Raw genomic sequence first — 112,489 nt, 5'->3', positions numbered from 1 at the left:
CTCCAGAACCCGCGCCACATCGAGATCCAAGTGATGGCCGATACCCATCGCAACGCGGTGTACTTGGGTGAGCGCGACTGTTCGATGCAGCGGCGTCACCAGAAGGTGATTGAAGAAGCGCCAGCGCCAGGCATCCCGCGCCGCGCGATCGAGAAGATTGGCGACCGTTGTGCGGCCGCCTGCAAAAAGATCGGCTACCGCGGCGCGGGCACCTTCGAGTTCCTGTTTGAAAACGGCGAGTTCTATTTCATCGAGATGAACACGCGGGTACAGGTCGAACACCCGGTGACGGAGTGGATCACCGGCGTGGACATCGTTCGAACCCAGATCGCAGTGGCGGCGGGCGAGAAGCTGCCGTTCACCCAGCGCCAGGTGCAGCTGCGCGGTCACGCCATCGAGTGCCGCATCAACGCCGAAGACGCGTATAAGTTCACCCCGTCGCCAGGCCGCATCACCGCCTGGCATACGCCGGGTGGTCCAGGCGTTCGCGTGGACTCGCATGCTTATGCCAACTACGTGGTGCCGCCCAATTACGACTCCATGATCGGCAAGATCATCGTGCATGGCGACACCCGCGAGCAGGCGCTGGCGCGCATGCGCACGGCGCTGGCCGAGACGGTGATCGAAGGCATCAAGACCAACATCCCGCTGCACCGCGAGCTCATGGTGGACGCCAGCTTCGTGGCCGGTGGCACCAACATCCATTACCTGGAAGAGTGGTTGTCGCAGCGGGAACGCTGACGCCCCCTCGCGCCGAACCTGCGGTGCGTCATGCCCCCAGGGGACAAGACCTGCGGCCTGGCATAGCCAGTTTCGCGGTGTTCTGGAACAACCTTGCTTCGTTTCTTCATGTCTTCTCTGTTTGAACTGATTCTGAAAGTGCCCGAGGCCGCCGTCGAGGCGGTCTGCGATGCGCTTGATGCGCTGGATGCGCAAAGCGTCACGGTAGAAGATGCGGATGCCATGACGCCTGCCGAGCAGGCCTTGTTTGGCGAGCCGGACATGCCGCCGCCCAAGGCAGGCTGGAACCAGTCGCGCGTGGTCGCGCTGTTTGCGCAGGAGGTTGGTGCACGGGAGGCGGCCGTGCTGTTGCAGGCGCAGGACTTTTTTGAGGGCTGTGTGGTGCTGGGTGTGCAACCGGTGCCCGAGCAGGACTGGGTGCGGCTGACCCAGTCGCAATTTGCCCCGGTGGAGATCACGTCCACGTTCTGGATCGTGCCCACCTGGCACGAACCGCCCGCGGTGGCTCGCGAGGTGATCCGGCTCGACCCCGGGTTGGCCTTTGGCACCGGCACCCACCCCACCACCCGCATGTGCCTGCGCTGGACCGCCCGCCGCGACTGGGCCGGGCAGCGGGTGCTCGACTACGGTTGCGGATCGGGCATCCTGGCCATGGGCGCGGCGCGTTTTGGCGCGACGGACATTGTGGCGGTGGACATCGACCCCGCAGCTGTGGAGTCGACCCGGCTCAATGCGCAGGCCAATCGGGTCACGTTGATGGCAGGGCTGCCCGATCTGGCCCAAGGCGAGTTTGAGTTGGTGCTGGCCAACATCCTCGCCACACCGCTCAAGGTGCTGGCGCCGTTGCTGTGCGCCCATGTGGCGCCCGGTGGCCATCTGGTGCTGGCGGGCATTCTGTCGCGGCAAGCCGGTGAGCTGACCGAGGCATTTGCACCCTGGCTTGTGCTGACGGTCGCTGACGAAGAGGATGGGTGGGTGCTGATGACTGCGCAGCGCGGTTGAGGGATCCAGACAAGGCCCGGAGGCCCGGGAGACCAGTCCACCGCCTGCAATAATCGCTGCATGAGTCTCACCACCCGCTGTCCGGCCTGCGCGACGACCTTCCGAGTCGTTCCCGATCAGCTGAAACTCTCTGACGGCTGGGTGCGCTGCGGCCACTGCGCCGACGTGTTCGACGCCACACGCTACCTGGAGACCTGGACGCCGCCGGAGCCACAGACCGCAGCAGCGGGCGCTGGTCAGTCGGAGGATCTGCCGGAGCCGTCCAACGATTCGTCCGTCGGTTCAAGCCCGGATGCCGGGGTTGAGCATGCGCCGTTTCCCGCGGTGATCGAGGCTACCGATCCGGTTGCACCCCCTTTCTGGCAGCCGCCTGCGCATGAGTTTGGTGTCGGGCTGGGCGACATGCCCGTTGTCAACCGACCCGAGGACAAGCCCGAGCCCATGTCACAGGCTCCACGGTCCTCAGCGCCTCGTGCTGACCCGGCGACGGATGCGTCAGCGGCTAAGTGGGAGCCAATCGCCGAGGCCGATCTGCCTGTGGATGACCTGGCAGGTGCGCCGCCTTCTGCAGATCCGCAAGGCTTTGAGCCGACCGACATTGCACCGCTGGACGATGGGCCGCAAGCAGGCGCGGCCTCGTTTCCCGAGCCCGACAAAAGAGACGAGCTGGATCGTTTGCTGGATCGGGTTCTGAGCGAAGAGACACCTCTGGAGTCGGAGCATGTTGCGCCTGATGCGCCGTGGTCTGAGGCTTCGCCGACCAAGGTGGCACCGCCTGACCGCGATCCTGCTTCGGCCAGCGCCAGCGAGCCGACAACGTCATTAGGGGGCGAAGGTGAAGACAGCGCCGACTTCCATGCCGACCTGCAGCGCTATGCGGCCAGCCTCAAGCAGACTGACCCGGCCGTGTTGCGACCGGTCAAGGCGAAACCGGTAGAGTCGCCGCCGGCACGTGCGCCCGAGCCGGTTCGATTTGCTGACGATGACGACGACTTGGACGACGGCGGGGGCCAGCCTGCAACCGATGAACCGGAGTTTGTCCGGCAGGCCCGCCGGCGTGCGTTCTGGCAGTCGCCGGCCATGCGCGCGGTGCTGCTGCTGGTGGCGCTGTTGCTCGCGGCCGTGCTCGCCGGGCAATGGGCACTGCACGAGCGCGATCGCCTTGCGGCGGTGCAGCCCGATCTCAAGCCCTGGCTGGTCCGTTTGTGCGAACCACTGGGTTGCCAGGTGCAGTCGTTGCGCGACATCGATGCCATCGTGATCGACAGCTCGACGCTGGTGCGTCGGCTGGGCAATTTCTATTCGTTCGACCTGGTGCTCAAGAACACTTCGTCTTTCGCCTTGGCCGTGCCTGCGCTGGAACTCAGCCTCACCGATACCGGTGACGCCGTGATTTCGCGCCGCGTGTTCCTGCCCGAGGAGCTGCCTGGCGTGCCGACGCTCCTGCCGCCTCAAGGCAGCGTGCCGGTGAGCCTGCGTCTCTCGCTCGCGGTGGGCGACCAGCTGCCCATGTCGGGCTACCGGGCCCTGGTTTTTTATCCCTGACTTTCAACCTGGAAATTTCATGTCCATTCTGGTTTGCGGCTCGCTCGCTTTTGACACCATCATGACCTTTGAGGGGCGCTTCTCCGAGCAAATCCTGCCCAGCCAACTGCACATCCTCAATGTGTCGTTTCTGGTGCCTGCGCTTCGGCGCGAATACGGTGGATGTGCCGGAAACATCGCCTACGGGTTGCGCCAGCTCGGCAGCGAAGCGGTGCCGCTGGCCACGTTGGGCAATGACGGTCAGGACTACCTGGAGCGCCTGCAGGCGCTGGGAGTGGACACCCGCCATGTGGCCACCACTGGCGAGAGCTATACCGCGCAGGCCATGATCATGACCGACCGCGACAACAACCAGATCACGGCGTTCCACCCGGGGGCCATGTCCTTCGCGCATGACAACGCCGTACCAGCGCGCAGTGACATCCGCCTGGCCATCATCTCGCCCGACGGCCGCGACGCCATGCTGAGCCACGCCGAGCAGTTGCATGCGGCCGGTATTCCCTTTGTGTTCGATCCTGGTCAGGGCCTGCCCATGTTCAGTGGCCCCGAGCTGGCGCACTTCGTTTCGCTGGCGACCTGGGTCACGGTCAATGATTACGAGGGGCGCATGTTGTGCGACCGCACCGGACTCTCGCTTGAAGCGCTGTCTGGTCAGGTGCGGGGGCTGGTGGTGACCCTGGGCGAACAAGGATGCGAGGTGTGGGAGTCGGGTCAGCGCTCGCTGGTGCCGGGCATTCCTGCCGCCGAGGTACTCGACCCCACCGGCTGTGGTGACGCCTTTCGTGCCGCTTTGCTGCATGGCCTGGCGCAGGACTGGGATCTGGTGCGCTGCGTGTCTCTGGGCAACCGAATTGGCGCGGTCAAGATCGCGAGTCGGGGTGGGCAGAACTACCGCTTTGATCCGTCGGCCTGAAGCGCTGGCCACCTGGTCGCCCGGCGTCCATAAAAAAACCCGGTGTTTTCACACCGGGCTCTTCAAGTCATCGCAGGGACGACTTCAGGGCTTGCTGGACGTCGGAAACGGCCAGGCAGCCTGAGGGTTCAGCTTGGTTTGAGCTGCAGGTGCCGCAGGGGCTGCCGGCTTCTTGGCCGGCTCAGCTTTTTTTGCGGGGGCTGCCTTTTTCGGAGCAGCCTTTTTCACAGCCGCTTTTTTGGCAGGGGCTGCTTTCTTGGGCGCAGCCTTTTTCGGTGCGGCCTTCTTGGCGGCCACTTTCTTCGGCGCAGCCTTCTTTGGTGCAGCTTTCTTAACGACCTTCTTCACGGTCTTTTTGGCGGCGACGGCTTTCTTGACGACAGCCTTCTTCACCGCCGCAGCCTTCTTCACCACGGCCTTTTTCGCCGGTGCTGCCTTCTTCACAGCCTTCTTGACCGCCGCTACTTTCTTAACGACAGCCTTCTTCACCGCAGCGGCTTTCTTAGCGGCCGGTTTCTTCGCAGCCGCTGCCTTCTTCACAGCGGGTTTCTTTGTGGCCGCAGGGGCCTTTTTTGCCGGGGCTTTTTTGGCCGGGGCTTTTTTCGCAGTTGCCATTGTTTTCTCCTTGATCAAGTTGCAAAGAGCACTTCAGCCGATCTTGACGCCGGTGAAGTGATTCAGCCACCTGGGGTCGTGGGAATGCATCCCCGAAGGACCCCAGAGGGTTGAATCCTGTGACAGAGCCCCGAGCGCAACGCCAAGGCGTTGTGAGCGGGGTTCTGATTGTCTGAAAAACATGTGAGAAATGGATGCAGCCCCGGTGCGTTGATTTCAGTCCCAGGACAGGGCGCCGCCTGTCTGGTACTCGATCACGCGGGTCTCGAAGAAATTGCGTTCCTTCTTGAGGTCGATCATTTCGCTCATCCAGGGGAACGGATTTTCTTCATTCGGGAACATCGGCTCCAGACCGATCTGCGTGGCGCGCCGGTTGGCGATGTAGCGCAGGTAGCCCTTGAACATGGAGGCGTTCATGCCGAGCACGCCGCGCGGCATGGTGTCTTCGGCATACCGGTACTCCAGCTCGACCGCCTTCATGAACAGTTCTTTGACTTCAGCCTTGAACTCGGCTGTCCACAACATCGGGTTCTCCATCTTGATCGCGTTGATCAGGTCGATGCCGAAATTGCAGTGCATGGACTCGTCGCGCAGGATGTACTGGTACTGCTCTGCGGCGCCGGTCATCTTGTTCTGGCGACCCAGCGCCAGGATCTGGGTGAACCCGACGTAGAAGAACAGGCCTTCCATCAGACACGCAAAGACGATCAGGCTCTTGAGCAGGGTCTGGTCGGTTTCGTGGGTGCCGGTGTGGAAATTCGGATCGCTGATGGCCTCGATGAACGGGATCAGAAACGTGTCCTTGTCTCGGATGGACTGGACTTCGTTGTAGGCGTTGAAGATCTCGGACTCGTCCAGCCCGAGCGACTCCACGATGTACTGGTAGGCGTGGGTGTGAATCGCTTCTTCGAAGGCCTGGCGGAGCAGGAACTGGCGGCATTCGGGCGCAGTGATGTGGCGGTAGGTGCCCAGCACGATGTTGTTGGCGGCCAGCGAATCGGCGGTGACGAAAAAGCCGAGGTTGCGCTTGACGATGCGGCGCTCGTCTTCGGTCAGACCGTTGGGATCCTTCCAGAGCGCGATGTCGCGGCTCATGTTCACTTCCTGCGGCATCCAGTGATTGGCGCAGGTGGCGAGGTATTTTTCCCAAGCCCACTTGTACTTGAACGGCACCAGCTGGTTGACGTCGGTCTGGCCGTTGATGATGCGCTTATCTGCTGCATTGACGCGCTTGGCTGCGGGAGCTTCGCTGATGCGTGCCGCGGAGGGCGTTGGCGTCGGGGACACTGAGGCTTGCGAACCCGGCATCGCGGGTGGCAGTGGCATGGTTGCAGGCTTCGGAGAGTGAGTGACTTGCTCGTCCCAGGTCAACATAGAGGTGTCCAATTCAAACGATTATCGAAGCGTCCGCACGAATTGCAAAGAACTCATGCAGATGACGCGTGTTTTTTGTTGCGATGTCGCATCGAATGCGCAGCGTTTGCGCACAGCGACACACACATCACGTGTTGGTTGTTCACTGGCAGGCTTCGCAGCCTGGATCGTCGATGGCACAAAACTTCACGTCGGTGGCTGGCTCGGCACTCATCGTTGCAGCGCTGGCTGCAGACGTGTCGCTGTGGATCGCCACGGCATTGAGCTGACCGGTGCGGCCCGTGGATTTTTCCGCCTGCGTAGCCGATGAGGTGCGCAGGTAGTAGGTGGTCTTCAAACCGCGCAACCAGGCCAGCTTGTAGGTGTCATCGAGCTTCTTGCCTGACGCGCCTGCCATGTAGATGTTCAGGCTTTGCGCCTGATCGATCCATTTCTGGCGGCGTGCGGCGGCTTCCACCAGCCACAGCGGCTCGATCTCGAATGCGGTGGCGTACAAGGCCTTGATGTTTTGCGGCACGCGATCGATTGGGCGCAAGGAGCCGTCGAAGTGCTTGAGGTCCATGACCATCACGTCGTCCCACAGACCCAGCCGCTTCAGGTCTTTCACCAAGTAGCTGTTGATCACCGTGAATTCACCCGACAGGTTGGACTTCACCGACAGGTTGCCGAAGCAAGGCTCGATGGAGGCGTCCACGCCGATGATGTTGGAGATGGTGGCGGTCGGAGCGATGGCTACGCAGTTGGAGTTGCGCATGCCGTCGGCAGCGATCTTCTTGCGCAGCGTTTCCCAGTCCAGGCTGCTGGAGCGGTCCACATCCACATAGCCACCGCGCTCACGCGCCAGCAGATCCAGCGTGTCGCAGGGCAGGATGCCCTGGTCCCACAGGGAGCCCTTGTAGCTGGCGTAGCGGCCGCGCTCGCGGGCGAGTTCGGTGGATGCCCAGTAGGCGTAGTAGCAGACGGCTTCCATCGATCGGTCGGCGAACTCCACGGCCTCGTTGGAGGCGTAGGCGATGCGCTGCGCGTACAGCGCATCCTGGAAACCCATGATCCCCAGGCCGACCGGACGGTGACGCATGTTGGAGTCGCGCGCTTTCTTCACCGCGTAGTAGTTGATGTCGATCACGTTGTCGAGCATGCGCATCGCGGTCTTGATCGTGACCTGCAGCTTCTCGTGGTCGAGCACCTGGGTGCCGTCGGCGTCAGCCTTCAGGTGCTGCAGCAGGTTGATGGAGCCGAGGTTGCAGACCGCCGTCTCGGTGTCGCTGGTGTTGAGCGTGATCTCGGTGCAGAGGTTGGAGCTGTGAACCACTCCGGCGTGTTGCTGCGGGCTGCGGACGTTGCAGGCATCCTTGAAGGTGATCCAGGGATGGCCGGTCTCGAACAGCATCGAGAGCATCTTGCGCCACATGTCGGTGGCGGGTACCTTGCGGTAGGGCTTGATCTCGCCTCGTGCAGCCTTCTCTTCGTAGGCCACATAGGCCTTCTCGAAGTCGGCGCCGAAGCGGTCATGCAGGTCGGGCACGCTGTTGGGTGAGAACAGGCTCCACTCGCCCTTTTCCATCACGCGCTTCATGAACAGGTCGGGAATCCAGTTCGCGGTGTTCATGTCGTGGGTGCGGCGGCGGTCATCGCCGGTGTTCTTGCGCAGCTCCAGGAATTCTTCGATGTCCAGGTGCCAGCTTTCCAGGTAGGTGCAGACAGCACCCTTGCGCTTGCCACCCTGGTTGACGGCGACAGCGGTGTCGTTGACCACCTTGAGGAAAGGCACCACACCTTGCGATTCGCCGTTGGTGCCCTTGATGTGGGCGCCCAGAGCGCGCACGCGCGTCCAGTCGTTGCCCAGGCCGCCCGCGAACTTGGACAGCAGCGCATTTTCCTTGATCGACTCATAGATGCCGTCCAGGTCGTCGGGCACGGTGGTCAGGTAGCAGCTGGAGAGCTGCGAGCGCAGCGTACCGGCGTTGAACAGCGTGGGTGTGGACGACATGAAGTCGAACGAGGACAGCACCTCATAGAACTCGATGGCGCGCGCTTCGCGATCCACTTCATTGAGCGAGAGGCCCATGGCCACGCGCATGAAAAATGCCTGGGGCAGTTCGATGCGGCTCTTGCGCACATGCAAAAAGTAGCGGTCATACAGGGTTTGCAGGCCAAGGTAGTCGAACTGCAGATCGCGCTCGGGCTTGAGCGCAGCGCCCAGGCGGGCCAGATCGAATTGCTGCAATTTTTCGTCGAGCAGCTCGTGCTGCACACCCTTCTTGATGAACTGAGGGAAGTAGTCGGCGTAGCGAGCACCCATCTCGGTCGCGGGCACTTCTTCGCCCAGCACCTCTTTCACGATGGTGTGCAGCAACAGGCGGGCGGTGGCGTAGGTGTAGTCGGGGTCCTTTTCGATCAGGGTGCGCGCGGCAAGGATGGAGGCCTTGTAGACCTCTTCCATCGGCACGCCGTCGTACAGGTTGCGCTTGGTCTCGGCCACGATGGGGTCGGCCTTGACGTCGGCACCCAGGCCCACGCAGGCGGCTTCGATCAGACCCTGGAGGCGGGCAAGGTCCAGTGGCACCCGTTCGCCACCGTCGAGCACGTGCAGCGTCGCTTCAGCCGGCTGAACCGCCTTGACCTGATGAGCGCGTTCCTGGCTGCGCCGCTCCCGATACAGCACGTAGGCTCGCGCCACTTCGTGGTGTTCGCCGCGCATCAGGCCCAGTTCCACGTGGTCTTGCACGTCTTCGATGTGGAAGGTGCCGCCGCCGGGACGCGAGCGCATCAGGGCCCGCACCACGGCTTGCGTGAGTTCGTCCACCGTTTCGCGCACGCTGGCCGACGCCGCGCCCTGGGTGCCGTGCACCGCGAGGAATGCCTTCATCAACGCCACTGCGATCTTGCTGGGCTCGAACGACACCACAGCGCCATTGCGTCGGATGATCTGGTACTGCGCGAATACCGCGCTGGAAGCTGCCAGGGAGGAGGACGCGGGCGCACCCTGGGACTGAGCCTTGGGGGCAGTGGCGGCGTGGGGCGTTGCAGCGATTTGCATGTTTCCTCTTTCGTTTGTTGTGGTGTGGCGGTGGTCGTTGCGTGGCGCTGTGTCAGCTGCTGGCGATGGCTGCCGCGGGGTTCAGGCAGGAGGTCCGGGAAGGTGACCGCTGTTCAGGGCAGCTCTTGATGCACGTTTGGCGCAAAACGCAGCAGACACTATATCTGGTGTGCGGAGTCGGTTCAAGCCACTACCGGTAGTGTTTGTGGAAAAACATCCTTCCGTTGCCAGATGGATGTTTTGCCACGCCGGGCGCGATCTGCGCTCATCGCCTGGTGGACGTTGCGCGCATCGGCGTGCAGTGAGCAGCAATGTTGATTCACGGAAAACAGCGCCACTGCAGACGCGAGGTTCGAGCGGATTTGCCAGCGTGGCCCGCAAAAACACTGGGCTGCGGGCGGGCGCTGGTGGCGCGATGCCGCGAGCGCTTAGGCCAGCTGGGTGGGCGCGCCTTCGTCGGGCTGGGGAAAACACGGATCAGGCCAGCCGAGCCGTTGTTGTAGAGCAGCCCAGTCGAATCCCGCGCCTGGGTCTTGTTTGCGCCCGGGCGCGATGTGTTCGTGGCCCGCAATCGCGTTGATCGGATAGCGAGCGGCCAAGTGCTGACAAAGCGTGGAAAGCGTGATGTATTGCACGGCTTCGAAGCGCTCGCCTTCGAGCCCTTCGAGTTCAATACCCACCGAATGGTCGTTGCAGTTGGATCGCCCGCGCCAGCACGACGCGCCGGCATGCCAGGCGCGCGCGTCGGCGTCGACAAACTGAATCAGCTCGCCGTCGCGGCGGATGAAAAAGTGCGAGGAGACTTCCATGCCGCGGATCTGCTCGAAGTAAGGGTGAGCTTCCCAGTCCAGCTGGTTGGTGAAGAGCTGCTCCACCTCCGGCCCGCCGTAAACGCCCGGCGGCAGGCTGATGGAGTGCACCACGATCAGATCGATCGCCTCGCCGGGTGGGCGCGACCCGAAGTTGGGTGAGGGGCTGTGCCGGGCCGAGGTCAGCCAACCGCCGGTCCAGCCGGGGACGTTCGTGGCGTCAACCAGCATCGCCATCGTCGAGCGCGGGATCGGACGGCATGGTGATGCCGAGTCGCTGGATGCGGTAGCGCATCTGCCGCAGGTTCAGCCCCAGGCGGGCAGCCGCCGCAGTGCGGTTGAAGTCCGCCTCTTTCAAGGCTTTGAGCAGCACCAGGCGCTCCTGGTTGTCTAGGAACGCCTGCAGGTCACCCGGGATGCTGTGGCCGGCTTCAATGGGCCCGGCATCGGGCGCCGGCTGCGCCGGTAGCGCCAGCTGGGGCGCAGCGTCGCCGTCGTCCAGCGCTCCAAAATCGTCGGGTTCCAGCGAAGGACCCTGGCTCATGGCCAAAGCACGTTGCAAGAGATTTTCAAGTTCGCGCACATTGCCTGCCAGTTCGTGCGCCTGCAGCCACATCAACGCGGCAGGAGAGACCGAGGGCACGGGCGCGCCGGACTCGTCGCAAAGCCGGCGCAGCAGTGCCTCGATCAGGGCGGGCAGGTCTTCACGTCGTTCGCGCAGTGCCGGCGTGCGCAACTCGATCACGTTGAGCCGGTAAAACAGATCCTGGCGGAAATCCCCGCTGGCCACCAGCGCCGCGAGATCGCGGTGGGTGGCGCTCACCAGCCGGACATCGACCGCGTCTTCCTGCACGCCACCCAGCGCCCGCACCCGGCGTTCCTGGATCACCCGCAGCAGCTTAGCCTGCATGGCCAAGGGTAGGTCGCCGATCTCGTCGAGAAAGAGGGTGCCGCCCTGAGCTGCCTGGAAATAACCTTCGCGGTCTTGACTGGCGCCGGTGAATGCGCCCTTACGGGCACCGAAAAACTCCGACTCAATCAGGTTTTCTGGAATAGCGCCGCAGTTGACCGCCACAAACGGACCGTTGGCTCGGTGGCTGCACTCGTGCACCGCCCGTGCCACCAGTTCCTTGCCGGTCCCGGACTCGCCGAGGATCAGTACCGGAGCCATGCTGGTGGCCACCTTTTCGATGCGCTCCTTGATCTGCAGCACGCTGGGTGCGTTGCCGACGATGCGCGCCAGAGACCGCACGCCGCCGGCTGGCGGAGGCGCGGTGCGTGCGATGCTGGTCTGCGGGTTGCGCGTCGCGTCGGGCAGCTGGCGCTGGCTGGCCTGTGCGGCGCTCACCGCGGCGCGCAGCTGTTTGAGATCAACCGGCTTGGTGAGGTAGTCGAAGGCGCCAGACTTGAGCGACTCCACCGCGTTTTCGGCCGAGCCGTAGGCGGTGATGACGATGCACTTTTCAGTTCGCTGGTTGGTATTGAGCTCGCGCAGCAGCTCCAGTCCCAGGCCGTCGGGCAGGCGCATGTCGGTGATCAGCACATCAAAACGCTGTTGGGCCAGGCATTCGCGAGCCTGCGCCAGGTCGCCGGCGGCGGCTACCTGGTGACCTTCGCGCAGCAGGGTGAGTTCGTACAGGGTGCGCAGGTCGGGTTCGTCGTCGACGACCAGCACCGAGGTGGGGACATTCACAGACATTCGGGGCAGCTTAGCGGATCGTGAGCGGCGGATCGCCGGGGCGGCTGTGGGGAGGCAGCGGGCGCGCCGGCACCGAGTCCGGGTAGCCCAGGTTCTGCTGCACTGGCAATCGCTGGCCTTCGGCCGCCGGCATCACGATGTAGAACTCATTGCCTTCACGCTGGTCGAGCAAGGCGCGCTGGTAGGCGATCTCGGCGCCATAGCGTTCACAGAGTTCGCGGCAGATATAGAGGCCGAGTCCGCTGGACCTGCTCTCGGAGGAGAAGAAGGGTTCAAACAGGTGCCGTCGCACGCTGGCTTCCAGCGGTGCGCCGTCGCTCCACACCGACAGGCGCACCCGGTCCGACGCGCTGGACTGGGTGATGACACGGATCGATGCCCGTTGTTTGCTGGCATGGCGCAAGGCGTTGTCCAGCAGGTTCACCAGCAGGCGACGCAGGTGTTCAGGGTCAAACCCGACCATCACCGATGGCGCGTGAGCATGCACGCTGAGCCATTCCTGGGCCTGGTTCTGGCGACTCCATTCGTGCGTGATCTGGCGCATGGTCTGGTCCAGCGGCAGGCTGGGCTGACTGGCCAGCGCCTGGTCCGGTCGCACGCGCGCCACGTTCAGAATGTCGTCCACGATGCGCGCGAGGCGTTGCGCGTTCTGGTCGATCATCTGGGTCAACCGTTTCTGGGCGGGCGATTGCACCTCTTCATCGAGCAACGCGTTGGCCTGGGTGATGGCGGACAGCGGATTGCGAATCTCGTGCGCTACAGCAGCCGACATTCGACCCATGGAGGCCAGTTTCTCCGTGCGCACTTGGGCTTCGATCTCGCGCTGGTCTTCCAGAAACAGCACACAAAGCCCGCCGTTCCGTCCCGAGGCTGCAGTCAGCCGGCTGCGGGCAAACAACCGGTGGGTGGTCAGCTCGTCAAGCTCGATGCTGAGCTCGGTTTCCAACGGATGGCCCAAAGTGAAGGTCTCGTTGACCAGGTTGGCCAGGCCTGCCCAGCTGTCGCGCGCCGAAAGCAGCAGCTTGGCGGCGTGGGGGTAACGATCGCCCATGAGCATGCCTTGTGCGGCCGGATTGGCGCTGCGCACCACGCCGTCCCGATCCACCACCAACACGCCTTCACTGAGGCTTTCGATGACGAGCTCGTTCACCTGCGCCTGGGTGCGGGCGGCGGCCTGGCTGCTTTGGGCCACCGCTTCCTCGCGCGCCAGCCGCAGGGCAAGCTGGTTGGCCAGAAAGGCCACGATGAAAAAGCCGGTGCCCGTCAGGGCGGTCTGCAGGAATCGCGACGTGGAAATGTCGCTCAGCAGCGGCGCACTGAGCCAGGCCTCGCCCAGCAGGTACAGGGTGACCAGGGCGGCCGTGCCGAGGGCGAGCACCAGGGGCCCGAGGATCGATGCCAGCAGCACCGGCAGCGCAAACAGTGGCGTGTAGTTGATGCCGCCTTGCTGGAAAGTTTGCAGCACGGCGAACACCAGCACGTCCACCCCAATGGTGAAAAGCCATTGCAATCGAACCGGTTTGCCGGGCTGGATGGGGCGCGACCAGAGCAACACAGCCAGCGCGGCACTGAGGTGAGCTGCGCACAAGGCCACCAACCAGGGCGGACCACCCGTGCCGGTAAGCACGACAAAGGCCTGCAACAGCAGCAGCACGCCAGCGATGAACACGCGGGCGCGCATGAAGGCGCGCCAGAGCCGCACAAAGGAGCGCACCCGTTGCTCGCGGCCATGGGAACTGGTGCTCTCCAGTGCCGAGAACCAGGACGGCGCGAATTGAGAGCTCTGTTCGTATTGCGCCATGTCAGCTTTCGGCGAGGGGCTGCTCAGGCCCGGCCTGGCGCGTCATCTGCCGCTGCCCTCGCGCTGCGCTTTGTGTTCGGCGCAGCAATACGGCCCCAGGCGGCCGCTGATCGATTCGTTTTCCGGCAGGTGGGTGCCGCATTGCTCGCAAGCCACCATGATGCCGGGCTTGGGCAGCGGCTTGCGGGGGGGCGGCGCAGACGCATCACGCTCGGCCTGGCGGCCGCTGCGCCAGACATAAAAGGCGACCAGCACCACCGCGATGACAAGCAGGTATTTCATGTCAGCTGCGTCCGAGCACCACTTCGAGCACGAAGCGCGAGCCCACGTAGCCCAGCAAGAGGAAGCCTGCGCTCAGGTACAGCGTGCGGATGGCGGTGCGACCGCGCCAGCCCATGCGCCAGCGGCCCCACAGCAGCGCGCCCATGGTGATCCACGACAACACGGTGAAGATGGTCTTGTGGTTCCAGTCGAATCGGTTGTTGAACACTTCCGAAAACCACCAGCCGGCGGCCAGGGTGGCGCTGAGCAACACAAAACCCGCACCCACGAAGCGGAAGGTCAGGCGCTCCAGGGTCAGCAGCGGCATGCTTGTCTCCGACGCCGTACCCAGCCGCATCGCCTTTTCGGCTCGCTGCATCATCCAGGCATGCACCACCGCCACACCGATCAGGCCGTAGGACGCGATGCCCAGCGCCCAGTGCATGGGCAGCCAGCCCGATGGCAGGGTCGGGTGCGTGGCGCCGGGAAACAGCAGCGCCAGCAAGATGGCCAACGTGCCCAACACCGCCAGCGGCCACCGGGCGCGCAGCTGGGGAAACAGTCGGCTCTCGATCAGGTACACCGTGAACACCAGCCACGCGGTGACGGATAAGGCAGGTCCAAAACCAAAGCGCACCGGGTGGTCGGTGAGCCCGACGGTGAGCACCAGCAGGTGCAGCAGCCAGGCGATGGCGAGCAGGGTGCGCGTCTGCGCAGCGCTCAACCGCGGGTAGGCCCAGGCCAGCACTGCGTAGGCCAATGCCGCCACTGCAGACAGCAGGGCCGCGGGCGGATTCGTGGTCAGGGCGGGCAGCAGGTTCATCGGTGCTTGATGGGCGCGATGCGGGCGCAAGGGGAGGGCGCAGGGGCGCCGCTAAAATTGAGATCACAGTTTAACGGGCTTGTCCGCTTGAAGACCGGGCGGCCCGCCGGGTTGGTGTGCCGGTTTTCCCGCCCCACCGCCCAGCACCCACCCGAGCGCACCATGGCATCAGCCCTTTCCGACCGACTCTCCCGCATCGTCAAAGAGATGCGGGGGCAGGCCCGCATCACCGAAAGCAATGTCACCGACATGCTGCGCGAGGTGCGCATGGCGCTGCTGGAGGCCGACGTGGCCCTGCCGGTGGTGCGCGATTTCATCGCGCGGGTGAAAGAAAAGGCGCTCGGCCAGGAGGTGGTGGGATCGCTCACGCCCGGTCAGGCGCTGGTGGCCATCGTCAACCGTGAGCTGGCCGCCACCATGGGCGAGGGCGTGGCCGACATCAACCTCGCCGCTCAGCCGCCAGCCGTGATCCTCATGGCCGGCCTGCAAGGTGCCGGCAAGACCACCACCACCGCCAAGCTGGCCAAACACCTGATCGACAAGCGCAAGAAAAAGGTGCTGACCGTCTCGGGTGACGTTTACCGGCCCGCCGCGATTGAGCAGCTGAAGACCGTGACCGCGCAGGCAGGCGCTGAGTGGTTCCCCAGCACGCCTGATCAGAAGCCGGCCGACATCGCGCGCGCCGCCATCGACTACGCCAAGAAACATTTTTTCGACGTGCTGCTGGTCGATACCGCCGGTCGTCTCGCGATCGACGAGGCGTTGATGCGGGAAATCCAGGAGCTGCACGCGATCCTCAAGCCGGTGGAGACCCTGTTTGTGGTGGACGCCATGCAAGGCCAGGACGCCGTCAACACCGCCAAGGCGTTCAGCGACGCGTTGCCACTCACGGGCATTGTGCTGACCAAAACCGATGGCGACTCGCGCGGCGGTGCGGCGCTGTCGGTGCGCGCGGTCACCGGTGCGCCGATCAAGTTTGCAGGTGTCTCCGAGAAGATCGACGGCCTCGAAGTGTTTGACGCCGAGCGCCACGCCGGCCGCATCCTGGGCATGGGCGACATCCTGGCCCTGGTCGAACAGGTCACGGCGGGCGTGGACATGGCCTCCGCGCAGAAGCTGGCGGCCAAGGTCAAGAGCGGCGGGGGCTTCGATCTCAACGATTTTCTGGAGCAGATCCGCCAGATGAAGCAGATGGGTGGCCTCTCCAGCCTGATGGACAAGCTGCCCAGCGCGCTCTCGGCCAAGGCGGGTCAGATGGACATGGGCAAGGCCGAGAAAGACATCGCGCGCAAGGAAGGCATCATCTGCAGCATGACGCTCAAGGAGCGGCGCAAACCCGAAATCATCAAGGCCACCCGCAAGCGCCGCATCGCCAACGGCGCGGGCGTGCACGTGCAGGAAGTCAATCGCCTGCTCAAGGAGTTTGAGCAGATGCAGGGCATGATGAAGCAGATGAAGGGCGGCGGCCTGATGAAGATGATGAAGAAGATGGGCGGCATGAAAGGCATGCCCAAGCTGCCTGGCATGGGTTGACCGAAGTCAAGCCCCCGGTCCCCTGGGCCGCCCATACTGGGGCGCCATGCTCTTCGCCATCGAACTTGTCCTCTCGCTGATCGCACTGGTCGTGGCGCTGTGGCTGCGGCCCTGGCGCATGCTGCGCGGCGCGCTTCTCACGCCAACGCTGGCGGCCCTGGTCGTGCTGCCTGGCCTGTGGTTGCTGCCGCAGACCTTGCCGCAAGGTCTTCAGATCCAGCTCTCGGGCGCCTGCCTGCTGGTGCTCATGCTGGGCTGGCCGCTGGCGGTCCTTGTGCTCGCCGGGGTCGCCTTGTCGGTTGGGCTGCTGGGGCAAGCCGATTTGGCCGCGGTGGTGTCGCAATGGCTCTGGGTGGGACTGATGCCAGCCACGGTGGCCATGGTCATTGGCGCTGTGTTGCGCCGCTGGTTACCGGCCAACCTCTTTATCTACACCCTGGGCCGTGCCTTCATGGGTACCGCCGTCGCCGTGTTTTTCTCGGGCTTCATGATGGAGTTGCTGCACCGACTGGCTGGCGCGCCAGCCATGGAGCAGGCGCTGGTGGGCCGCTGGTTGATGGCCTGGGGCGATGCGTTTCTGACCGGCATGTTCGCGACCATCTTCGTTGCGTTTGTCCCGCAGTGGCTCGCCACTTGGTCGGACGCGCGTTACCTCGATAGCCGCTGAAGAGCATGGCCAAAACCCCGCGCTGAGCACAGGAACCTGTGCTCAGCTGTGTGGTGAGTCGGGGTTCGGCGCAGGATGCAGGGGCCAGCATGTTCTGGCAGCATTCTTTGACGAAGGATTCCCATGAAAAACCTGATGATTGGCCTGACCGTGCTGTTTTCCGGTGCTGCCATGGCGCACGGCTGCCCCGGTGAAATGAAGGCCATTGATGCCAAGCTGGCGACCCAACCTGCGATGAGCGCAGACGCCAAGGCTCAGGTCACGACCTTGCGGGCCGATGGCGAACGGCTTCACAAAGCTGGTGACCACACCGGCTCCATGAAGGCGCTGGCCGACGCCAAGAAACTGCTCGGCCTCTGAGCGATCGGTGAATGGCGGGCCGGCTCATGCCGGCTCGCTCACCACCACTTCGCCGCGCAACGAGTGCGCCTGGGTGCTGGTGATGCGCACCTTGATCATCTGGCCCACCAGGCGCGCAGCGTTGGGTCCGGCCGGAAAATTCACCACGCGGTTGCACTCGGTGCGGCCCATGAGCTCGGGCACTTCGGCACTGGACTTGCGCGATGGACCTTCGACCAGGATGCGCTGCACCGTGTCCTGTCGGCTGGCGCTGATGCGCTTCACGTTGGCTTCGATCGTGGCCTGCAGGTGCTGCAGGCGCTTGAGCTTGACGGCGTGGGGCGTGTCGTCGGGCAAGTTGGCGGCCGGCGTGCCGGGGCGCGGGCTGAAGATGAACGAAAAGCTGATGTCGAAGCCCACGTCGTCGATCAGCTTCATCATCTTGCCGAAATCGTCTTCGGTCTCGCCCGGAAAGCCGACGATGAAGTCGCTGCTCATGGACAGATCGGGGCGGATGGCGCGCAGCTTGCGCACTGTGCTCTTGTATTCCATAGCGGTGTAGCCGCGCTTCATGGCCATTAGGATGCGGTCGCTGCCGTGCTGCACCGGCAGGTGCAGGTGGTTCACCAGCTTGGGAATGCGCGCGTAGGCCTCGATCAGGCGCGGCGTGAATTCGTTGGGGTGGCTGGTGGTGTAGCGAATGCGCTCGATGCCGGGGATGTCGGCCACGTATTCGAGCAGCAGAGCAAAGTCGGCGATTTCGCCGCTGTTGCCCATGGGGCCGCGGTAGGCGTTGACGTTCTGCCCCAGCAGGTTGACCTCGCGCACGCCCTGGTCAGCCAGGCCGGCGATCTCCACCAGCACATCGTCAAACGGGCGGCTCACCTCTTCGCCGCGGGTGTAGGGCACGACGCAGTAGCTGCAGTACTTGCTGCAGCCTTCCATGATGGAGACGAAGGCGCTGGCGCCATCGACCCGCGCTGGCGGCAGGTGGTCGAACTTTTCAATTTCGGGAAAGCTGATGTCGACTTGCGGCTTCGATTGCTTCGCGCGTGCGTTCAGCAGCTCAGGCAGGCGGTGCAGCGTTTGCGGGCCGAACACCACGTCCACATAAGGCGCGCGCTTGATGATCTCGGCGCCTTCCTGGCTGGCCACGCAGCCGCCCACGCCGATCAATACGCCCTTTTTCTTCAGGTGCTGCACCCGGCCCAGGTCGGAAAAAACTTTTTCCTGCGCCTTTTCGCGCACCGAGCAGGTGTTGAACAGGATGAGGTCGGCCTCGTCCACGTTCTGCGTGGGTTCGTACCCCTGGGCGGCGTGCATGACGTCGGCCATCTTGTCCGAGTCGTACTCGTTCATCTGGCAGCCAAAGGTTTTGATGAAGACTTTTTTGCTCATGAGGCGAGTGCAGACGGCGTCTGGCAGGGGGTGCAAAAGGCACGATGACCGCAGGACACGGGCGGGGGCAACGGTGGGGGCGCGGTGGGCGCCCGCGCTCAGAAATCGCGGTCGCTTGCGCGGGGGCGCTTGAGCGCCGCCTCGGCTGGGGTCAGGATCCACACGTCGTGCACCAGGCCGCTGGTCTCCAGCGTGTAGTTCACGGTGAGTTCCTGGTTCACCAGCGTGGCCGACAAGGCCATCATGTTGTTGGCGCCACGGATGCGGGAGCCGGGCGACAGGCGGGCGGGTCGGCCGTCCATGGTGATCTCGGGGGGTTGCAGCACCACCAGGGTGCCGCGCAAAGCGCTGGCCGGAAAATCGCGTGGGGTGACGTTCTGAGCCAGGGCCGTGCCACCAGCTGCACACAGCAGGGCAACGGCGATCAGGCGGCGGCGAAACGAGAGGGTGGCGCAGCGGTTCATGGTGTGTGTCCAGAGGCTGAAGGTGAGGCGGCACGGCGTGCCACAGGGTGCGCCGATTGTCGCATGATGACCCGCCAGGCCGCCGTGCCACGGCGGCGCCGCGGCTCAGGGTGCCGGGCGGTCGGCGTCGTTCAGCGGGTAAGGGTCGGCCACGTAGGCCGGCCCCTTCATGACCAGCACGATGAAGGCCCCAATGGCCACCGTGAGCACCGCCGTCCAGTGCAGGATGACCAGGCTGATGAGGTAGATGTCCACCGTGGTGATGCGTGTGGATACCTCGACCTCGCTGCCACTCCAGGGCAGCCACCGCATCACCCCCGCCAGCAGGGCAGCCAGCGCCGTGCCGACCCACAAAACGCGGGGCAGGCGACGCAGGATCTGGCGCTCTAGGCCGGCGTGCGACTTTTGAAAACCGGGCAGGGTGTTGAACCAGGACATGTTGGGCATCGGGCCGAAAGGGTGTGGCGGCAAAGAATCATGATAAAACCAAGCTCGTGGTTTGTCCAAGACAAACGGCCTTCGCCGTTCCGGCGACTTCGTTTTAGGAACCTGCACATGCACACACCCTCGCTCGTCCGCTGGCGCCGCGCGCTGGCTCTCTTGCTGCTGGCAGCAGGCGCATTGCTGGCTGGCTGTTCCACCGCGCCACCCGCTGGCGTCAGCGTGGTCAAGCCGTTTGACGTTAACCGCTACCTGGGCACCTGGCTGGAGGTGGCACGGCTGGATCACCGTTTCGAACGCGGCCTGAGCCGGGTGAGCGCCACCTACAGTCTCAACGTCGACGGCAGCGTCAAGGTGCTCAATCGCGGCTACAACGTCGAGAAGGGCGCCTGGAGCGAGGCCGAGGGCCGAGCGGTGTTCACGGGTGATGCCAACACCGCCTCGCTCAAGGTCTCGTTCTTCGGCCCGTTCTACGGTGGCTACCATGTGATGGCGCTCGATCCAGGTTACCGCTGGGCGATGGTGATCGGCCCTGATCCAAGCTACCTCTGGATTCTGTCGCGCGAGGCGCAGCTGCCAGCAGGCGTGCGCGAGCGCCTGCTGGCGCAGGCCGCGCAAGCCGGCGTCAACACGGCTGAGCTGATCTGGGTCGATCACACGCCACTGCAGCGCTGATCTGGAGTGGGCCATGGCGCTCAAGGTGGTCTGGTTCAAACGCGACTTGCGGATGCACGACCACGCAGCCCTGTCCGCTGCAGCGAAGCAGGGTCCGGTGTTGTGCCTTTACGTGGTCGAGCCGGTTGTCTGGCGGCAGTCTGACGCCGCCACCCAGCACTTGCGCTTCGTTCGTGAAAGCCTGCGCGATCTGGATCGGTCGCTGAGTGAGCGGGGAGCACGGCTGACGGTGGTCACCGGTGAAGTGACCGATGTGCTGGAGCGGCTGATGCTGGCCCAGCCGTTTGACCAGCTTCATTCGCATGAAGAGACCGGCAACGGCGTGACCTACTCCCGCGATCAGGCGGTGCGGCGCTGGTGTCGCGAGCGGGGCGTGGTCTGGACTGAGTGGTCGCAGTTCGGTGTGGTGCGGCGCCTGCCCAGCCGAGACGGCTGGGCGCAGCATTGGGAAGCTCATGTGCAGGCGCCTCAGCTCTTCGCGCCCGAGCGACTGCGCTCGGAGAATTTGCCCTGGGTCGAACCGGAGGCACCACACCCAGCGGCGCTGGGCCTGAGCGAGGGCGATCACCCGCAGCGACAACGCGGAGGTCGAACGCACGCGACGCGGGTGCTGCACGAGTTCCTGAACGAGCGCAGCCTGAGCTATCGGGGCGGCATTTCTTCACCCCTTTCGGCGCCCACCGCCTGTTCGCGGCTCTCGCCCTACTTGGCCTACGGGTGCCTGAGCCTGCGCGAGGTGGTGCAGGCCACGCGCGCGCGCCTGGCAACGTTGCCGCCTGAGGCGCGCCACCACCGGCTCGGCCTGGAAGCCTTTGTGAGCCGGCTCGCCTGGCATTGCCACTTCATCCAGAAGCTCGAAGACGAGCCCGAACTGGAGTGGCGCAACCTGCACTGCGGCTACGACGGCTTGCGGGAAGATCACTTCAACCCGGCACACTTCTCCGCGCTCACCGAAGGCCGCACCGGATGGCCGCTGGTTGACGCGTGCGTGGCGATGTTGCGCGAGACCGGTTGGCTCAACTTCCGCATGCGCGCCATGCTGGTCTCGGTGGCGTCGTACCCGCTGTGGCTGCACTGGCGGCCGGTGGGCGAGTGGCTGGCGCGGCAGTTTCTGGACTACGAGCCCGGCATTCACTGGAGCCAGCTGCAGATGCAGAGCGGCACCACCGGCATCAACACCACCCGCGTCTACAACCCCATCAAACAGGCGCGCGACCACGATCCGCAAGGCGACTTCGTGCGTCGCTGGCTGCCCGTGCTGCAGCGCGTGCCCGATGCGTGGCTGTTCGAGCCCTGGCGCATGCCCGAGTCTGTGCAAGCGCGCTGCGGCGTGTGCGTGGGGGTGGACTGGCCGCTGCCGGTGGTGGATCTGGAGCGGGCCACGCGCGAGGCCAAGACCCGGTTGCACCAACGCCGTGCCCTGCCCGAGGTGAAAGCCGGCGAGGCCGACATCGTGCGCCGTCACGGCTCGCGCTCGCGGGCGGCCGAGCAGACCGGACGCACGCGCTCGGCCGCCGAGGCGGCACAACAAAGCCTGTTCTGATGCCGGCGGTCCTGCACTGGTTTCGCCACGACCTGCGCCTGCACGACAACGCGGCGCTGAAGGCCTCGCTGGCGCTCGCCGAGCGCAAAGGCCTGGCGTGGTTGCCCGTGTGGTGGGCGGGTGAACGCTGGTCGGGTGTTTCGCCCTGGGGCATGCCGCGCGCGGGCGCCCATCGCCAAGCCTTCCTGAATCAGGCACTGGCCGATCTGGACCGGTCGCTGCGAGCATGGGGCAGCGGCTTGATGGTGCTGCGCGATCCGTCGCCGCAGCCTTTGCTGGATCTGGCGCAATCGGCAGGCGCTGTGGCGGTGGTGGCCGAGGACATCGCTGCGCCGGATGAGCAGGCCGAGGTCGCCGTGCTCGAAGCGAAGGGGCTGGCGGTGCAGACGGTCTGGCAGTCCAGTTTGCTCGATCCTGCAGATCTCCCGTGGGAGGCCCATGCGGTGCCCGATGTGTTCACCGTGTTTCGCCAGGGTGTGGAGCGCGCAGGCGTGCGGGTGCCCGAGCCGCGGCCGGCACCCACGCGCTGCCCGCCTTGGCCCGAAGCCCTTGCGCGGCCACTTCACTTGTCGGCACCCGGGGCCTTGCCACCGGGTGCCATCGATGCCCGATCGTCTTTCCCCTACGGCCAAGCCAGCTGGAATGGCGGTGAAACCGCGGCCCTTGGCCATCTGGCGCAGTACCTGGCGCGCAATCTGCCCCACACCTACAAGACCACGCGCAACCAGCTCAGCGGCGCCGACTTCTCCAGCAAATGGTCGCCCTGGCTGGCCAGTGGTGCGATGTCGCCGCGCGCTGCCCTGGCGGCCTTGCTAAGCTTCGAAGCCGAACGCGGGGCCAGCGACGGCAGCTACTGGCTGTGGTTCGAGTTGCTCTGGCGCGACCACTTTCGACTCATGCACCGCAAGCACGGACGTCGCCTGTACCGCGCGCAAGGCCTTTCTGAGCGACCCGAACACCGTGCGCCCAGGCTCAACGCCAGCAAGTTCGCGCAGTGGTGCGCTGGCCAGACCGGACAGTTGCTGGTCGACGCCGGGATGCGCGAGCTGAGCCGCACCGGATTTTTGTCCAACCGCATGCGCCAGATCGTGGCCAGCTACTGGATGCATGGAATGGGTGGCGACTGGCGCGCAGGCGCGGCCTGGTTCGAATCGCAGCTGCTGGATTTTGATGTGCACAGCAACACCGGCAACTGGCTGTACATCGCTGGTCGCGGGACCGATCCGCGCGGCGGGCGGGCGTTTGACCTTGCCGTGCAGGCGAAGCGGCACGATCCAGACGGTGTCTACCAGGCCATGTGGCGCTGAGCGGGGTCACAATCGCGGCCAAGGAGAAAACATGGCCCGATTGACCCCGCTATCACCAGAGACCACGCCCGAGCTGCAGCCTCACTTCGACTTTTTCCTGGGCACACTGGGCTTCACGCCCAACAGCGTGCTCACCATGCAACGCAAACCCAAGCTGGCGCAGGCGCTGGCGGTGATGAATGCGGCGGTGATGGACCCCGCCGGCGAGGTGGATCTGGGCTTTCGGCGGCTGGTCGGACATGTGGTCAGCCAGGCTGCAGGGTGTGTGTATTGCCAGGCCCATACGCTGCTGGGCGCGAAAAACTTTGGCGTGAGCGATGCCAAGCTGGCCGATACCTGGACCTACGCGAACAGCGCGCACTACAGCGAACGCGAGCGCCTTGCACTGGACTTTGCGCTGGCCGCCGCCTCGCAGCCCAATGCGGTGACCGACAGCCAGTTTGCCGAGCTGCAGCGGCACTGGAGCGACGGCGAAATCGTGGAGTTGCTGGGCGTGGTGGCGATGTTTGCGTTTCTCAACCGATGGAACGACACCCTGGCCACGCCGCTGGAGGCCGTGCCGAGTGCACTGGCGTCCGAGGTGCTGGGGGCGCGAGGTTGGCAAGCCGGCAAGCACGGCGGCTAAGGAAGGACTTGTGCGGACGGTTCCGACCGGCGCGGCCGAGCCTACTTCCAGCGCAGCGGCACGATGTGCACGCTGCCCAGCGTGCTGGAGAGCGTGATCTCGCCCTCCTGAACCGTTGCCTGCAGCTGCATGCTGCGCTCGGCCAGGGCAGCCAGCGCGGGGGCGGCTTCGGTGGGCAGGCGCCAGGCCTGCAACTTCTCCAGGCGCGAAACCTTGTTCTCCATCCCGCGCCACCACACGTCGGCTGCTGATCCGAACGCGTAGACAAAAACCGCGTCAGCCTTGCTGCAGGCCTTGGCCAGCGGCTTGTCTTCGGGCTGGCCCACCTCGATCCAGATCCGTTTGCGGCCGGTGTAGTCGGTCAGCGACACGTCGGGATCATCGGGATCGGACAGGCCAGCGCCAAAGGCCAGCGTGCCATCGCCGCCGCAGGTGTCGACCAGCTCGTGGGCATGGATCGCCAGCGCCACCAGCCGGACCATCATGCGCTCGTCTGTCTCGCTGGGGTGACGGGCCAGGGTGAGCGCGTGGTCGGCGTAGTAACTGTGATCGATGTCGGCGATCTGCAGGTTCGCTTTGAAGATGGTGGATTTGAGGGCCATGAGGTGTGCAGAGCATACCTGCTGGGTCCGCGCACCTGGCCTGCGCACAGGTTGCCGGATGCGTCGGCTGGAAATCTGACGCCGATTCGGGTAAATCCTGAGTGCATGCGTCAATGGATGCTGTAACGTATACATTAATGAATCCGTGCAACATCCCTGTCCCTGAAACCACTGCCGTGACCGACCTGGCCAAGCTGGGCACCGTGGGTGGTGGGTTGGTGCGACCGGAGTGTGTGCTCGCCACCCGGGCGGGCGATCTTTACACGGCCGACTGGCGCGGCGGTGTGGCCCACACCCGACCCGACGGCCGCCAGACGCTCTATACCCCGCCCATGGTCGACGGCCTCACGCTGCGGCCCAACGGCATCGCCCTGATGGCCGACGGCAGTTTTCTGGTGACCCAGCTCGGTGAGAACGATGGCGGCGTGTATCACCTGAGCCGCGATGGCCGCATCCGCCCCTGGCTGATGCAGGTCGACGGGGTAAATCTGCCCCCCACCAACTTTGTGGTGCAGGACGGCGCCGGGCGCACCTGGGTCACGGTCAGCACCCGCATGACGCCGAGAGCGCAGGGCTACCGCAGCGACGTGGCCAATGGATTCATTGTCTGTGTCGATGCGGGAGGCGGCGCGGCCATCGTGGCCGACGGCCTGGGCTACACCAACGAAGTGGCGCTCGACGCCACAGGTCGGTGGCTGTACGTGAACGAAACTTTTGGGCGCCGGGTGTCGCGCTTTCGGGTGGCGCCTGACGGTTCGCTCGGACCCCGCGAAACCTTCACCACCTTCGGCGCCGGCACCTACCCCGATGGGCTGGCCTTTGATGAGCAAGGTGACCTCTGGGTGGTCAGCATCGTGAGCAACCGCCTGATCCGCGTCGCGCCCGATGGCAGCCAGCGTATCTGGCTGCAGGACGTGGACCCCGTACACCTGGCCTGGACCGAAGCCGCATTTCAGAATGGCGAGCTGGGCCGCCCGCACCTCGACGGCGTGAAGAGCCAGCGCCTGTGCAACATTTCCAGCATCGCCTTTGCCGGCCCCGAGCGCCGCCTCGGCGTGTTCGGCTGCCTGCTCGGCGACCAGTTGCACACCCTCAACATGCCCGCGCCGGGACTGGCGCCGCACCACTGGAGCTTTGCATGACCCTAGCCTTGACCTCGGTATCGCTGGTCGACACCGCCTACGAACAGATCCGGCGCCGGATTCTCGACAACGTCTGGCCACCCGGCCACCGCGCGCTGGAGCAAGAGGTGGCGCTCGCCCTCGGCATGAGCCGCACGCCGGTGCGCGAAGCCCTGGTTCGGCTGGAAAACGATGGCTTGGTGGAGGTGGTGCCGCGCCATGGCATGCGGGTGCTGCCGGTGTCACCGACCGACATGCGGGAGATTTACGAAATTCTCACCGCACTGGAGTGCATGGCCGCCGAGATTGTGGCGAGCCGCCAGCCCAGCGAGGCCGAGCTGGCGCCGCTCACCCTGGCCACCGACGCCATGGAAGCAGCCCTCGCGGCCGACGACCTTGACGCTTGGGCGGCAGCCGATGAGCGCTTCCACGCAGGTCTGATCGAACTCAGCGGCAACCGCCAGCTGGCGGCCACGGTCTGGAACTACTGGGACCGCGCCCACCGGGCCCGCATGTTCAGCCTGAAGCTGCGACCCAAGCCGGTGAACTCTACCCAGGACCACCGCGAACTCGTGGAACGCCTGCGCGCTGGCGATGCGCGCGGCGCCGCCGAGGTCAACCGCACCCACCGCGCCCGCGCCAGCCGCGAGCTGCTGGCCATCTTCGAGCGCTTCAAGCTCGCGCAGATGTGATGCCCAGGTCCAGCTATTCGATCGCGGTGTTGCCGGGCGACGGTATCGGCCACGAAGTCATGGCGGCTGCGCTGGAGGTGCTGTGTGCGCTGGAGTCGCGCATTGGCCGGCGCTTCGTGACCAGTCCCCACGCCGCCGGCGCACAACACTACGCCGACACCGGCGTGGCCCTGCCCGAGCCGGTGCTCGAAGCGTGCCGGCGCGCCGACGCCATCCTGTTCGGCGCCATGGGCCTGCCCCATGTGCGCGACGCCCAGGGCACCGAGGTGATCCCGCAGCTCGACATCCGCTTTGCGCTGGATCTTTACGCGGGTGTGCGCCCCATCAAGACCTGGCCGGGTCTGCCCACGCCGCTGTCCGACCCCCGAGCCGCACAGATCGACATGGTGCTGGTGCGGGAAAACACCGAAGGTCTGTTTTACGCGCGCGGCCGCGGCGTGATCGAAGGCGAGGGCGAAAACGCGGCTGCCTTCGACACCATGCGCATCTCCCGCAAGGGCACGGCACGCGTGGTGGACTTTGCGCTGCGGCTGACCGAGCAGCGGCGCGCACGCGGACGCCCCGGTCGGCTCACCAATGTGGACAAGGCCAACGTGTTTCGGTCCATGGCCTTCTGGCGGGAGGTGTTCGTGGAGCGCGCCACGCACTTCCCCCAGATCACCACCGAACACGCGTACGTGGATGCGATGGCGCTCAACCTGGTGCTCAAGCCCTGGACCTACGACGTGCTCGTGACCGAGAACATGTTTGGCGACATCCTGTCCGACCTGATTGCATCGCTGGTCGGCAGCATGGGCATGGCGCCCTCGGGTGACATCGGCGATCACCACGGCCTGTTCCAGCCCGCACACGGCACCGCCCCTGACATTGCAGGCCGAGGCATCGCCAACCCCACAGCCATGATCCTGTCGGTGGCCATGATGCTGGAGTGGCTGGGGGAACGCCACGCCGACGCGGCGTTGCTCGACGGCGCCTCGATCATCGAGTCGGCGGTCCACCGCGCGTTTCTGGAGCAATCGGTCAGGCCCTACGACTTCGGTGGCCAGAGTGGCACCCAGGCCATCGCTGAAGCGGTCGTGGCCCGGCTATGAGCCACCGTGTCGTCATCGCCGGCGCAGGCTATTTTGCTGCGCACCAGCTGCAGGCCTGGCAAGACCTCGGCGTGGCGCGAGCCGGTCTGTGTGACCTCGACACCCAAAAGGCCGAGGCGCTGGGCGCGCGATTTGGAATTGATCGGGTCAGCGCCGACTGGGAAAGTTTGCTGGATGCCACCGCCCCCACGGTGGTGGACATCTGCACGCCGCCCGGCGCCCACGCGCCACTGGTTCGCGCCGCCCTGAGGCGCCGCTTGCCGATCATTTGCCAGAAGCCCTTCGGCAATCACCTGGACGAGGCGCGCGCGCTGGTGCATGAGGCCGAACAAGCCGGAGTGCCGCTGGTGGTGCACGAAAACTTCCGCTTCATGCCCTGGTTCCGGGAGTGCCGCCGATTGCTCGATGCGGGCTTTCTAGGCCGATTGCACGGCATCACGTTTCGGCTGCGTCCGGGCGATGGCCAGGGGCCACGGGCCTACCTGGACCGCCAGCCCTACTTCCAGACCCAGGCGCAGTTGCTGGTCAAAGAGACCGGGGTGCACTACGTCGACACCTTCCGCTACCTGATGGGAGAAGTGGTCGCCGTCACCGCGCGGCTGCGCCGCCTCAACCCGGTGATCGCGGGCGAAGACGCCGCACTGGTGATCTTTGAATTCGCCAACGCGGCGACCGGCCTGTTCGACGGCAACCGGCTCAACGACCACGTGGCGCACGATCCACGCCGCACCATGGGCGAGATGTGGCTCGAAGGAGCGGCCGGTGTGTTGCGCCTGGACGGCGATGCCCGCCTGTGGTTCAAGCCACATCAGGGCGAAGAGCGGCCACATGCTTACGACGCTGGCGATCAGACCGCGTTTGGCGGCGCCTGCCGCGCGCTGCAGGCCCATGTTCTGCGCCACCTCGACAACGGGGATCCGCTGGAGAACGCGGGCCGCGATTACCTGCGCAACCGAGAAATCGAAGCGGCCATCTACCAGTCACACGACAGCGGCCAGCGTATCGCTCTGTCATCCCCGTTTGCCAGTTCCCCCACCCCCTGAAGAAGGAGACAACCATGACCCGAGTTTCATTGATCGCCAGTGCATCCCTCACCGCCTTGCTCACCTGGAGCCTGCCGGCGGCGGCGCAGACCGTGCTCAAGTTCAGCCACACCGACCAGCAATCCGGCGCGCGTCAGGCCGCGGCCCAAGTCTTTGCCAAGAAGGTCGAAGAGCTGACCCAGGGACGCTACAAGGTCAACGTTTTCTGCTGCAGCCAGCTCGGCAATGACCCGAAAAACATCGAGCAGCTGGCACTCGGCGGCATCGACTTCACCGTGTCGGCCACCGGTTCGTACGCGTCGCAGCTGCCCAGTCTGAATCTGACCATGATGCCCTTCATGGTCGACAGCTACGCTCAAGGCTGGAAGCTCTACGACGAGAGCAAATGGATCCAGGACCAGTTCGCCAAGGCACCGGAAAAAGGTTTTCGTTTCCTGGCCACCTGGGAGGCCGGCTTTCGCAGCATGACCACCAAAGAGCCGCTGATGTCGCCCGATGATGCCAAGGGCAAAAAGCTGCGCACCTTCCCCAACGAAATGATGCGCTGGACGTTGGAGGCCATGGGTTTCAACATCCAGATCATGCCGCTGCCCGAGGTGTACCTGGCCATCCAGCAGGGCGCGGTCGCGGGTCAAGAAAACCCGGTCGACACCATCTACTCCAACAAGTTCTACGAAGTCGCGCCCAACGTCACGCTGACCAACCACGTCTACAGCCCGATCCCGCTGGCGATCAGCGAGAAGACCTGGCAAAAGCTTTCGCCAGTCGACCAGAAAGCGGTGAGCGAGGCCGCCAGGGTCGCCGCCACCTTCAGCCGCGAGCTGATCTCAGGCAACGACGCCAAGCTGCTGAAAGAGATGGAAGCCAAGGGCGCCAAGGTCAACGCCAAGCCGAATGTGGCCGCGTTCCGCACGGCGGTTCAGCCGGTCTACGGCAAGGCGCGCGAGAAGTTCGGCGCCGATGTGGATGCCCTGCTCAAAGACGCCGAGATGGTGCGAGCATCGGTGAAGTAAGGAAGAACCCGTGAGCCTGCTGCCTCCTGGACCCGTCGTGCCGGCGCCCCTGCGCTGGCTTGGCACCGCGGTCGACACGGTGATTGTGGTGCTGGGGGGAGCCCTTGTGCTGGTGGTGTTCAGCAACGTGGTGTTGCACGCCTTCGACCAGGACATTGCCTGGACCACCGAGTTCGGCGAGCTCGTGATGGTCTGGACCACCTTCCTGGGGGTAGCCGCAGCGGTACACCGCAACGCGCACATGGCGGTCTCCGAGCTCATCGACCTGCTGCCTGAACCCCGGCCCAGGCTGGTAGCAGATGCTCTGATTCAGCTGATGGTGGCGGCCATTCTGGTGCTGCTGGTGTGGAAGGGCGGCGTGGCCGCTGACGCTGGCTGGGGCAGCGTGCTCACGGTGATGCAATGGCCGATGGCGGTGCAATACCTGTCGCTGCCTGTGTGCTCAGCCATCGCCTTGGTCTTCGTTGCCTGGGATCTGTTGCAGATCGCTCGAGGCGTGCCCCGACAACAACGCTACGCGCCCACCAGCGTCAGCACTGCCTGAAGAAACCTCCCATGTTGCTCGTTTTTCTTCTGGTGGTGTTCTTTGGTCTGGCGTTGGCCGGTCTGCCGGTGGTGTGGTCGGTTCTGGCCACCACGGTGCTGATGATCTGGTCCTTCGATCTCGGACACCCGCTTGAAACCATTTTTCTCACCTTCATCGGCGGGGTGGAGCCCTTCATCCTGATCGCGGTGCCGCTGTTCATCGTGGCCGGCGAAACGTTTTCCCGTGGCGGTGTGGGTGAGCGCATCATTCGATTTGCGCGCTCGGTGCTGGGTTTTCTGCCCGGCGGCCTCGGTATCGTCACGGTGGCTTCGTGTCTGCTGTTTGGTGGTGTGTCCGGATCGGCCATCGCGGGCGCGGCTGCTATTGGCACGGTGATGATTCCGGCGCTGGCCAAGCAAGGTTACTCGCGGGCGTTCGCCTCTGCGCTGATCGCTGCGGCCGGCACCCTGGCCATCATCATGCCGCCCTCGATTCCGCTGCTGGTGTTCGGCTATATCGCGGGCGTGTCGGTGCGCGACCTTTTTCTTGCCGGCATCGTGCCTGCGGTGCTGTTCGGCATCGGCCTGATGCTGGTGTGTGTCTGGTACGGCATTCGCACCGGCTGCGACCGTGGTGGCCAGCGTGCATCGGGCGCCGAGATCTGGGCTTCCTTCAAAGATGCGTTTCCGGCGCTGCTGATGCCGGCCATCATCCTTGGCGGCATCTGGACCGGCTTCTTCACGCCCACCGAATCGGCGGTGGTTGCGGTGATCTATGGCCTGTTGGTCTCGATGCTCTGGTACCGCTCGATTGGCTGGCGCGATCTGCCTGGCTTGCTCTACAGCGCCTTCCTCACCAGTGCGGTGGTGATGGTGGTGGTGGGCGCCACCGCCGCCCTGGCCTGGGTGATCACCGTGGAGCAGGTACCGGCCATCATGATGGAATGGACGCAGGCCCTGGCCGACAACCGCTGGACTTTCTTTCTGCTGATCAACGTCTTCCTACTTCTGCTGGGCATTTTTCTGGAGCCGCTGCCGGCTCTGGTGCTCACCGCACCGCTGTTCGTGCCGCTGGCGCCGTTGTACGGCATCGATCCGGTGCACCTGGGCCTGGTGATGACCTGCAACCTTGCCATTGGCTTGTACACGCCCCCGGTGGGCGGCACGCTGTTTGTCGCGGCCAAGATCGGCCAGGTTGGCATGGGCGACATCTCCCGTGCGCTGATTCCGCTGTTCCTGGTGTCGCTGCTGGTACTAGGACTGATCACCTACGTACAGGCTTTGCCGATGTTTCCGGTCTGGCTGTTGCGATGACCTTCAACGATGAAAGCCACGCCCTGATGTTCACCGTCGTCGTCGAATTCCACATCCAGCCCGCTCATGTGCAGGCGTTCCGCGAGGCGATGGTGAACAACGCCCGCCAGTCGGTGGCCAATGAGGCCGGCTGCCATGTGTTTGATGTCTGCTGCGACCCGGCCGACCCGACGCTGTTTTTCCTGTACGAGCTGTACGACAGCGCTGAGGCGTTTGCGATTCACCTGAAGGCACCGCATTTCCTGGACTTTGATCTGGCAACCCGGCACATGGTCCAGAGCAAGCGGGTGCGCCAGCTCCAGCGCCTGCCCTGAGCGGCCATCACACAAGAAAAAGGGGTTCCGGTGACGGAACCCCTTTTTTGCGATCTGGTGGCGATAGGTGGACTTGAACCACCGACATCAGCATTATGAATGCTGCGCTCTAACCAACTGAGCTATATCGCCGAAAGACCGGCATTATAGACCAAGGCTGGAGCGGTTTTTTGCCGCCAGCTGCGCGCTCAGCCGGGCTTTTTGGCGTAGGAAGCACACCAGCCCTGAGCACTGACCTGCTTGCCTGAAAACAGCGGGCAGGGCCCACTTTCGCTGCCCGCTGCGCCCTGGTACAGCACGCAGTTGGCGCAAACCGAGCCTTCGACAAAGTTGGGGTGCTTGACCTTGTCCACACGCGCGGCGTCGGCCACATAACCCAGGGCCATGGCGGTGGGCTCGGTCTCCTCGACCATGGGACCACCGGCTGCGGCCGGGGCAGTCGGTGCGGGCGCTGCGGCGGGCTCCGGCGCGGCCATGGGGGCGGGCGCGGGCGCCACCGGAGCTGGCGCAGCGGGTGCGGCTTCGGGCGGGGGTGCTTTCTCTGAACAGGCGGCAGCCAGGGCGGCGCCCGTGAGGGGCACCATCATGATGAATCGACGGCGGTTGGTCATGGCAGGTTCTCCGTGAGGTTGGGCTCGAGGTCTGGGCTTCAGCAAAAGGAAGCTGGTTTGAAGCCGTTATCTTTTGGGTTATAGCCCCTGCGGTGTATGGCGGCTGTGAGCACTTGTTAATTCAGTGTGCCCATGGTGACAGGCCGCGCGGGTTCAGGTGTGCCGGAACGTGGGCTTGCGCTTGTTCACAAAGGCGTCCATGCCCTCTTTCTGGTCGGCGGTGGCGAACATGGCGTGGAACAGGCGTCGCTCAAACATCACGCCATCGGACAGGCCGCCTTCAAACGCACGGTTGATCGATTCCTTGGCCGCCATCACGCTGATGAGCGAGTACTCGCAAATCATGAGGGCAGCAGCCAGGGTTTCGTCCATCAGCTTGTCCAGCGGCACCACGCGGCTCACCAGGCCGGCGCGCTCGGCCTCGGTGGCATCCATCATGCGGCCAGTCAGCACCAGGTCCATGGCCTTGGCCTTGCCCACCGCCAGCGGCAGGCGTTGCGTGCCGCCGGCACCCGGGATGATGCCGAGCTTGATCTCGGGTTGCCCAAACTTCGCGTTGTCGGCGGCGATGATGAAATCGCACATCATGGCCAGCTCGCAGCCGCCACCCAGCGCAAAGCCGCTGACCGCGGCGATCACCGGCTTGCGGATGCTGCGGATGGTTTCCCAGTTGCGGGTGATGTAGTCGTTCTTGTAGACGTCGGTGAAGCCGTAGGTCGCCATGGCGCCGATGTCGGCACCGGCGGCAAACGCCTTTTCACTGCCCGTCACGATCATGCAGCCAATGCCGTCGTCGGCGTCAAACGCCTTCAAGGCTGCGCCCAGCTCAGTCATGAGCTGGTCGTTGAGCGCGTTGAGCTGCTTGGGGCGGTTGAGTGTGACGATGCCCACGCGGCCTTCGGTGCGCACGGTGATGAGTTCTGGGGTGGGGGTGTTGGTCATGGCGGTCCTCGGGTGGTTGCGATCAAACTGTCGACCACTATAGCGGCGGCCCATCCGGGAAAACATTAACCGACCGCTTGGTTGGTTAATGGTAAATTGAGCAAAAGTGGCCAGCGACCTGCGCCACCCGCCTACCCGAGGAGACCCGATTTCATGACCACCGCCACCGCGGACGCCACCGTGCTCTATGAGACGCGTGGGGCCGTTGCCCTGATCACGCTCAACCGCCCTGGCTCGCTCAACAGTTTCACGCGCGCCATGCACGCCGAGTTGTGGCGCGCCTTCGACTACGCCGAGGCCGACAGCGGCATCCGCGCCATCGTGCTCACGGGCGCTGGCCGCGGCTTCTGTGCGGGTCTCGATTTGTCCGAGCTGGATTTCACGCCCGGGCCGAATCAGCTGGAGCGCGCCGATCCCGGCCCGGTGATCGAGGAGGCGTTCAACCCCACGACGCGGCGCATACAGGCTCTGAGCGTACCCATCGTGGTCGCGGTGAACGGTGTGGCGGCGGGTGCTGGCGCGTCTCTGGTCATGGCTTGCGACATCGCGATTGCGGCGCCCGGCGCCAGCTTCGTGCAGGCCTTCAGCAAGATCGGCCTGATCCCCGATGCCGGGGGCAGCTGGTTGCTGGTGGAGCGCCTGGGGCTGGCGCGTGCCATGGCACTGGCCATGACCGGCGACAAATTGCCGGCCGCGCAAGCCAAGGAATGGGGCCTGATCTGGGATGTGACCGACGACCCGTTGACCGCTGCCCTGGCGCTGGCAAACAAGCTGGCCGCCATGCCGACCAAGGCCCTGGTGGCCACGCGCGCCCTGTTGCGCGACGCCAGCACACGCAGTCTGAACGAGCACCTCGATGTCGAGCGCGACACCCAGTCAACCCTGGGCGCGACCCACGATTACATCGAGGGTGTGACGGCGTTTCTGGAAAAACGACCACCCCAATTCAAGGGCACATGAACATGACGCCTGATCAAATCGCTTTGCGTGTGGGGGAGGTGATGTTTGCCAACGATGTGGCGAGCAAGGACACCATGGGCATGGAGCTGGTGTCGGTGGCGCCGGGCCGCGCGGTGATGCGCATGGTGGTGCGCCCACTGCACCTCAATGGCCACCAGATCTGCCACGGCGGCTTCATCTTCACACTGGCCGATTCCACCTTCGCTTTCGCCTGCAACAGCCACAACCGCAACACCGTGGCCGCCGGCTGCAGCATCGAGTTTCTGAAACCCGCGCACGCGGGGGATGTGCTCACCTGCGAAGGCGTGGAGCAGATGCAACAGGGTCGCCACGGCGTGTACGACATGAAGGTGGTCAACCAGCGCGGTGAGGTGGTGGCGATGTTCCGCGGCAAGAGCGCGCAGATTCCCGGGACCGTGTTTCCCGAAGAGGAGCCCGAATGAATCACTTCCCCCTGGAGCCGATCGAAAAGGCCAGCATCGACGAATTGCGTGGCCTTCAGCTCAAGCGCCTGCAAGCCACGCTGCGCCATGCCTATCTGAACTCGCCGGTCTACCGCACCAAATTCGACCAGGCGGGTGTGCACCCGGACGATTGCCGAACGCTCGCCGATCTGGCGCAGTTTCCGTTCACCACCAAGAAGGACCTGCGCGACAGCTATCCCTTTGGCATGTTCGCTGTGCCGCGTGAAAAGTGCGCGCGCATTCATGCGTCAAGCGGCACCACCGGCAAGCCGACCGTGGTGGGCTACACCCTGAAAGACATCGACACCTGGGCCACAGTGGTGGCGCGCAGCATCCGGGCCAGCGGCGCGCGGCCCGGCGATCTGGTACACGTGAGCTATGGCTACGGCCTGTTCACCGGTGGCTTGGGAGCGCACTACGGCGCCGAAAAGCTGGGCCTCACCGTGGTGCCGTTTGGCGGTGGGCAGACCGAGCGCCAGGTGCAGCTCATGCAGGACTTCCGTCCCGACATCATCATGGTCACGCCCAGCTACATGCTGGCGATCGCCGACGAGTTCGAGCGACTCGGGATCGATCCGCGCCAGAGCAGCATGCGCATCGGCATCTTCGGCGCCGAGCCCTGGACCAACGACATGCGCACGGCGATCGAAGCGCGCATGGGCATTGATGCGGTGGACATCTACGGCCTGTCAGAAGTGATGGGCCCGGGCGTGGCCAACGAGTGTGTGGAGACCAAGGACGGCCCGACCATCTGGGAAGACCACTTCTATCCCGAGATCATCGATCCCGATACCGGGGAACCAGTGGCTGACGGCGAGATGGGTGAGCTGGTGTTCACCAGCCTGACCAAGGAGGCGCTGCCTATCATCCGTTACCGCACGCGCGACCTGACGCGCCTGCTGCCGGGCACGGCGCGCACCATGCGCCGCATGGAAAAAATCACCGGCCGCAGCGACGACATGATGATCGTGCGCGGCGTCAACGTGTTCCCCACCCAGATCGAGGAGCTGATCCTGAAGCGCCCCGAGCTCAGCGCGCACTACCAGTGCGTGCTCACGCGTGAAGGTCCGATGGACAACCTGAGCGTGGTGGTGGAGACGCGCCCAGGGCTTTCGCCTGAAAGCATTGAAGCGCGCGCCGCCGCCAAGCAGCTGCAGCACGAGATCAAGGTGTTTGTAGGCAGCAGCGTGCGCATTGAGCTCAAGCCCGAAGGCGGCGTGGAGCGCAGCATGGGCAAGGCCAAGCGCGTGGTGGACTTGCGTCAGCGCTAGCGTTTGCTCGCACTTGGAAAAATGGTGTGAACAGGCTCTAGTCCCGCAGCGGCAGCCACATGTGCAGTTTGGTGACCTTGCCTGACGGCGTGGTCACCGCTTGCGGCTCTACGCCATACGTGACAAAACCGTGGCGCTCATACAGTGCAACAGCGGCCCGGTTGCCCTGGGTTACCGTGAGTTGAGCGAGCGAAACACCGCGCCGTTGGCGTGCAGCCTTCAGCACCGTGCCCAGCAACCCGTCTCCCAGCTGATGTCCACGGTGGGAAGGGCGCACGTACATGCCAAACACAGTGCACTTGTGGCAAAGCTTCTCCCGGGTCTGAAAGGACAGACCCGCCACGCCCACCAGTTGGCTCGCAACGAATGCGCCAAACACGCATTCGTTGGCATGGGTGTCCGTTGAGAGGCGATCCTCCCACCACGCCAGGGGCAAAATTTGCCGCTCTGATGGGCTGGATGTGAAGGCGTCGGGGTGCGCTGTGTAGGCCTCCAGCATCAGGTCCCGATAGGCTGGGGCGTCCTCGGGGCGCAGACGCTGTGTCAACACGTCAGGCCTTGCCCAGCCAGCGGCCCAGCAAGCCCGCGTCGCCCACGGCCAGCTTGACCGCCTGCGTGGTCTCGGGCCAGGTCAGCGAGCATCGCAGCAGGCGCTTGTCTCGTGAGATCAGCGCGGTGAGCTGGTTGCGCTGGCCGCGCAAGGTGTTCACCTCGTCGAGCTTGCTGATGCGCCAGGCCTCAGCAAGCTGGCCGCGCTTCAGCGGTTTGAACTCCACGCCCAGCCACTCGTCGCCAGCGGCCATGCCGGCGGCTTCGGCCGCGCCACCGCGCAACACGTTCTTGAGCAACAGCCCGGCGGTCTCGGAAACGCGCAGACCGAGTTGCTGTGCCAGCGGCGCCTTGTCGTGCTTCACCTGGGTACCAGCCTGCTCCAGCAGCTTCAACACCGGCAGGTCGGCCAGGCCGTGCACCCAGTGCTGCAGTTCTGCGTCGAACGAACGGCCGCCGACGCGTTTGAGCGCGCGCGCCACGTCCAGCTCGCGCACCGGCCCTCCCGCGCAGCGCTGCCAGACCTCGCGCATCACGTCGTCCAGCGTGCCACGGCCCTCGGCACGCAGCGTGAGGTCCAGGCACAGCGCCACCAGCGCACCCTTGGTGTAGTAGCTCACCGTGGCGTTGGGCGTGTTTTCCTGGATGCGGTAGTACTTGAGCCAGGCGTCAAAACTGGCCTGGGCCACGCTTTGCACGCGCTGCCCTGGCGTCTGCGCAACCTGATTGACCGTTTTGGTCACGAGGTTCAGGTAGGTGGCGTCGTCGATCAGGTTGGCACGGCGCAGGAACAGGTCGTCGTAGTAGCTGGTGAACCCTTCGAAGAACCACAGCAGCTCGGTGTGGTTTTCGCGGTCGTAGTCGTAGCGCTTGAATTCGGCCGGACGCAGGCGCTTGACGTTCCAGGTGTGGAAATACTCGTGGCTGATCAGGCCGAGCAGCGTGGTGTAGCCGTCGGTGGCTTTGAGTGCGGCGGGTTTTTCGCCAGCGGGCAATGTCCTCGGAAGGTCGGCTCGGGTGCTGATCAGTGCCGTGGAGTTGCGGTGCTCCAGCCCGCCATAACTGTCCCCGCTGGCGTGCAGCATGAAGAGGTAGTTTTCGAAAGGTGCCTTGCCCTGGGTGCCATGCCAGAAGTCGATCTGCGCTTCACAGATGCGCTGCGTGTCGGCCAACAGGCGTGCGCCATCGAACCAGCCACCGGCGCCGCTGACCACGAAGCGGTGAGGCACGCCGCGCGCCGTAAACTCGCCGCGCCAGAAAGTGCCGAGTTCGACCGGGCAGTCGGCGAGTTCGTCGTAGTCGCCAGCGAGGTAGGTGCCGAAGCCGGCAGCGTCCACCTGTTGCGGTGCGAGGCCGGTGGCCACTTGCCAGCCGGTCGGCAGGTTGTCTGCCTTCACCTCCAGCACGTGCGGCGCGCCGTCCTGCCCGATCACGCGCAGGCACAGGCTGGTGGCGTTGAAGAAGCCGCGCGTGCAGTCGAGAAACGCGGTGCGCACCGAGGCGTCAAAGGCGTAGATCTCGCAGGTGAAGGTGAGTGGCGCACGGGGGGTGCCCTGTGCCTCCCAGGTGTGTTTGTCGAGCTGTTTGAGCGGCACGGGTTCGCCGCCTTGCAGCGCGCGCAGGTGCTGCAGGTGTTGGGCAAACTCACGCACCAGGTAGCTGCCTGGAATCCAGACCGGCAGGCGCACGCGCTGGCGCGCAGCCGGCTGGGCGATGGTCAGCGTGACCTCGAACAGGTGGCTGTGAGGGTCCTTCGCCCGCACCTGGTAGTGGACCGCTGGTGTGGCGGACATGGATTTGCGGTCGGCACGGGACTGGGCAGTGGGCATGGGGTCCGATCTACAAGGCGCCGGCGCCGATGAAGCAGCTCAGGGCGGCCACGAAGGACAGGCGAAAGCGCAAGCTGAGCCAGCGCTGCAGGCCGGCGCGTGCATACAGCGTGCGGTCGGCCAGGTAACTCAGGATCAGCACAAAGCCCAGCCAGGCCAGGCCAGCAAAAGGGGGCATCAGCACGCCGGGCCAGGCGAGCAGCGAGAGCGTGATGCCCCAGAGGAAGTGGTTGCGCTGGCCGTGCGGTGCGCCGCTCGGCGGGCGCTGTGCGCCGAGCCAGCCCAGGCCCCAGTGCACACCGCCGAGGAAGGACACGATGAGCGCGCCGTAGGCAGCCAGGGCCATCACCACCCAGTCCTGCAGGTGCTCGTCAATCGCCCACAGCAGCAGCGCCAGGCCAGTGAAGGGAATCAGCCCAGCGTAGCCCAGGATCTCGATCAGCCTCTGGTCCTGGACGGGGTCCAGCGGGTCGGGTGACGGCGCGGAGCTCGACACGTTGGTCAGGGCTTGGCTTCGGTCAGGAATTTTTCAATGCGGTCGGCCGGGATCGCTCCCGGCACGCGCGAGCCGTCGGCGAAGATGATGGTCGGTGTACCGGTGATGCGGGCCTTGCGGCCGAACTCCACATTGCGCTGCAGCGGCGCCGTGTCGCATTTGGCCTCGGCCGGCGTGATGTCTTCCAGCATCCAGTCGTTCCAGGCCTTGCCCTTGTCTTTGGCGCACCAGATGTTGCGCGACTTCTCCGCCGAGTCGGCGCCCAGGATGGGGTAGAGGAACAGGTGCACGGTGACGTTGTCGATCTTGACCAGGTCGCGCTCGAAGCGCTTGCAATACCCGCAGTTGGGGTCTTCGAACACCGCCATCTTGCGCTTGCCGTTACCGCGCACGATCGTGAACGCGTCCTTGATAGGCAGGTCGGCAAAGGCGATCGCGGTGAGTTTGTTGACCCGCTGCTCGGTGAGGTCCACGCGCGAGCGGGTGTCGATCAGCGAACCCTGGAGCAGAAAATTGCCCTGAGCGTCGGTGTAGAACAGATCGGTACCGTTGAAGCGCACTTCAAACAGCCCGGGCATCGGTGTCTTGCTGATTTCGTCGATCTTGGGCAGGTTGGGCAGGCGCTCGGCCAGGTTCTTGCGGATCGTGGCTTCCTGCGCCCATGCGCCCAGGCTCAGGGCGGTCAGTACGGCGAAGAGGGTGGTCTTGAACAATGTCATGGAAGTGCCCTGAGGCCTGAAGGTGAAAAAAGAAGGGTGACAGCGAATCGGGGTCAGCCAACCTGCCCCATGGCCTGTCGGGCCAGCCAGTGTTTGAGCGGGCCCAGCCGGTCTACGCTGCGCAGGCCCCAGTTGCGCAGGGCCTGCACCCGCGTGTCGGGCAATGCAAACAGCCCAAACAGGCTGTCGGTGAGCCAGCCCATGGTGTGTGCATCGGCCTGCCGGGCGCGCTCGTAGCGCCGAAGCAGTTTCAAATCGCCGAGTTCGCGCCAGTATTCCCGCTCGTGGATCACGCGCGCCAGCTCGGCCACATCGCCCAGACCGACGTTCAGACCTTGGCCCGCCAGCGGGTGCATGGCGTGGGCTGCGTCACCGGCCAGCGCCACGCCGCCGCTGGGCGTGCGGGTCACCCACCGATGGGCGTTCGAACGTTCCAGAGGCCAGGCCTGCGGGGGATTGGTCAATTGCATGTCGCCCAGTGCGTTGCCGCAACGGGCCTGCACCGCCTGAGCCAGCGCCTGAGGGGCACCGGTCAGCCAGTCATCGGCCTGTTGCGCAGGGACTGACCACACCAGGGCCACGGAGTTCCCCTGTTCGCCTTCCAGCGGCAGCAGGGCCATCACCTCGCCCTGCGCAAACCACTGTCTGGCTACGCCGCCGTGCGGCAAGGTGCAGCGCAGTCGGGCGGCCACCGCTTTGTGGGGATAAGGGCGCACTTCATAGGTAAGTCCCAGCTCGACTCGGGTGGCGCTGCGTTTGCCTTCGCAGATCACCGTGAGGGCGGCCGGGGGCGCTTCGCTCAGGCATTCGATGCTGCTCTGGAAGTGCACCGCATGCGCCAGGCGCTGCTCGAGGGCGGGCACGTCGACGATCCAGCTCAGCGCGGGCGTTCCTTGTTCGGCCGCCGAGAATTGCAGTCGGCCACCGTCGTCGCCGCGCACATCCATCGCGGTGACCGGGGTGACCGCCGGTGTGGCGGACTCGGGCAGCGAGTGGGCCGGGTCTGCGGGATGGCCTTCGGGCCAGGCGCGTACTGAGCGCAGCAACTCGCGCGACGCCGCGTTGATCGCATAGGCGCGCACATCGCCGTGGCCGGACGCAGCGCGTGGCGAGGTGACCAGTGCCACGCGCAGACGGTCGCGCGCCAGCAGCAGAGCCAGGGTCTGGCCCACCACGCCATCGCCGCGCACGGCCACGTCAAAACGCCGGCGGCCGGTCGGGGGGGTGGAAACGCTTGCCATGAGAGGGATTCTAGGAGCAGGTCACAATTCCGCACGAAGCGCCCGAGGGCAACCCTCTGACCGGCACCGACGGCCCGCCTGTCGTCAACCCATGCACCGCAAAGCCGCCATGAATTCACCGACCACCGCTGCCAACGTGCAAGCCACCATCGAACAGCTCTGGGTTTACCCCATCAAGTCCTGCGGCGGCGTGGCGCTGACCGAGGCCGAGCTCACCGACACCGGCCTGGCCTATGACCGCGCCTGGATGGTGGTGGATGCCGAAGGCGAGTTCGTCACCCAGCGCGAATTGCCGCGCATGGCGCTGATCCAGCCGGCCTTCAAGCATGGTCAGCTGGTGTTGCGTGCGCCCGGCATGTTGGCCTTGCACCTGTCGCTGGAGGCCGCCGAATGGCCGCAAAAGGTCCGGGTGTGGAGCGACACCGTGTTGGCGTACGACATGGGCGACGTGGCTGCCCAGTGGTTCAGCGACTTCCTCGGGCCGGATGCGCCGGCCGATCTGAAGCGCCTGCGGCTGGTGCGCTTCGACCCCGAGGTGAAGCGCGCTTGCGACGCCCGATGGACTGGCGGCCGTGAAGCCAACACCCAGTTTGCCGACGGCTTTGGCCTGCTCGTGACCAGCACAGCCTCGCTGGCCGAGCTCAATGAACGCCTGGCGAAAGCCGGCGAGGCGCCGGTGACCATGCAGCGCTTCCGGCCCAACATCGTGCTCGGCGGCATCGAGGCCCACGACGAAGACCGCCTGGGCGCCATGACCATCATCACGGGAGCGGATGCCGCGGCGGTGATCGAACCCGTGAAGCCGTGCGCACGCTGCCCGATCCCCAACATCGATCCCGCCACCGCGGTGTCTACGCCCGCCGTGAGCGATGTGCTGCAAAGCTACCGCCAAGACCCGCGTGTGAATGGCGCCATCACCTTTGGCATGAACGCCATGGTGTTGCAAGGCGATGGTCAGTTGCTGAGGCTGGCGCAGCGCGTGGTGGCGGACTGGCGTTTCGAGGGTTGAACGAGGGGCGCTTGCCCGAGGCCCCGCGGCACTGCGCACCAGCTGCGTTCGCCCATTTCTGGATTGGGCCTGGGCGACCGCTCTGACCATCTGGACAGCCGGCCTGCCAAGCCGTGCGAGATGACCGATGGCCTGGCGAGATGAGGGTGCCATCGCCTGTACGTGGGCAGCCTGCCTTTTCGGGATGCAGGTATCGGGCGCCTCGCCATGGTGGTGCCAGGCGATTCGGCGGCAGCGCGTCAATCGCTCCGGCGACGCGTCGCGAACGAGACATTTCCTAGACCATAAAGCTAGCATGGGTTTTTTCCGAGCCTGCTTTGCGTCACAGAATGAATCGCCCGGAAAAGAGTTTCCGGGTGAATTACATCCACAAGAGGAGACACACATGAAGAGCACAAAACTGGTGCTGGCCTTGATGGCCTGCGGCTTGGCCACGGCGGCGATGGCGCAAGCGGGGAAAGACAACCTCGCCACACTCAAGCAGATGAAGGTGTCAGGGGTTGATCTCAACATCCCGGTCGTGCCGCAGGAGGGGAAGAATGCGGCCGCCATCCGGGCCAACCTCAAGGCGGTGAAGCTGCCGCCGGGTTTCAAGATCGAGTTGTATGCCGTGGTACCCGATGCGCGCCACATGGCGGTGGCACCGTCCACCAACATGCTGTTCGTGGGCACCCGCAAGACATCGGTCTGGGCGGTGACCGACCGCAACGGCGATGGCACGGCCGACGAGGTCAAGCAATTTGCCCCGAGCCTGAAGTTTTCCAACCCGAATGGCGTGTGCTGGACCAAGGACGGCTTCCTGATCGTGGCCGAGCACAACCGCGTGCTCAATTTCCCCGCTGCCGAGTTCTTCTATGAAGGCCCGGATGTGGCGGTGATCGAGGTGGTGCCGCAAGGCGGGCTGATTCCGGTGGAAGAGGAGTCGTTCAACCACGGCGCGCGCACCTGCCGCGTGGCCGACGATGGCAAGCTCTACATCACGTTGGGCCAGCCCTACAACGTGCAGCCCGCCGGAAAGGTGGCCTTGTACGAAAAGCTCGGCATTGGCGGCATGATTCGCATGAATGCCTTCGATGGCTCGGGCCGTGAGGTGGTGGCCAAAGGTGTGCGCAACTCGGTCGGCATGGACATCAACCCCAAGGACAAGGTGGTCTGGTTCACCGACAACCAGACCGACGGCATGGGCGATGAAACGCCGCCGGGCGAACTCAACCGCATCACCAAAGCCGGGGGCGAGCATTTTGGTTACCCCTTCATCCACGGCAACAACGTTCAGATCGCTGGTACCGCGGCCGCACCGGATCTGAAGGACATGAAGGCGCCAGCGGCCTGGACCAAGCCGCAAGTGGAGTTCCCTGCGCATCAGGCCCAACTGGGCATGACGTTCTACAGTGGCAAGCAGTTCCCGGCCAAGTACCAGAATGGCATGTTTGTGGCGGCCCACGGTTCCTGGAACCGCTCTAAGCCCACGGGCGCACTGATCAACTTCGTGCCGCTGAACCCGGATGGCACGGCCGGCAAGTCTGAGGTCTTTGCCGACGGCTGGCTGGACGAAAACGGTGTCTACAAAGGCCGCCCGGTGGATGTGGCGCCGATGAAGGATGGTTCGCTGCTGATCTCCGACGATTACGTGGGTGCGATCTACCGCGTGACCTACTCCGCCAACTGATCGGGCCCTGCGCACGCAGCCACGCACGGGCGATCCGCTTGGGTCGCCCGTGCTGTCACGACTTACAACTTGGTTTCTGCCATGCGAACTTCCCTTTTTCTGGTCGCGTTGACGCTGGCCCTGGGCGCTGCTCAGGCCCAGGATGCGGCTGCGGGCCGTGTCAAGGCCGCGGCCTGTGCCGTCTGCCACGGCCGCAACGGCATCTCCATGGCCCCCAACGCGCCCCACCTGGCTGGCCAGCCCGCCATTTACCTGGTCGAGCAACTCAAGCACTACCGCAGCGGTCAGCGCAGCCATGAGGTCATGGGCGTGATCGCCAAACCCTTGACCGACACTGAAATCGACAACCTCGCCGCGTGGTACGCCTCACTGCAAATCAGCGTGCAGGTGCCCTGATGCATCACGCATCCTCGAACGCCTCGCTGCGCTGGCTGGCGCTTTCACCGTTGCTGGCTTTGCCGGCACTCCTTCATGCTCAGACCAGCGCCCCGGCGCTCGAGTCCGATGGCGGCTCCCTGGCCCCGGTGGTCATCATCGGCAGCGGTTCGGCCGAGCAGCGCTGGCGCAGCAGCGCTACCGCCGACGTGGTCTACGGCAGCGAGCTGCGCGATGGCCAGTTGCAGATCAACCTGTCCGAAAGCTTAGGTCGTGTGCCCGGCCTCGTCATTCGCAACCGCGAGAACTACGCGCAGGATTTGCAGGTCTCCATCCGAGGTTTTGGCGCGCGCTCCACCTTTGGCATCCGCGGCCTGCGCTTGTTTGTCGACGGCATCCCGGCCAGCGCGCCCGACGGTTCGGGGCAGGCGGCCAACTTTCCGCTGGGCAGCGCCGAGCGCATTGAAGTGGTTCGTGGCCCATTCGCTTCGCTCTACGGCGCTTCCAGCGGTGGCGCGATCCTGCTCTACACCGAAGACGGCGGCCAGCCCGGCGAGTGGCGCACCGGCCTGGCCCTGGGCTCGAATGGCCTGTGGCGCTTGTCGACGCAGGTCAAGGGTCAGACCGGCACGCCCCAGGCGCCCGGCTGGTCGTACACGCTCGATGCCGGCAAGTTCGCCACCGATGGCGCAAGGCCGCAATCTGAAGCCGATCGCAGCACGCTCAACGCCAAGCTCTCGCGCCCGCACGAGGGCGGCCGCACCACGCTGGTGTTCAACCGACAGATCGCTTTTGCGCTGGACCCCCAGGGTTTGACGCAAGCGCAGTACGACGCCGATGCCGAGCAGACCGCGCCGCAGCCGGTGCTCTTCAACACGCGCAAATCGGTCTCGCAGACGCAAGTGGGGCTGGCCTGGGAGCAGGCACTGGGAGGCGGCCACAAGCTAGAGCTCATGGGCTATGGCGGACAGCGCCGTGTCATTCAGTTCCAGTCGATTCCGCCCGGTGCACAGGCTGCGCCCAGCAGTTCCGGTGGCGTGATCGATCTGGACCGCGACTACGGTGGCTTCAACGCGCGTTGGCGCCTGCAGACCGACTGGCAGGGCGGTCGGCTCGATGTGAGCGCCGGGCTGGCGGGAGACCGGCAGTCGGACCTGCGCCGCGGGTACGAAAACTTTGTGGGCACCACGGTGGGCGTGCTGGGCGCGCTCCGGCGAGACGAAACCAACCGCGCCACCACGCTCGATCCCTACCTGCGCGCCTCTTGGCAAAAGGCAGACTGGACACTGGAAGGCGGCCTGCGCCGCGTCAACGCGCGCTACAGCTCGGACGACGTGTTCCTGTCCAACGGCGACCAGAGTGGCTCGACCCAGTTCAGCGGTTACCTGCCCGTGGTGGGCGTGCGTTGGCAGCTCACGCCCCAGCTGCAAAGTTATGCAGCGATTGGCCGCGGCCTGGAGACGCCCACGTTGAACGAGGCCGCCTACCGTCCCGACGGCACCGCCGGCTTCAACACCGACCTCAACGCCTCGCGCAGCACCAGCGCCGAAGTGGGCTTGCGCGGGCGCAATGCGGCGGGTCTGTGGAATGCCACGTTGTTCGACATTCGCACGAAAGACGAAATCGTTTCAGCCGGTACCAGCAACGGGCGCGCCACCTTCACCAACGGCGGCACCACACGCCGCCAGGGCCTGGAGTTGTCGGCGGAGTACGGCCTGGGCAATGTCACGCTCTCCAGCGCTTACACCTACCTGCGCGCGCGCTACGGCAGCGGCACCGCCAGCATCCCGGCTGGCAACCGCCTGCCCGGCTTGCCGGAGCAACAGCTGTTCGCCCAAGTCGGCTGGGCGCCGGGCTTTGCCGCTGACATCGGCGGCCAGTTCGCGCTGGAGGCCCGCCACAGCAGCAAAGTGTTCGCCAACGATGCCAACACCGCACAGGCCGCGGCCTACACCTTGCTGGGCTTGTCCGCCCGCTTCGAGCAAACCGCCGGCGCCTGGACCTGGCGCCAGTTCGTTCGCATCGACAACCTCATGGACCGGAAGTACGTTGGCTCGGTCATCGTGAACGACGGCAACAGCCGCTTCTTTGAGCCCGGGCTCGGTCGGGCGGTGTCGGTGGGGGTGGAGCTGTCGCGGCGCTTTTGAACGGGCTGGGCAATGGGCAGGCGGTTTTCGGACGCATCACAGGGTGAAGTCATCTGCGGTTCGTCGCATGTCGGCATCGATGACGCAGGGGCAGCCCCGTAAAATGCCGGGTTACCCACAGAACCCGAAAGTCCCGACATGAGCCTTCAATGCGGCATCGTGGGCCTGCCCAACGTTGGCAAGTCCACCCTCTTCAACGCGCTGACCAAAGCCGGCATCGCGGCCGAGAATTACCCCTTCTGCACCATTGAGCCCAACACCGGGGTGGTGGAAGTGCCCGATCCTCGGCTCGCCCAGCTGGCGGAAATCGTCAAGCCCGAGCGCGTGGTGCCGGCCATTGTGGAGTTCGTGGACATCGCCGGCCTGGTGGCCGGGGCGAGCACGGGCGAAGGGCTGGGCAACAAGTTTCTGGCGCACATCCGCGAGACCGATGCCATCGTCAACGTGGTGCGTTGTTTTGAAGACCCGAACGTGATTCACGTGGCCAACAAGGTCGACCCGATTGCCGACATCGAGGTGATCCAGACCGAGCTGTGTCTTGCCGATCTGGCCGCGGTGGAAAAAGCTTTGCACCGCGTGCAAAAAACGGCGCGCTCGGGCGACAAGGAATCGATCAAGCAGGTGGCGATTCTGGAGCGTTGTCAGGTGGCGCTCAACGACACCCAGCCGGTGCGCACGATCGCCTTCAGCAAGGAAGAACAGGCCCAGCTCAAGCAGTTTTTCCTGATCACCGCCAAGCCGGCGATGTTCGTGGCCAACGTGGCCGAGGACGGTTTTGAGAACAACCCGTTCCTGGATCGTCTGCAGGCCTTCGCGGCCAAACAGAATGCGCCGGTGGTGGCGATCTGCGCCAAGATCGAGGCCGAGCTGTCCGAGATGGACGACGCCGACCGCCTTGAATTCCTGAAGGAGCTGGGGCAGGACGAGCCAGGGCTGAACCGACTGATCCGCGCGGCCTACCAACTGCTCGGGCTGCAAACCTACTTCACCGCCGGGGTGAAAGAGGTGCGTGCGTGGACCATCCACAAGGGCGACACCGGCCCGCAGGCCGCCGGCGTGATCCACACCGATTTTGAGAAGGGCTACATCCGCGCCCAGACCATCGCCTTCGACGACTTCATCAGCTACCAGGGTGAGCAGGGTGCCAAAGACGCTGGCAAGATGCGCGCCGAGGGCAAGGAGTACGTCGTGAAAGATGGCGACGTCATGAACTTCCTGTTCTCTTCTTGAGCGTGACTCACATGGCAGGCGCCGAACCCCAGCGCCTGGCCAAGCGGTTGTCGGCGCAGTTGCCCTGTTCGCGCAGCGATGCCGAGCGCTACATCGCTGGCGGCTGGGTGCGGGTGGACGGCGTGGTGGTGGAATCGCCCATGGCCCGCGTGACCGCCGGGCAGACCGTCACCCTCGACTCCAAGGCGCAGCTCGAAGATCTGGCCTCGGTCACGCTGGTGTGGCACAAGCCTGCTGGGGTGGTGCTGCCCGAGATCACCCTGCCCGGCGATGCGCCCCTTCCCGACGCACTGGCAGCACAGTGGTTTGTGCCCAGCCAACGTTTCAAGGGCGACCGTTCCGGAGTGCGACCCCTCAAGATTCACCTGCACAAGCTGCTGGTCGCTGCCCCGCTGGCGCCGCTGGCCAGCGGCCTGATGGTGTGGACGCAGAACCCGGGTGTGGCGCGCAAGATTTCCGATGCGGGCGCGGCCATCGAGCACGAATGGCTGGTCACCGTCGCCGATGACCCGGGCCTGGACGACGCCGCGCGGCGCGATGCGGTGTTGAAATCGTTCCAGCAGGCGCTGTTTTTTGAAGGCTGGGCGGTGCCGAGTGCGCGGGCCAGCTGGCAAAGTGAGCGCCGCCTGCGGCTGGCGATCAAAAACACGCGACCCGGCCAGGTGGCGCACCTTTGTGAGCGTGCCGGCGTGGTCCCGACGGCGGTGCACCGCCTGCGCCTGGGCCGCATCGGATTGGGCGGGCTGGCGGTTGGCCAGTGGCGTTACCTGATGCCTTACGAGCGTTTCTGAAAGGGTGAAATCAGGCGCGCATCGTCCGCCGCGCCGCCCACACGCTCAGGGCCATGGCCAGCCCCATCATCACCAGCCCCACTTCGTGCAGGCGCAGCATCTGACCTTGCGCGATCAGCACACCGCCCAGGGCCGCGCCCAGTCCCTGACCGCCGTACATGGCCGAGGTGTTGAGTGCGATCGTGGCCGAGGCCAGATCGGGTGACAGGTTCACCAGGCGTGCCTGTTGCGCAGAGTTGGCCGCAAAGCAGCCGATGGCCCAGGGCACCAGCACCAGCGCCTGCTGCCAGAAGCCGAGCCGGCCCAGCGGCCACAGCAGCAGCGAGATCGCCATCGCGCTCATCATCCATAGCGCGGCGCGAGGTGCTCCGATCTGGTCGATCCAGCGCGACAGGCCGACGTTGCCCAGGAATCCGAAGGCGCCGAACCAGAGAAACATCAGCGACAGCGCGCCGCCGCTCATACCCAGTGTCTGCACAAAATAGGGAGCGAAATACGAGAACAGCGTGAACTGCGCAAATGACATCAGCAGCGTCACACCTACGGTCAACATCAGCGCCGATGAGCCCAGAGTCTTGCCCCAGGCCTTTCGCGACAAGGCTGCGGGCCGGATGCCGTTGGGCATCTCGTGCCAGACCCAGGCCGCGCTCATGAGTGACATCAGCGCCACCAGCGCAAACGCCCAGCGCCAGCCCAGGTCGTTGCCGATCCAGGCGGACAAAGGCATTCCCATGACCGAGGCCACCGACCAGCCGAGAAACACAAAAGTCACCGCGCGCCCGCGCTGCGCCGGTGGCACCAGCAGTCCCACGCTGGCTGCAGCCTGAGGCGTAAAGATCGCAGGAGCAATCACCGCCAGCACGCGCAGCGGCAGCAGCGCGGTGTAGCTCGGCGCGACGGCGCAGATGGCGGTGAGAACACCGTACCAGATCAAGGAGAGGGTGAGCAGGCGGCGCCGGTCCCAGCCCGCGACCACCGACGCGAACATCGGTGCACCCAGCCCCATCAGGATCGCCGCGGCTGTGATCAGCTGACCGGCCTGCGGGATCGATATGCCGAGCGAAATGCTGATGTCGTTGAGCGTGCCAGGCACCACCATCACCCCGGTGCCAATCACGAAGTTGCCCGCCATCAGCGCCCAGAGGGCGCGCGGCAGCGGTGTGCTGGCAGCGCTGGGCAGGGTGGGGGTGTGCATCAGAGGTCGGTCAGGCAGCGGGTGTCAGACCGGCAGTATCGCTCCGCCGATCAGAGCGGCAGTCCCCCGGGGAAAACCCACAGCAGTGCGGCCGTCATCGTGACGTAGCGCGCGAACTTTCCGATGGCCATGTAGAGCACGCAAGGCCAGAACGGAAACTTCAGCCAGCCTGCCACCGCACACAGCGGGTCGCCCACCCCCGGCAACCAGCTCAGCAGGCAGGCCTTGGGACCGAATCGCTCCAGCCAGCGCAAGGCGCGCAGTTCGGTCGGCTGGCCATGGCGCACCTTGTCGACCGCGGTGTGGGCGCCATACCCCATGAGCCAGGACACCGCCCCCCCGAGGGTGTTGCCCGCGGTGGCCACGGCCATGGTCGGCCAGAACAGATCGGGGTTGAGCTTGAGCAGACCGAACACCACCGCCTCCGAGCCCAGAGGCAGCAAGGTGGCCGACAGGAAGGAAACCACAAACACCGTGCTCAGGCCCAATTCGGGCATGGCCAGCGCCTGCATCAGAGAGTGGATCCAGTCGGGCATGGTGGGTGGTGTCTGGCAGATGGTGGTGAAGCGGTGGCGAGCATATCGCCTGCTAAAAAAAGAGGCAGATACAATGCCCCTCCCACGCCCAGGTTCTCTCGGCGCCGCACGACCAACTGCCCTCGCCTGATTCTCCCACCCCATGCAACTGGGTCCGTTCACATTGCCCAATGCCTTGTTCGTCGCGCCCATGGCCGGCGTCACGGATCGGCCGTTTCGCAAGCTGTGCAAGCGGCTGGGGGCCGGTTATGCGGTGAGCGAAATGGTGACCTCGCGCCCTGATCTGCAGGACAGCCTGAAGACCTCGCGCCGCGCCAACCACGAGGGTGAAGCGGCGCCAATTGCGGTGCAGATCGCCGGCACCGATGCGCAGATGATGGCCGATGCCGCGCGCTACAACATCGACCGCGGCGCGCAGATCATCGACATCAACATGGGCTGTCCGGCCAAGAAGGTCTGCAACAAGTGGGCCGGTTCGGCGCTCATGCAGGACGAAGCGCTGGCCATTGGCATCGTCGAGGCGGTGGTCGCTGCCTGCCTGCCGCATGGCGTGCCCGTCACACTCAAGATGCGCACCGGCTGGTGCGCCCAGGTGCGCAATGCACCAGGCCTCGCGCTGGCGGCCGAGCGCTCTGGCGTGCAGATGCTCACGGTGCATGGCCGCACGCGCGAGCAAGGCTACAAAGGCTTCGCCGAACACGATACGGTGGCGCACATCAAGAGTCGCGTGGGCATTCCGGTGGTGGCCAATGGCGACATCAGCAGCCCCGAGGTGGCGCAAGATGTGCTCGCGCGCACGGGTGCCGACGCCATCATGATCGGTCGTGCGGCGCAGGGGCGACCCTGGATCTTCCGTGAAATCGCACACTTTCTGGCCACGGGTGAACACCTCCCACCCCCCGACCTGAAGGAGGTCAGAGGCTGGCTGCTCGATCACCTTGAGGATCACCATTCGCTCTACGGCGAGCACACCGGCGTGCGCAGCGCGCGCAAACACCTGGGCTGGTACGCGCAGGCGCTGCCGCTTCCACCCGGCGCCGTCGCCCGTTTTCGCGCCCACATCAACGGGCTGACCACGGCTCGCGCTCAGCTCGATAGCGTTCGCGACAGCTTCGACGCCTGGGCCGCTGGCCTCGACGCGCCGCACCACCCGTCACAAGAAGAATGGAAACTGGCCGCATGATCACAGCGCAGGACCACTCCCCACACGCTCCCGCCGGAGTGCGCAGCACGGAGGTGATGGCATGAGCCAGCAGAACAACCTGCACGACTGTGTTCGTGCCAGCCTGGAGGCCTATTTCCAGGATCTCAATGGCACCGATCCGGCCGGCCTGCACGAGATGCTGGTCAAAGCGGTCGAAAAGCCCCTGCTGGAGGTGGTCATGCAGCAGTCGCAGAACAACCAGTCGCGCGCTGCCCAGTGGCTCGGCCTGAATCGCAACACCTTGCGCAAGAAGCTGGTCGAACACAAACTGATGGAATAGAGCTCCCCCTGCGCCGCTTCGCGTCACCCCCTTCTCACGCCTTCGGCGGGAAGGGAGCGGCACCTGTGGCCCGGCAAAGCCGGTTCCACGGTGCCCCTCAATGGCGTGCCCCCACTCGGTTCGGCGCGCATTTCGACAACCGATCTGAAACCTTCCTCCTCCAATACCTCACATGCGCGCTCTCATCTCTGTCTCAGATAAAACCGGTATCTTCGAGCTTGCCCAAGCGCTGCACGGCCTGGGCGTGGCCCTGATCTCCACGGGTGGCACCGCGAAGCTGCTGGCCGAAGCTGGCCTGCCCGTCACCGAGGTGGCCGAGGTCACCTCGTTTCCTGAAATGCTCGATGGCAGGGTGAAGACCCTTCACCCCAAGGTGCACGGAGGCCTGCTGGCGCGCCGCGACCTGCCCGAGCACATGGCGGCGTTGAAGACCCATGGCATCGAAACCATCGACCTGCTGGTGGTGAACCTCTATCCCTTCGAGGCCACCGTGGCCAGGCCGGGCTGCACCCTGGACGACGCAATCGAAAACATCGACATCGGTGGCCCAGCCATGGTGCGCAGCGCGGCCAAGAACTGGAAAGACGTGGCGGTGCTGACCGATGCGGCTCAGTACGCGGCGGTGATCGAGGAGCTCAGGACCAGCGGCCGGCTCAGCGACAAGACCCGCTTCGCGCTGTCGGTGGCGGCGTTCAACCGCATCAGCCAGTACGACGGCGCCATCAGCGATTACCTCTCGAGCATCTCCTTCGAGGAGGGCGTCAGCGTACCCACGCGCAGCGAATTCCCGGGTCAGGCCAACGGCCGTTTCGTCAAGCTGCAGGACCTGCGCTACGGCGAGAATCCGCACCAGACGGCGGCTTTCTACCGCGACCTGTTTCCGGCGCCCGGCTCGCTGGTCACAGCCAGGCAGTTGCAGGGCAAGGAGCTGAGCTACAACAACATCGCCGACGCCGATGCTGCCTGGGAATGCGTCAAGAGCTTTGAGGCGCCCGCCTGCGTGATCGTGAAGCACGCCAACCCCTGCGGCGTGGCCGTGGGACGAGACGCACTGGAGAGCTACAGCAAAGCCTTCCAGACCGATCCGACCAGTGCCTTTGGCGGCATCATTGCCTTCAACCGTCCGGTGGACAAGGCCGCGGCCGAGGCGGTGAGCAAACAGTTTGTCGAAGTGCTGATGGCGCCAAGCTATTCAGCCGAAGCGCTGGCCATCTTTCAGGCCAAAGCCAATGTTCGGGTGCTGGAGATTGCGTTGCCGCCGGGGGGGGTAACAGCGTGGGACCAAGGTCTGAACCTCACCGACATCAAGCGCATCGGCTCGGGCCTGTTAATGCAAAGCGCCGATAACCATGTGCTCTCGCGGACCGACCTGAAGGTGGTCACGAAAAAGCAGCCCACCGAGCAACAGCTCGACGACCTGCTGTTCGCGTGGAAAGTGGCCAAGTTCGTCAAATCCAACGCCATCGTGTTCTGCAAAGGCGGCATGACCATGGGCGTGGGCGCTGGCCAGATGAGTCGCCTGGATTCGGCGCGCATCGCCAGCATCAAGGCCGGTCACGCCCAGCTCTCGCTGGCGGACACGGCGGTGGCCAGCGATGCCTTTTTCCCGTTCCGCGATGGCCTGGATGTGGTGGTCGATGCCGGCGCCAGCTGCGTCATCCAGCCGGGTGGTTCGATGCGCGACCAGGAGGTGATCGATGCAGCGGATGAGCGCGGTGTGGTCATGGTGACGACTGGGGTCCGGCACTTCAGGCACTGAGTTTGACCCACCCCTGCGACGCGCCTGCGGCGCGTCACCCCCTCAAGGGGGCGCCACTGGCGGCCCGCCAAAGCCGGTTCCGCGGTGGCCCTAGAACCAGGCACTTCTCTCCGCGCGACTTGCCTGGTTTCGTTACAGCGTCTTGAAGACTTCGCGGGCTGCTGCCACGGTGTCCGCAATGTCTTGTGCGGTGTGTGCAGCGCTGACAAAGCCGGCTTCGTACAGCGCGGGCGCGATGTAGACGCCGCGATCCAGCAGACCGTGGAACAGCTTGTTGAAGGTGGGACCGTCGGTGGTCATGACCTTGGCGTAGTTCTGCGGCAGCTCGGCAAACAAGAAGATGCCGAACATGCCGCCTTCGCTGTCGCCGCACAGCGTCACGCCTTCTGCGGCCGCAGCGCCGGTCAGCCCGCTCACCAGCGATTGGGTTGTGGCCGACAGCGCTTCAAAAAAGCCGGGCTTCCTGATTTCTTTCAGCGTGGCCAGTCCGCAGGCCGTGGCCACCGGGTTGCCGCTCAGGGTGCCGGCCTGGTAGACCGCGCCGAGCGGCGCGAGCTGCTCCATCACCGCGCGCTTGGCGCCAAACGCGGCCAGCGGCATGCCGCCGCCAATCACCTTGCCCATGACCGTCATGTCGGGCTCGAAGCCGGGAATCAGCTTCGCGTAGACGCTTTGTGCGCCGCCGAGTGCCACGCGAAAACCCGTCATCACCTCGTCAAACGCGAGCAGGGCACCGTGCTGGGTGCACAGCTCGCGGCAGCGCGTCATGAACGGCACCGACGCGCGAACGAAGTTCATGTTGCCTGCGATGGGCTCGATCATCAGGCAGGCGACTTCGGCGCCGTGTTCCTTGAATGCCGCTTCGAGCTGCTCGATGTTGTTGTATTCGAGCACGATGGTGTGTTGCACCACCTCGGGCGGCACGCCCGCGCTGGTGGGGTTGCCGAAGGTGGCCAGGCCCGAGCCGGCCTTGACCAGCAGCGCGTCGGCATGGCCGTGGTAACAGCCTTCGAACTTGATGATCTTTTTGCGCCCAGTGGCGCCGCGGGCCAGGCGGATGGCGCTCATGCCGGCTTCGGTGCCCGAGCTCACTAGGCGCACCATGTCGATGCTGGGGACCAGCTCTACGATGGCCTCGGCCAGCTCGACCTCGCGCTCGGTGGGCGCGCCAAATGAGAAGCCGTCGAGCGCCGCCTTTTGCACCGCCTCCAGCACCGCAGGGTGACCGTGGCCCAGGATCATCGGGCCCCAGGAACCGATGTAGTCGATGTATTTCTGACCGTTAGCATCCCAGAAATGGGCGCCCTGAGCCCGCTGCACAAAGCGCGGTGTGCCGCCCACCGCCTTGAAGGCGCGAACGGGCGAATTCACGCCGCCGGGAATCAGGGTCTTGGCACGTTCAAACAGGGCTTGGTTGCGGTCGGTCATGGCAGTTGTCTCGGGTCTCTTTGTCGTGGTGGGGTTGGTCTAAAGGTGTAGGCGCCTCAGCGCGAGTGTCCCGCATTCGACATCCCCCAGCGGTTCACACGGGCGGCCAGGCCCCGGGCAGTCAGTGGCGCGTAGTGTCCAGCGGGAAATCATCGGGATCGATGGCGCTCTCGGGGCTGTCTTCGGCGTCGCCTGGAGCGGCGCCGTCGGTCTCGTCGTGGGCCCAGAACAGGCGATCCGGCACGGCATGGCCCATGCCGGGCTGGAATCCGGCGTCCAGACACTGGTCCAGGTAGGTCAGCGCTTCGGCGCAGGCCGCCTGCAGGTCGGAGCCGCCTGCAATCAACGCGCACAAAGCAGCCGACAGAGTGTCTCCGGCGCCACTGAAGGTGGCCTCAAAACGCTCGTAGCGCGCACTGGCCAGCACGGTCTCGGGGCTGGCGAGGTGGCTTTCCAGGTACTGATCGGCGGCATTGAAGCCCGTGACCAGCGTGTAGGGCACGCCATGCACCGCGGCGGCACGCGCCACCTCGCGCGGCGGCGGTGGCTTGTCGCCTTCCCAGTCGGGCAGCAGCCAGCGGCACAGCGTGCTGTGGTTGCCCACCAGCACCGTGGTCTGCGGCAGCAGCAGCTCAACGCATGCATCGAGGTAGGTGTCGATCGCCAGTTCGTCCCACCAGGACAGATCGGGCATGTAGGTGACGACCGGCACGTTGGCGTAATCGGTCGTGATCTCTGCGATGGCTGCCAGGTTTTCCGGGCTGCCGACGAAACCGACCTTGAAGGCCGCCACCGGGATGTCTTCCAGAGCGCAGCGCGCCTGGTCCGACACCGCCTCTTCGTCGAACGCGATGTGATCGTGGATCTCGGTGGTGTCGCGCACCCAGGTGCCGGTGAGCACGGGCAGCACATGCACCGACGCACTGGACATGGCCGTCACGTCGGCCGCCAGGCCGCCGGCGCCGCTGGGGTCGTTGGTATTGAACACCATCACACACGGCAGGGACACGTCGGCGGCGGCGTCCGTCGGGCTGGGTGTGGTCGGGTCGGTCATGGTGGTGGCTCTGGGGTTCAGAGCGCAGAAAAAAACGAGCCAGATGCGCGTCTGTCGCATGGGGAAAACCAGCGGTCAATTCAACGGGCTGGCTCGGGAGGGCTCGATACAATGCAGCGATTCTAAGACAACGACCCCTGTGACCATGACCGAAACCAAGACCTGGATGTGCCTGATTTGCGGCTGGATTTACGATGAAGCCGCAGGCGATCCGGAACATGGCATCGCGGCAGGCACTGCCTGGGCCGACGTGCCGATGAACTGGGTGTGCCCCGAGTGCGGTGCCCGCAAGGAAGATTTTGAGATGGTGCAGATCTGAGTGGTGCCTTGCGCGGTTCATCCACCGGGTGTGCCGTGAGGGTTGAGCAAGCCCGCGTTCCCCCGTTTACAGGAGCAATTCCATCGTGAGCAACAGCCCGAGCTACAAGGTCCTGGTGGTGGACGACAGCAACACCATCCGGCGCAGTGCGGAGATATTTCTCAAGCAGGGCGGCCATGAGGTGCTGCTGGCTGATGACGGCTTCGACGCCCTGGCCAAAATCAACGACTACCAGCCAGACCTCGTGTTCTGCGACATCCTCATGCCGCGCCTCGATGGCTACCAGACCTGCGCCATCATCAAACGCAATGCGCGCTTTGCCAACATCCCGGTCGTGATGCTGTCGTCCAAGGATGGTGTGTTCGACAAGGCTCGCGGGCGCATGGTGGGCTCGCAGGACTACCTCACCAAACCCTTCACCAAAGACCAGCTGCTGCAGGCCGTGCAGCAGTTCGGTGCCAACCTGACTGGAGCCTTGTGATGTCGATCAAAAACGTGCTGGTGGTGGATGACTCCAAGACCGAGCTGATGGTGCTGTGTGATTTGTTGGGTAAAAACGGCTACACCGTCCGTACCGCCGAGAATGCCGAGGAGGCCTTTCGTCGGCTCGGTGAGGGAAAGCCCGACTTGATCCTGATGGACGTGGTGATGCCCGGTCAGAATGGCTTTCAGCTGACGCGTGCTATCGCCCGCGATCCTCAGTACTCGTCCATTCCCATCATCATGTGCACCAGCAAAAATCAGGAGACCGACCGTGTTTGGGGCATGCGCCAAGGCGCGCGTGACTACGTCACCAAGCCGGTCAATGCCGAAGAGTTGTTGTCCAAGATCCAGGCGCTGGGCTGACGCCTGAAGGCGTCTTCCACCGACCAAGAACCTCCAGCATGGCCAACCGACAGTCACTCAAGGAATTACAGGAACGACTGGCCCGACGCCTGAGCGCAGCCCGATCCGAAGTTGCCACTGCATCCTGGTTGGCGGTGGAAGCCGGTGGCCAGCGCTACCTGATGCCGCTGGTTCAGTCCGGCGAGATCTTCCCTTGGACGACGGTACAGGAAGTGCCTTACACCAAGCCTTGGTATGTCGGCGTGGCCAGTCTGCGCGGTGGCCTGCAGGGCGTGATCGACCTGGGTGCCTTGCTGCACCGCAGCGGACCTGTCCTGGCGCCCGTGAGCGAGCGCGTGAGCTCGGATTCACGCATGGTGAGCCTGCACACGGCGCTGGGCATCAATGCGGTGCTGCTGATTGATCGGCTGCTGGGTTTGCGCAACCCAGCGATGTTCAACGCGGTTGACGAGCGCCTGCCGGACGCTCCGGCTTGTTTTGGCCACCGCCTGATCGACGCAAAGGGACAGGCCTGGCAGGAGCTGGATCTGCAGGCCTTGTCGACCGAACCCGAATTCATGGCCATTGCGGCCTGATGCGCGCACCGTCTGCCGGGTGTCCGGCACCGTTTTTTTGATGTTTTTCCGTTGGAAGGTAAGTTCATGGCCGCACTAGATCGATTCTCGGGACTGCTCAAGAAGAAGTCCGCCGATGCGGTGGACCTCGATGACGTGGCCACACAAGACCTCGCCGAGGTGGCTGCCGCTCGGCTGGCGCCAGATCCTGCTGGCGAAGACTTTGCCGAAAGCCGCCTGGCTGCTGACGACCTGGAGCCGGAGTCCGAGACTGGCACGGTGACCGTTCCGCTGCTGGGCCGCAAGTCGGCCGACCAGCATCAGCGCACCTTGCTGACCTTGCTGGGCGTCAGCCTGTTGCTGCTGGTGGGTGCGGCGGTGTACGTGCTGAACCAGACCGACAAGGCCAGCCAGCAAGTGGCGGCCAGCGGTCAGGCGCTGATGCAGTCGCAGCGGCTGGCCAAGAGCGTGTCCCAGGCGCTGATCGGCAGCGAGTCGGCGTTTCCCGAGGTGAAGGAGAGTGCCGAGGTGCTGGCCCGCAACCTGCGCGGTCTGAAACAAGGAGACGCCGAGCTCGGGCTCGATCCGCTGGGGGCTGGCCTTGCCGCTGAACTGGACGCCCTGATGCCCAAAATCGATCAGGCCGAGGCCAATGCCGCGGCGGTGCTGGCGCAGCAGGAGATTCTGACCCAGGTGGGAACCGCGCTGCGCACCATCAACCGCCAGTCGTCCGATTTGCTGGAGATCGCCGAGACGGTGTCCTCGCTGAAGCTTCAGCAGAACGCGCCAGCCGCGGAAATTTCGGCGTCTGGCCAGCTGGTGATGCTGACCCAGCGAATCGGTAAATCGGCCAACGAATTCCTGACCATGGAGGGTGTGAGCCCCGAGGCGGTGTTCCTGCTCGGCAAGGACCTGAATACCTTCAAGGAAGTGTCTGAAGGCTTGCTCAAGGGCAGCGAAGAGCTGCGCCTTTCGCCCTCGCGAGACCCGCAGGTGCGCGAACGGCTGGAAGCACTGCTGGCGCTGTACGAACAGACCCGCACCGAAGCCGGTGCCATTCTCGGCAACCTGCAAGGTCTGGTGTCGGCACGCGAAGCACAGGCCAGCATCATCACCGACAGTGAGCCGCTGCGCCTGGGCCTGCAAAAGGTGCAGGACGGGGTGTCGGCGGGTTCGGGCCTGGGCGGCGTGCAGCTGCTGGGGCTGATGCTGCCTGCGCTGCTGGCGCTGGCCAGCGGTGTGGGTTTGGGTTATGTGCGTCTGCAGGACAGCCGGCAACGACAGCTCACGGCGGAGAACCAGCGCCTGGCTGCCGAATCGCAGCAGCAGGACGCCAAACGCGTCAACGACGCCAACCAGGCCGCCATTCTGCGTCTGATGAACGAGCTGCAGACGGTGGCCGAGGGCGACCTCACCCAGGAAGCCACGGTGACCGAGGACATCACCGGTGCCATCGCCGACTCGGTGAACTACACGGTGGAAGAGCTGCGATCCCTCGTGGGCAACGTGCAGGCCACGGCTACGCGCGTGGCGCAAACCACCTCGGCAGTGGAAAGCACCTCCACCGAGCTGCTGGCCGCGTCCAACGAACAGCTGCGGGAGATTCGCGAGACCGGCCAGTCGGTGGTGGACATGGCGCAGCGCATCAACGAGGTATCTGGTCAGGCGCAGGAATCGGCCCAGGTGGCACGCGTCTCGCTGCAGGCGGCCGAGTCCGGTCTGCAGGCGGTGCAGGATGCCATCGGCGGTATGAACGCCATTCGCGACCAGATCCAGGAAACCTCCAAGCGCATCAAGCGGCTGGGCGAGTCGTCCCAGGAAATTGGTGAGATTACCGAACTGATTTCGGACATCACGGAACAGACCAACGTGCTGGCTCTGAACGCCGCCATCCAGGCCGCATCGGCGGGTGAAGCCGGTCGGGGTTTCTCGGTGGTGGCGGAAGAGGTGCAGCGACTGGCTGAGCGCTCGGCAGACGCCACGCGCCAGATCTCGGCGCTGGTGAAGGCGATTCAGACCGACACGCAGGATGCGGTGGCCGCCATGGAGCGCTCCACGCAGGGTGTGGTCGAAGGGGCCAAGCTGTCGGACAACGCCGGCGGCGCACTGACCGAGATTGATCGCGTCTCGCGCCGACTGGCCGAACTGATTGAACAAATCTCCAGCGCTACCTCACGCGAAGCCGAACAGGCCAACGAAGTGGCCGGCAACATCCAGCACATCTTTGCGGTGACCGAACAGACCGGTGAGGGTACGCGCTCCACCGCACAGCAGGTGCGTGAGCTCTCGGCCATGGCCGAAGAACTGCGCCAGTCGGTTGCCCGATTCAAGATTGCTTGAGCGGCGTCACACGCAGCCCCCAAGATCAGGAAGTCCCGAAGACCATGCTCGACACCGCCACCGACAGCTTGCAGCCGGACGCACCGCTGGCCGACCTCGGTCCGTTGGCCTGGGTCTTTGAGGAACTTCGCAAATCGCTGGACAACGCCAACAAGGCCATCAAGCGCTTTGTTCGCGAGACCGAGCAGTCTCGCTCCAGCGACCTGGAGGCAGTGGATCCCGGCTCGTTGCGCATGGCGCGCCAGCAGCTGCATCAGGCTGTGGGTGCACTGGAAATGGTGGGCCTGGCCCCACCGGCGCATGTGTTGCGTGCGATGGAGGCCGCGGTGCAGCGTTTTGTGCAGCGCCCCGAGGTCTGTACCCCGGCCGCGGCCAGTACCGTGGAGCGCGCCAGTTTTGCGCTCATCGAGTACCTCGAAGCAGTGCTCAACAACAAGCCAGTGCAGCCGGTGGCCCTGTTCGCACAGTACCGCGAGGTGCAGGAGCTGGCAGCTGCAGAACGGGTGCACCCGGCCGACCTCTGGTCATTTGACCAGCACGGCGTGGACCTGCCCGCCGCCACCGGAGTGACCGCGCTTCGATGCGACGCCCCCATGCGCTCGCTGTTTGACCGCCTGGTTCTGTTGCTGGTCAAGACCCAGAGCCCGGCCTCGGCCCAACAACTGACGAAACTGTGTGCTGGTCTGTCGGCAGGTGCTGCTGCGCCCCGGGCCTGCACGTTCTGGCGCGTGGCGGCCGGCTTTTTCGAAGCCGTGTCCCACCAGCTGCTGGTACCCGACGTGTTCGTCAAACGCGCGGCTTCGCGCATCCTGCTCCAGTTCGCCACCTTCGCCCAGGGGCAGACCCAGGTGTCCGAAACCCTGTTGCGCGATCTGCTGTTTTTCTGTGCCCAGGCCAGCGGCGCAACGCCAGAAAAAACACCTCACCTGATCGCTGTCCGCCAGGCGTTTGGCTTTAACCACATGCAGGTGGTCGACTACCACCAGGCCACGCTGGGGCGATACGACCCCGCCGTACTGGTACAGGCCCGAAAGCGCATCCAGGCGGCCAAAGAAGCCTGGTCGCTGTTTTCCGGTGGCGATGTCAGCCGCGCGCGCCAGGTGCAGGACCAGATCGGCCTGATCGGCGATTCCCTGCTCAAACTGCATCCGGCCAGCACCGTCCTGGCTCGCGCGCTGGTCAAAGCGGCGGAAGCCGCTACCCATGAAGCGGGCGGTGTGCGTCCCGAACTGGCCATGGAAGTGGCCACGACCACCTTGTACCTGGAGGCGGCGTTCGAAGACTTCGATCCGAACGACGAAGAGATGACGCTGCGCACCCAGGCCCTCGCCGAGCGGCTCGAAGGCGTGCTCTCCGGGGTGGCGGCTCAGCCGCTTGATGCCTGGATGGAGCAGCTGTACCGGCGCGTGAGCGATCGGCAAACCATGGGCAGCGTGGTCGGTGAACTCAAGGTTTCGCTCGGTGAGGCGGAGAAGTCGCTCGACCAGTTTTTCCGTTTTCCGCGCGAAAAGGCGGGTCTGCATGTGGCAGTGTCGCAGCTGGCGCAGATGCGCGGCGTGCTTTCGGTGCTGGGCATGGACCAGGCAGTGCAGACCGTAGCCCGCATGCGTGCCACCGTCGACGAAATCCTGGACACCGAGGTGGACGAAACGCAGGCCCGAGAGGCCGGTACCTTCCAGCATCTGGGCAACAACCTGAGCGCGCTGAGTTTCCTGGTGGACATGCTCAACTACCAGCCTGCGCTGGCCAAAAAGCTGTTCGTGTTTGACGAAGAGAAAGGCGAGTTGCTGCCCCTGATGGGCCGGCACGCGACGCCGGTATCGGGTGGCAAGCCCGCGCAGCAGGACGCCGACGACATCAGCGCAGGTCTGCAGCGCGTGGTCGAAGACGCCCAAGGCGACACCAACCTCGCCGAGCTCACCGAGCAGCTCGATCATCTGGCCAACCAGGCCTCGCTGGCCGATCAGACCGGCGTGGCCCGCGCCGCGCGCGATGCCGCGCAGGCGATGGCGAGCCAGGACGCTGAAGCGGGTGCCCGCGCCCTGGTCGACCTGAGCCAGGCCTCGATCCTCAAGACGGCGGAGCCGCCTGCGGTCTCGCCGGTGAGCGAAGACGACGAAGACGATTTGCAGGACATTTTCCTGGAAGAGGCTCGTGAGGTGGTGGGCAATGGCCTGGAGGCGGTCACCCAGCTGCGGGAACAGCCCGCCGACCTGGAGAGCATGACCACTCTGCGGCGCGCTTTTCACACCCTCAAAGGCAGCTCACGCATGGTGGGTCTCAACGAGTTGGGCGAGGCCGGCTGGGCAATGGAGCAAATGCTCAATGCCGCGCTGGCCGAGCAACGACCCGCCCGCAGCGAGCTGCTTGATGTGTCGCAAGAAGCCATGCGGGCCTTTGCCCGCTGGGTTGAAGACATTGCCGGCCAGCGCGACGCGGGCTGGAGCGCTGCACCATTTCGCGCCAGCGCGGAGGCCTGGCGCAACGAGGCGCGTTACCTGCCGCTGCAGCCATTTGCCCCGGCGCAGTCCGTACCCACACCCGTCGCGGATGAGGCGTTTCCGGTCGAGGTCGATCCTGCCCTTGAGTCGGCGGGCGCCGCAGGCGAGGCCACAGGCGAGCCCTTGGTTGAGCCTGTCCAGAACTCCTCCGATGCATCGCCGGCAGACGTTCCGGACATGGACCTGGCTGTTGACCTTCCGCTGTCCGCCTCGGGCGAGCCGTCCGAAGTTGATGCCGTCGAGACCACCACCGCGGCGCTGGGCGAGACGTCCGCCGAAGATCTGTCAAGTCTGGACGCCGATCCGCTGATGGCCAACCTGGGTGAGCCGCCCGCTGCCACGTCGTTGCCAGCGATGTTCGAGGACATCGACTTCGGCAGCCTGTCTGCCTTGAGCGCCAAGGCGCTTGGCACGCCAGCGGTGGAAGAACAATCCGCTGCAGAGCCGCTGCCTGAAGCCGAAAACCAGAGCGCGGCGTCGATGTTCGACGAAATCCCTCTGGATGCGCCCGAGCTGCCCCAGCTGGGCGACGACACGTCCGTCGAGGAATCGGGGCTGTCCGAGTCCGTTGAAGCGCCTGCCGAGACCGAGCAGACGATGGCAGACAGCACAGAAGACATCGCCGACGAGCAGACCAAGGTCATCGGGCCGCTGCGCATTGGCATCAAGCTGTACAACGTGTACCTGAACGAGGCCGATGAGTGGTCGCGTCGCCTGTGCACCGAGCTGGCGGAGTGGGCGCTGGAGCGCCACAAATCAGCGCCTGCGCAGGCCGAGTCCCTGGCCCATTCGTTGGCGGGCAGTTCTGCCGCGGTGGGTTTCCAGCCCTTGTCGGGTATTTCCCGCGCACTCGAACACGCCATCGACACCGTGCGTCAGCACCAGCGCGCCGGATGGGTGGCGACACCCGAAGTGGCCCAGCTGTTTGTCGACGCATCCGAGGACATCCGGCGCCTGCTGCACCAGTTTGCTGCCGGCTTCCTCAAGGATCCCAACCCCGACCTGCTGGCCGCCCTGCACCTGGTGGTGCACGAGCCCTTGCCTGAGTCGCAAGGCGATGTCGCCTCCGAGTCGGCAGACGGTCTGGACATCGAGATCTCCACCCAGTGGGGCGATGCGGTGGCCGCGCCAGCGGGTCAGCCCGCCAGCCGCCTGGCCGATTTCGAACCGTCTGCCTTTGCCGAGGCGGCGACCGAGTTCGCGGGCCTGCCGGCGAGCGAGCCTGGCATGCGGGGACCGGTGCAGGACATCGACGACGACATCGACGCGCTGGACACCATCGACGTCGACCTTTTCCCCATCTTTGCCGAAGAAGCTCAGGAGCTGCTGCCTCAGCTGGGTGGCGCCCTGCGCCAGTGGGTGGCGCGCCCCGACAACGCCAGCGCGCGTGCTGAGGTGCTGCGCAATCTGCATACGCTCAAGGGCAGCGCTCGTCTCGCCGGCGCTCTGCGCCTGGGCGAGATGACCCACCGCATGGAGACCACGATCGAGCGCATGGGCTCGGATGTGCAACGCGGCGCGGACCTGGAGCCTGTGCAAACCGCCTTCGACGCCATCGAGGTGCGTTTTGAGTTGCTGCGCCAAACCAGCCCAGAGGCCCGGGACGTGGTGCAGACCGCTCCAGAAGAGGGTGTTCCTCCAGCCGATGCGCCAGCGGTCGAGTCGCCATTGGCCGACGCCCAGCCGGCCACTGGCGGCCCGGTGGCCCCGGCCCCGGTCGAGTCCGCGACCGGTCTGCAAGGCCTGACACTGCGAGCTCAGCCGGTTTTGGCGCCGTCTCGCGCAGGTGCCGCGGTGCGCGTGAGGCCGGAGCTGCTGGATCGCCTGGTGAACCAGGCGGGCGAGGTCATGATCAGCCGCACGCGCATGGAGTCCGAGCTGGTGACCCTGCGCGGCTCCCTCAAGGAACTCACTGGCAACCTGGACCGGCTGCGCCAGCAACTGCGCGACATGGAGTTGCAGGCCGAAACCCAGATGCAGTCGCGCCTGGCCCAGGCCCGCGACGCCGAGCAGTCGTTTGACCCGCTCGAGTTCGACCGCTTCACGCGGGTGCAGGAGATCACCCGCATGATGGCCGAGTCGGTCAACGACGTGGCCACGGTGCAGCGCAACCTGCAGCGCGCTGTGGAAGCCACCGAAGACAGCCTGGTGGCCCAGGGTCGCCAGACACGCGAATTGCAGCGCGACCTGCTTCGCACGCGCATGGTGGAATTCGAAGGTATATCGGAGCGGCTGTACCGAGTGGTGCGCCAGGCATCCAAAGAAACCGGCAAGCAGGTTCGCCTGGACATCACCGGTGGCAACATTGAAATGGACCGGGGCGTGCTGGACCGCATGACCAGCGCCTTTGAGCACCTGCTGCGCAATTGCGTGGTGCACGGCATCGAGCTTCCGGAAGCGCGGCAGGCCGCGGGCAAGGCCAGCGAAGGCCGCATCGACATCCGCCTGAGTCAGGAGCTCAACGACGTCTCGGTGATCTTCAGCGATGACGGCGCCGGCCTTGATCTTGGCCGCATCCGCGATCGGGCGGCCGAGCTCGGTGTGGCCACCGACGCCGCCAGCCTGAACGACGACGAAGCAGCGCAGCTGATCTTCACACCGGGCCTGAGCACGGCGAGCGAAACCTCGTCACTGGCCGGTCGTGGCATCGGCATGGACGTGGTGCGCGCCGATGTGGTCGCCCTCGGCGGCCGCATTGAAACCCAGTCGCAGCCCGGCCAGGGCACACGATTCAAACTCATGCTGCCCTTGACCACGGCCGTGACCCAGGTGGTGATGGTGCGCGCTGGCACGCTCACCCTGGGTGTGCCCTCCACGCTGGTTGAGGTGGTGCGCCGCGTCACGCCCGACGAATTGGTGCGCGCCTACGAAAGCGGTAGCCTTCCGGTGGCCGGTGAAGCTGTGCCGTTTTACTGGGCCGGTGCGCTGCTGCAGTCGTCACCAGCCTCCCGGGAGCAAGCAGGTCGCACGCTGCCAGTGGTGATTTTCCGAAGCGCGGCACAGCGCGTGGCGATGCACGTGGACGAGGTGCTGGGTAACCAGGAAGTGGTGGTGAAGAACCTCGGTCCGCAGCTCTCGAGACTGCCGGGCCTGGCCGGCATGTCGGTGCTGGCATCCGGTGCCGTTGCCCTGATCTACAACCCGGTGGCGCTGGCCACGGTGTACGGTGCGCAAGTGCCGGCGTGGGTCAAGGAGCAGCGCCAGACCGAGGGACAGGAAGCGGACGGCGGTGCCGCCGAGGCTCTCGCGATCAGTGCCGTGCCGCAGGTGCTGGTGGTGGACGATTCCATCACCGTGCGCCGGGTCACGCAGCGTCTGCTGGTGCGCGAGGGCTACCGCGTCACACTGGCGGCTGATGGTCTGCAGGCACTGGAAAAGCTGCAGCAGGAGCGGCCCACGGTGGTGCTGTCGGACATTGAAATGCCGCGCATGGACGGCTTCGACCTGGTGCGCAACATCCGCAGCGATCCGCGTCTTTCGGATCTGCCGGTGATCATGATCACGTCGCGCATCGCCGAGAAGCACCGCGAGCACGCGCGTGCACTGGGCGTCGATCACTACCTGGGCAAGCCTTACTCCGAAGACGAGCTGCTCGGGCTGATCGCTCACTACGCCCGGGTGGCAGCGGAAGCCTGAACGGCTCCTGGTCCGCCAGCAACCCAAGGACGCTGCAAAGGCACCAAGATCCGGCAACGGGCCGCCCCCAGGCGGATCACCCTCCTCAGGAGGCTGCGACCCGCGCAGCGTAGGGGCGTGGGGGCAGCGGAGATCCGGCGCCGGGCCACCCCAAGGCGGATCAGCCCCCTCGGGGGGCAGCGACCCGCGCAGCGGCAGAGCGTGGGGGCTCCGTTTTCTTCACCACCGCATATCGCTGCAGCGTGCGCTCGCGAGCTTCGGCGTGGTCGACCACTGGGCGCGGGTAGTCCTTGCCCAGCTCGATGCCGGCTGCCACCAGCTCCATTTCCCGTGCTTGCCAGGGCGCATGGATGGCGGCGTCAGGCAGGCCGGCGAGATGTGGCAGGTAGCGGCGGATGAACTTGCCCTGCGGATCGAACTTTTCGCTTTGCGTGACCGGGTTGAAGATGCGGAAGTAGGGCTGCGCGTCGCAGCCGCTGGAGCTGGCCCATTGCCAACCGCCGTTGTTTGCCGCGAGGTCAAAGTCGATCAGGTGGTCGGCAAAGTAGCGCTCGCCCCAGCGCCAGTCCAGTCCCAGGTCCTTCACCAGAAAGCTTGCCACCACCATGCGTAACCGGTTGTGCATGTAGCCGGTCTGGTTGATCTGCGCCATGGCCGCGTCCACCAGTGGGTAGCCGGTACGGCCTTCGCACCAGGCCACCAGCAAGGCCTGAGCGTGTTTCCCGTGTTCGAACTTGATCAGGTCGTACTCAGGCTTGAACGCGTGCTTGACCACGTGCGGGAAGTTGGCCAGCACTTGGTGGTAAAAATCTCGCCAGATCAGTTCGGACAACCAGGTGCTGGCCCCAGCCATGCCATGCAAATGCATGGCATAGGCGACAGATGCAATGCGCCGCACCGAGATCGTGCCAAAGCGCAGGTGCACGCTCAGGTAGCTCGGTCCTTTCACGGCGGGGAAATTGCGTGACTCGCCATAGCGGTCGATCCGCTCGACAAAATCTTCGAACAATGTGTGTGCGCCAGGCGCCCCGGTGGGCATGGGCAACAGCGCCAGGTTGGTGGGCTCAAACCCCAGGTCGGCCAGACTGGGCATCGGCTTTCGCAGCGTTGCCGGGATGGCAGCCAGGCTCTGGCTGTGGACTGCGACCGCGTGCGGCGCCAGGTCGTTTTCGGTGATCCGCTTGAGCCAGGCGTTCTTGTATGGCGTGAACACGCCGAACGCGTGGCCGGCCTGTGTGAGCACTTCGCGCCGCTCAAAGATCACGTGGTCCTTGTGCCCGTGGAACATGATGCCGGCGTGCGCCAGATCGCCGAGCACCTGAGCGTCGCGCGCCTGGGCCGCCGGCTCATCATCGTGGTTGGCAAACACCGCCTGCACCTGCAGCCGCTGCGCCAGCTCGGGCACCAGTCCCTGAGCCCGGCCGTGCAGCACGATCAGGCCGGCCTCAGCCACGCCGCGTGCCTGGGCCAGCGCCTTGAGCTCGGCGTCCAGTGTCTGCAGTGAGCGCCAGATGAACTCCACCCGCCGGTCGGCTTTGAGGCCGCGCGCCAGCAGCGGATCCAGGATGTCGGTGTCGAACACGAACACACACCAGAGCTGCCGGCAGGCGCGCAGCGCGTGGGAGAGGGCTGCGTTGTCCTCAGCGCGCAGATCGCGCCGGAACCACATCAGGCCTTTGTCGTAGGTGTTCATCTCGGCAAGGGGCAAGGGCAAGTGGGGGGCGGCTTAAAATGCCGCCATGTCCGCGGATTCTGCTCCCATCAACCTGACCAGCCATTTCCTGATCGCGATGCCCGGTCTGAGCGATGCGCTTTTTGGCCGCAGCGTCGTGTTCATGTGCGAGCACAGCGAGCGCGGCGCGCTCGGGCTGGTGATCAATAAGCCGAGCGACATCGTGCTGTCGCGACTGTTTGAAAAAGTGGACCTGCCCATGGGACGCGAAGACCTGGCCAACCAGCCGGTGTTCCAGGGCGGACCGGTGCAGACCGAGCGCGGATTTGTGCTGCACGAGGCGATCGACACAGGCGAAGGCGGCGAGGGTGAATCCGTCTACGCCTCCACGCTGTCGATCCCGGGCGGACTGGAAATGACCACCTCCAAAGATGTGCTGGAAGCGATGGCCTCGGGTGCCGGCCCGCGCAAGGTATTTGTGACGCTGGGCTACGCCTCCTGGGGCGAGGGTCAGCTGGAATCCGAGATCACCGAAAACAGCTGGTTGACGGTGGAAGCCGACCCCAGCCTGATTTTTGACGCACCGGTGGACGAGCGTTACGACCGCGCCATGGCGCTGCTGGGCCTGCAGTCGTGGATGTTGTCGCCTGATGCGGGGCATGCATGAGCCTGTTGGCGCCCGCGCCCTCGCTGCCGGAAGTGCCTGCTCACTGTCAGCTGTTTGTAGCCTTTGACTTTGGCCTGAAGCGAACCGGTGTAGCCAGCGGCAACCGCCTCACCCGCACCGCCACGCCGCAAGCCACGGTGAACGCGCAGGGCGATGCCCGGTTTGTCCAGATTGCCCAGCGCATCGCCGAATGGCAGCCCGACGCCCTGGTTGTCGGCGTACCTTTCCACCCCGATGGTGAGGCACACGAAAACACCGCGCGTGCGCGAAAATTTGCCCGCCAGCTGCGCGGTCGTCATGGCCTGCCGGTGTTCGAGGTAGACGAGCGCTACACCACCACCGAGGCGCTCGCATTGGGCGCAAAAGATGCGGACGCGGCGTCTGCCTGCCTCATCCTGGAACAGTTTCTGAGGAGCCTGCCTTGAGCCCTGCCCATCCACTCGCGCTGGACGCCGAGGCGCTCTACACCGAGCTGCTGGCGCGCGTGGGCGCGCTGCTGAAGACCAGCCCGGCGCCCACCCGGCTGGTCGGCATCACGTCGGGTGGCGTCTGGCTGGCCGAGCGCTTGCAGCGCGATCTGGGGCTTGAGGGGGATGCTGGTGTGATCTCTTATGGGCTGCACCGCGACGACTTTGCGCGCCGCGGTCTGGCGGTCAGTGCCCAGACCCTGCTGCCGTTTGATGTCCAGGGTGCGCATGTGCTGCTGGTCGACGATGTGCTCTACACCGGTCGAACCCTGCGTGCGGTGGTCAATGAACTGTTCGACTACGGTCGCCCGGCCAGCGTGCGGCTGGCGGTGCTGGTGGACCGCGGTGGGCGCGAGCTGCCGATCCAGGCCGATGTCGCCGCCACCACCGTGAGCCTGCCCCAGGACCAGTCGCTGGAGCTGGCGCGCGACGATCAGGGGCGCCTGCAGTTTGTCATCGAACCCAAGAAAGCCTGACCGTGGCCGGCAACCCCCAACTCAACCGCAACGGCGAGCTGATCCATCTGCTCTCCACCGAAGGCCTGTCGCGCGCCATCCTCACGCAAATCCTCGACACCGCCGCCGGTTTCGTCAGCGTCAGCGACCGTGAGGTCAAGAAGGTGCCGCTGCTGCGCGGCAAGAGCGTGTTCAACCTGTTCTTCGAAAACAGCACGCGCACACGCACCACGTTTGAAATCGCCGCCACGCGCCTGTCGGCCGACGTGATCAATCTCGACATCGCGCGCAGTTCCACCGCCAAGGGCGAGTCCCTGATCGACACCATCGCCAACCTCAGCGCCATGGCCGCCGACATCTTTGTCGTGCGCCACAGCGAATCGGGCGCACCCTATCTGATCGCGCAACATGTCGCGCCGCACGTGCATGTGATCAACGCCGGCGACGGGCGCCACGCGCACCCCACCCAGGGGCTGCTCGACATGTACACCATCCGGCACTACAAGCACGATTTCACCAACCTGTCGGTGGCCATCGTGGGCGACGTGCTGCACTCGCGCGTGGCGCGCTCCGACATCCACGCTCTGACCACGCTCGGCGTGCCCGACGTGCGCGTGGTCGGCCCGCGCACCCTGGTACCGACCGACATGAGCCACATGGGCGTGCGGGTGTGCCACACGCTGGAAGAAGGCATCAGGGATTGCGACGTGGTGATCACGCTGCGGCTGCAGAACGAGCGCATGAGCGGTGCGCTGTTGCCCTCCAGCCAGGAGTACTTCAAGAGCTTCGGCCTCACGCCCGAGCGCCTGCGCTGGGCCAAGAAGGACGCCATCGTGATGCACCCGGGGCCGATCAACCGCGGCGTGGAAATTGATTCGGCGGTGGTCGATGGTCCGCAAAGCGTCATCCTGCCGCAGGTCACCTTTGGTATCGCGGTGCGCATGGCGGTGATGGGCATCGTGGCTGGGAATGAGGCTTGATCTCCTCCTTCCACCGCTGCGCGGGTCTCTGCCTGCCAACGGTGCGCGTTTCGCCTTGGGGCGGCCCAGCCGCTGAACCGAGGTTTTCAAGGTAAAGCTATGAAGATCCTGATCCAGAACGGTCGCGTGATGGACCCGATGACGGGTCGCGACGAGATGGCCGACGTGGCGATCGCGGCCGGGCGCATCATCGCCATCGGCCAGATCTCGCCCGACTTCCATCCGAACCGCACGCTCGATGCGTCGGGCTGCGTGGTCGCGCCGGGCCTGATTGACCTCGCGCTGCGGTTGCGCGAGCCGGGCCAGGAACACGCCGCCATGCTGGAGAGCGAAATGGCGGCCGCGGTGGCCGGTGGCGTGACTTCGCTGGTCTGCCCGCCCGACACCGACCCCGTGCTGGACGAACCTGGCCTGGTCGACATGCTGAAGTTCCGCGCCGAAAAGCTGCACCAGGCGCGCGTGTTTCCCCTGGGCGCGCTCACCAGAGGTCTGCAGGGCGAGGTGCTGACCGAGATGGTCGAGCTCACCGATTCAGGCTGCGTCGGTTTTGGCCAGGCCGAGGTGCCCATTGTCAACACCCAGGTGCTGCAGCGCGCGCTGCAATACGCCGCCACCTTTGGCTACACCGTGTGGCTGAGGCCGCAGGACTTCTACATGGGCAAGGGCGTGGCGGCCAGCGGTTCGCTGGCCACGCGCATGGGCCTCTCCGGTGTGCCGGTGCTGGCCGAAACGATTGCGCTGCACACCTTGTTCGAACTCATGCGCGCGGCCCAGGGCAAGGGGAAGGCCAACGAAGGCAAGGGCGCGCGCGTGCACCTGTGCCGCCTGAGCAGCGCGGCTGGCCTGGAGCTGGTGCGCCAGGCCAAGGCTGAGGGTCTGCCGGTGAGTTGCGATGTGAGCGTGCACAACCTGCACCTGACCGATGTGGACATGGGCTACTACGACAGCCGCTTTCGCCTGCAGCCGCCGCTGCGTCAGCAGCGCGATCGTGATGCGCTGCGCGCCGGCCTGGCCGACGGCAGCATTGACGCGCTGGTGTCCGATCACAACCCCGTGTCGGCCGACGCCAAGATCCTGCCCTTTGCCGAAGCCGAACCTGGTGCGACTGCGGTCGAGCTGCTGCTCGGCCTGGCCTGCAAATGGGCGCAGCAGGAGGGGCTTGGACTGATGCAGGCGCTGGGCGTGCTCACGCGCGGGCCGCAGTCGGTGCTGGGCCACAGCCTGGGCACGCTGCAGGCCAGCCTGGGCCAGCTCGCGGTGGGTGGTCAGGCTGACCTCTGTATTTTTGATCCCAACGCCAGCTGGCGCGTGGAGCCGGCGGCCTTGCTCAGTCAGGGACACCACACGCCGTTTGAAGGCCACGAGCTGCCGGTGCGTGTGCGCACCACACTGGTGGGTGGCCAGATCGCGCACGACTCGGCGCCGAACGCTGCTGCGGCCAAAGTGTGAGCGCGCCGCGCAGTCGCTGGGTGGCGCTGTGGCGGGCGCTTCGTGCCGTGCTCCATGTGTTGCGTGGCCTGTGGATCATTCGCCGCGAGTTCGATCGCCTCACAAACAGCCAGCGCGCGTTGGTGGTGCGCGAGTGGTCGCGCCAGATGCTGCGCATCATGGGTGTGAGGCTGGTGGTAAGCGGTACGCCACCGGTTCGTGGACCGTTGCTGCTGGTGGCGAACCACATTTCCTGGCTCGACATCCTGGTGATGGACGCAGCCCATCCCGCGCGTTTCGTCTCCAAGGCGGATGTGAAGCACTGGCCGGTGCTGGGCACCCTCATCACTGGCGCCGGCACGCTCTACATCGAACGCGAGTCGCGACGCGACGCCATGCGGGTGGTGCACCAGATGGCCGCGGCCCTGCTTGGGGACGACACCCTGGCGGTGTTCCCCGAGGGCACCACCGGTGATGGCGGCGAATTGCTGCCATTCCACGCCAACCTGATCCAGGCCGCCATTGCGACCGAGGCGCCGGTGCTGCCAGTGGCGCTGCAATACCTGGATGGCGACTCGGGAAGCCGCAGTGCCGCGCCGCTGTTCCTGGGGGACACGACCCTGGTTCAATCGATCTGGACGACGCTGCGCGCTCCGGATCTCCATGCGATGGTGACCTACGGCGAGCCGCAAGAGGCCGCAGGGCGCGATCGTCGTGCCTGGGCTGGCGATTTGCGCCAAGCCGTGGGCGCGTTGCTGGAGCCGCGCAGCACGCCAGGCAGCTGAAGCTGCCCCCTGGGGTCGCTGTGCAGTCTGAGCTTCAACCGCCGGAGCGATCAACGCCTACTGAGCTGGTGAGCGGTACCAGCTGTCCTCACAGCGCGACGCGGCAGACTGATGTGCCCAGGCCTTTGTGGATCCGACAGCGCATCACCGCGCACTCGCGGTGCAGCCGTGATGCTCAGCGGTGGCTGGCCTGACCTGAAGGCTTCGCCGCGAGTTGCGCGCGAAGGGTTTCCAGCTCGTCCATCAGCCGCAGCGCCAATGCCGCGCCGGCAGGGTTCACGCCCAGATCGCGCTGCAGCCGCCAGGCGACCGTGAGGTGGTGGACCTCGGTTTCGCCGAATCGCCAGCTCTCGGGCGCCTGTCCCTTCACAGGCTGCACCACTCCTTCGTCGAGCATGGCGATCACGAACTCCGTCTGCACCGCGCAGGTGCGGCAGAGCTGTTCAAGCGAGAACAAGGCTTCTGTACCCACAGCGGCATCGCTCGGGTTGTCGCCAGGGGTTTTCATGCGGTGTCTCCCTGCAGGTTTCTCGGGTTGAACGAGGTGAATGCCTGGGCCATGTTGCGGTAGGCGGCTTTGGCGCTATCGCTGTCGGCCGGGGGCACCGCGATCTTCAGCACGAAATAGAAATCCCCTGGAGTCTTCCCTGGGATGCCTCGCCCTTTCAGCCGAAGCTTGCGCCCCTCGCTCGACCCGGCCGGTACCGTGAGCTCAACCGTTCCGGTAGGGGTGGGCACTTCAATGACCGCGCCCAGCGCGGCCTCCCAGGGGGCGACCGGCAGATCCATGTACACGTCGTGCTTGTCGACCCGGTAATGCTTGTGCGGCAGGAAGTCCACCTCCAGATAGAGGTCGCCTGGCTGGCCCTGACCCATCGCTGGGCCGCCCTGGCCTGCCAGGCGGATGCGCTGGCCCACGCGCACGCCGCGCGGGATGGTGAATTCGATCGGGTGCTCGCGCAGCACCACGTGGCCGTCGGCATCCACCGTCGGCATTTGCAGGTTCACCCTGCGCGTGCCCCCGTGATAGGCCTCTTCCAGCGTGATCTGAATCCTGGCGTGGCTGTCCTGGCCGTGCGCGTGGAATCCTTGACCGCGGCCCTGGCCGCCCGCCGATGTGGACTGGGAACGGGCGAAGCCCCGGCGGAACAGCGATTCGAAGAAATCGCTCTGGTCGCCCATGTCTTGCCCGTCAAACCCGCTGCCTCCGGTCTCATAGCCTGCGTTCCAGCCAGGCGGCGGCTGAAAGTCCTGCCCCTGCTTCCAGTTGGCCCCGAGGCGGTCGTAGGCCGTGCGCTTCTCCGGGTCCTTCAGCACCTCGTTGGCTTCACCCAGCTCCTTGAACTTCGCCTCGGCGTCGCTGTCCTTGTTGATGTCAGGATGGTACTTGCGCGCCAGTTGGCGGTACGCGCGCTTGATCTCGTCCTGCGTGGCGCTGCGCTCCACGCCCATCACCTTGTAGTAATCCTTGTATTCCATAGACACCCTCTTATTCACGGACCACTTTACGCCGCTTTGCCAGAGCCATGCGTCTCAATTGGGTTGGCTGAATCTGCTGGTGCCAGGAAATGGCGATAAGACGGGACGCGAATGGTTTGGGTTCAGTTCTTGGCCGCTGCGGCCGCTTTGGCGCGTTGCATCATCAGTTCGGTGTTGGTCTTGCGGTCGGCGTTGACGCGCTGCACCGTTGGCCGCTCGCCCACGCGCTTGAGGTAGTCGCGCACCGGCAGCTCGGCCAGAAAATCGCGACCGTAAATGATCTTGGTGGCGCTGCTCACCAGCGGCAGGTGCACCACGGCGGCGCAGTCGGCCAAGGTGAACTGATCGCCAGCGATGAAGGGCGAGAACTTGGCCAGTTGCGCGAACGCAGCCACGTTTTTTTCCAGTTGTTGCCCGGTCTTTTCCTTGGCCCCATCGCTGATCTTGCCGCCGAAGAAGGCTTCGGGGTAGAGGTTGCGCGCCACCAGCTCCAGGTGCAGTTCGATGTAACGCAGCAACTCGCGCACCTGTGCCTTGTGGAAGGCTTCGGCTGGCATGAGCGGGGTGTCGGGGAACTGGTCTTCGATGTATTCCAGCAGTACGGTGGACTCGCTCAAGGGCCCGTGCTCGGTCTTCAGGTAGGGCACCTTGCCCAGCGGGCTGGCGCTGCGGTCGGTCTCGCCCACCCAGGCCAGCTCTTCTTCAAAGGCAACGCCTTTTTCCAGCATCGCAAGTTTGACCTTGTTGTAGTAGTTGCTGGCCGCAAAGCCGCAGAGTGTGAGCATGAGAGGTCTCCTGATGGGGTGATGGGTCGGTCCAGCCAAGATGTTAGGCCCCTCTGCCTATCCGCGCAGGTCGCCCAGTTGACGTGACCTGCGTCAATCGGTGCGAATCACCCGGCTGATAAACTGCGCCCATGTTGCTGACCCGCGTCCAACGCCGCTTCACCGCCTGGCTGGCCATGCTGGCCCTGGTGCTGGCTGCGCTTGCACCGACGCTGGCGCAGGCGGTGGTGGCGACCTCAGACCGAAGCGACTGGATGCAGATCTGCAGCGCCAGCGGCATGGTCTGGATCCAGGCCGAACCCGATGCGGCCGGCACCGAGAGCGCACCCATGGCCGACATGGAGATGCATTGCCCCTGGTGCACGCTGCACAACCCGGTCGCTGGTTTGCCACCGGCGTCAGTACTGAACTTCTCGGCCGCCGCATCGACTCCGCTCCTCGGCCCCGTCAAAGTCGCGGCACCGCCTGTGGGCGTGTGGACCGCCGCACCAGCCCGTGCACCGCCCCTGAACTCCTGAGCCCACGCCGTGGCCCACCTGAAAAGGGTGGTGCCTGTGTTCCCGTGTTGCAGGAGGCGCCGTGCCTCGGTTTCCGCTGATTCCGTTCCCCGCCCGGGTGAGCCTGGTGCGCCGGCAGGTGTTTGCCGGCTTGCTGGCGGCCGCTGCCTTGCCGCTGCTGAGTGCCTGCGACCGCCTGGGCGGCGACGAGGGTTTCCGCGGCATCGACCTGACCGGTGCTGCCTATGCACAAGGTTTCTCGCTCACCGATTTCCACGGTCGGTCGCGCACCCTTGCCGACTACCGCGGCCAGGTGGTGATGCTGTACTTCGGTTTTGTGCAGTGCCCGGACGTGTGCCCCACCGCACTGGCCCGAGCCTCGGCGGTGATGCAGCAGCTAGGGACGGATGCGGGCCGGGTGCGGTTGCTGTTCGTCACGGTCGACCCCGAGCGCGACACGCCCGAACTGCTGCGTGAGTACATGGCGGCCTTCGACCCTCGCTTCGTGGCCCTGACGGGTAACCCGGAGCAGATCCAGGCCACGGCCGACACCTTTCGTGTGCACTTCAAGAAAGTGCCCACGGGTGGCAGCTACACCGTGGACCACACCGCGCTCACGTACCTGTTTGATCCCGCTGGTCGCATCCGCGTCGCCCTGCGCCACGAACAGACCGTTGACGACTATGTGGCCGATGTGCGGCGGCTGCTGGCCGAGTCAACCCTCTGATTGTTCAATTTTTTTCACTCCACTTTTTTCTATCCAAGGTATCCCCATGAAAAAACTTCTCATCGCCTCCCTCGTCGCCCTGAGCGCCACCGCCTGGGCCCAGTCAACCACCGTCCAGGTGGAAGACGCCTGGGTGCGCGGAACAGTCGCCACCCAGAAGGCCACGGGTGCCTTCATGCGCCTGACACCCAGCGCCAACGCGCGCCTCGTGTCGGCCAGCTCGCCAGTGGCGGGTGTGGTCGAGATCCACGAAATGGCGATGGAAAACGACGTCATGAAGATGCGCCAGGTGCCAGGCCTGGACCTCGCTGCGGGTCGCACCACCGAACTCAAGCCGGGCGGCTTTCACGTGATGCTGATGGACCTCAAAGCACCGGTCAAAGGCGGTGATGTGGTGCCGCTGACCCTGGTGTTCGAGGACGCGGCCAAACAGCGCTTCACCCAGGAGGTCAAGGCCCCGGTGACCGCGCTGGGTGGCGGCAACGCCCCTATGAAACACGACATGAAGCCAGGCATGGGCCACAAGCACTGACGACCGGTTGGCTCTCTGTACCCTTTCCCACTTTCAGGAGACTCCGATGAACCGTTCCCTTGTTTTTCTGTGTCGTGCTGTGATGGCGCTCGGTCTGTTGACCTTGGGCAATGTCGCCATGGCGAAATCAGTACCCGCTGACCAGGGCCTGCCCGTGGTCGAGCTGATGCCCCTGGTCATCAAGCACGAGGCCGATTTGCAGCTCAGCACCGAGCAGATCCAGGCCTTGGCCGATTACCGCAAGCAGGCTATGCCAGGGCGCATCTCGGTGCAGAAGAAAATTCAGACGCTGCGCGGTGAGTTGCGCATGGCCCTGCTGGAGGGCAAGCCAGCGGCCGAGCGCGAGGCGCTGATGCGGCAAGTGGCCGACGCCGAGATCGAGCACTTTCAGGGGCGCGAGCGCTGCGTGGAGCAGTTGCGCAAAACCCTGAGCGCCGGGCAGTTTGCTCAGCTCAGCCAGCTCTACCTTGGTGGTCTGCGCTGAGCGCCTGACCGCGGGCTGACCCACTTCTTTTGCCCGCAGGTTGCCGGCCATGTCCACCCGAATGATGCGTGCCCTGACGCGTGGCCTCCTGGTCGCGATGCTGCTGGCCATGCTTGCGCCCGCGATCTCGCGCGGGCTGGCCAGCACGCGCGTGGTGGGTGACTGGGTGGAGGTCTGTACTGCGCAGGGCATGCGCTGGGTGCAGCTGGCGTCTGAGGGAGTAGAGACCGAACCGGTCGGTGCAGGTGACTTGCTGCACGCCCTCGACGGCTGCGGCCATTGCGCCCTGACGGCCGAGCGTTTTGCACCCTTGCTGCCTTCTTTCCCGACGTTGCCGTCAAGCATGGGCACCTGGGGTGTGCCTTTGCACCAGGCCGCCACTTTCCTTCCCCTGGACGCCCCGAGTCCAGGCGCGCGTGGCCCCCCGCTGCTGAGTTGAATCCTTTGCGCGGCCCCAAAGATTGGGTCCGCAGGTTCAGTGGCTGGTGCGTTTCATCAGCACAACTCGGGAGCATTTCATGACTTCATCCGTCTCTGGCGTCGCGCTGGCCTGCGCGAGCAACCAGTCGATTTTTCTGTCCGGCGAATCCGGTCCCGTCTGGCGCGTGGTTGAGGGCGTCGTGCGTCTGGACCACACTAGCGGCCCGATTCGACAGCCTGTCCAGCTGGCCTTGGCGGGAGACCTGATCGGCACTGAAGCCCTGTGTGGGCAGGCCTACCAGCTGAGCGCCAGCGCCTTCACGAACTGTCGGCTGGAGGCTGTGCGGTCTCACGCCGAAGCCACCTCGGAGCCCTTGTTGCGGCAGGCGCTTTTGCAGCAGTTGGTCCGCTGTCAGGACATGGCTCAGCTGCGCACTGGGAGCGTGCTGCAGCGCGTGACCCACCTGCTGGGTCTGATGGGGTTAACCCGCGCGGTTCAAGAATCCGGCCGACACGGACAGGCCGACGCGGTGCGCGAGGTGCTGCCAAGGCTGCGGGAAGTGGCGCTGCTGGTGGACGCGAAGACAGAAACCGTCTGCCGCGTCCTGGCCCAGTTGTTGCCGCCACGCAGTCGCAAGAGTGGACCGGTGCGCGCCGCCGGGCGCGACCTGTTGGCGATCGCGCCCGGGCAGCGGTTCGGCGAATGGGCAGCCAATGCAAGCCCTGTCGGGTGTGCCGCGTGAAGCCGCGGCTGCTCGCCGTCGCGTGCGGTGCCGTATTGCTGATCTCCCCGGTATGGGCTCACGACTTCAAGCTCGGCGACCTGCGCGTTGACCACCCCTACGCCACACCCACCCTGCCAGGTCTGAACACCGGCGCGGTGTACTTCCGCGGTATCCGCAACACGGGCAAGTTTCCCGATCGGTTGCTCTCGGCTACCACGCCTGTGGCTGCGCGGGTCGAGATCCACCGCATGACGATGAAGGCAGATGTTATGCAGATGCGTGCTGTGCCTTCGCTGGAGATTCCAGCCGGTCTCTCGGTGCCCATGAAGCATGGAAGCGCCGATGGCCACCACCTGATGCTGCTCGATCTCAAGGCGCCGCTGAGGGATGGTGAGCGTTTTCCGGTGACCCTGACATTTGAAAGAGCGGGCACGCGCGAAGTCATGGCCTGGGTGCAGACGCCCAGGACGTCCGGTACAGGCTCAAAGGCTGCCGAGCACCGCCACCGCCACTGAGCCATGAAGCCGCAGACACTGCTGCCCCTGGAAGCGACCCGCGTGCGCCACTGGTTGCGTGCGATGCTGATGTGCGCGTTGTTTTCGGCGCTGCATGGGACGTTAGGTGCATGGATCGTTCCAGTCATCAGCTCTCAGGAAGCCGTGCAAATCTGCACGCCGCAAGGCCTGCAGTGGGTCAGTCTGGAAGACCAAGCGCCAGGCGATAGCGACCAGCCGACCTCAACGGATCACCTACTGCAGCCCTGCGCCTGGTCATCGGCACACGTGGCAATCGCCAACGCACTGCCCCGTCTGCGGACCTGCTTGCCGTTCGTGGCGGCCATTCAGCGCAGGGAGTGGGAGACACCATGGCCGCCCAGTGATCACGCTCGGCGCGTGCTGCTGATGTCCGCCATGCGGGCTCCGCCGGGCTTGATTACCTGAGCCCTCCCTTCCCCTTTGTTTGGCATTCCCCTTGGCCGTATTGCGTACGGCAGCGTGTCGCTCAGCACCGCCGTACCTACGCAGTGGGGCTATGCCGCGTCGACCCTTCTGTTCACGATTCTGAGAAAGCTTCCCCATGAAAAACACATACACCCTTCTTGCCGCAACCCTGATGGCGGTTGGTCTGCTCACCGCTTGTGGCGGTGGCGACCCCGTGGTTGAGACCCCCGTTGCAACGACCCAGGCGGTCGAATTGAGCTTCGCCGCGACGGCGGGTAGCGACCCCATCACCTGCGCCAGCAGCCTCACCGGTATGGGCACCAGCGACGCCAGCGGCGGGCTCAAAGACATGCGCTTCTACATCGCCAACGTAAAGCTGGTACGAGCCGATGGTTCGGAAGCACCGCTCACGCTGCCTCCCAACGACGACTGGAACGCGACCCTGGGCAGCGACGGCGTCACCCTGATTGACCTGGAAGACAACACGGGCACCTGTGTGGGGACGGCTGCGACCAACACCACTTTGCGCGGTACCGTGCCCGCTGGCAATTACGTGGGCGTGAAGATGACGTTGGGTGTGCCGTTTGCGCTCAATCACACCGATCAGGGTGCATCGACCAGCGTGACACCGGCCGCCATCAACAATGCCGTGAATCCAGGCATGGCCTGGGCCTGGGCCGGTGGGCGCAAATTCGCGAAGATTGAGGTCACGGATCCCGGCTGGGCCGCTCCGACCTTCAATGTCCACATCGGCTCCACCGGCTGCACCGGAGTCAACCCTGCGGCTGGGCAGGTTGACACCTGCAGCAAGCCCAACCGGCTCGATCTGGCATTTGGTGCTTTCGATCCGACCACGCAGAAGATCGCGGTGGACGTCAAGGCCTTGCTGACGGGCAACGATGTGACGGTCAACGGCTCGGGGCCGACGGGCTGCATGTCGGGCACCACCGACCCCGAGTGCCCCAAAGTGTTTGAGGCTTTGGCCATTGACCTGGCTGGTACAGGTCAGACCGTGGGCGACGGCTCAACGCAAACTGTCTTCAAGGTCGTGGCGAAATGAGTGGGGCGCAGCGCACCAAGAAGGCGCTGCGCGGGCTCGGCGGGACCGCGCTCCTGTGTGGGGTGCTGTCCCTGCTGGCCTGTGGCGGGGGTGGCGTCAGCGTGAACGAGACCAGCAACAGCGGTGCCTGGCGCTGGGTGCTGCCTGCCAACTTCCCCACGCCGCGCGTGCCCGAGAGCAACCCGCTCAGCCCGGCCAAGGTGGAACTTGGTCGCTACCTGTTCTACGACCGCCGCCTTTCAGGCAATGGCTTGCAGGCCTGTGCCAGCTGCCATCACCAGGACAAGGCCTTCACCGACGGGTTGACCCGCTCCATCGGCTCCACCGGCGAGATGCATCCACGCAACGCGCAGAGCCTGGCCAACGCCGTGTACCACCCGACGCTGACCTGGGTCAATCCCTCGCTGCTGAGCCTTGAGGCGCAGCTGCAGGTGCCGCTGTTTGGAGACAACCCGGTCGAGATGGGCGTCAACGAGGGCAATGTCGACTCGGTGCTTGATCGCATCCGGTCCGATACACGCTACCCCGCGATGTTCGTTCAGGCTTTTGGTGACGAGGTTGAGAGCATCAGCTGGGGCCGCATCACACAGGCCATAGCCAGCTTTCAGCGCACGCTGATCTCTGGCAACAGCCGCTTTGATCAGGCGCTTTCCGGCAAGACGGTGCTGAGTGCCGCCGAGCAGCGAGGCCAGACGCTCTTCTTTGGCGAGAAGGCCGAGTGTTTCCATTGCCATTCGGGGCACAACTTCAATGATCAGGTGGTGCACGCCTCCACCCGGGTGCTCGATCTGCCGTTTCACAACACGGGTCTGTACAACATTGGAGGCACTGGCAACTTTCCCGAGGGGAATCAGGGCTTGTTCGAATTCACGGCCAAGCCCGAGGATCGGGGGCGGTTTCGCGCGCCCAGCCTGCGCAATGTGGAAGTCACTGCACCCTACATGCACGACGGAAGCATCGGAACGCTGGAAGAGGTGCTCGACTTCTACGCCGCTGGCGGTCGATTGATCACCACCGGTCCCAACGCGGGCGATGGCCGAGTGCATCCCAACAAGAGCGACCTGATTTCGCTCATCAATCTCAACGTCCAGGAAAGAGCCGATCTGGTGGCCTTCCTCAAAACCCTCACCGATCATGAGTTCCTCACCAATCCGGCACTGTCCGACCCTTTCTCTAACCCGCCAGCTACGCGTCCATGAGCGCCTGCGGGCAGCAGCCGTGATGGTGGGCGGACTGTGCCTGAGCGCCACCGTCTGGGCGCATGGGGAGGCCGACGATGTGTTGCCCGCCGAGGCTGGTGTGTCGGTGGACGCGGCCATCGCGCTGCGCACCCTCCGCGCCGACCAGCCCCTGCCGTCGGAGCCGCTCAACGGCTACCTGCTGCTGGGCGATGCCGGCCACGACCTGCGCAAGGAGCCGCTGGAGCATGCCGCGCTGGGTTTGTCGGCTCGCTTCAACGACACCTGGGGCGCCCGCCTGGCCGTGGGCCAGCATGCCAGCGACGATGTCCATGTGGAGGCTGCCTGGTTGCAGGCGCGGCACGACGGCGACGATGCCGCCTGGCTGCTCACCTTCGGGCGACAGCGCCCAGCGCTGGGCCCGGTGCTGGGTGCGGCGGGTCACCTTGATCGCTTCGGTCCAGTGCCACTGGCGCAGCGCATGGCCGTCAATGGCGACTGGGTGGATGATGGCGCTCAGTTGAGCTGGCGGGCCGATCGCGGCGCGCGACAGTGGAGAGCCGATCTGGCTCTGTGGCGCGGGCAAGCGTTTCCCGGCGCGCAACACGGTGCTGTGGCGCCAGGCCTGCACTTGGGGCTGGACCAGGGCCTCTGGTCGATCGATGGCCTGTGGGCGCAGTTCCGTCCCGACGGTCGCGGCAGCGCCATTCAGCCGGCGCTAGGCCACAGCCACAATGCGCCGATCTGCGACAGCGCCTTGCGCGAGGTTGTGTGTTTCCGAGGTCGTTCTGACGTGCTGGCCGCGTCTGTGAGATGGCAGGGCGCGCAAAGTGCCCAGGCTTGGCCCATCACGCTGTCTGCCGCGGGCTGGATTCGCAGCGAGACTGGCACGCTGGAGTCCGTCAACGGTCTGGTGGACTACCGCGGGCGCAGCACCGGTGGCTGGCTGGAAGCGCTGTGGCAGATCCATCCCCGCTGGGAACTGGGCTGGCGTGGCGAACGCCTGATGGCTGACCACGCCATCGACGGCGCAGGTGCCAGTCTGATCATGGCCGAGACTCGATTGAATGTTTACCAGTCAGCCACTCGCCAAACACTGATGCTCGGTATGCGCGCCAGTGAGCAGGTCGATGTGCGGGTCGAGGCGGGGCGTGAGTCTGCTGCAGGGGTATCGGTGAATTTTGCGGCGCTGCGGGTACTGGTCAAGCTCCAAGCCCTGCTCTCGCCCTGAGCAACCCATGCTCAGATCGGAGCGTGGGTTCGGGTCACGCCAGGCGCTGGCGGGCTGCTCGCGCCGCCGCCGCGCGCGAAGGTCACCACGTGATCGACCTCGGCGCGGATGCCAATCCATTCGCCCACCGCGTGGTTGTGGTGAGAAGGCACATGGGTCATCAGCACCTCGCCGCTGGCCAGGCGCAGCGTGTAGAGGAACTCTGAGCCGCGAAAGGCCTTGCGGATGATCTGCGCCTTCACCGGCGCGTGGTCGTCGTGCACGATGTCGTCGGCGCGCAGCAATACGTCGCACAGACCAGCGTCGTAAGCGTTGGGCAGGGGGCACTCGTCCATGTCCTGCAGCGCACCCAGCGGCGTTTGCACCGACACCTCGTCACCGATTTGCCGGATCTGTGCCGGAGCGAACACACCGTGGCCGATGAACTCGGCCACGAACCGGGTGGCGGGGCGGTGGTAGAGCGCGTAGGCCTCGTCCCACTGGTGCAGATGGCCTTCGTGCATGACGCCAATCAGGTCGCCAATGGCAAACGCTTCGAGCTGATCGTGTGTGACGAAAAGGGCGGTGGCACCTGCCGCTTTGAGGATGGCGCGCACTTCGTGCGCCAGGCGTTCGCGCAAGTCCACGTCGAGGTTGGAGAAGGGCTCGTCGAGCAGCAGCAGGCGCGGACGAGGCGCCAGCGCGCGGGCGAGGGCCACGCGCTGCTGCTGGCCGCCGGAGAGTTCGTGGGGGAAACGCGCCTGCAGGCCATCGAGCCCGACCAGGGCCAGCACCTCGGCCACGCGCTGCTCGCGCTCGCCGCGTGGCAGGCGGTCGATACCAAAGGCCACATTGCGGCCTACGTCCAGGTGGGGGAACAGGGCGTAGTCCTGAAACACCATGCCGATGCGGCGGCGCTCGGCTGGGGTGTGGTGCTCGTCATCGCTGACCAGTTCACCGCCCAGGTGGATGCTGCCGCTGCTGGCGCGCTCCAGCCCGGCCACGGCGCGCAGCAAGGTGGTCTTGCCGCAGCCCGACGGCCCGATCAGCACGCCAATGTCACCCGCTCGCAAGCCCAGCGACACGCCGTCCACAGCTGGCGCGGTCTGGCCGGGGTAGCGCACACTGAGCTGAGAAACGCTGAGGAACATGAACAGGATTGTAGATAACTACAATTCTCATTTGTATTGACGTGCGTCAAACCCCTGCGGCCACCGGCCCCTTCACCGACTTCTCCCGATCGAATGTCCATGCTGCGCTGGTTGGCTCCTGTTGCCTTGCTGTTGCTGGCGGTCTTGCTGACCCTGCCGGTCGTGGCGCTCGGCCTGTCGTGGCTGGAGTTTGACGCTGCGGGCCGCGATGTGCTGAGCCAGATGGCGCAGACGGTGTTGCCCGGATACGTGCTGACGTCGGTGGCGCTGTGTGTCAGCGTGGCGCTGGGTGTGGCGGTGGTCGGGATGGGCACGGCCAGCGCGGTCACTCTGTTCGACTTCCCCGGGCGGCGCGTTTTTGAATGGGCGCTGCTGCTCCCGCTGGCCATGCCGGCCTATGTGGTGGCTTACGCGTACACCGATTTCCTGCAGTTCAGTGGCCCGCTTCAGGTTGGCTTGCGCGAAAGCTTCGGCTGGGAAGGTCGCGTGTTCCCGGAGATCCGCAACACACCGGGAGCGGTCTGGGTCTTCACGTTCACGCTGTACCCGTACGTCTACCTGCTCGCGCGTACTGCGCTGTCCGAGCGGGCTGCCCAGCTCATGGAGGCCGCGCGACTGCTGGGAGCGCCGCTGGCCCGGCGCATTCGCGAGGTGGCGCTGCCGCTGGCGCGACCGGCCGTGGCCGCCGGCGTGGCGCTGGCCCTGATGGAGACGCTGGCGGACTTCGGCGTGGCGAGCTACTTCGGCATCCAGACCTTCACTGCCGGTATCTACAAGGCCTGGCTGGCGATGGACAATCGGCTGGCCGCCGCCCAGCTCGCCACCATGCTGCTGGCCACCGTGGCGCTGCTGATGTGGCTGGAGCATCGGGCCCAACGCCGCATGCGTTTTGCCACACTGCGCGCTGGTCGCGGCAGCAGTGCCGAGGCGATGCCGGTGCGTTTGCGGGGCAAGCAGGCGGCGCTGGCGCTGCTGGTGTGTGCGCTGCCGGTGTTGTTCGGCTTTGTGTTGCCGGTGCTCTTCATGCTGCGCCCGCTGATCGACGGCTGGGACGAACTGCCCTGGGGCGCGTTTGTGCAGTGGTCTCGCAACAGCGTGTGGCTGGCGGCCTTGAGTGCGTTGCTGGCCACCTTGCTGGCGCTGGCACTGGCGTTTGCCGTGCGCACGCGTCCCGGCTGGCCCACGCGCACCGCAGTTCAGCTCACCAGCCTGGGTTATGCGGTGCCGGGAGCGGTGATTGTGGTCGGCCTGCTGCTGCCGGTTGGGTGGGTGCAGGCGGCCTGGCCCGCCTCGACGGTGGGCTACCTGATCACCGCCACCGCACTCGGCATCGTCTGGGCGTATCTGGTGCGCTTCACTGCGGTGGCGCTTCAAAGCGTGCAGGCGGGTTACGCCCGCATGCCGGCCAGTCTGGACGATTCGGCGCGCATGCTCGGCACCACTGGCGCGGGGCTCGCATGGCGCGTGCACGCGCCGCTGCTCAAGCGCGCCACGCTGGCGGCCGCCTTGCTGGTGTTCGTGGACGTGATGAAGGAGCTGCCGGCCACCCTGGTGCTGCGCCCTTTCAACAGCGACACCCTGGCCGTGGTCACTTACCAGCTCGCGCGCGACGAGCGCCTGGGTGAGGCGGCGCTGCCGGCGCTGGCGCTGGTGCTGGTGGGCCTGGTGCCGGTGATCCTGCTGAGCCGGACTTTGCGCAGCCGCTGATTCCCCCTTCGTTTGCAGGCCGGTTGGCCGGGCTGGCCTACTATGGCGGCATGTTGCCGATATTTTTGGGTTTGCCCAACCGGACGATCGGGCGATGCGCCACCCGTGTCCAGCGCGAGTTGCGCCGTGCCTGGTTGCCCTTTGTGGTGGCCGGCCTGGCGATGCTCGCGGGTGTCACGCAAGCCCAGCCGGCAGGTCAGGCCTCGCCGAGCTTCGCCGAGCTGGAGGCCGCCGGTGCGCGCGTGGGCGATGTCCGCGTGCTGGCGATGGATGTGTTCGACACCAACGATCCGGCTGAGGACTACGCGCTGTTTCGCCTGGCCAACCGCCTGCACATCCAGACCCGAGAGAGCGTGATCCGGCGCGCCATCCTGTTCCGCTCGGGCGACTTGGTGTCGGTGCGCGCGATCGAGGAAACCGAGCGCCTGCTGCGCGGCAATCGCTATCTCTACGACGTGGCCATCCGCCCTGTCGCGGTGCGCGGTGACCTGGTCGACATCGAGGTGGTGACGCGCGACACCTGGTCGCTCAGCGTGGGTGCAGGCGTAGGCACCAGCGGCGGTGAAAGCAACAGCAACTTTGAGTTCAGCGACAACAATCTGTTCGGTACCGGCACCACGCTGGGCTTCAAGCGCAGCAACGATGTGGACCGCTCCAGCAGCGAAATCGAATACGCGAACGAGCGGGCCTTCGGTACCCGGGCGTCGGTAGCCGCCAGCCACGCGAGCAACAGCGATGGACGCCGCAGCGCGCTGGCGGTCGTGCGACCGTTTTATTCGCTGGACGCCCGCTGGACCGCTGGCATTCAGGCCTCGTCGGACGATCGCATCGACCCTCTGTATCAGGCTGGCGAGATCGCCAGCCAGTACCGGGTGACGCAATCGCAGGCGGACGTGTTTGGCGGCTGGTCAGACGGCCTGGTGAACGGCTGGGTGCAGCGCCACACCCTGGGCCTGAGCACAAGCCGCGTGCGCTACGCAGCCGAGCCCGGGCTCGTGGCACCGCCGCAACTGCCGCAAGACCGACGCCGAGCGGGTCCCTTTTGGCGCTACGACCTGATCGAAGACCGGGTGGAGCGCGAGTTGAACCGCAACCTGGTCGGGCGGCCCGAGTATTTCCAGCTCGGTCTGCTGGTCAGTCTGCAATTGAACTGGGACGCCGCAGCTTTCGGTGCCGATCGCAACGCGCTGCGCATCGGCACCACCATCAGCCGCGGCTTTGTATTCCCGCCTGGCGACACGCTGGTGGCCCGCGCAGCCTGGAGTGGCGAGTTGCAGCGCGATGGTGCCAGCAGCCAGCGCCTGAGCGCTGGAGCCGAGTACTACCGCCCGCAGAGCCCGCGCCGTCTGTTCTACGCGTCGATCGCCGCCGACGCGCTGGTGCGCCCCGAGCCCACCGCTCAACTGCTGCTTGGCGGGGACAGTGGCCTGCGCGGCTATCCGTTGCGCTACCAGAGTGGCTCGCGGCGCGTGCTGCTGTCTGCCGAGCAGCGCTTCTACACCGACGTTTATCTGTGGCGCCTGTTCCGGCTGGGCGCGGCGGCCTTTGTGGATGTGGGTCGCGCCTGGGGTGGTGTCTTGCCCAACAACGACAACCCCGGCTGGCTGAGCGATGTGGGCGTGGGTTTGCGAGTGGTCAGCGACCGCTCGTCTTTCGGCACGGTGGTTCACATCGATCTGGCTGTACCGCTGAACCGGACCGCCGACGTCAGCAGCGTGCAGTTTCAGGTCAAGACCAAGCGCAGTTTCTGAAGCGCCGCGTTGCCCGAGGCCTGTGGCCTGCGGGGTAGGATTGGCCTTGCATCTGCCGGGCAGTGGCGGTGCGCACCTCGTCCACCCACCGCCCTGCCGGCGCCCAGCCGGGGAGAGCCACCATCAGCCCACCCGTTTCCCACCCATCGTCCGTCAGCTTTCGCGATGTCACCCTGGCCCACACCATTCGCTTGATGGAAGAGGCGGGCGCGCTCGACGACGCCGGCGAAATGGTGCTGGCCCATGCACGCCAGCACACCGAACAGGACCGCATCCTCGAGCGCGCCCGGCTGCTCGGGCGCCGTCTGGGCCTGCTCGAAGACTGGGCGCGTTTGAAGGCTGGGCTCTGGATCGCCGCCGGCCTGCTGGCGCTGCTGGCCTACTTGCTGGCGGGTGGCCTGCTCACCCGCGCGCTGGGCAGCGGGCAGACGCTGAACGCCGCCCTGGCGTTTGTGGCCATGCTGGGTGTGCCGGTGCTGGCGCTGCTGGTCTGGCTGCTGTGGGCGCTGGCCTCGGCGCTCTCTGGCCGAGGCATGGCACCCTGGTCGCTGGGCCAGTTGATGTTGTCGCTGGCGGCCCGCATGCCCTGGCTGCATGGCCCGCATTCGCTCAACTTGCTGCGCGGCGCCAACGCCGTGCTGCGCCAGCAGCGGTTGTCGCTGTGGGTGTTTGGTGCCGTCAGCCACGGGCTGTGGGCGCTCGCATTTGCCCTGGCGATTCTCACGCTGCTGATGCTGTTCTCCTTTCAGTCCTACCAGCTGACCTGGGAAACCACCATCCTCAGCCCGGCGTTTTTTGACGCCTTTCTGAGCGTCACCAGCTGGCTGCCGCGAACGCTGGGCTTTGCAGTGCCGGCGCAGGCGGTGGTACACGCCGCACCGAGCGCTGCCGATTCGCAGGCGATTGCCTGGTGGCTGCTGGCGAGCGCCTTGTTGTACGGCTTGCTGCCGCGTCTGCTCGCGCTGGTCGTCTGTTCCGCGGTGTGGCAGCGGCGCGCCCACCGCCTCTCGCTTGACACGCGAGAACCCTATTTCCGCCAGCTCGCCACGCGCTTTATGTCCATGGCATCGGCCTCGGTGGTGGATGCCGAACACGCCGGACCGCGGGCCAGCGGGCCGCTGTTCCGCCCGCATGTTTCTGGCCAGGCCGCGCCCGTGGTGCTGATCGGCTTCGAGTTGCCCGATGGCCTGCGCTGGCCACCGGACGCACTGGCCTCGCTGGCCGATCAGGTGCACACCATCACAGGCACCATGAGCGAGCGCCTGGGTTTGCTGACGGCACTGGCCGCTTCACCCGGCGCTCGCACCCTGATCGTCTGCTCCGCTGCAGCCAGTCCAGACCGGGGTGCCGAGCGTTTTCTGCGCCAGGTCTGCAGTGAGGCGGTCGACTGCGCACTGCTGCCGCTGAGCGACGAGTCGGCGACCGACGCGAACAAGCCGCAACGCTGGGCCGACTGGCTGGCCGCGAGCGATCTGCAGGCGGTGAGCTTCTGCGGCACCGACATCGAAGCGAAGCAATGGATGGAGCAGCGCCGTGGCTGAACGCAAAAAAGCGGGTGACCCGATCAACATCGCCGTGGTCGGTCACACCAACGCGGGCAAGACCTCGCTGTTGCGCACGCTGACGCGCCAGGTCCGTTTTGGCCAGGTGTCTGACCGGCCCGGCACAACCCGGCATGTGGAGGCGATCGACCTGGATATCGCTGGCCAGACGCTGCTGCGCTATTTCGACACACCGGGTCTGGAGGACTCGGTCGCGCTCCAGTACCACTTGAAGCAAATGCCCGAGACGCTCACCCCGCCCGATCGGGTGCGCGCCCTGCTGGACGGGCCCGAAGCGCGTGGCGTGTTTGAGCAGGAGGCCAAGGTGCTGCGCCAGATGCTGACGTCGGACGCGGCCATCTACGTGATCGATTGCCGCGAGCCTTTGCTGCCCAAGTACCGCAGCGAAATCGAGGTGCTCAACACCTGCGCCCGCCCCATCATGCCTGTGCTCAATTTCGTGCGCAGCGAGCACTGTCGAGAGCCTGAGTGGCGCGAGTTGCTGGCCGCCTACGGTCTGCATGCCGCCGTGCTGTTCGAGGCGGTGGCGCCCTTTGTCGGCGCCGAGCGCCAGCTTTACGAAGACCTGAGCGTGCTCATGCGCCAGCGCAAGGCCACGCTGCAGACCGTGCTGCTCGATCTGGATCGCCAGGCCGGCGAGCGCCGCGCCGCGAGCGCGCAGCGCGTGGTCGACACGCTGATTTCGGCGGCTGCGATGCGCCGCGAGGTTTCGCCCGAAACCCTTGCAGATGCGCAGGCGAAAGAAGCCCTGGTGACAGCGTTTCGCGCTGAGCTGGTGGGCAGCGTGCGTCGCTGCGTGCACGACCTGCTGCAGATGCACGGCTTCGAGCGAGACGATGCCAGCCTGGAAGTCCTGCCCTGGACCAGTGACCGCTGGGCTTCAGATCTGTTCAATCCCGAGACGCTGGCCACCGTCGGGCGATTGCTGGGCCGGGGCGCGGCGGCCGGCGCGGCCGTGGGTTTCACGCTCGACCTTGCGCTGGCGGGCATGTCGCTCGGTGCGGCCACGGCGCTGGGCGCAGCCATCGGCGGTGCTGTCAGCCAGGGCTGGGGGCAGGCACCGCGCATGCTGCGCAACAAGATCATGGGCATTGAGGAGCTGACGCTGGACAACAGTGTGCTCGTGCTGCTGGCCGACCACCTGACCCACCTGTGCCAGGTGTTGCAGGCGCGCGGGCATGCGGCGCAAGACACCATCGAGCTGCGCATGGCGCCGTCCAGCTCGTACCGCAAGGCCTTGTTGCAGTTGCTAGAGCCATTGCAGCAGGCGCGTGCGCATCCTGAATGGGAGCATCGGGCTGGGCAGTCGCGCGACCACAGCCGCAGGCGCGAAGCCCTGGGCCAGAGACTGGCGCACGCGGTGGCCGAGGTGCTCGATGTGGTACAACCAACAGGAGTCGGAAACTAGACCTCATACCTCATAGGGACTGAATTCTAGGCAATATCCTAAAGAAAGTACCGTCAAAAGTACCGTCAATATTTTGGCAGCCGTCAGACCTGAAATTCGGGTCTTCAGGGACGGACCAGATCCTAAAAGACATCGCGCAGCCGCGCGATGACAGCGGCCAGATTGCACCTCAGGACGTGACACTTTCCAGGTAGGGCCACATCACGTTGACCACGCGGTTGACTGCGGCATAGTGCCAGAGCGCATCCATGGTCAGTTTGCGCTGAGCCCAGCCTTCGCGCAGCGCCTCAAGCGCCACGTCCAGGCCGATCTTGTTGCAAAACTTGAAGCAGTCGGCCACGGTCTTGGATGCGTTGAACACCGGAACTTGCAACCCGTCGATTTCAATCGGTTCGATGCCTTCGGTAAGAGCCGGTCCCGACCTGCGCTCCACACGCAGCGCCGGCTGGTCCAGTCGGGGTGTGGGTGTGTTTGGAGGGATCGCCAGCCATACCTCGAACGGCGCCTGGGTGCCTATGCAGTGGCGATTCACTCCCTGTACAGTTTGTGCACTGGCGGTTCGCTGGTGGTTCAGCTTGTTCAGTCTTCGTGCTGCTGAGTCGATCGTATCGAGGGATTGAGGCGATCTTAGGCGCCTCAGCGCCCGAGTTCCGCACTGGATTTACGCCCGAATCCAGCACGTCGGAGTGCTCAATCCAGGGACAGACTGTCTGCATGGATGAGTGCAGAGATAGGCGGCCCGCCGCCGATTTCTCAAACGACTCCCTTCGCTCACGTTTGACCTTTGGGGGACCCATGAACACCCGCCACCCTGACTTCATCACGGTTGACATGCGCGGCCTCAAGGTCGCGCTGGTGAGCTGCGATAAGACCCGCCGGGAGAGCGTGTCGGTGCTGGTTCGACGGGCTGTGGCCCGTGAACTCGGACAGTCCGAGTCCGTTCCTCAGTTGGTCGTCGATGCCGGGCGCCTTGGCGCGTCGTAGGTGCTCCGGGTCAAGTTGTCAATCAGATTGACAACCCCAGAGGCCAGGCGGCTGCCAGCGCCGATTTTCCGGACTGTGCCGGCCGGGGTTCACGCGAATGAAACCGGCGTTCTCGCGTACTTTTCGGGGTGCGATCCCAGTCGGGACTTGAGCAGATCGATCCACATGGTCTCGACCTGGGATGCGATCTGTGACCAGCTGCGTTCGGCTACCGCGGTGACAGCCTGTTGGCGTACTTGTTGTATCAGGGTCGGATCGGTGGCCAGGTGCACGGCCATACGTAGAAAGCTGGCCTCGTCGCCAACCGGTGCCAGCAGGCCGTTGCGGCCCGAGCAGATCAGGTCGCTGGCCGCAGCGTGGTCAAACGCCAGCACGGCCAGACCGCTGGCCAGCGCTTCGGGCGTCACGTTACCGTAGGTTTCGGTCAGGCTGGGGAACACAAAACAGTCGGCACTGGCGTAGTGCCGGGCCAGCGCCTGTCCACTCTGGCTGCCGCACAGCTTGGCATCGAAACAGTTGGCCTGCAGTTCTTCCCGTGCAGGGCCGTCACCGACCACCACCAGCCGGACGCGCGGATTGGCGGCTTTCATTGACTGAAAGGCCCTGGCCAGAAGTCCCAGATTTTTCTCGGCTGCCAGCCGGCCCACGTACAGCGCCACGCAGTCCTGCTCGCCGGCACCCCAAGAAGCCCGCAGGGCTGCGTCGCGGAACGATGGGTTGAACGATGCCACATCCACGCCGCGTGCGATCACCTTCAGCCGTTCGAACCTGTTGGCCACCAGTGCTGCGCGCAATGCTTCGGTGGGCACGGTCGTGCAGTCGGCCAGGTTGTGGAACTTGCGCAAGTAGGCGGCAATCGGGCGCTGCAGCCAGGCTATGCCGTAGTGTTTGCTGTAGGCGTCGAAGTTGGTGCGGAAGTCGGTGCTAATGGGTAGGCGCAGTTTGCGCGCAGCCTGAAGGGCCGACCAGCCCAGTGGACCTTGCGTGGCGATATGGACCACATCGGGCCGTTGCAGCGACCAGTGCTTGACCAGCGCGTTCTTGGCCGGCAGCCCCATACGCAGATGCGGATACCGGGGAATAGGCAGGCCGCGCACCAGTATCTGTTCAAGCGGCTCCTGTTGAGTGATGTGCCGCCCATCAGGCGGCTGGCGGGGACGGATCAGTTGCACGTCGTGCCCCAAATCCTGCAGGCTGTGCACAAGGCGCGCGAGGGTTCGGGCCACGCCGTTGATCTCGGGTGGGTAGGTCTCGGTGACCACGGCAAGGCGCAGCGGCGGGTGGCGGGCGGAGAGGTGCTCCACAAGCAGATCGTCGCTGAGCAGGGGCGTTGGGGCGTCGGTGTTCATGGCGGTGATGTTGAGCCACCGTCATAACAGTCGCATGAAGGTTTCATGAACGCTGCGCGTCAGCGTGCACCTTGTCATGGAGTTTTCACGCGGTGCGCACACGATGCGTTCAGCCGCCGCGTGCGCCATGGGTCGGTCATGCTCGATCCACCACCTCTCTGATCTGGACACCGCCAAGATGAACACATTTGTATCCGCATTGCGAGAGCAGCGCTGGGACGACCACCGCTACTACCACCACAGCACCATAAACCAGACGCTGCACCTCATCAGCGCCACCAGTTTCGTGGTGGCCTACGTCCTGCTGTTCGTCGATCCAGCGCTGGCCGCGCTGGTGGCCTGGCTGATCTCCATGGTCAGCCGCCAGTCCGGGCACTTCTTTTTTGAGCCCAAGGGCTACGACCACCTGAACCAGGCGACCCACGAACACAAGGAGGAAATCAAGATCGGCTACAACCTGCGCCGAAAAGTGGTTCTGATGGCCATCTGGGCGGCGTCACCGCTGCTGCTGGTGTGGGAACCGGGCATGTTCGGTCTGATCGAGCCTCACCAGACTGCCTGGGGCTTTGTTCGCAACGTGGGTTGGATGTGGCTTTATGTCGGGGTCGGTGGGCTGGTGTTCCGTGTGCTTCAGCTGTGGGTCATCAAAGACCTGTACACGGGTATCGTGTGGGCGACCAAGATCGTCACTGATCCATTTCACGACATCATCCTGTACCACAAGGCGCCAGCGGCACTGATGCGCGGAGAGATGATGGACCCCGGACACGGGCGGGCGCACAGGCAGCCATGAAAATCGCTGTTGCTGGCACCGGCTACGTCGGTCTGGCCAACGCCGTGTTGCTCGCGCAGCACAACGAAGTGGTCGCACTCGACATCGACCCTGGCAAGGTGGCGTTGATCAACCGCAGGCTCTCGCCGATCGAGGACAGGGAGATCGAGGACTTCCTGGCGCACAAGCCGCTGCGCCTGCGCGCCACGATGGACAAGGCCGAGGCGTACGCCGGTGCCGACTTCGTGATCATCGCCACTCCGACCGACTACGACCCCGAGACCCAGCTCTTCAACACCGAGTCGGTCCGATCGGTAGTGATGGACGTGGTCTCCATCAATCCCCAGGCGGTGATGGTCATCAAGTCCACCGTCCCGGTGGGCTACACCGCCAGGCTCAGGCAGGAGCTCGGCACCGACAACCTGATCTTCAGCCCGGAGTTCCTGCGCGAAGGCAAAGCGCTCCACGACAACCTGTACCCCAGCCGCATCGTGGTTGGCGAGAAGTCCGATCGTGCGAATCGTTTCGCCGGTCTGCTGCAGCAAGGTGCCATCAGGCAGGACACGCCGGTCCTGTTGACCGACAGCACCGAGGCCGAGGCCATCAAGCTCTTTGCCAATACCTACCTGGCCATGCGGGTGGCCTATTTCAACGAGCTCGACACCTACGCCGCAATCCACGAGCTGGACACGCTGCAGATCATCCACGGTGTCTGTCTGGATCCTCGCATTGGTCAGCACTACAACAACCCCAGCTTCGGCTACGGCGGTTACTGTCTGCCCAAGGACACCAAACAGTTGCTGGCGAATTACCGCGATGTACCGCAGAACCTCATCCATGCAATTGTCGAAGCCAACACGACACGCAAAGACTTCATCGCTGAAGACATCATCCGTCGCAACCCCCGGGTGGTTGGCATCTACAGGCTGATCATGAAGGCCGGTTCAGACAACTTCCGGGAATCCAGCGTGCAGGGCATCATGAAACGGCTCAAGGCCAAAGGCCTCGAAGTCATCGTGCATGAACCCGTGTTGTCCGACCCCAGCTACTTCAACTCCCGGGTGGTCAACGATCTGGAGGCTTTCAAGCGCGAGGCCTGTCTCATCATTGCCAACAGGAAGACGCCGGCGCTGGCCGACGTGCTGAACAAGGTCTACACTCGAGATCTTTTTGGTGCTGACTGAGCGCCGGACAGTGCTCAACCTCCGCCGGGTAGCGGGCGCTTACCGGGGTGTGGTGCTCAGACCGCCTGGCCTGTCAGGCGCTGCAGCAACAGCTCCTTGAGCACCTGGCGTTTGTGCGTCTTGGCCGTGACGCCCGGCGCCTGCCACCACCAGCCGTCGGCGCGGATGCGTTCGCAGGCGGCCAGCACGCGTCGTGTCACCTCGGCCATGTCGGCGTCCGTGTAGTTCAGGCTGAAGACGAAGCGGCCCGTGCCCACCCAGCTGAGTGCCAGTCCGGCCTCGCGCAGGTAGAACTGCAGCAGCCAGTGGTAGCGCGAGGGCTTGTGGTAGTTCACGGTCCAGATGCTGGAGAGCGCGGCCACGCGCAGCGGCAGGTCGGCTTGCTCCAAGGCCTGGTTGAAAGCGCTGGCTCGGGCTTGCCAGCGTTCGTCCAGGCCGTTGTAGATGGCCTTGACATCAGGTGTTTCCAGCCGGCTCAGGAAGGCATCCATCGCACCCATCACATAGGGGTGGGCATTGAAGGTGCCGCGTGCAAAGCAGATGTCGGCCGGGCGTTCTGGGCGGAAGCGTTGCATCAGCGCCTTCTGGCCGCAGACCACACCCACCGGCAGTCCGCCACCCAGGGTTTTGCCATAGGTGACCATGTCGGCCTTGACGCCAAAGTACTGCTGCGCGCCGCCGGGTGCCAGGCGAAAGCCCACGAACACCTCATCGAAGATCAGCACGATGCCGCGTTCGGTACAGACTCGCCGCAGCTCCTGGAGCCAGGCGGTGTAGGCGGCCTTGTCGAAACTGGCCTGGCGCACGCCATCGATCAGGGTCGAGTCGCCCGGCGCGTTGCGGTTGGGGTGCAGGGCCTGCAGCGGATTGACCAGCACGCAGGCGATGTTGTTGCGCGTGCGCAGTACGCGCAGCGTGTCCGCGTCCATGTCCTTCAGGGTGTAAGTCTCGCGCGGCGGCAGCGGGTTGCCCGGGCCGGGCTGCACGTCTTCCCACCAGCCGTGGTAAGAGCCTGTGAAGCGCACCAGGTGGCGTTTGCGGGTGTGGTAACGGGCCAGGCGAACGGCCTGCATCACCGCTTCGGTGCCCGACATGTGGAAGCTCACCTCATCAAGACCCGATATCGCGCGCAGCCGCTCGACGTTTCGCGCCACGCTGGAGTGGTAGCCGCCCAAAACGGGCCCGAGCGCGCTGCCCAGCCTAGCGCCTTCCGACATGCAGGCTTTGTAGAAGTCCACGCCAAACACGTTGACGCCGTAGGAGCCGGTCAGGTCCATGTAGGTGTTACCGTCCAGATCGGTCAGGTGCACGCCCTGGGCTTCCGACCAGAATGCGCCCATGGGCAGATGGGCCCGCGCGTAGTCGCTGAACTGGAAGGGCACGCGGTAGCGGGCGATGAACTGCAGGTCCGACAGGCCCTCGCGGGTGCGGGTCGTCAGCTCCAGGGTCTGGGGCGAACGCTCCCGCAGTTCCTTGGAAAGGCGCTCGAAACCCGCACGGCGAAGGGCCACGATGTCGGGAGGCGCGCCGTCGGCGGCGAAAAATCGGGTTTCGTCGTAGCTGTAGCCCGGAATCAGACGACCAATGCGTTTGGCCCACAGCGAATGGCCTGCCAGCGACGGGTGCTTGGCCCGCGAGAGCTGCAGGCGGCGCCAGCCCTTGTACAGGCCGTAGGGCAGGGCGGCGGCCACCGCCATGGGCCAGGCGGCATTCAAGACCAGTTCGGCGCTCATGTCATCGGGCTTTCAAGTTGCGGTGTGAAACTTGTATTCACTTCCTTTGACAAGCCGATGAAAAACGACCCGCCCGTATCTGCTGCTTACACCGACCGGCCGTCCCTCAAGCAGCGCTTGCTCATGCATGAGGACCTGAACTTCCTGCTGACCAACCGCGTGCCACGCATCGCGCTGACGCGGTTGGTGGGCTGGTTCAGCCAGTTGCAGAGCCCGCTTCTGGCGAGGCTGTCGATCGCCGTCTGGCGCTGGTTCACGCCGCTGGATCTGAGCGAAGCCGAGCACACGCGTTTTGGCAGCCTGCACGCCTGCTTCACCCGACGGCTCAAACCGGGTGCACGTCCGTTTGATACGCGCGAGCCGGTGCTGTGCAGTCCTAGCGACGGGATCGTGGGTGATCACGGACGCATCGAGGGCACGCGGGTCTGGCAGGCCAAAGGCTTCCCTTACACCCTGGACGATCTGCTGGGCTCGGAAGAACTCGCAGAACGCTATGCCAACGGCTGTTACGTGACGCTGCGCCTCACGTCGGCCATGTACCACCGCTTTCATGCGCCGGCCGACCTGACGGTGGACCGCGTGACCTACATCAGCGGCGACACCTGGAACGTCAATCCGGTCGCACTGAAACGGGTGGAGCGTCTGTTTTGCAAGAACGAGCGCGCGGTGATCGAAACCCGGCTCGGCCCAGGCGGCGCGCCCATGGCCCTGGTGCCGGTGGCGGCCATTCTGGTGGCCAGTATCCGACTGCACTTCATCAATGTGCTGCTGCATCTGCGTTACCGGGGGCCGAATGTCATACCCTGCCAGGTTAGCGTGCAGCGGGGCGATGAGCTGGGCTGGTTCGAACACGGTTCAACCATCATCATGCTGGTACCGGCCGGATTTGATCTGGCAACGGGCCTGGGCACCGGGCAGACGGTGCGCGCTGGTCAGGCGCTCTGGCAGACGCGAAGCGTGTGATGAGCGGGCCAGACCCGAACGGCTCCCGCTACGCCGCCCTGCGGCTGGCTCGGAAGTTCCGGCATGCGGGCGACGCCCTGAAGGCGCAGCCAGCCGGTGCTCCGGGACTGACGCTGGCGAAGGTATTGCAACTGCATGGTGAGGCGTCTACGGCCACTTTGCTCATGCTCTATGCAATCTTCTGCGTCATGCCCGTCGGCGGGGTGGGCAACGTGGTGGGTGTGGCGCTTTGGTGGCTGGCCTGGCAGTGGGGGCATGGCCGCTCGCACAATCTGCCTGCCCGCGTGGCCGACCTGCAACTGAACCAGCGCTGGAGCCTGCGCCTGCTGGGTATCTTGGGGGGCGCGTATCGGATGGGCGGTCGCTGGATGCGCCCACGGGCGGCGGGTTTTCTGGCCAGCTGGACGCGGGGCTGGTGGGCTTCCTGGATCGCATTGCAGGCAATGGTGATTTTCCTCCCCTTGCCGCTGGGCAATGTGTTGCCAGCCCTCAGTCTTGTTGCCCTGGGTTTGGGACGGTTGCTGGCCGATGGCCTGATGCTGGGCCTGTCGCTGCTGGTTGGTGCGCTGGGTTTGCTGTACGCCGCAGCCTTCGGATATGTGGCGTGGGACCTGGCGCTGGTTCTCAGGAATGCCTTGCTGCATTGGCTGGCGTGACGCTAAAGCAAGCCGTGCACCACGAGCCCTGAACCCAGGGCTTCCAGACCCAAACCGCCTGGTGAATGAACGGGAGCTTCTGGTCATCCACGAAATCTTCGGTCACGGCAGCCGCCTTTTCGCGGGCCGCGGGTTGCGACGCAATCTGGAGCTTACTGAGGCTCGGGTAGTGGATGCCGGCGCGGTGTGGCAGCGGTATCGTCTTGTTCGCGGGACGCTGTGGCGCGAGACCTCAGTCTTTCATTGGATCGTGTGCTCTGAAGAGGGTGGATGCCCCACTAGGCACCGCACGCGGCCAAAACACCACCCATCACCATGATTGGAGTTGACCTGCAGTGGAGCTTCAGTACAAAAGAGTTACCGAGGCACTTGCCTGCAGGTTGGAAAATCGTTGGTCAGCTAGATTGCTGAGGCGTCGGGAGTTGACCAAGGCTGCCTCCACGGCCACGTTTCGGGTGGGCTCCCATTGCAAACCCAACGAACGTTCCCGAGTGGTGTTTCGCAGGGGGTTCAATGCCTCACCCAGTGGGGGATTGCTCAGGCGAAGCCTTGATTCGGTCAGGCCCAACCGCAACCGGGTCCTGGGACCAATGGACCAAGCGTAGGTAAGAGCGAAGCGGTTGGTGCGAGCAGTGTTTGAACCGATCGTGCTGTAGGCGGAGAGCTCGCTTGACCAGCGCAAGGTCCAAAGTGACTTTGCAGACGGCTCCCAGGAGGTCGAGATACTCGCGCTAGTTCCCGAAAAGTCCCTGGTAGGAGCTTGAGTGTGGTCGCGCGAGACGTGAACCAAGGACGCGGTAGCAACGGTCTTGCCCGAAGTCTGCCATCGAAGATTCATCAGCCATTCGGACTCTTCGAAGTCGTCCGTATCGCTGACTGCCAGGGTTTGGGTCGCCAGTGTTCGACCACTACCCTTGCGCAAGCGCAGCGAAGCAACGCTTCCCGAGGATGCATCGAAGCGTATGCCCGCCTCTGCAGAGCGTACCGAGGTGCCGTCCTCACCCAGCTGGGGTTGATCAAAGCGATTTTGGGTGCGTTGTGCTGCCAGCAGGAGACGCCAAGCACCATCCAGCTCATAGGATGCGTCGACCATCTCACTGCGTCGAAGGCGTTGATTGCTGGAGGCAATAGCCTGCGCATCATCGAAGCTTCCAACAGACGAGTCGCGCTCTGCGCGGATAGTTCCGCGCAGGCGAGGCGTGAAAGCCCAGTTCCACCGAATATCGTAGTTTCGAGCCAGCAGATCGAGCCGGTCGTAGAGCTGGTAGTCGTACTCCACAAGCGTCAAGTCGAGATCGACCGCCTGCAGGCTGAACTGCGACTTGTACTGCACGCGCAGAGCGCTGATATCGAGCCTCTCACTTGTCGAGGAGCGTCCGAGAACGGTGAAGGGATCACTGTCGGGACTGAGGCGAAACAGATTGCTGTCGTGCTGGATCGAGTGGCTTGCCGAGATGCGCAGACCAAGTTCCTGAGCACGGACCGGGCCACACAAGAGCATCAACACCACCGACGCTGTGGCCAGCCTGTGAATCAAGCGCAAGCCGATCACGGTCAGAACGCAGCCTGGTCTTTGAACACCAGTCGAATCGTCTTGAGGATGATGAGAAGGTCGAGCTTGAGCGACCAGTTGCGAAGGTAGTCCAGATCGAAGTCGATTCGGCCTTGCATTTTGTCGAGGGTATCGGTTTCGCCCCGATAGCCATTCACCTGTGCCCAGCCTGTGATGCCTGGCCTGACCTTGTGGCGCACCATGTAACCCTTGATCAGCTTTCGGTAAAGTTCGTTGTGCGCCACTGCGTGAGGTCGCGGGCCTACGATGCTCATGCGTCCCTGGAGGACGTTGAAGAACTGGGGGAGTTCGTCCAGCGAGGTCTTGCGAAGAAGTGCGCCGATGCGAGTCACCCGCTTGTCGTTGCGTTGTACTTGGTGGACCTTCAACCCATCTTCTGCCACCGTCATCGAACGGAACTTGTAGACGACGATTTCTTGTCCATCCTGTCCATAGCGACGTTGCTTGAAGATCGCAGGTCCTGGCGAGGTCATGCGGATGGCCAGTCCAATCACCACCAGCAGCGGTAAAAGGCCCAACAAGATCAGAGCACTAAGGGCAATATCGCTGCCTCGTTTGACCATCCCGTTCAATCCGCGAAAAGGCGTGTCGCAGACTGAGATCACGGGAACGCCGCACAGGACGGCTGGTTTGCTTTGGATCAGGTCGGTGACGAACAGGTCTGGAACGAAGTAGATCGAAGCGGTCGTATCCTTGAGTCCATCAAGAATATTCAGAATCCTGGGCTGAGTCACCATGGGCAGCGAGATGTAGATCAGGCTGGCCTGATAGGTCTTCACCAAATCTGGGAGTGCATTGAAATCTCCCAGCAGCGAGAAGCCCTCGCTTTCGGGCAGACGCTCGCGGGGCCGATCATCCGCAAAACCAATGACCTCGATATTCATGTAAGGCGATCGCCTCAGGTTGCCAGCGAGCAGCAAGCCTTGCTCGTTCATGCCGATGACGATGGCTCGGGTTGGGGGGCCCTGAAGCTTTACCAGTACCGGTGCGGCCCGCTTCAGCATCAGCCAAGCGAGGAAGTCTGCAGCGGGAACCAGGGATACCCAGACAAAGATGAGGTCGTTGGGAAACATTCGGACATAGCCCGTTGCCATCCCCGCACCGACCAAGAGGCCAAACGTGATCGACCACGTTCGCAGGACCTCAAACAGCAGCAGTTTCCACGACAAGGCCAACCTGGATTCGCCTGGAAAGGTCATAGAGAAGACCAGCACTGCAAGCACGAGATACTCTGGGTAAAGGCCGCCATCGAGCCACCAAGCCAGAGCCCAAAGTGAAGAGACTGCAATGGCTGGGCTGAGAAGAAGCTCCAGTCCGTACAAAGCGCTGCTGCGGCTTGACGTGACCTCGGCTGGCTTCTCCGAGAGGCGTCCCTGCAATGACGATTGATCGATGTACATCTGGGTTCTTGAGTACCGAGCGGAGCCTGCAGGTGGCGTAGCCTTCAGGTCGAAGATTTCAATCTAGCGATTGTTTGTGACATTGGCGTGCCACCCCGGTGAGCATGAGCCGTTCGGGTGATGGCAACCACCTGTCATTCCGTTTTCACGTGCGCTGCATAGGCTCGCCAGCTTTAACCGAGCGAGTGAGTATGTCGATTGACCGAGTCTTCTCAGTGGTGCTTTGTGGTGGGTCCGGAAGCAGGCTGTGGCCGATTTCTCGCGACGCCCATCCCAAGCAATTGCTGAGCTTGGATGGGGGCGACTCCCTCCTGCAAGGAACCCTCACGCGCATCGTGCAATGCCCGTCGCTCGCATTGGCGCAGACCCTCGTTGTCTGTCAAGAAGCCTATCGGTTTGTGATCGCTCACCAACTGGAAGCTATCGGGCATCAGGCACGAATCATTCTCGAGCCTGTGGGGCGCAACACCGCCCCCGCTCTTTCCTTGGCAGCCCTGCAGGCGCTGGAGGGCGGGGAAGATGCGGTGCTTGTCGTGATGCCCTCGGACCATGTGCTGAGTGCACCTGATCACTTGGATTTAGCCCTCCAGCGCGCCATCTCGCTGGCACGGGGCGGGGCCGTGGTCGCACTGGGCGTTCCTCCCAGCGCGCCCGAGACCGGCTTTGGCTATATCCAGCGGGGGTCACTGATCGCTGACCGCATGACCAAGGAGGCCTGGACCATCCAGCGCTTTTGCGAAAAACCCCTGCCGGAGCTGGCACAAGCCTTTCTGGATTCAGGTGACTATCTTTGGAACTCCGGGGTTTTCGTGTTACGAGCTTCGGTGTGGCTGGCCGCGCTACAACGGTGTAGGCCAGATATTTCTTCCGCAGTTGCATCAGCCTGGGTGGGCCGCTCGGAGGACATGGACTTTGTGCGTGTTTCGGCCAGCGCGTTCGCACGCACACCCAGCGAATCCGTCGACTACGCTGTGATGGAACACCTGGCCCCTGCACAGGGCCAAGCCGCCGCTGGACTGCCCGCAGGAGCCGTGGTGGCCTTGGATGCAGGGTGGTCGGACGTTGGATCCTGGTCAGCGGTGTGGGACCATCTCCCCAAAGACGCACGAGCCAACGCCCAGCAGGGGGATGTGCTGTTGATCGACTCACGCGACTCGCTCGTCGTCTCCCAGCACCGGTTGGTTGCCTGCTGCGGCATTGACGGTCTGGTCATTGTTGAAACGCCAGACGCAGTGCTGGTGATGCCGCGCGAAAAAGCCCAGCAGGTGAAAGCCGTGGTGGAGCATCTTCGAGAGCACGGCCGAAGCGAGTGGCAGGTCCACCAGAAGGTTCACCGGCCCTGGGGCTGGTTCGACAGCGTGGACTCGGGTGAACGCTTCCAAGTCAAGCGAATTCTCGTGCTGCCAGGCGCCGCACTGTCTCTGCAGATGCACCACCACCGGGCTGAACACTGGATCGTGGTCAAGGGAACTGCGCAGGTCACCTGCGACGACAAGACATTTCTGCTCACCGAAAACGAATCTACCTACATACCTCTGGGAAAGTCGCATCGGCTCGAGAACCCGGGCAAGGTTGCGCTCGAAATGATCGAGGTGCAATCGGGCGGCTATCTGGGTGAGGACGACATTGTCCGTTTCGATGATGTGTATGGAAGGGCCTAAGTCCGGCGCCATACAGACACCCGAATTCACCAGCTTGCCTGTCCGAATGACCCAAGGCGGTCAAGTCCTCTTTGCATTTTTTACAGGAATCCTTCATGAAATCCAACCCAGCCTTCGGTCGCCGTTCGGCCTTGCGCAGCGCACTGACTGCCTCAATGGCGACTTGGTTCGTCGACCCCGCTTGGGCTGAGGCGGAGGCCACCGAAAAGGCGGTAGACCTAGATGTGTTGAAGGCGATCGCTTCCAATCTGGTGGGTGCGCCGGTTGACGCTTTTGCGCCTGCGCCCATGCCGGGCTGGTACGAGTTGATCGTGCGCGGGGAAGTGCTGTACATCGACGCCTCCGGTCGCCATCTCTTTCAGGGCCATCTGGTCGATGTGGCCGCCAGGACATCGCTCACTGCACAGCGCAAGTCCGCATACGAAAGGTCGATCACGCCGGTGATGGACGTTGGCAAGCTGAACCTGGGTGACGCCATCAAAACGGTGTACGGGCGCGAGCTTCCCGGGCGGTTGCTCGTAACCTTTGAGGACCCGCAATGTGGATTCTGCAAACGCCTGCATCAGACCCTTCTGACCATGGAGGATTTGGTGGTGCACACGTTTCCTGTTTCCTTTCTTGGCCCTCAGTCTCGCAGTTTCAATGAGGCGATTTGGTGCTCGAGCGATCGCGCCCGGGCCTGGCGTGAGGTAATGGAGGGCATCCCTCCCGCCCAGGCTGCCGTCGCCTGCGATTTTTCGGCACTTGATCGCAATGCGGCGCTGGCCGATCACTACCGCATCAAGGGCACGCCCACTGTGTTCAACGCCAAAGGCGGTCGCATTGACGGCGCCTCCAATGCTCAGGTGCTGAGCCAGGCGGTGTCTGCCGGCGCCCAGCCCTGAGCGTCACCGCCGCTGCTTTTCCGGCGGCCCAATGCTTGCGTGAACGGGAAATAGATGAACCGTTCGGACCAGTAAATTGAGGGAACTGGCACCGCGTGGCGTTACCCAGCCTGAGCATCATCGAGCCAAGAGGTGACGTATTCCACGCACCCAGCGACTTTGTCAGGTCTTGCCATGCACATGTCACCTTGGATGCGCGGTTTCCGTCGAACGGGGCTCTGCAGCGCGAGCCTGTTCACCCTTCTGAGCTTCAGCCTCCCAGCGCATGCCGACAACGTTGCACAACCGCTGCCGTTTAGCCAAGACTGGAGCGGTCTTTCCCTTGTCGTCGCGAACGACAACTGGGACGGTGTGCCCGGTGTGGTGGGCTACCGCGGTGATGGCCTGACATCAGCAACCGGGGTTGATCCGCAGACCGTGTTGATCACGGGAACAGCGGTCGTTGACCTCAACGCCAACGTATCCACCAGCCCAGACAGCTTTTCGACTGGCGGTGTGACGGCTTTCGTGTTGCCCAACCCCACTGTCGCCCTTGCCGGTTCTGGTACGGCGGACGCACCTTCCCTGGTGCTTCACCTGGATACCCGGGGCCAGCAAGCCGTCCGCGTGTCGTACCTGCTGCGCGACCTCGATGGCTCCGCCGACAACGCGATCCAGCCTGTGGCCATCCAGTACAGAGTGGGCGGCAGCGGTAATTTCATCAACCTGCCTGCCGGTTTCGTGGCCGATGCCACCACCGGACCCAGCCTGGCGGTTGCCAGCTTTCCGGTGTCGGTGACCCTTCCCGCAGAAGCGGACAACCAGGCCGAGGTGCAGGTTCGCATCATCACCACCAACGCGGGCGGCAATGACGAGTGGGTGGGGATAGACGACATTTCGGTCACTGGAACGCCGACGGGCGGCGGCGTGAATCAGCCGATCGCCACCCAGTGTCCCGCCACGGTGTCGGTGGATGCCGGGCTGGGCGCCAGCGTCGCGGTTTCTGCCAGGGACGTCGACAGCGTTGTCAATGCCGCCACGTTGGTGGGGCCGGCTTTCGCAGGCATCGAACTTGGTGCGTTCACTTCCGCTTTGACGGACGGCGATGCCGCCACCGCCAACTTGCTGGTGGCGCCGGATGTTGTCGCAGGCAACTACCCCCTGCAACTGAGTTTTTCGAACAACGAGTTGCAGACCGCGGTCTGCAACATCACGGTGGCAGTGACCGAGGCCACGGCCATTCCGCAGATTCAGGGAGCTGGAGACACCAGCCCGCTGGTGGGACAGCTGGTGACGACACGCGGTGTGGTGACCAAGGTGCTGAACAACGGATTTTTTGTTCAGGACCCGGTTGGTGACGGTGACCTGGCCACATCGGACGGCATTTTCGTCTTCACAGGCGCTGCGCCTGGGGCGTCGGTCATTGAAGGCAACCTGCTGCGGGTAGCCGGCACGGTCGCGGAGTTTGCGCCGACAGGCAGCGCGCTCGGCTACCGGCCCACGACCCAGCTGGTCTCACCGGTCTTGACCTTGTTGGCAACCGGTCAGTCGGTCGCGCCCACACCGGTGTTCCTGCCCGAGGCAACGGAGGGAGACCTGGAGCGCTTCGAAGGCATGCTGGTCGACATTCAGGTGCCGTTGACCGCGTCGCAAAACTTCTTCCTGGGACGCTACGGGCAGGTCACGCTTTCGGCTGAGGGTCGCTTGTTCAAGCCCACCAACCTGTTTCCGGCCAACTCGCTGCAGGCACTCGCGTTGGCCGAAGAAAACGCACGCCGCAGCATCCTGCTTGACGATGGCAGCAGCCTGCAGAACCCGAATCCCACCCCTTACCTCGGCGCTGACGACACCTTGCGAGCGGGTGACCTGTTGCCCAATGGTGTGGTGGGAGTGATCGACTACGGGCTGGCGACCAACCTCACGGGTGGTCTGAGCGACTACAAGATTCATCCCACAGGGGCGGTGAGCTTCGTCCGCGAAAACCCGAGACCCGCGACACCACCATCGGTCGGCGGCAATGTGAAGGTAGGCAGTTTCAACGTACTCAACTACTTCACCACGCTGGACGCTGCAGGCTCGCCCGGTTGCTTGCCCAGTGGCACCCGAAGCGATTGCCGGGGCGCCGACAGCGAGGACGAATTAACCCGCCAGCACCAGAAAATCGTGCCAGCGATCCTGGGTCTGGGTGCCGATGTGGTGGGTTTGATGGAGATCGAAAACAACGGCAACGGCGCGGTACAGGACCTGGTGAACCGCCTCAACGCCGCCGCCGGAGCGGGTCGCTGGGCCGCTGTGCCAATGCCGGTCCAAGGAACGGGCACCGATGCGATCCGGGTTGCCATGGTGTACCAGCCGGCGCGCCTGTCCCTGGTGGGCGGATCTTTGAGCGACACCAGCCCGGTTCACAACCGGCCGCCGCTGGCGCAAACCTTTGCTGCGCCCAATGGCGAGCGCTTCTCCGTCGTGGTCAACCACTTCAAGTCCAAAGGCAGTTGTCCGGCCGCGGGCGATCCCGATGCTGACCAGGGAGATGGACAGGGCTGCTGGAACCCGACTCGTGTCGCGCAGGCCGACGCGCTGATCGGCTTCATCAACCAGCTTCGAAGCACTGACCCCGACGTGGTCGTGGTGGGCGACCTCAACGCTTATGGCAAAGAAGATCCGATTCTTCGCCTGACAAGCGCGGGTCTGGTCGACCAGCTGGCGCGCTTCGACAGCCAAGCGTACTCATACGTGTTCGACGGCGAAGCCGGCTACCTGGACCACGGCCTCACGACGGCTGAAACAAGCGCGGCCGTCACGGGAGCGGCGCCCTGGGCGATCAACGCCGATGAGCCCTCCATCATCGACTACAACACGGAGTTCCGGCAGCCAGCCTGTGCCACCTGTGGCCCTGACTACTTCTCGGCAGATCCATACCGATCTTCGGACCATGATCCGGTGTTGATCGGCCTTTCGTTGGTCAAGACCGTCAACGGGACTGCCCTGCGCGAGACCTTGATCGGCACGCCGGGCGATGACCGCATCACAGGCGGGCCTGGCGCCGATGTGCTGACTGGTGGAGTGGGTGCAGATACCTTCGTCTACAACAGTCTGCGCGATGCGCAAGATCGCATCACCGACTTCGTACCCGGCACCGACCGTATCGCCCTGGGTGGGTTGCTGCTAGGCCTGGGCGTGACCACCGATCGGCCAGTGTCCGATGGCTTTGTGCGCCTGGTGAACAGCGCAGCTGGGCTCAGCCTGCAGATCGACCCCGATGGCCTCGCGGGTCCGGCCGTTCCACGGGTGCTCACCCTGCTTCCGGGCGTGCTGGTAAACCAGTTTGTCCCGGAGCGCGACCTGGTACCCGCCGAGGTCCAGTCTCCGCGCTAGGCGCCGAATCGACCTCACCCGTTTCATCCATCACCTCAGTTTCGGAGTACCTCACATGTTCATGATCCACAAGCACTGGCGTCACAAGGTATCGGTTGCCGCCGTCTCCATGGCCTTGTTTTCGCTCTCACCTCAGGCGCTCTGGGCCGAGACCGTGACCGTGCTCCACATCGGTGACCAGGAGTCGTGGCTGCTGTCGGCCCAGGGCAACCTGCGCGATTCCTCGGCACAGGCCATCTCCTTTTACGGCGGTGTCGATCGACTGGCCACCGTCGTACAAGGCCGCAAGGCAGCGGCTGCAGCCGCAGGGCGAACCGTGCTCACACTCAACGCGGGTGACTCCTTCCTCCCCGGACCGCGCCTGACCTCCAGCTTTGTGAATTTGGGCACAGCCGCACCCGATGGCGGGCAGGACTTCTACGATGCCATCGCCTCGCGGTCGATCGGCATCGATGCCACCACTTTTGGCAACCACGAATTCGATCTCGACAACACCGGTCCCGTGGCCGCTCGCTTTGCCGATGTCTCTGGCAGCACCTACCTTTCGGTCAATCTTGACTTCAGCGTCACGCCTGAGCTGGCTGCCCTGGCGGCCACCGGCAAGATTGGCGCGTCCAAGGTGTTCACCACGGCTGGGGGAAAGAACGTGGCTGTCATTGGTGTGACGACGCCGCTGCTTCCCAGCATCTCATCTCCGCCAGCAGGCATCATGAGAAACTGGAGTGCCGGCAACAGCGAACTTCAGAACCTCCAAGCGCTGCTGCCCTTGATCCAGGCCGAAATTGACGATCTGCGCAACAACCAAGGCGTTGGCGCAGTGATCGTGATGAGCCACCTGCAGAACGCGGCCAATGAGCGCAACGTCATGATTCCAGGACTCACCGGTGTGGATCTGGTGATTTCCGGTGGCGGCCATGAGCTCATGACCGACAGCGATGACCTGCTGATCAATGGCGGCGTCGCGCCTTCGTTCGCCGCCCACCCGTTCATTGCCAATGACGGCAGCGGCAGGGCTGTGCCTCTGGTGACCGGCCATTTCGGCAATCGGTACGTGGGCGAGATCAACCTCAACCTCGACGACACCACCGGAGCAGTCACCAGTGTGGGTGACACCAGAATGATCCGCGTCAGCGGTGCCCTGGCGGATGCTGACCGGGTGGACGGCGATCCAGCTTTGGAGGCCGCTGTGATCACTCCGGTGTCTGCCTTCATCGCTGCGCTCAATGCCGAGCTCATCGGCACCAGCGCCGTGCTGCTCAACGGGGAGCGAGGCAACACCTGCTCGCCCACGCCATGCACCTTCCCGACGGGGGTACGCAACGCCGAGACCAACCTTGGCAACCTGGTGGCCGACGCCATGCGCTTCGCTGGCGGTGCAGACGTGGCCATCCAGAACGGCGGCGGTGTTCGGGTGAGCGTGGCTGCCGGCAGCGTCACCACCGGGGACACCTTCAACGTTCTGCCCTTCACCAATCTGGTCAAGACCGCGCCGGTGATGAACGCCACCCAGCTCAAGGACTTGCTGGAGCACTCGGTAGCCGCTTCGACCGCGGGCGGTTCGGCGCAGGGCCGCTTTGCGCAGATCGCAGGAATGACGGTGGTTTACGACACCACGCGCACCGCGCGCGCCAGCGCGGCTGTGTCCTCTTCGGTGGGCACCGGAGACCGTGTGCGTCGAATCGTGCTCGACGACGGAACGGTGCTGGTCGACAACGGTGCCGTGGTGTCGCCCCGAACCTTCTCATTCGCCACCATCGACTTCACCGCCAACGGTGGCGATGGCTACCCCTTCGCCTTCAACAACGTGGTGTTCAACAACACCGTCAATTCGATCACCTACCAGGAAGCGCTGGCCAACTTCATCAAGGCATCCAAGTCGATCGGCGGCCTGCAGCGCATCAGCGCAGTGGACGGCGACGAAATCACACCCAACATGTACGGCAGCGAAAACGCCTTTGACCGCCACGGGCGTCTGATCGATCTGGCGATTGCACAGCCCACGCCGGGCCTGGTGATCAACGGGACCTCGCGGCGCGACACACTGAGCGGAACCGCTGGCGACGATGTGATCTCGGGTGGCCCTGGCGCAGATCTGCTCACGGGTGGCGCAGGCGGTGACCAGTTCCGCTTCACCAGTCTGCGCGATGCCGGCGACACCATCACCGATTTCACGCCTTACGCCGACAAGCTGGATCTCACCGTTGTCCTGGCCGGTCTGGGCATCGTCGGCAACGGCGCTGCCACCGGTCACGTGCGTTTCGTCGACACCTTGGGCGGTGCCATTTTGGAGATTGATCCCGACGGATCAGCCGGCCCTGCCGTACCGCGCCCGTTTGTCACGCTCAAGGGGCTGACGGCCCGTCAACTCCAGGCCGGTCGCGACCTCGTAGACCCGGTCGCGCTGGTGCAGTGATCCAACCCGTACACGTTTCAACAACCTCCCTGATTTCATTCACTCACGAAAAGGTCCATCATGAAAAAACTGCACGCCATCGCTTTGGCCGCTGCTGTACTTAGCCTAGGGTCAGCGCCCAGCTTCGCACAAAGCACCACTTTTCAGAACGGCACATTTGACTCCGGCCTGACCGGTTGGGATACGCTGGGTGACGTGTCGGTAGGGTTGTTTGCAGGAGGTAACCCGCGTGCCGTGCTGACCACTGCCTTCTTCGATCCTTTGGATCCCAACGCAGAGGAAGGCCTCGACAACAAGTCAGGTGTTTCCGCCGCTGACATCTCTCTCATTGAACCCTTTGCAGGTGTCGCACCTTTTGGGCTGGATATCGGTGGTCCAGCCTTCGAGGGCTCTGTGATGCGCCAGACGTTCAGCGTGATGGCTGGTGATGCGATCAACTTCAACTTCTGGTTCAGCCTGCTCACTCAGCAGCCTGCCACACCCGGATTCCCAGCCGACGTTGGTTTTGTGTCGGTCAATGGCAACGTTATTTCCGTGCTCGATCCAATGGCTACCGTCGGGATGGGCGCCTTCAGCTACCAGTTCGCAACCGGCGGCTTGGCCAACGTGGCCATTGGTGTGCTCGACATTGGCGACTATGTCGGCAACACCGAGCTGCGGGTGGACAACATCACCGTTTCGGCCGTGCCCGAACCTGAGACCATTGCCATGTTGCTGGCGGGTCTTGGCATGGTGGCCGGCGCTGTTTCTCGACGCAAACTGGCCACCAAGGCGGCGGTCTGATCTGGTCAGCGACCCACCCACCCGTGTACAGCCCGACGCAGCATTTCCGTTCAGACCAGGCTGTTGGTGAGCGCCTGGCGTTGCTTCTTGCGCCGCACGGCTGCACCGAGCACGCCCAGGCCGGCGAGCAGCATGGCGATTGTCTCGGGTTCGGGCACCGGGGAGATCGAGACACGCACGACCATGTCGTCGTAGTCACGATCAATGTAGGTATCGTTGAACAGCACCAGCGCTTCGGTGCGATCGTTCGAGAGGATCAAGCCGGTGCTGTTGCTGCCGTTGCCGAACAATGCTCCGACGCCGTTGGACAGAAAACCGTAGTTGATCGAACCGGCCGCAGCGCTGGCCAAGCTGAAGCTGGCGCCCAGCAAAGGCGTGGCTCCGGTTCGGTTGTCCAGGCGTTGGCCGCCAGCGGTGAAGGCGTTGTTGAATCCCGCCTCAAAGCCCACGAGGGTGAAATTCAGGTTGCCGGGTGCGCTGGCCTGCAAAGTCGCGCCGCGCAGCACCGAGGTGAGGTCAAAGCGGCTGGCGTAGTCGCCAATGCTGCCCAGCCAGCTGGGATCAAATCGGTCGCTGAGCGCGGTCAGGTCCAAGGTGGAACCTCCACTGGTGTTCAGCTGCGCGGCGTTCGCAATTCCCACCGCGGAAATTCCTGCGGCCAGCAGGCAGGCTTTGGCCAAAATCGAAAGCTTTTTCATTGATGTTCTCCAAGGAAGGCCGAGCCTCAAAGACCCGGAAAAGTTAAAAGATCGAAAGCACCCTTGCTGATCGCTTGACCGAGTGCCCACTGGGCCTTCGGCGGTTGCGTCATGTTCCCAACATTCTGGACGGTTAGTCTTGGCTCAGTGTGTTGGAAACGCTTGTCTGCAGGGGTTCGACATGGTCCGAATGGATAGTTTTTGCGTCACAGCAGCTCGATTGGTGCTTCGCTGGGCGGGAGCCTGTTGGGCTGTCTGTCTCGCGATCACCCAGGCACATGCGCTTGAGGGCGGTCGGGGTCCTGCTGAGCCCACGGCCGACATGCCGCTGGTCGGCAGCTTGTCGGTTGATGGCAAGTTGTTCAGTGCCGTATTGATTGGTCCTCAGCATGTGCTCACGGCGGCCCACGTGGTCGCTGGCTCAGCCCCAGAAAAGGTGGTGTTTCGCACGCCGCTTGCTGGAGCACTGGTGGTGCCCGCGCAGTGGATATGGGTGAACCCTGCCTACACGGGAAAAGCCAGCGATAAATTTCCCGGCGATCCGACGGTTCATGCCGATATCGCAGTGGTGAGACTGGCGAAAGAAGTACCGGCGGTTCTTCGTGCGGCCCCAGTGTGGACGGGGCCGATCACCGGTCGCCTTGTGACCCTGGTCAGCCACGGCGGCAGCACCACGCTGATCACTTCAGGCGTCAACCGGGTAGATGCCGTATTCACCGGCAGCCAGGGGCAGAAGGCCACCTACCTGTTCGACTTCGATGGCCCCGACCTCGGCAGCAACGCGCTCGGTCCAGCCCATCCAGCCAATGGCAGCCTGGGTGCCGGGCGCGAGGCTTCGCTCGTCAGTGGCGACTCAGGCAGTGCAGCCTTCGTGTTCGAAGATGGCGAATGGCACCTTGCAGGCATCAATACCTTCGAACTGCGCATCGGACGGAACCGAGGTGCAGGTGGCGTGGTGCTGGCCAGCCACCGGCACTGGATCGAAGAGGCACTCGCCGCTCAGCGACCCACCGCTGCCTCCCCGAAGGCGAACCCTCTAGGCACAGAAGCTGCCCTGCCACCCAACGTGCCGTTCAAACCCTGACGTCTCACTTGAGGCCGAGCACCCTGCTGAAGCGCGGGGGCACGGCGATCAGCATCGAGTAGTGACCCGGAGGCACCTGCTCGGCACAAACGATGCGGCGCTGCTCCCCTACCAGCAGGCTCCAGAGCCGGATCACCCTGCGCACCCAGCGCGGGCCGCGCGCCGCCGAAACCTGTTGCCAGCAGAATTGGTAGCCCAGCGCCAGGAGAAAGTCGATGGCCGGGCTGCTGCCCCCGACAAACTCCCGTGTGTGCTGCTCCATCACGATCAGCGGTTGAGCCTCGCGCAAAGTGCGCTCCGCGCCCCTCAACACCGCAGGCTCGAACCCCTCCACGTCGATTTTCGCAAAACACAAGCGGGCAGTATTCAGATCCATATCGTCCAGCCGCTCCACCCTGACGCGGACCGCAGGTGTGCCAGGGACAGCCGCCGCTGCCATGGAAGAGCCACCCATGTTGCCGGGGTCTTCCATTAGGTCGAAGGTGCCGGGGCGGTCACCCAGACCGTGGCCGTGCACCGTTACGTTGGGCGCGCCCCGGGTATTGATGCGCAGCAGTTCAAGCGTTGGCGGATTGGGCTCAAAGGCTTCCACCGACAGAAAGCGCTGCGCAAAGACTCTGGCGTGATTCCCGACGTTGGCGCCAATGTCGAGCGCAAGGCCAGCAGCAAATATTGACCGCAGAGGCTCCAGAAACTCGAACAGCAGGTTCAGCTCCTCAGATTCGTAAACGCCAAACTGGTTGATGTTGATACCGATCAGATCGTTGGCGAAGACCGCCATGCGGTAGCCCCTCTCTTGCTGAAGCTGGCGCGAACGCGCCCCGATCCAGTTGGCGACACGGCGATCGATGAGCTTGCCCAGCGTGCAAGGTGTGACGGACTCGTGGAGCGTGTGTTGTGTCATGGTCGGTTTGGCATTGGGTGCATAGTGGATCGGTGCCTGCTCCCCTTCACCAGCCGGCCCGATCAATGAGCTGGCTTGCCCAGGCTTCCATGCTGGGTAGCCTCGGTAGCTTCTGGTCAAAGAAGCTGGGCTGACTTGTGCGAATCAGCATCGCTTTCAGGCAGGCACCGAAGGCCTGCTCACCAGGCTCGGCAATCCCGACCCAGGGGCTGCCCTGCAGCACCTCGGCGACCCCCGATTCAGTGTTCATGACCACCGCGCAGTGATGGTGCAGTGCCTCAATGGCTGGCAAGCCGTAGCCCTGTCTTGCCGGCATGAGAAAAAGGTGAGCCAGGTTGTAGAGCCCCTTGAGGGTGAGGTCGTCCACGAAACCGTGGAAAACCACCCACTCGCCGAGCTCAAGTGTGCGGCTCAGCTGTTCCAGTGCATCCCGCTCCGGTCCATTTCCCACTATATGGAGTTGCCAGGGTAGTGTGTCAGAGTCGGCCCGAAGACCGGCCAGCGCCCGCAACATCCAGTCCACCCGTTTGCTCTTCTGCAGCCGCGACACGCTAAGAAGGTGCACGCGGCTGGCGTCGCGCTGCGGCGGCGGCGAGGCGCCCTCGCCAAATCCGCCCAGGTAGAGCACCTCAGCGCGTCGGCCATAGAGTTGCTCCATCTCGTTGGCAAGGGCGGACGTGTTGGTGAAGAAATCCAGTGCGCCCCGCACGCCGTTGCCCGTCAGGGTTTCGCGTGTCC

The 112,489-nt window shown here is 64.7% G+C and carries 104 protein-coding genes, 1 tRNA gene and 1 pseudogene (2 of these 106 cut by a window edge); 69 read left to right on the top strand and 37 right to left on the bottom strand.

Annotation, left to right across the window (positions count from 1 at the left end):
* From accC to QUV25_RS03500, 4 genes are all read left to right on the top strand, one after another.
* Nucleotides 1-741 carry the 3' portion of an acetyl-CoA carboxylase biotin carboxylase subunit gene (gene accC, locus QUV25_RS03515; RefSeq protein ID WP_300861344.1) on the top strand. 609 nt of this gene lie to the left of the window's left edge, so the window shows 741 of its 1,350 coding nt (coding positions 610-1,350); its start codon lies beyond the left edge, outside the window; the stop codon is at nucleotides 739-741.
* Nucleotides 742-858: 117 nt separating this feature from the next.
* Entirely contained in the window at nucleotides 859-1,743 is an 885-nt protein-coding gene (gene prmA, locus QUV25_RS03510) for a 50S ribosomal protein L11 methyltransferase (protein ID WP_300862007.1), read from the top strand.
* 60 nt (nucleotides 1,744-1,803) lie between these two features.
* A complete protein-coding gene (locus QUV25_RS03505) occupies nucleotides 1,804-3,288 on the top strand; it encodes a DUF3426 domain-containing protein (RefSeq protein ID WP_300861342.1) in 1,485 nt (494 codons plus the stop codon).
* Nucleotides 3,289-3,307: 19 nt separating this feature from the next.
* The gene (locus QUV25_RS03500) at nucleotides 3,308-4,201 is read left to right on the top strand and encodes a carbohydrate kinase family protein (RefSeq protein WP_300861341.1); all 894 of its coding nucleotides are present in this window, start codon (nucleotides 3,308-3,310) and stop codon (nucleotides 4,199-4,201) included.
* An 84-nt stretch (nucleotides 4,202-4,285) separates the two neighbouring features.
* Here the strand turns inward: QUV25_RS03500 and QUV25_RS03495 are convergent, their stop codons facing one another.
* From QUV25_RS03495 to ccsA, 8 genes are all read right to left on the bottom strand, one after another.
* The gene (locus QUV25_RS03495; protein ID WP_300861340.1) at nucleotides 4,286-4,816 is read right to left on the bottom strand and encodes a histone H1-like DNA-binding protein; all 531 of its coding nucleotides are present in this window, start codon (nucleotides 4,814-4,816) and stop codon (nucleotides 4,286-4,288) included.
* Nucleotides 4,817-5,032: 216 nt separating this feature from the next.
* Nucleotides 5,033-6,190, bottom strand: a complete 1,158-nt coding sequence (locus tag QUV25_RS03490) for a ribonucleotide-diphosphate reductase subunit beta (RefSeq protein WP_300861338.1) — start codon at nucleotides 6,188-6,190, stop codon at nucleotides 5,033-5,035.
* Between the two features lie 142 nt (nucleotides 6,191-6,332).
* Complete coding sequence (locus tag QUV25_RS03485) at nucleotides 6,333-9,230, bottom strand: ribonucleoside-diphosphate reductase subunit alpha (RefSeq protein WP_300861336.1); 2,898 nt, start codon at nucleotides 9,228-9,230, stop codon at nucleotides 6,333-6,335.
* Between the two features lie 428 nt (nucleotides 9,231-9,658).
* Entirely contained in the window at nucleotides 9,659-10,276 is a 618-nt protein-coding gene (gene ampD / locus QUV25_RS03480) for a 1,6-anhydro-N-acetylmuramyl-L-alanine amidase AmpD (RefSeq protein WP_300861335.1), read from the bottom strand.
* Nucleotides 10,260-11,738 (bottom strand): sigma-54 dependent transcriptional regulator, encoded by a 1,479-nt coding sequence (locus QUV25_RS03475; RefSeq protein ID WP_300861334.1) that lies wholly within the window; start codon nucleotides 11,736-11,738, stop codon nucleotides 10,260-10,262. Before QUV25_RS03475 ends, ampD begins: the two co-directional genes overlap by 17 nt.
* A gap of 10 nt (nucleotides 11,739-11,748) precedes the next feature.
* Entirely contained in the window at nucleotides 11,749-13,539 is a 1,791-nt protein-coding gene (locus tag QUV25_RS03470) for an ATP-binding protein (RefSeq protein WP_300861332.1), read from the bottom strand.
* Nucleotides 13,540-13,581: 42 nt separating this feature from the next.
* A complete protein-coding gene (locus QUV25_RS03465) occupies nucleotides 13,582-13,821 on the bottom strand; it encodes a PP0621 family protein (protein ID WP_300861330.1) in 240 nt (79 codons plus the stop codon).
* 1 nt (nucleotide 13,822) lies between these two features.
* Nucleotides 13,823-14,623 carry a cytochrome c biogenesis protein CcsA gene (ccsA, locus tag QUV25_RS03460; protein ID WP_300861329.1) on the bottom strand — a complete coding sequence of 267 codons (801 nt, stop codon included), beginning with the start codon at nucleotides 14,621-14,623 and terminating at the stop codon, nucleotides 13,823-13,825.
* A 162-nt stretch (nucleotides 14,624-14,785) separates the two neighbouring features.
* Here ccsA and ffh point away from each other — a divergent pair, with 162 nt between their 5' ends.
* From ffh to QUV25_RS03445, 3 genes are all read left to right on the top strand, one after another.
* Complete coding sequence (gene ffh / locus QUV25_RS03455) at nucleotides 14,786-16,156, top strand: signal recognition particle protein (RefSeq protein ID WP_300861327.1); 1,371 nt, start codon at nucleotides 14,786-14,788, stop codon at nucleotides 16,154-16,156.
* A gap of 46 nt (nucleotides 16,157-16,202) precedes the next feature.
* Nucleotides 16,203-16,823, top strand: coding sequence for a hypothetical protein (locus QUV25_RS03450; protein WP_300861325.1), 621 nt, complete (start codon nucleotides 16,203-16,205; stop codon nucleotides 16,821-16,823).
* A gap of 123 nt (nucleotides 16,824-16,946) precedes the next feature.
* On the top strand, nucleotides 16,947-17,183 hold the full coding sequence (locus tag QUV25_RS03445; RefSeq protein WP_300861324.1) for a hypothetical protein: 237 nt from the start codon (nucleotides 16,947-16,949) through the stop codon (nucleotides 17,181-17,183).
* Between the two features lie 24 nt (nucleotides 17,184-17,207).
* Here QUV25_RS03445 and miaB read toward each other — a convergent pair whose 3' ends face one another.
* The 3 genes from miaB to QUV25_RS03430 all read right to left on the bottom strand — a co-directional run bounded on the left by miaB (nucleotide 17,208) and on the right by QUV25_RS03430 (nucleotide 19,462).
* The gene (gene miaB, locus QUV25_RS03440) at nucleotides 17,208-18,560 is read right to left on the bottom strand and encodes a tRNA (N6-isopentenyl adenosine(37)-C2)-methylthiotransferase MiaB (protein WP_300861322.1); all 1,353 of its coding nucleotides are present in this window, start codon (nucleotides 18,558-18,560) and stop codon (nucleotides 17,208-17,210) included.
* A 98-nt stretch (nucleotides 18,561-18,658) separates the two neighbouring features.
* Nucleotides 18,659-19,024 (bottom strand): hypothetical protein, encoded by a 366-nt coding sequence (locus QUV25_RS03435; protein ID WP_300861321.1) that lies wholly within the window; start codon nucleotides 19,022-19,024, stop codon nucleotides 18,659-18,661.
* Nucleotides 19,025-19,129: 105 nt separating this feature from the next.
* Nucleotides 19,130-19,462 (bottom strand): hypothetical protein, encoded by a 333-nt coding sequence (locus tag QUV25_RS03430; RefSeq protein WP_300861319.1) that lies wholly within the window; start codon nucleotides 19,460-19,462, stop codon nucleotides 19,130-19,132.
* A gap of 117 nt (nucleotides 19,463-19,579) precedes the next feature.
* On the opposite strand from QUV25_RS03430, the gene QUV25_RS03425 reads away from it, so the two are divergent.
* Genes QUV25_RS03425 through QUV25_RS03410 form a run of 4 tightly spaced genes read left to right on the top strand, consistent with a single transcriptional unit; the run spans nucleotide 19,580 to nucleotide 23,615 of the window.
* On the top strand, nucleotides 19,580-20,140 hold the full coding sequence (locus QUV25_RS03425) for a lipocalin family protein (RefSeq protein ID WP_300861318.1): 561 nt from the start codon (nucleotides 19,580-19,582) through the stop codon (nucleotides 20,138-20,140).
* Nucleotides 20,141-20,153: 13 nt separating this feature from the next.
* Nucleotides 20,154-21,683: an FAD-binding domain-containing protein gene (locus QUV25_RS03420; RefSeq protein ID WP_300861316.1), complete on the top strand. Its 1,530-nt coding sequence runs from the start codon at nucleotides 20,154-20,156 to the stop codon at nucleotides 21,681-21,683.
* Nucleotides 21,683-22,990 carry a DASH family cryptochrome gene (locus QUV25_RS03415; protein WP_300861315.1) on the top strand — a complete coding sequence of 436 codons (1,308 nt, stop codon included), beginning with the start codon at nucleotides 21,683-21,685 and terminating at the stop codon, nucleotides 22,988-22,990. Before QUV25_RS03420 ends, QUV25_RS03415 begins: the two co-directional genes overlap by 1 nt.
* 31 nt (nucleotides 22,991-23,021) lie before the next feature.
* The gene (locus QUV25_RS03410; RefSeq protein ID WP_300861314.1) at nucleotides 23,022-23,615 is read left to right on the top strand and encodes a carboxymuconolactone decarboxylase family protein; all 594 of its coding nucleotides are present in this window, start codon (nucleotides 23,022-23,024) and stop codon (nucleotides 23,613-23,615) included.
* 41 nt (nucleotides 23,616-23,656) lie between these two features.
* Here the strand turns inward: QUV25_RS03410 and QUV25_RS03405 are convergent, their stop codons facing one another.
* A complete protein-coding gene (locus QUV25_RS03405) occupies nucleotides 23,657-24,217 on the bottom strand; it encodes a YaeQ family protein (protein WP_300861312.1) in 561 nt (186 codons plus the stop codon).
* A 176-nt stretch (nucleotides 24,218-24,393) separates the two neighbouring features.
* On the opposite strand from QUV25_RS03405, the gene QUV25_RS03400 reads away from it, so the two are divergent.
* The 8 genes from QUV25_RS03400 to QUV25_RS03365 are packed head-to-tail and all read left to right on the top strand — an operon-like array spanning nucleotide 24,394 to nucleotide 31,330.
* Nucleotides 24,394-25,359: an SMP-30/gluconolactonase/LRE family protein gene (locus QUV25_RS03400; RefSeq protein WP_300861311.1), complete on the top strand. Its 966-nt coding sequence runs from the start codon at nucleotides 24,394-24,396 to the stop codon at nucleotides 25,357-25,359.
* Nucleotides 25,356-26,030 (top strand): GntR family transcriptional regulator, encoded by a 675-nt coding sequence (locus QUV25_RS03395; protein ID WP_300861309.1) that lies wholly within the window; start codon nucleotides 25,356-25,358, stop codon nucleotides 26,028-26,030. The genes QUV25_RS03400 and QUV25_RS03395 overlap by 4 nt, the downstream gene beginning before the upstream one ends.
* Nucleotides 26,030-27,121, top strand: coding sequence for an isocitrate/isopropylmalate dehydrogenase family protein (locus QUV25_RS03390; RefSeq protein ID WP_300861307.1), 1,092 nt, complete (start codon nucleotides 26,030-26,032; stop codon nucleotides 27,119-27,121). The genes QUV25_RS03395 and QUV25_RS03390 overlap by 1 nt, the downstream gene beginning before the upstream one ends.
* Entirely contained in the window at nucleotides 27,118-28,164 is a 1,047-nt protein-coding gene (locus QUV25_RS03385; RefSeq protein WP_300861305.1) for a Gfo/Idh/MocA family oxidoreductase, read from the top strand. The genes QUV25_RS03390 and QUV25_RS03385 overlap by 4 nt, the downstream gene beginning before the upstream one ends.
* Before the next feature lie 14 nt (nucleotides 28,165-28,178).
* On the top strand, nucleotides 28,179-29,177 hold the full coding sequence (locus QUV25_RS03380; RefSeq protein WP_300861304.1) for a TRAP transporter substrate-binding protein: 999 nt from the start codon (nucleotides 28,179-28,181) through the stop codon (nucleotides 29,175-29,177).
* Nucleotides 29,178-29,187: 10 nt separating this feature from the next.
* Entirely contained in the window at nucleotides 29,188-29,721 is a 534-nt protein-coding gene (locus QUV25_RS03375) for a TRAP transporter small permease (RefSeq protein ID WP_300861302.1), read from the top strand.
* Between the two features lie 11 nt (nucleotides 29,722-29,732).
* On the top strand, nucleotides 29,733-31,016 hold the full coding sequence (locus QUV25_RS03370; RefSeq protein WP_300861300.1) for a TRAP transporter large permease: 1,284 nt from the start codon (nucleotides 29,733-29,735) through the stop codon (nucleotides 31,014-31,016).
* Complete coding sequence (locus QUV25_RS03365; protein ID WP_300861298.1) at nucleotides 31,013-31,330, top strand: putative quinol monooxygenase; 318 nt, start codon at nucleotides 31,013-31,015, stop codon at nucleotides 31,328-31,330. Before QUV25_RS03370 ends, QUV25_RS03365 begins: the two co-directional genes overlap by 4 nt.
* A gap of 55 nt (nucleotides 31,331-31,385) precedes the next feature.
* Here QUV25_RS03365 and QUV25_RS03360 read toward each other — a convergent pair.
* The 3 genes from QUV25_RS03360 to QUV25_RS03350 all read right to left on the bottom strand — a co-directional run bounded on the left by QUV25_RS03360 (nucleotide 31,386) and on the right by QUV25_RS03350 (nucleotide 32,883).
* Nucleotides 31,386-31,462: transfer RNA gene (locus QUV25_RS03360), tRNA-Met, on the bottom strand.
* Nucleotides 31,463-31,518: 56 nt separating this feature from the next.
* A complete protein-coding gene (locus QUV25_RS03355) occupies nucleotides 31,519-31,806 on the bottom strand; it encodes a high-potential iron-sulfur protein (protein WP_366945636.1) in 288 nt (95 codons plus the stop codon).
* 288 nt (nucleotides 31,807-32,094) lie between these two features.
* The gene (locus tag QUV25_RS03350) at nucleotides 32,095-32,883 is read right to left on the bottom strand and encodes an enoyl-CoA hydratase (RefSeq protein WP_300861295.1); all 789 of its coding nucleotides are present in this window, start codon (nucleotides 32,881-32,883) and stop codon (nucleotides 32,095-32,097) included.
* 153 nt (nucleotides 32,884-33,036) lie between these two features.
* On the opposite strand from QUV25_RS03350, the gene QUV25_RS03345 reads away from it, so the two are divergent.
* Genes QUV25_RS03345 through paaK form a run of 3 tightly spaced genes read left to right on the top strand, consistent with a single transcriptional unit; the run spans nucleotide 33,037 to nucleotide 35,578 of the window.
* Nucleotides 33,037-33,843 (top strand): enoyl-CoA hydratase-related protein, encoded by an 807-nt coding sequence (locus QUV25_RS03345; RefSeq protein ID WP_300861293.1) that lies wholly within the window; start codon nucleotides 33,037-33,039, stop codon nucleotides 33,841-33,843.
* 2 nt (nucleotides 33,844-33,845) lie between these two features.
* Complete coding sequence (gene paaI, locus QUV25_RS03340) at nucleotides 33,846-34,286, top strand: hydroxyphenylacetyl-CoA thioesterase PaaI (RefSeq protein ID WP_300861291.1); 441 nt, start codon at nucleotides 33,846-33,848, stop codon at nucleotides 34,284-34,286.
* Complete coding sequence (gene paaK, locus QUV25_RS03335; RefSeq protein WP_300861289.1) at nucleotides 34,283-35,578, top strand: phenylacetate--CoA ligase PaaK; 1,296 nt, start codon at nucleotides 34,283-34,285, stop codon at nucleotides 35,576-35,578. The genes paaI and paaK overlap by 4 nt, the downstream gene beginning before the upstream one ends.
* A gap of 37 nt (nucleotides 35,579-35,615) precedes the next feature.
* Here the strand turns inward: paaK and QUV25_RS03330 are convergent, their stop codons facing one another.
* The 5 genes from QUV25_RS03330 to QUV25_RS03310 are packed head-to-tail and all read right to left on the bottom strand — an operon-like array spanning nucleotide 35,616 to nucleotide 40,412.
* Nucleotides 35,616-36,128, bottom strand: coding sequence for a GNAT family N-acetyltransferase (locus QUV25_RS03330; RefSeq protein WP_366945628.1), 513 nt, complete (start codon nucleotides 36,126-36,128; stop codon nucleotides 35,616-35,618).
* 1 nt (nucleotide 36,129) lies between these two features.
* Entirely contained in the window at nucleotides 36,130-37,956 is a 1,827-nt protein-coding gene (locus QUV25_RS03325; RefSeq protein WP_300861285.1) for a peptidase M61, read from the bottom strand.
* 10 nt (nucleotides 37,957-37,966) lie between these two features.
* On the bottom strand, nucleotides 37,967-38,452 hold the full coding sequence (locus QUV25_RS03320) for a DUF3429 domain-containing protein (protein WP_300861284.1): 486 nt from the start codon (nucleotides 38,450-38,452) through the stop codon (nucleotides 37,967-37,969).
* Between the two features lie 5 nt (nucleotides 38,453-38,457).
* The gene (locus tag QUV25_RS03315) at nucleotides 38,458-39,171 is read right to left on the bottom strand and encodes a DsbC family protein (RefSeq protein ID WP_300861282.1); all 714 of its coding nucleotides are present in this window, start codon (nucleotides 39,169-39,171) and stop codon (nucleotides 38,458-38,460) included.
* A gap of 53 nt (nucleotides 39,172-39,224) precedes the next feature.
* Nucleotides 39,225-40,412, bottom strand: coding sequence for an FAD-dependent monooxygenase (locus tag QUV25_RS03310; RefSeq protein WP_300861281.1), 1,188 nt, complete (start codon nucleotides 40,410-40,412; stop codon nucleotides 39,225-39,227).
* A 109-nt stretch (nucleotides 40,413-40,521) separates the two neighbouring features.
* Here QUV25_RS03310 and QUV25_RS03305 point away from each other — a divergent pair, with 109 nt between their 5' ends.
* The 6 genes from QUV25_RS03305 to QUV25_RS03280 all read left to right on the top strand — a co-directional run bounded on the left by QUV25_RS03305 (nucleotide 40,522) and on the right by QUV25_RS03280 (nucleotide 47,633).
* Nucleotides 40,522-41,421: an MOSC N-terminal beta barrel domain-containing protein gene (locus QUV25_RS03305; protein WP_300861280.1), complete on the top strand. Its 900-nt coding sequence runs from the start codon at nucleotides 40,522-40,524 to the stop codon at nucleotides 41,419-41,421.
* A 385-nt stretch (nucleotides 41,422-41,806) separates the two neighbouring features.
* A complete protein-coding gene (locus QUV25_RS03300; protein WP_300861279.1) occupies nucleotides 41,807-43,090 on the top strand; it encodes a PQQ-dependent sugar dehydrogenase in 1,284 nt (427 codons plus the stop codon).
* A gap of 81 nt (nucleotides 43,091-43,171) precedes the next feature.
* On the top strand, nucleotides 43,172-43,486 hold the full coding sequence (locus tag QUV25_RS03295; RefSeq protein WP_300861278.1) for a cytochrome c: 315 nt from the start codon (nucleotides 43,172-43,174) through the stop codon (nucleotides 43,484-43,486).
* Nucleotides 43,486-45,612, top strand: a complete 2,127-nt coding sequence (locus tag QUV25_RS03290; RefSeq protein WP_300861276.1) for a TonB-dependent receptor — start codon at nucleotides 43,486-43,488, stop codon at nucleotides 45,610-45,612. The genes QUV25_RS03295 and QUV25_RS03290 overlap by 1 nt, the downstream gene beginning before the upstream one ends.
* A gap of 138 nt (nucleotides 45,613-45,750) precedes the next feature.
* Nucleotides 45,751-46,842 (top strand): redox-regulated ATPase YchF, encoded by a 1,092-nt coding sequence (ychF, locus tag QUV25_RS03285; RefSeq protein ID WP_300861274.1) that lies wholly within the window; start codon nucleotides 45,751-45,753, stop codon nucleotides 46,840-46,842.
* Between the two features lie 11 nt (nucleotides 46,843-46,853).
* Nucleotides 46,854-47,633, top strand: a complete 780-nt coding sequence (locus QUV25_RS03280; protein ID WP_300861272.1) for an RNA pseudouridine synthase — start codon at nucleotides 46,854-46,856, stop codon at nucleotides 47,631-47,633.
* A gap of 10 nt (nucleotides 47,634-47,643) precedes the next feature.
* Here the strand turns inward: QUV25_RS03280 and QUV25_RS03275 are convergent, their stop codons facing one another.
* Both QUV25_RS03275 and QUV25_RS03270 read right to left on the bottom strand, forming a co-directional pair.
* Nucleotides 47,644-48,828 (bottom strand): MFS transporter, encoded by a 1,185-nt coding sequence (locus tag QUV25_RS03275; RefSeq protein ID WP_300861270.1) that lies wholly within the window; start codon nucleotides 48,826-48,828, stop codon nucleotides 47,644-47,646.
* Nucleotides 48,829-48,878: 50 nt separating this feature from the next.
* Nucleotides 48,879-49,364, bottom strand: a complete 486-nt coding sequence (locus QUV25_RS03270) for a YqaA family protein (protein ID WP_300861268.1) — start codon at nucleotides 49,362-49,364, stop codon at nucleotides 48,879-48,881.
* A gap of 142 nt (nucleotides 49,365-49,506) precedes the next feature.
* Here QUV25_RS03270 and dusB point away from each other — a divergent pair, with 142 nt between their 5' ends.
* The 3 genes from dusB (at nucleotide 49,507) to purH (ending at nucleotide 52,607) form a co-directional block, all read left to right on the top strand.
* The gene (dusB, locus tag QUV25_RS03265; protein WP_300861267.1) at nucleotides 49,507-50,547 is read left to right on the top strand and encodes a tRNA dihydrouridine synthase DusB; all 1,041 of its coding nucleotides are present in this window, start codon (nucleotides 49,507-49,509) and stop codon (nucleotides 50,545-50,547) included.
* Nucleotides 50,548-50,608: 61 nt separating this feature from the next.
* Nucleotides 50,609-50,848 carry a helix-turn-helix domain-containing protein gene (locus QUV25_RS03260; protein ID WP_300861266.1) on the top strand — a complete coding sequence of 80 codons (240 nt, stop codon included), beginning with the start codon at nucleotides 50,609-50,611 and terminating at the stop codon, nucleotides 50,846-50,848.
* Nucleotides 50,849-51,020: 172 nt separating this feature from the next.
* Nucleotides 51,021-52,607, top strand: a complete 1,587-nt coding sequence (gene purH / locus QUV25_RS03255) for a bifunctional phosphoribosylaminoimidazolecarboxamide formyltransferase/IMP cyclohydrolase (protein WP_300861264.1) — start codon at nucleotides 51,021-51,023, stop codon at nucleotides 52,605-52,607.
* A gap of 132 nt (nucleotides 52,608-52,739) precedes the next feature.
* On the opposite strand, the gene hemL is transcribed toward purH, so the two are convergent.
* Nucleotides 52,740-54,035 carry a glutamate-1-semialdehyde 2,1-aminomutase gene (hemL, locus tag QUV25_RS03250; protein ID WP_300861263.1) on the bottom strand — a complete coding sequence of 432 codons (1,296 nt, stop codon included), beginning with the start codon at nucleotides 54,033-54,035 and terminating at the stop codon, nucleotides 52,740-52,742.
* A 121-nt stretch (nucleotides 54,036-54,156) separates the two neighbouring features.
* A complete protein-coding gene (locus tag QUV25_RS03245; protein WP_300861262.1) occupies nucleotides 54,157-55,089 on the bottom strand; it encodes a bifunctional hydroxymethylpyrimidine kinase/phosphomethylpyrimidine kinase in 933 nt (310 codons plus the stop codon).
* Nucleotides 55,090-55,255: 166 nt separating this feature from the next.
* On the opposite strand from QUV25_RS03245, the gene QUV25_RS03240 reads away from it, so the two are divergent.
* The 6 genes from QUV25_RS03240 to QUV25_RS03215 all read left to right on the top strand — a co-directional run bounded on the left by QUV25_RS03240 (nucleotide 55,256) and on the right by QUV25_RS03215 (nucleotide 65,285).
* Nucleotides 55,256-55,408 carry a rubredoxin gene (locus QUV25_RS03240; RefSeq protein WP_300862005.1) on the top strand — a complete coding sequence of 51 codons (153 nt, stop codon included), beginning with the start codon at nucleotides 55,256-55,258 and terminating at the stop codon, nucleotides 55,406-55,408.
* Between the two features lie 85 nt (nucleotides 55,409-55,493).
* Nucleotides 55,494-55,889: a response regulator gene (locus QUV25_RS03235; RefSeq protein WP_300861260.1), complete on the top strand. Its 396-nt coding sequence runs from the start codon at nucleotides 55,494-55,496 to the stop codon at nucleotides 55,887-55,889.
* Nucleotides 55,889-56,254, top strand: coding sequence for a response regulator (locus QUV25_RS03230; RefSeq protein ID WP_300861258.1), 366 nt, complete (start codon nucleotides 55,889-55,891; stop codon nucleotides 56,252-56,254). Before QUV25_RS03235 ends, QUV25_RS03230 begins: the two co-directional genes overlap by 1 nt.
* Nucleotides 56,255-56,292: 38 nt before the next feature.
* Entirely contained in the window at nucleotides 56,293-56,829 is a 537-nt protein-coding gene (locus tag QUV25_RS03225) for a chemotaxis protein CheW (protein WP_300861257.1), read from the top strand.
* 66 nt (nucleotides 56,830-56,895) lie between these two features.
* Nucleotides 56,896-59,148, top strand: a complete 2,253-nt coding sequence (locus QUV25_RS03220) for a methyl-accepting chemotaxis protein (RefSeq protein ID WP_300861255.1) — start codon at nucleotides 56,896-56,898, stop codon at nucleotides 59,146-59,148.
* Nucleotides 59,149-59,192: 44 nt separating this feature from the next.
* On the top strand, nucleotides 59,193-65,285 hold the full coding sequence (locus tag QUV25_RS03215) for an Hpt domain-containing protein (protein WP_300861254.1): 6,093 nt from the start codon (nucleotides 59,193-59,195) through the stop codon (nucleotides 65,283-65,285).
* Between the two features lie 160 nt (nucleotides 65,286-65,445).
* Here QUV25_RS03215 and QUV25_RS03210 read toward each other — a convergent pair whose 3' ends face one another.
* Nucleotides 65,446-66,978 carry a deoxyribodipyrimidine photo-lyase gene (locus tag QUV25_RS03210; protein WP_300861253.1) on the bottom strand — a complete coding sequence of 511 codons (1,533 nt, stop codon included), beginning with the start codon at nucleotides 66,976-66,978 and terminating at the stop codon, nucleotides 65,446-65,448.
* 46 nt (nucleotides 66,979-67,024) lie between these two features.
* On the opposite strand from QUV25_RS03210, the gene QUV25_RS03205 reads away from it, so the two are divergent.
* From QUV25_RS03205 to QUV25_RS03180, 6 genes are all read left to right on the top strand, one after another.
* A complete protein-coding gene (locus QUV25_RS03205; protein WP_300861252.1) occupies nucleotides 67,025-67,624 on the top strand; it encodes a YqgE/AlgH family protein in 600 nt (199 codons plus the stop codon).
* Nucleotides 67,621-68,049 (top strand): Holliday junction resolvase RuvX, encoded by a 429-nt coding sequence (ruvX, locus tag QUV25_RS03200; protein ID WP_300861251.1) that lies wholly within the window; start codon nucleotides 67,621-67,623, stop codon nucleotides 68,047-68,049. The genes QUV25_RS03205 and ruvX overlap by 4 nt, the downstream gene beginning before the upstream one ends.
* Complete coding sequence (gene pyrR / locus QUV25_RS03195) at nucleotides 68,046-68,567, top strand: bifunctional pyr operon transcriptional regulator/uracil phosphoribosyltransferase PyrR (RefSeq protein ID WP_300861250.1); 522 nt, start codon at nucleotides 68,046-68,048, stop codon at nucleotides 68,565-68,567. The genes ruvX and pyrR overlap by 4 nt, the downstream gene beginning before the upstream one ends.
* Nucleotides 68,564-69,526, top strand: a complete 963-nt coding sequence (locus QUV25_RS03190; protein ID WP_300862003.1) for an aspartate carbamoyltransferase catalytic subunit — start codon at nucleotides 68,564-68,566, stop codon at nucleotides 69,524-69,526. The genes pyrR and QUV25_RS03190 overlap by 4 nt, the downstream gene beginning before the upstream one ends.
* Nucleotides 69,527-69,625: 99 nt before the next feature.
* Nucleotides 69,626-70,975, top strand: a complete 1,350-nt coding sequence (locus QUV25_RS03185) for a dihydroorotase (protein ID WP_300861248.1) — start codon at nucleotides 69,626-69,628, stop codon at nucleotides 70,973-70,975.
* Entirely contained in the window at nucleotides 70,972-71,739 is a 768-nt protein-coding gene (locus QUV25_RS03180) for a 1-acyl-sn-glycerol-3-phosphate acyltransferase (RefSeq protein ID WP_300861247.1), read from the top strand. The genes QUV25_RS03185 and QUV25_RS03180 overlap by 4 nt, the downstream gene beginning before the upstream one ends.
* Before the next feature lie 175 nt (nucleotides 71,740-71,914).
* Here QUV25_RS03180 and QUV25_RS03175 read toward each other — a convergent pair whose 3' ends face one another.
* The 3 genes from QUV25_RS03175 to QUV25_RS03165 all read right to left on the bottom strand — a co-directional run bounded on the left by QUV25_RS03175 (nucleotide 71,915) and on the right by QUV25_RS03165 (nucleotide 74,003).
* Nucleotides 71,915-72,247: a chaperone modulator CbpM gene (locus QUV25_RS03175; RefSeq protein WP_300861246.1), complete on the bottom strand. Its 333-nt coding sequence runs from the start codon at nucleotides 72,245-72,247 to the stop codon at nucleotides 71,915-71,917.
* Complete coding sequence (locus QUV25_RS03170; RefSeq protein ID WP_300861245.1) at nucleotides 72,244-73,218, bottom strand: DnaJ C-terminal domain-containing protein; 975 nt, start codon at nucleotides 73,216-73,218, stop codon at nucleotides 72,244-72,246. Before QUV25_RS03170 ends, QUV25_RS03175 begins: the two co-directional genes overlap by 4 nt.
* A gap of 122 nt (nucleotides 73,219-73,340) precedes the next feature.
* A complete protein-coding gene (locus QUV25_RS03165) occupies nucleotides 73,341-74,003 on the bottom strand; it encodes a glutathione S-transferase (protein WP_300861244.1) in 663 nt (220 codons plus the stop codon).
* 131 nt (nucleotides 74,004-74,134) lie between these two features.
* Between QUV25_RS03165 and QUV25_RS03160 the strand changes: the two genes are divergently transcribed.
* The 11 genes from QUV25_RS03160 (at nucleotide 74,135) to QUV25_RS03110 (ending at nucleotide 81,798) form a co-directional block, all read left to right on the top strand.
* On the top strand, nucleotides 74,135-74,521 hold the full coding sequence (locus QUV25_RS03160) for a DUF2946 family protein (RefSeq protein WP_300861242.1): 387 nt from the start codon (nucleotides 74,135-74,137) through the stop codon (nucleotides 74,519-74,521).
* A 61-nt stretch (nucleotides 74,522-74,582) separates the two neighbouring features.
* On the top strand, nucleotides 74,583-75,227 hold the full coding sequence (locus QUV25_RS03155; protein WP_300861241.1) for an SCO family protein: 645 nt from the start codon (nucleotides 74,583-74,585) through the stop codon (nucleotides 75,225-75,227).
* A gap of 46 nt (nucleotides 75,228-75,273) precedes the next feature.
* Nucleotides 75,274-75,759, top strand: coding sequence for a copper chaperone PCu(A)C (locus QUV25_RS03150; protein WP_300861240.1), 486 nt, complete (start codon nucleotides 75,274-75,276; stop codon nucleotides 75,757-75,759).
* 46 nt (nucleotides 75,760-75,805) lie between these two features.
* Entirely contained in the window at nucleotides 75,806-76,243 is a 438-nt protein-coding gene (locus QUV25_RS03145; protein WP_300861238.1) for a hypothetical protein, read from the top strand.
* Nucleotides 76,244-76,292: 49 nt separating this feature from the next.
* The gene (locus QUV25_RS03140; RefSeq protein ID WP_300861236.1) at nucleotides 76,293-76,682 is read left to right on the top strand and encodes a DUF2946 family protein; all 390 of its coding nucleotides are present in this window, start codon (nucleotides 76,293-76,295) and stop codon (nucleotides 76,680-76,682) included.
* Nucleotides 76,683-76,761: 79 nt separating this feature from the next.
* A complete protein-coding gene (locus tag QUV25_RS03135; RefSeq protein ID WP_300861235.1) occupies nucleotides 76,762-77,406 on the top strand; it encodes a hypothetical protein in 645 nt (214 codons plus the stop codon).
* Nucleotides 77,403-77,903 (top strand): copper chaperone PCu(A)C, encoded by a 501-nt coding sequence (locus QUV25_RS03130; protein ID WP_300861233.1) that lies wholly within the window; start codon nucleotides 77,403-77,405, stop codon nucleotides 77,901-77,903. Before QUV25_RS03135 ends, QUV25_RS03130 begins: the two co-directional genes overlap by 4 nt.
* A 3-nt stretch (nucleotides 77,904-77,906) precedes the next feature.
* The gene (locus QUV25_RS03125; RefSeq protein ID WP_300861231.1) at nucleotides 77,907-78,329 is read left to right on the top strand and encodes a hypothetical protein; all 423 of its coding nucleotides are present in this window, start codon (nucleotides 77,907-77,909) and stop codon (nucleotides 78,327-78,329) included.
* 136 nt (nucleotides 78,330-78,465) lie between these two features.
* A complete protein-coding gene (locus tag QUV25_RS03120) occupies nucleotides 78,466-79,389 on the top strand; it encodes an MbnP family copper-binding protein (protein ID WP_300861229.1) in 924 nt (307 codons plus the stop codon).
* The gene (locus tag QUV25_RS03115; RefSeq protein WP_300861227.1) at nucleotides 79,386-80,588 is read left to right on the top strand and encodes a methanobactin export MATE transporter MbnM; all 1,203 of its coding nucleotides are present in this window, start codon (nucleotides 79,386-79,388) and stop codon (nucleotides 80,586-80,588) included. Before QUV25_RS03120 ends, QUV25_RS03115 begins: the two co-directional genes overlap by 4 nt.
* Nucleotides 80,524-81,798 (top strand): hypothetical protein, encoded by a 1,275-nt coding sequence (locus QUV25_RS03110; protein WP_300861225.1) that lies wholly within the window; start codon nucleotides 80,524-80,526, stop codon nucleotides 81,796-81,798. Before QUV25_RS03115 ends, QUV25_RS03110 begins: the two co-directional genes overlap by 65 nt.
* 11 nt (nucleotides 81,799-81,809) lie before the next feature.
* On the opposite strand, the gene QUV25_RS03105 is transcribed toward QUV25_RS03110, so the two are convergent.
* Complete coding sequence (locus QUV25_RS03105; RefSeq protein ID WP_300861223.1) at nucleotides 81,810-82,928, bottom strand: ABC transporter ATP-binding protein; 1,119 nt, start codon at nucleotides 82,926-82,928, stop codon at nucleotides 81,810-81,812.
* A 99-nt stretch (nucleotides 82,929-83,027) separates the two neighbouring features.
* On the opposite strand from QUV25_RS03105, the gene QUV25_RS03100 reads away from it, so the two are divergent.
* From QUV25_RS03100 to QUV25_RS03085, 4 genes are all read left to right on the top strand, one after another.
* Nucleotides 83,028-84,635: an iron ABC transporter permease gene (locus tag QUV25_RS03100; RefSeq protein WP_300861221.1), complete on the top strand. Its 1,608-nt coding sequence runs from the start codon at nucleotides 83,028-83,030 to the stop codon at nucleotides 84,633-84,635.
* Nucleotides 84,636-84,685: 50 nt separating this feature from the next.
* The gene (locus QUV25_RS03095) at nucleotides 84,686-86,386 is read left to right on the top strand and encodes a hypothetical protein (RefSeq protein WP_300861219.1); all 1,701 of its coding nucleotides are present in this window, start codon (nucleotides 84,686-84,688) and stop codon (nucleotides 86,384-86,386) included.
* A 68-nt stretch (nucleotides 86,387-86,454) separates the two neighbouring features.
* Entirely contained in the window at nucleotides 86,455-87,927 is a 1,473-nt protein-coding gene (locus QUV25_RS03090; protein WP_300861217.1) for a DUF2868 domain-containing protein, read from the top strand.
* Nucleotides 87,920-89,356 (top strand): GTPase/DUF3482 domain-containing protein, encoded by a 1,437-nt coding sequence (locus QUV25_RS03085; RefSeq protein ID WP_300861215.1) that lies wholly within the window; start codon nucleotides 87,920-87,922, stop codon nucleotides 89,354-89,356. The genes QUV25_RS03090 and QUV25_RS03085 overlap by 8 nt, the downstream gene beginning before the upstream one ends.
* Nucleotides 89,357-89,525: 169 nt before the next feature.
* On the opposite strand, the pseudogene QUV25_RS03080 reads toward QUV25_RS03085, so the two are convergent.
* Nucleotides 89,526-89,879, bottom strand: a pseudogene (locus QUV25_RS03080) (transcriptional regulator); the annotation flags it as partial.
* Between the two features lie 272 nt (nucleotides 89,880-90,151).
* Between QUV25_RS03080 and QUV25_RS03075 the strand changes: the two are divergent.
* Entirely contained in the window at nucleotides 90,152-90,340 is a 189-nt protein-coding gene (locus QUV25_RS03075; protein ID WP_300861212.1) for a hypothetical protein, read from the top strand.
* 89 nt (nucleotides 90,341-90,429) lie between these two features.
* Here the strand turns inward: QUV25_RS03075 and QUV25_RS03070 are convergent, their stop codons facing one another.
* Nucleotides 90,430-91,689, bottom strand: a complete 1,260-nt coding sequence (locus QUV25_RS03070; protein ID WP_300861211.1) for a glycosyltransferase family 1 protein — start codon at nucleotides 91,687-91,689, stop codon at nucleotides 90,430-90,432.
* Between the two features lie 178 nt (nucleotides 91,690-91,867).
* Here QUV25_RS03070 and QUV25_RS03065 point away from each other — a divergent pair, with 178 nt between their 5' ends.
* Both QUV25_RS03065 and QUV25_RS03060 read left to right on the top strand, forming a co-directional pair.
* Complete coding sequence (locus tag QUV25_RS03065) at nucleotides 91,868-92,482, top strand: hypothetical protein (protein ID WP_300861209.1); 615 nt, start codon at nucleotides 91,868-91,870, stop codon at nucleotides 92,480-92,482.
* Complete coding sequence (locus tag QUV25_RS03060) at nucleotides 92,479-93,645, top strand: nucleotide sugar dehydrogenase (RefSeq protein WP_300861207.1); 1,167 nt, start codon at nucleotides 92,479-92,481, stop codon at nucleotides 93,643-93,645. The genes QUV25_RS03065 and QUV25_RS03060 overlap by 4 nt, the downstream gene beginning before the upstream one ends.
* Nucleotides 93,646-93,701: 56 nt before the next feature.
* On the opposite strand, the gene QUV25_RS03055 is transcribed toward QUV25_RS03060, so the two are convergent.
* Nucleotides 93,702-95,378 (bottom strand): aminotransferase class III-fold pyridoxal phosphate-dependent enzyme, encoded by a 1,677-nt coding sequence (locus QUV25_RS03055; protein WP_300861205.1) that lies wholly within the window; start codon nucleotides 95,376-95,378, stop codon nucleotides 93,702-93,704.
* A gap of 57 nt (nucleotides 95,379-95,435) precedes the next feature.
* Here QUV25_RS03055 and asd point away from each other — a divergent pair, with 57 nt between their 5' ends.
* A complete protein-coding gene (gene asd, locus QUV25_RS03050) occupies nucleotides 95,436-96,341 on the top strand; it encodes an archaetidylserine decarboxylase (RefSeq protein WP_300861203.1) in 906 nt (301 codons plus the stop codon).
* Nucleotides 96,341-96,997 carry an exopolysaccharide biosynthesis protein gene (locus tag QUV25_RS03045; protein ID WP_300861202.1) on the top strand — a complete coding sequence of 219 codons (657 nt, stop codon included), beginning with the start codon at nucleotides 96,341-96,343 and terminating at the stop codon, nucleotides 96,995-96,997. The genes asd and QUV25_RS03045 overlap by 1 nt, the downstream gene beginning before the upstream one ends.
* Before the next feature lie 343 nt (nucleotides 96,998-97,340).
* Here QUV25_RS03045 and epsL read toward each other — a convergent pair whose 3' ends face one another.
* Together epsL and QUV25_RS03035 are read right to left on the bottom strand one after the other, a co-directional pair.
* Complete coding sequence (gene epsL / locus QUV25_RS03040) at nucleotides 97,341-98,549, bottom strand: XrtB/PEP-CTERM-associated polysaccharide biosynthesis outer membrane protein EpsL (protein WP_300861201.1); 1,209 nt, start codon at nucleotides 98,547-98,549, stop codon at nucleotides 97,341-97,343.
* Nucleotides 98,550-98,551: 2 nt separating this feature from the next.
* Nucleotides 98,552-99,970 carry an undecaprenyl-phosphate glucose phosphotransferase gene (locus QUV25_RS03035; protein ID WP_300861199.1) on the bottom strand — a complete coding sequence of 473 codons (1,419 nt, stop codon included), beginning with the start codon at nucleotides 99,968-99,970 and terminating at the stop codon, nucleotides 98,552-98,554.
* A gap of 104 nt (nucleotides 99,971-100,074) precedes the next feature.
* On the opposite strand from QUV25_RS03035, the gene QUV25_RS03030 reads away from it, so the two are divergent.
* The 5 genes from QUV25_RS03030 (at nucleotide 100,075) to QUV25_RS03010 (ending at nucleotide 109,065) form a co-directional block, all read left to right on the top strand.
* The gene (locus QUV25_RS03030; RefSeq protein WP_366945626.1) at nucleotides 100,075-101,631 is read left to right on the top strand and encodes a mannose-1-phosphate guanylyltransferase/mannose-6-phosphate isomerase; all 1,557 of its coding nucleotides are present in this window, start codon (nucleotides 100,075-100,077) and stop codon (nucleotides 101,629-101,631) included.
* Between the two features lie 95 nt (nucleotides 101,632-101,726).
* Nucleotides 101,727-102,515, top strand: a complete 789-nt coding sequence (locus QUV25_RS03025; RefSeq protein ID WP_366945625.1) for a DsbC family protein — start codon at nucleotides 101,727-101,729, stop codon at nucleotides 102,513-102,515.
* Nucleotides 102,516-102,689: 174 nt separating this feature from the next.
* Nucleotides 102,690-105,869 (top strand): ExeM/NucH family extracellular endonuclease, encoded by a 3,180-nt coding sequence (locus QUV25_RS03020; RefSeq protein ID WP_300861197.1) that lies wholly within the window; start codon nucleotides 102,690-102,692, stop codon nucleotides 105,867-105,869.
* A gap of 55 nt (nucleotides 105,870-105,924) precedes the next feature.
* Nucleotides 105,925-108,282, top strand: a complete 2,358-nt coding sequence (locus tag QUV25_RS03015; RefSeq protein ID WP_300861196.1) for a 5'-nucleotidase C-terminal domain-containing protein — start codon at nucleotides 105,925-105,927, stop codon at nucleotides 108,280-108,282.
* A gap of 60 nt (nucleotides 108,283-108,342) precedes the next feature.
* Nucleotides 108,343-109,065, top strand: coding sequence for a PEP-CTERM sorting domain-containing protein (locus QUV25_RS03010; protein ID WP_300861195.1), 723 nt, complete (start codon nucleotides 108,343-108,345; stop codon nucleotides 109,063-109,065).
* 50 nt (nucleotides 109,066-109,115) lie between these two features.
* Here the strand turns inward: QUV25_RS03010 and QUV25_RS03005 are convergent, their stop codons facing one another.
* The gene (locus QUV25_RS03005; RefSeq protein ID WP_300861193.1) at nucleotides 109,116-109,763 is read right to left on the bottom strand and encodes a PEP-CTERM sorting domain-containing protein; all 648 of its coding nucleotides are present in this window, start codon (nucleotides 109,761-109,763) and stop codon (nucleotides 109,116-109,118) included.
* A 322-nt stretch (nucleotides 109,764-110,085) separates the two neighbouring features.
* Here QUV25_RS03005 and QUV25_RS03000 point away from each other — a divergent pair, with 322 nt between their 5' ends.
* Nucleotides 110,086-110,847 carry a trypsin-like serine protease gene (locus QUV25_RS03000; RefSeq protein WP_300861191.1) on the top strand — a complete coding sequence of 254 codons (762 nt, stop codon included), beginning with the start codon at nucleotides 110,086-110,088 and terminating at the stop codon, nucleotides 110,845-110,847.
* A gap of 4 nt (nucleotides 110,848-110,851) precedes the next feature.
* Here QUV25_RS03000 and QUV25_RS02995 read toward each other — a convergent pair whose 3' ends face one another.
* Together QUV25_RS02995 and QUV25_RS02990 are read right to left on the bottom strand one after the other, a co-directional pair.
* Nucleotides 110,852-111,751, bottom strand: coding sequence for an FkbM family methyltransferase (locus tag QUV25_RS02995; protein WP_300861189.1), 900 nt, complete (start codon nucleotides 111,749-111,751; stop codon nucleotides 110,852-110,854).
* Nucleotides 111,752-111,797: 46 nt separating this feature from the next.
* On the bottom strand, nucleotides 111,798-112,489 hold the 3' portion of the coding sequence (locus QUV25_RS02990; RefSeq protein ID WP_300861188.1) for a glycosyltransferase family 4 protein. Its footprint extends 439 nt past the window's final position; 692 of the gene's 1,131 nt are visible here — the last part of the coding sequence; the start codon falls outside the window, past its right edge; its stop codon occupies nucleotides 111,798-111,800.

Source organism: Hydrogenophaga sp. (genome assembly GCF_030373245.1).
Taxonomy (GTDB): Bacteria; Pseudomonadota; Gammaproteobacteria; order Burkholderiales; family Burkholderiaceae_C; genus Hydrogenophaga.
This window is presented reverse-complemented; position numbering and strand designations above follow the sequence as displayed.

Coding starts and splice junctions, on each gene's coding strand:
- QUV25_RS03505 (WP_300861342.1), top strand. CDS start 1,804: ATGAGTCTCACCACCCGCTGTCCGGCCTGCGCGACGACCTTCCGAGTC.
- QUV25_RS03500 (WP_300861341.1), top strand. CDS start 3,308: ATGTCCATTCTGGTTTGCGGCTCGCTCGCTTTTGACACCATCATGACC.
- QUV25_RS03495 (WP_300861340.1), bottom strand. CDS start 4,816: ATGGCAACTGCGAAAAAAGCCCCGGCCAAAAAAGCCCCGGCAAAAAAG.
- QUV25_RS03490 (WP_300861338.1), bottom strand. CDS start 6,190: ATGTTGACCTGGGACGAGCAAGTCACTCACTCTCCGAAGCCTGCAACC.
- QUV25_RS03485 (WP_300861336.1), bottom strand. CDS start 9,230: ATGCAAATCGCTGCAACGCCCCACGCCGCCACTGCCCCCAAGGCTCAG.
- ampD (WP_300861335.1), bottom strand. CDS start 10,276: ATGGCGATGCTGGTTGACGCCACGAACGTCCCCGGCTGGACCGGCGGT.
- QUV25_RS03475 (WP_300861334.1), bottom strand. CDS start 11,738: ATGTCTGTGAATGTCCCCACCTCGGTGCTGGTCGTCGACGACGAACCC.
- QUV25_RS03470 (WP_300861332.1), bottom strand. CDS start 13,539: ATGGCGCAATACGAACAGAGCTCTCAATTCGCGCCGTCCTGGTTCTCG.
- QUV25_RS03465 (WP_300861330.1), bottom strand. CDS start 13,821: ATGAAATACCTGCTTGTCATCGCGGTGGTGCTGGTCGCCTTTTATGTC.
- ccsA (WP_300861329.1), bottom strand. CDS start 14,623: ATGAACCTGCTGCCCGCCCTGACCACGAATCCGCCCGCGGCCCTGCTG.
- ffh (WP_300861327.1), top strand. CDS start 14,786: ATGGCATCAGCCCTTTCCGACCGACTCTCCCGCATCGTCAAAGAGATG.
- QUV25_RS03450 (WP_300861325.1), top strand. CDS start 16,203: ATGCTCTTCGCCATCGAACTTGTCCTCTCGCTGATCGCACTGGTCGTG.
- QUV25_RS03445 (WP_300861324.1), top strand. CDS start 16,947: ATGAAAAACCTGATGATTGGCCTGACCGTGCTGTTTTCCGGTGCTGCC.
- miaB (WP_300861322.1), bottom strand. CDS start 18,560: ATGAGCAAAAAAGTCTTCATCAAAACCTTTGGCTGCCAGATGAACGAG.
- QUV25_RS03435 (WP_300861321.1), bottom strand. CDS start 19,024: ATGAACCGCTGCGCCACCCTCTCGTTTCGCCGCCGCCTGATCGCCGTT.
- QUV25_RS03430 (WP_300861319.1), bottom strand. CDS start 19,462: ATGTCCTGGTTCAACACCCTGCCCGGTTTTCAAAAGTCGCACGCCGGC.
- QUV25_RS03425 (WP_300861318.1), top strand. CDS start 19,580: ATGCACACACCCTCGCTCGTCCGCTGGCGCCGCGCGCTGGCTCTCTTG.
- QUV25_RS03420 (WP_300861316.1), top strand. CDS start 20,154: ATGGCGCTCAAGGTGGTCTGGTTCAAACGCGACTTGCGGATGCACGAC.
- QUV25_RS03415 (WP_300861315.1), top strand. CDS start 21,683: ATGCCGGCGGTCCTGCACTGGTTTCGCCACGACCTGCGCCTGCACGAC.
- QUV25_RS03410 (WP_300861314.1), top strand. CDS start 23,022: ATGGCCCGATTGACCCCGCTATCACCAGAGACCACGCCCGAGCTGCAG.
- QUV25_RS03405 (WP_300861312.1), bottom strand. CDS start 24,217: ATGGCCCTCAAATCCACCATCTTCAAAGCGAACCTGCAGATCGCCGAC.
- QUV25_RS03395 (WP_300861309.1), top strand. CDS start 25,356: ATGACCCTAGCCTTGACCTCGGTATCGCTGGTCGACACCGCCTACGAA.
- QUV25_RS03390 (WP_300861307.1), top strand. CDS start 26,030: ATGCCCAGGTCCAGCTATTCGATCGCGGTGTTGCCGGGCGACGGTATC.
- QUV25_RS03385 (WP_300861305.1), top strand. CDS start 27,118: ATGAGCCACCGTGTCGTCATCGCCGGCGCAGGCTATTTTGCTGCGCAC.
- QUV25_RS03380 (WP_300861304.1), top strand. CDS start 28,179: ATGACCCGAGTTTCATTGATCGCCAGTGCATCCCTCACCGCCTTGCTC.
- QUV25_RS03370 (WP_300861300.1), top strand. CDS start 29,733: ATGTTGCTCGTTTTTCTTCTGGTGGTGTTCTTTGGTCTGGCGTTGGCC.
- QUV25_RS03365 (WP_300861298.1), top strand. CDS start 31,013: ATGACCTTCAACGATGAAAGCCACGCCCTGATGTTCACCGTCGTCGTC.
- QUV25_RS03355 (WP_366945636.1), bottom strand. CDS start 31,806: ATGGCCGCGCCGGAGCCCGCCGCAGCGCCCGCACCGACTGCCCCGGCC.
- QUV25_RS03350 (WP_300861295.1), bottom strand. CDS start 32,883: ATGACCAACACCCCCACCCCAGAACTCATCACCGTGCGCACCGAAGGC.
- QUV25_RS03345 (WP_300861293.1), top strand. CDS start 33,037: ATGACCACCGCCACCGCGGACGCCACCGTGCTCTATGAGACGCGTGGG.
- paaI (WP_300861291.1), top strand. CDS start 33,846: ATGACGCCTGATCAAATCGCTTTGCGTGTGGGGGAGGTGATGTTTGCC.
- paaK (WP_300861289.1), top strand. CDS start 34,283: ATGAATCACTTCCCCCTGGAGCCGATCGAAAAGGCCAGCATCGACGAA.
- QUV25_RS03325 (WP_300861285.1), bottom strand. CDS start 37,956: ATGCCCACTGCCCAGTCCCGTGCCGACCGCAAATCCATGTCCGCCACA.
- QUV25_RS03315 (WP_300861282.1), bottom strand. CDS start 39,171: ATGACATTGTTCAAGACCACCCTCTTCGCCGTACTGACCGCCCTGAGC.
- QUV25_RS03310 (WP_300861281.1), bottom strand. CDS start 40,412: ATGGCAAGCGTTTCCACCCCCCCGACCGGCCGCCGGCGTTTTGACGTG.
- QUV25_RS03305 (WP_300861280.1), top strand. CDS start 40,522: ATGAATTCACCGACCACCGCTGCCAACGTGCAAGCCACCATCGAACAG.
- QUV25_RS03300 (WP_300861279.1), top strand. CDS start 41,807: ATGAAGAGCACAAAACTGGTGCTGGCCTTGATGGCCTGCGGCTTGGCC.
- QUV25_RS03295 (WP_300861278.1), top strand. CDS start 43,172: ATGCGAACTTCCCTTTTTCTGGTCGCGTTGACGCTGGCCCTGGGCGCT.
- QUV25_RS03290 (WP_300861276.1), top strand. CDS start 43,486: ATGCATCACGCATCCTCGAACGCCTCGCTGCGCTGGCTGGCGCTTTCA.
- ychF (WP_300861274.1), top strand. CDS start 45,751: ATGAGCCTTCAATGCGGCATCGTGGGCCTGCCCAACGTTGGCAAGTCC.
- QUV25_RS03280 (WP_300861272.1), top strand. CDS start 46,854: ATGGCAGGCGCCGAACCCCAGCGCCTGGCCAAGCGGTTGTCGGCGCAG.
- QUV25_RS03275 (WP_300861270.1), bottom strand. CDS start 48,828: ATGCACACCCCCACCCTGCCCAGCGCTGCCAGCACACCGCTGCCGCGC.
- QUV25_RS03270 (WP_300861268.1), bottom strand. CDS start 49,364: ATGCCCGACTGGATCCACTCTCTGATGCAGGCGCTGGCCATGCCCGAA.
- dusB (WP_300861267.1), top strand. CDS start 49,507: ATGCAACTGGGTCCGTTCACATTGCCCAATGCCTTGTTCGTCGCGCCC.
- QUV25_RS03260 (WP_300861266.1), top strand. CDS start 50,609: ATGAGCCAGCAGAACAACCTGCACGACTGTGTTCGTGCCAGCCTGGAG.
- purH (WP_300861264.1), top strand. CDS start 51,021: ATGCGCGCTCTCATCTCTGTCTCAGATAAAACCGGTATCTTCGAGCTT.
- hemL (WP_300861263.1), bottom strand. CDS start 54,035: ATGACCGACCGCAACCAAGCCCTGTTTGAACGTGCCAAGACCCTGATT.
- QUV25_RS03245 (WP_300861262.1), bottom strand. CDS start 55,089: ATGACCGACCCGACCACACCCAGCCCGACGGACGCCGCCGCCGACGTG.
- QUV25_RS03240 (WP_300862005.1), top strand. CDS start 55,256: ATGTGCCTGATTTGCGGCTGGATTTACGATGAAGCCGCAGGCGATCCG.
- QUV25_RS03230 (WP_300861258.1), top strand. CDS start 55,889: ATGTCGATCAAAAACGTGCTGGTGGTGGATGACTCCAAGACCGAGCTG.
- QUV25_RS03225 (WP_300861257.1), top strand. CDS start 56,293: ATGGCCAACCGACAGTCACTCAAGGAATTACAGGAACGACTGGCCCGA.
- QUV25_RS03220 (WP_300861255.1), top strand. CDS start 56,896: ATGGCCGCACTAGATCGATTCTCGGGACTGCTCAAGAAGAAGTCCGCC.
- QUV25_RS03215 (WP_300861254.1), top strand. CDS start 59,193: ATGCTCGACACCGCCACCGACAGCTTGCAGCCGGACGCACCGCTGGCC.
- QUV25_RS03210 (WP_300861253.1), bottom strand. CDS start 66,978: ATGAACACCTACGACAAAGGCCTGATGTGGTTCCGGCGCGATCTGCGC.
- QUV25_RS03205 (WP_300861252.1), top strand. CDS start 67,025: ATGTCCGCGGATTCTGCTCCCATCAACCTGACCAGCCATTTCCTGATC.
- ruvX (WP_300861251.1), top strand. CDS start 67,621: ATGAGCCTGTTGGCGCCCGCGCCCTCGCTGCCGGAAGTGCCTGCTCAC.
- QUV25_RS03185 (WP_300861248.1), top strand. CDS start 69,626: ATGAAGATCCTGATCCAGAACGGTCGCGTGATGGACCCGATGACGGGT.
- QUV25_RS03175 (WP_300861246.1), bottom strand. CDS start 72,247: ATGAAAACCCCTGGCGACAACCCGAGCGATGCCGCTGTGGGTACAGAA.
- QUV25_RS03170 (WP_300861245.1), bottom strand. CDS start 73,218: ATGGAATACAAGGATTACTACAAGGTGATGGGCGTGGAGCGCAGCGCC.
- QUV25_RS03165 (WP_300861244.1), bottom strand. CDS start 74,003: ATGCTCACACTCTGCGGCTTTGCGGCCAGCAACTACTACAACAAGGTC.
- QUV25_RS03160 (WP_300861242.1), top strand. CDS start 74,135: ATGTTGCTGACCCGCGTCCAACGCCGCTTCACCGCCTGGCTGGCCATG.
- QUV25_RS03150 (WP_300861240.1), top strand. CDS start 75,274: ATGAAAAAACTTCTCATCGCCTCCCTCGTCGCCCTGAGCGCCACCGCC.
- QUV25_RS03145 (WP_300861238.1), top strand. CDS start 75,806: ATGAACCGTTCCCTTGTTTTTCTGTGTCGTGCTGTGATGGCGCTCGGT.
- QUV25_RS03140 (WP_300861236.1), top strand. CDS start 76,293: ATGTCCACCCGAATGATGCGTGCCCTGACGCGTGGCCTCCTGGTCGCG.
- QUV25_RS03135 (WP_300861235.1), top strand. CDS start 76,762: ATGACTTCATCCGTCTCTGGCGTCGCGCTGGCCTGCGCGAGCAACCAG.
- QUV25_RS03125 (WP_300861231.1), top strand. CDS start 77,907: ATGAAGCCGCAGACACTGCTGCCCCTGGAAGCGACCCGCGTGCGCCAC.
- QUV25_RS03120 (WP_300861229.1), top strand. CDS start 78,466: ATGAAAAACACATACACCCTTCTTGCCGCAACCCTGATGGCGGTTGGT.
- QUV25_RS03115 (WP_300861227.1), top strand. CDS start 79,386: ATGAGTGGGGCGCAGCGCACCAAGAAGGCGCTGCGCGGGCTCGGCGGG.
- QUV25_RS03110 (WP_300861225.1), top strand. CDS start 80,524: ATGAGTTCCTCACCAATCCGGCACTGTCCGACCCTTTCTCTAACCCGC.
- QUV25_RS03105 (WP_300861223.1), bottom strand. CDS start 82,928: ATGTTCCTCAGCGTTTCTCAGCTCAGTGTGCGCTACCCCGGCCAGACC.
- QUV25_RS03100 (WP_300861221.1), top strand. CDS start 83,028: ATGCTGCGCTGGTTGGCTCCTGTTGCCTTGCTGTTGCTGGCGGTCTTG.
- QUV25_RS03095 (WP_300861219.1), top strand. CDS start 84,686: ATGTTGCCGATATTTTTGGGTTTGCCCAACCGGACGATCGGGCGATGC.
- QUV25_RS03075 (WP_300861212.1), top strand. CDS start 90,152: ATGAACACCCGCCACCCTGACTTCATCACGGTTGACATGCGCGGCCTC.
- QUV25_RS03070 (WP_300861211.1), bottom strand. CDS start 91,689: ATGAACACCGACGCCCCAACGCCCCTGCTCAGCGACGATCTGCTTGTG.
- QUV25_RS03065 (WP_300861209.1), top strand. CDS start 91,868: ATGAACACATTTGTATCCGCATTGCGAGAGCAGCGCTGGGACGACCAC.
- QUV25_RS03060 (WP_300861207.1), top strand. CDS start 92,479: ATGAAAATCGCTGTTGCTGGCACCGGCTACGTCGGTCTGGCCAACGCC.
- QUV25_RS03055 (WP_300861205.1), bottom strand. CDS start 95,378: ATGAGCGCCGAACTGGTCTTGAATGCCGCCTGGCCCATGGCGGTGGCC.
- asd (WP_300861203.1), top strand. CDS start 95,436: ATGAAAAACGACCCGCCCGTATCTGCTGCTTACACCGACCGGCCGTCC.
- QUV25_RS03045 (WP_300861202.1), top strand. CDS start 96,341: ATGAGCGGGCCAGACCCGAACGGCTCCCGCTACGCCGCCCTGCGGCTG.
- QUV25_RS03035 (WP_300861199.1), bottom strand. CDS start 99,970: ATGTACATCGATCAATCGTCATTGCAGGGACGCCTCTCGGAGAAGCCA.
- QUV25_RS03030 (WP_366945626.1), top strand. CDS start 100,075: ATGAGCCGTTCGGGTGATGGCAACCACCTGTCATTCCGTTTTCACGTG.
- QUV25_RS03025 (WP_366945625.1), top strand. CDS start 101,727: ATGAAATCCAACCCAGCCTTCGGTCGCCGTTCGGCCTTGCGCAGCGCA.
- QUV25_RS03020 (WP_300861197.1), top strand. CDS start 102,690: ATGCACATGTCACCTTGGATGCGCGGTTTCCGTCGAACGGGGCTCTGC.
- QUV25_RS03015 (WP_300861196.1), top strand. CDS start 105,925: ATGTTCATGATCCACAAGCACTGGCGTCACAAGGTATCGGTTGCCGCC.
- QUV25_RS03010 (WP_300861195.1), top strand. CDS start 108,343: ATGAAAAAACTGCACGCCATCGCTTTGGCCGCTGCTGTACTTAGCCTA.
- QUV25_RS03005 (WP_300861193.1), bottom strand. CDS start 109,763: ATGAAAAAGCTTTCGATTTTGGCCAAAGCCTGCCTGCTGGCCGCAGGA.
- QUV25_RS03000 (WP_300861191.1), top strand. CDS start 110,086: ATGCCGCTGGTCGGCAGCTTGTCGGTTGATGGCAAGTTGTTCAGTGCC.
- QUV25_RS02995 (WP_300861189.1), bottom strand. CDS start 111,751: ATGACACAACACACGCTCCACGAGTCCGTCACACCTTGCACGCTGGGC.